Below are 94,116 nucleotides of genomic sequence, written 5' to 3'. Positions count from 1 at the left end.
AGTCGTGCGAAGGACGGTATCCCGAAGGTCATTCGGACGTGAGGTTCCGGGACGGTCAGATGTTCCAAATCCAAGTCCATTCGCCGGAGGCTCCCGAAGGCTCAATTGAACCTGCGCGCCCTTCCAAGCTGCATCGCCCTCAGCTTTTGAAATCACAAGGAGCCGCACGACGTTCTCGAAATGCTTACGCAAACCGGCATAAGCATCTTCTCGAATGAGCTTCTTGCCCGACTTGTCCAACAGAATTGGATCAACGAACAGCGGCGTATCAACTGTTAGGAAAGGGTCGATCAGCCCTTCCTTCGCCAAAGCGGCGGGGCTGATCTTGAAGTGAGTAGAGAAAAGGACTGGATTTGAAAAAGACGCGGTCATCGTTGTGCTCCCCCCCGAACTAACGACGAAGATAAGTTCTGGAGCACAGATTACAACTACAATACCCTACAGAAGGCGCCCTTATCCCTTTCTTACAGTTGCGTGGCGCTTGGCCAAGCGTCGGTTTCGTCCGAACCAGGCGAAGGTGCGCTCCACGACCCATCGACGTGGCAGCACTTCGAAGCCCTTGGCGGTGTCGGATCGTTCGATGATTTCGAGCGTCCAGTCGCCTTTCCCGTGGAGAGCGGTCTCAAGCTTTTCACCGGCGTAAGCACCGTCGGCGAAGACGTGGCGCAGCCACGGAAAGCTGGCTCGAATGGAGGCCAGGACGTCGGGGGCGCCGTCGCGATCCTGGATATCGGCGGTATGGATGACCGCGCCGACCAGCAAACCCAAGGTGTCGGTGAGGATATGGCGCTTGCGGCCCTTGACCTTCTTGCCGGCATCGTAACCGCAAGGCCCGCCGCTTTGCGTGGTTTTCACGCTTTGGCTGTCGATCACGCCGGCGCTGGGGAGGCTTGGCGACCGGCGGCCAGACGGACGCTCATGAGCAGCAGGTGATTGATCGTGCTCCAAAGGCCGCTGTCGCGCCAAGCGTAGAAGTAGCGCGCAGCGTCGACACCGGCGGCAAGTCCCTGGGCAGCATCCGCCACGGCAAGCCACTGCGCAGCACGTAGAACAGTCCATTCATGATCTCCCGCCGCGACCATTTCGGCGGCCGCCCAAGTCGTGACGGAGACGGAATGACCGGCTCAAGAACCGCCCACTCCATATCCGTCAAATCGCTTGAATACCGCAGCCCTTTGCGGGCATGCTTCGCCCGGGTGATATCGGTCCACATGTGCCTCTCCGTCGATGCTTCGCAACACCGACTGAATCACAAGTCGCTGATATCACTCAACTCCTTTTCGGGTCAGACAGCAGCGGTGAAATCGGCGCATATCGGCCGCGCGGATCCCCAAATAGAAAAAGGCCGGACTGTTAAGTCCGGCCAAGAATGAAGGTTTAAAACCTCCAGAGGGGAACGCATCGGATGCAATGGGAGGAGACATCCGACGCAACACTTATATGGGTCAGCACATGTGACGTTTCAACGACGCGGGGTAGGCCACATCAGCCACTCCATAGAGCCACCGACACATGCGATCCGTCGCGATCGCCGGCCGGCCGAGGAGCGTCCCCCGAGGGGACACTCCTCCAGCCTTTCTATTCCGAGAGCGTGAAGGGCGCCGTGTACTTGTCCACATTGTCCTTGGTGATGAGCAGGCAGTCGAACAACTGCTTCTCGGTCGCGGCCCCGGTCTTGCCGGTCTTGATGAAGGAGTCGGCCTGCTGCACGGCCTTCGCCGAGTAGACGGCCACCGGCTGGAGCACGGTGTATTGCAGCTCGCCCGCCTTGATCGCGGCGACAGCGTCCGGGGAGCCGTCGAAGCCGCCGACCTTGATGCTCGACAGCTTTCCGGCCTCCTTCAGCGCGGCGATCGCGCCGAGCGCCATCTCGTCATTGCCGCTGGTCACGCCAATGATATCGGGATGGGCCTGCAGCAGGCTCTGCATCTTGTCACGGCCCTGGGTACGGTCCCAGTTGGCGACTTCAGAGCCGACCTTCTTGAGGTCCGGATACTGGCTGATCACGGTTTCGTAGCCGTTTGAGCGCGTGGCGGCATTGTTGTCGGACGGGGCGCCCAGAAGTTCGACATAGTTGCCCTTCTCGCCGATGTTCGTCACCCATTGCTGCGCGCCCAGGGCGGCGCCCTGCGCGTTGTTGGAAACGAGCTGTGCCTTGGCCAGGCCTTCCTGATTGATCTCGGCGTTGACGAGGAAGACCGGGATGTTTGCGGCAATGGCCTTCTTCACCGCGCCGATCGACCCGCTGGCATCGGCAGGATCTAGGATGATGGCCACGGATTTGTTGGTGATCGCCGTATCGATCAGCTTGCTCTCCGTGTTGGTGTCGGCTTTCGAGGCGCCGACCGTTGCGGTGTAGCCGAGTTTCTCGGCCTCGGCCTTGGCGACATTGCCTTCGGTCAGCCAGTACGGGTTCGCGGGATCGATGACGATGATCGAGATGAGACCTTCGGCCGACGCTGCCGTCACGGATCCTGCGAGCACCGGAGCGGCCAGCGCAAAGGCCGTCAGCATCAGAATTCTTGCCTTGCCGTACATGAAATTTCCTCCTTGGTTGTTGATGGTGCCGGTCAACCGGCAATCTTCTCGTGAGCGGGATCGGCCGTTCGGGCCTTGCCTTGTTGCGGAGAAGTCGAAGGGCCGTCGGTCGGGCTAGGCAGCCTGACGCGACGGCGATACTGGATGGCGTTGAGCAGCACCGCCAACACGATGACCGCGCCGGTGAACACTGTTTGCCAATAGGCGGACACGCCGATGATCACGAGACCATCGGAAAGGAAGCCGATGACGAAGGCCCCGACCAGCGTTCCGCGGATATTACCTCGACCACCGGTGAGTGCCGCGCCGCCGATGACGACGGCCGCAATGGCGGTCAGTTCGTAGGAATTGCCGGCGGTCGGCCCCGCCGAGGTCAGTTCCGAGGACAGGATGAGGCCGGCCACCGAGGCGCAGATGCCGGAAAGCATGTACACCGCCACCTGGACTTTCTTCACCGGCACGCCGGAGAGCTCGGCGGCGCGCTCATTGCCGCCGGACGCATAGAGCCAGCGGCCGAAGGCGGTGCGATTGAGGATGATACTGCCGATGATGGCGATGACAGCCATGACCAACACGCCGATCGGAACCCCGAACAGGCGGTTGAAGCCCAGCCAGTCGAAGCCGGTATTGCCGAGTTCCGGCTTGCCGCCAAGGTCGTTGTAGGTCAGGCCGTTGGTCATCAGCAGCGCGGCGCCGCGCACCACATAGAGCATGCCCAGCGTGGCCACGAAGGCCGGCACCTTCAGCCAGGCGATGAGGACGCCGTTGACCAGGCCGACCAGCGCGCCCAGCACGCATACCAGCACTACAACCACCCAGACGGGAGGGAACAGCAAAATGCCGAGCGTTTGCAACTGCACGCCCTGCATCAGGAATCCGGCGATGACCCCCGACAGCCCGAGCGTCGACCCCACCGAAAGATCGATGCCGCCATTGAGGATGACCAGCAGCATGCCGACCGCCAGGATGCCGAAGATGGCGACATGCGAGGCCATGGTAAGGAAATTGGCCAGCGAAAAGTAATAGGGCGACAGCATCGAGAAGACGACGATGATCACGACCAGCGCGAGGAACGCCCTACCCTCCAGCAACAGCTTGGCCAGGCTGAAGCCACCGCTCGATGTTTTCGGGCCGGAGCGGCTGCGGTTGTGGCTGACGTCGGTCACGGTCTGGGCTCCTGTATTCTTCATGACGAGGCGATCACGGCTTCGCCCGAGGCGGCCATGATCTGCTCTTTCGTGACGCCGGCGCCGAACTCGGCCGAAATCCTGCCCCGGCGCATGACGATGATCCGATGCGCGATACCAAGGCATTCGGCGACTTCCGAAGTCGAGAACACGACCGCGAGCCCTTGCGTGGCCCGCTCGCCGAGCAGCCGGAACACTTCCGCCTTGGCGCCGACGTCAATGCCGCGGCTGGGCTCGTCCAAGAGCATGACCTTGGGGTTGGTCGTCAGCATCTTGCCGATGACGACCTTCTGCTGATTGCCGCCGGACAGTGACCCGATGGGCGCGCTTCCGCCCGCGGTCTTGACACGCACGTCGCGTATTGAGCCTTCGACCAGCGAGCGCTCCCGTGACCGCGACAAGAACATCCCCGTGACGAAGGCGCCAATGCTGGCCAGCGACAGATTGGTCCCCACGGACATCGTCTGGACCAGCCCGTCGCGCTGGCGGTCCTCGGGCACCAGCACCAGCCCTCTTGATATGCGTTCGGCGATGCTGAGGCGGGAGATGTCGTCGCCCTCCAGCAAGACCCGTCCGCCCGCCGCCGGTAAGCGTCCGGCGACACATTCCAGCAGTTCCGTGCGCCCGGCGCCCATCAGCCCGTAGATGCAGACGATCTCGCCGGCGCGGACATCCAGCGACAGCCGGCCGACGACCAATCGGTCCGAACCCGAACTGTCGGCGATGCTCACATCCTCGATCGACAAGGCAACCTCGCCAAAGGCATAGCCGGCGGGCGGCGATCCGAGGTCGAAGTTCTCGCCCACCATGTTGCGGACAATCCATTCGAGATCGATGTCCTTCGCTTTGGCCGTGGCCGTGATCGTTCCGTCCCGCAGCACCACCGCATGGTCGGTGATCTGCAGCGCCTCTTCGAGGTGATGGGAGATGTAGACGATCGAGACGCCGCGGGCGGTCAGGTCGCGGATCACCCGGAACAGCACCTCGACCTCGGTCGCGCTCAAGGCGGACGTCGGCTCGTCCATGATCAGGATACGCGAATCCACCGAGAGCGCGCGCGCGATCTCGACAATCTGCTGCTGCCCGAGGCGCAGATCCTGCACCAGGGTCAGCGGATCGATGTCCTCTTCGAGATCGGCCATCAGCAGTCGCGTCTGGCGAGCCTCCTCCGCGAAGTCGAGGCCGGTGGCGCCACGCAACTCGCGACCCATGAAAATGTTGTCGCGTACGCTCAGATTGGGTGCGAGGCTCAATTCCTGATGGATTATCGAGATGCCCCGGTTTCGCGCGTCGACGGTGGACGAGAAGGCGACGGGACGGCCATCGAGCTCGATGCTTCCCGATGTCGGCGTCTCGACACCGGAGAGGATCTTCATCAGCGTCGACTTGCCGGCGCCATTTTCTCCGAACAGCGTGGTGACCTCGCCACGGCGGATGTCGAAATTGACGCTTTTGAGGGCATGCGTGCCGCCATAGGATTTTACGATGTTGCGCGCCGCGAGCACGGTGTCCGCTGGAGCCGGCTCGAATTGAGGTGCCGCATTCATTGAACGCTCAGCTTCACGGGCGTGACGAGCCAGCCTTTGGGGTTGACCAGCTTGAAGACGCCGACGACCGAGATCGTCTTGCCGGTGAGCTTGGTGTTGTCGATGGTCGACAGAACCTGCTTCTTCATCTCGTTGTTCAAGGCCGATCCGGCGTTCTGATACTCGATCTGGTTGGTGAATTGCCCGAAGGTGATCGTACCCGTGGCATCGCGCAGGTCGGTTCCGTTGATAGCCGGCCCGGTCTGCACCCGAATGACCAGGGTGCTGGGAACATCGTCGACCTTGACGGCATAGATGCCGGACTTCCCTTCGCCGACCAAGCCGGTGAACTTGACGGAGAACTCGGTCCCGACATTGGCCGGCACGCCGTATTGCTTCTCCGCCGCGGCCTTATCCTTGGCGATGGCCGACGCCAGGACACCGGCGGCCACCGCGCGCTGGTCGACGGCGGACTGGACATTCGGAAATTCGGACTTGCCGAATGCCTCCGGCGAAAACGCAGCCTTTCGTGCGTCTTCCGCCGAACCGATCACGACAACCATGGTGTCGAGTGCCATCGCGACCAGCAAGACGAGGATCGCGGCCGCTGCGACAATCCAGCGAACGCCCGGCCATCGAGCGCCCGGCGTCCCGCGCCGATTGATCGTGGACTGCGAGCTCATGGCGCGACGACCACAATCAACTCACGACCACGATTGGCGGCGCTTCTTGATTTCATCCCATCTCCTCCCGAGATGATATTATTATCTTCAGTTGAAAAATTTTTCACGCGTTCGTGTCGTTGTCAATCGGCCTTCGAAAGTATCCGCGTGCAAACGGCTATTGAGAGACCCTTGCCACGCAGCAGCTGATCGTGGCCGGGATCAACAGCCGGTGTTCGGCGGTCCAAGCCCAAATCGACCATACGATAGTGTTAAGTTCACGTCAAGATATGTGATATTTTACCCCACTCCCCAGCATATCCGGAGAAGCGAAGAACGGCAGAGAAGATTAACCTACTGTTTTTATGTGGCATTTTTCGAAGAGAGGATGTTGCGGCGATGCATGTGCCGCAATCGGGAAGCAGATCACAATCGCACGAGATTTCTGTCGCTGAGTTGCGCGACAGTGGCGTCGAGCTCATCGGAAATCCGCTGCGGACCCCAATTCCCTGCCCGGCCCGCAATGGCGGCGATCTGTTTCAAATCGGCCATGGTCAGGGAGCCGCCAATGGCGAGCGTGGTGCGCCGCATGACGATATCGGTGAGATGCTCGACGAATTCGTTGCGGACGATGTAGTCGATTTCGGACGTGCCGTAGTCGCTCGCCCCCGGCAGGCGATCTTCATTGCTCCACGGGCTTTGGTGGCGGGCCATCTGCAGCGCCTTGGTCCCATAGCGCGACAGAAGCTGGTCGAGAAGGCGCTCGTCGGCGCCCGAAGCCGACCTAGCCTCGGCCAGCCAGGCGGCCCGCGCCGCAGCCTCTGTCGGAAAATCCTTGCCGCCGCCGATCGGCATCGATCGTGTGGACACCTTGCGGCCGCGCCCCAGCCGATTGAGCACGGTGTCGGCGACTTCCTCGGCAAAGCCGCGAAACGTCGTCCATTTGCCGCCGACCAGGGAGATGATCGGAAACGGACGTGCAGGCTCCGGCTCGACTACCGGCGCCGAATGATCCCGGCTGATCAGGCCAGGCACCGAGGTGTCGGACGCAGGCAGGGGCCTGATACCACTATAGGCATAGGCGATCTGGTCGCGCTCGAAGCTCATGCCGGGCAGAAGCGCTCGAACGCTTTCGAGGAGATAATCGATCTCTTGCGGCTCGCAACGCACGGTGTCGGGATTGTCGGCCTGGATGTCGGTCGAGCCGACCAGCGCCAGACCGAGATAGTCGTAGACAAGGCAGATGCGGCCGTCATCGGCTTCGAAGTAGAGCATGCGGCCCGCCAGGCTTCGCACCAGTTCGTCATGTTTCAACAGGATATGCGAGCCCTTGGTGCCGCCGATCATTTTCGACGGCGCGCCAAGCAAGGCGTTGACATCGTCGATCCACGGGCCGGCGGCATTGACGACCAGTTTCGGCCGCACCGAAAACACGCCACCATCCTCGGACCGGCCCCTGTCTCTTGACTGGCTCCCGCCTTTTAACTGGCCCTCGCCTTCTGACTGAAAAGTCAACACGCCGTCGGACGACGAAATCAGCGCCGTGTAGTTGGCGGCCGCGGCGAACATATTTGCCGCCAGCCCGTCGGTGATCAGTTCGAGCACGAGCCTTTCGGGATGACTGATCTTGGCGTCGTAGTAGGTGCCGGTGGCGACGATCGATTTGGTCAGCGCTGGTATGTCGCGCAGCGCCCGCCGCCGTCCAACCAGCCGGTGGCGCGGCATCACCCTGTGCCGCGATCCATAAAAATCGTAGATCGCCAAACCGATCTTGATCAGGATGGCGCCGCGGCTGCGCGGCGCACTGGTCGAGCCCAGCAGCGTGCGCAGCGCCGCCCACATGCCTTTGCTCCAGGAAAAGATCGGGATGACCGTCGGCAGCGGGCTGACATAGTGCGGCGCGTTCTTCAGCAAGAGATTGCGCTCCAGCGTCGACTGCGCCACCAGTCCGAACTCGCCGGTTTCGAGATATTTGAGACCGCCATGGATCAGCCGCGAGGGCGCCGCACTGGTGCCCGATCCGAAATCGCCCTTGTCGACGATCAGGCAGCTGACGCCTTGCGCGCACAGATCGCGAAACAGGCCGGCGCCATTGATGCCGGCGCCAAGAATGACGACGTCGACGTCGCCCGTCCTGGCCGTGGCGGCGATGCGCCCGGTGTGGTTCGGTACGGAGTGGTCCGGTACAGCGGAGTGCAACAGGCCGGCGTCGTCGGCAGGGTTCATGATCGGGCCATGTTGACGACGCGTAGCTTTACGCCGGCCTGTTCGAGCTTTTGCGCCTGCGCATCGCTTATGCCGTCGGTCGTCAGCACTGCGTCGAAGCGGGTCAGATCGTCGAAGACATGCAGGGCGACCTTGTCGAACTTGGAATGGTCAACGGCAAGAATGCGTTTGGTCGAGGCGGCAAACATCGCCTGCTTGACCCGCACCACATGCTGATCCTGGATAAAGGCGGTGGTGCCGGAGATCGCCGAAGCCGAGCAGATCAAAAGATTGGCGCGCAGTTGCGCCACGGCATTCTCGCAGACGATGCCGATATAGGCATTGTAGGTGCGGTGGTACTGACCACCGAGACAGATGAAATCGATGTCGTCGACATTGGTCAGCAGTGCCGCGGTCGCCACACTGTTGGTGATCACGGTCAATGGCTTGATGTCGAGCAACAGCGGCGCGATCGCGTTCGCCGTCGTCGAATCGTCCAGCATAATCGCTTGGCCGGCTTCGACATAGTCCAGTGCCGCATGCGCCAGCGCATCCTTCTCCGCCCTGCCGACCGTCACCCGATAGCGGAAAGCGCTTTCATAGAGGCCGGAAGGCTGCACGGTCACCGCGCCATGCAGCTTGCGCAGCACGCCCTGATGCGCCAACTGATCGATATGGCGGTGGATGGTCATGCGCGACACACCGAAATGCTCGACCAGATCGTCGATGCGCACCTGGCCAAGCTTGATCACATAGTCGGCGATCTCCTCGCGCCGCTCGTCGGCCTTGATCATGCAGCCCCTCCAGTGCCCTGCCCTGCCAGCCTTTCGATCTTAGGCCATAGCGGCTTGAGCGATTCGGCAATGCGGCAGTAAAGAGAAAACCGGTCCTCGAAAACAGCGCTGCGCGCTCTGTCCGGCAGATATTCGCGGCTCACCTTGCTGACGACCCGCGCCCCCTGTTGTGGCGAGGCAAACAGGCCAACCGCGGCGCCGGCACAAAGGGCTGCGCCGAAGGCCGCCGCCTCGTCGGTCGAGGTGACGATGACCGGCATGTCGAGCACATCGGCAAACATCTGCGCGAAGGCCGGATTGCGCGAGCCGCCGCCGGTAAGCCGCACCTCGCGAACGGCAAAGCCGTCGCGCAGCGCTTCGACATGCGTCCGGTGATTGAACACGATGCCTTCCAGCACCGCCTTCAGCATGTCGCCACGATCGTGCCAGCCATGCAGGCCGAGAAAGCTGGCGCTGGCGGCATTGCCGTAGGGCGAGCCGAACAGATAGGGGTGGAAGAAGATGGTCGAAGTCTTGCCAAGCGCCACGTCGATCTCTGCCGCCAGCATCTCGTGGATCGAGCCGCCAGTCCTTTTGGTTTCGTCCTGTTCCGAGCGGCAGAGCGTGTCGAGGAACCAGTCGTAATTCGCCGTCGAGGCCGGCGAGATCGACATGTTGTTCCAACGCCTGCGGTCGATGGCGTTGCGGCAGAACCAGCGCGGGTCGACACGCGGGTCGGCGGAGACGATTTCGTTGATCGAATAAGTGCCGGCGACGATGCTGACGACGCCCTCCTCATGACCGCCCATGCCAAGCGCCGAGGCCGTGACATCGTGCAGGCCGCAAGCGACCGGCGTGCCTTCGGCAAGCCCGGTGAGCGCCGCTGCATCTGCGGTGACGTTGCCGACGATATCCGCCGAATGCGCCACCGGCGGCAAAGCCTCGAACAGTGCCTCAAGGCCGAAGATGCGCATCGCCTCCGGCGCGTAGCTTTGCGTGCGTATGTTGGTGAATGAGGTGCTCGCCTCGGTGAGGTCGGTGCCGATGGTGCCGGTCAGGCAGAAACGCAGCCAATCCTTGCAGGCGAATATGTGAGCTATCCGGTTGAAGCGCTCCGGATCATTCTCCTTCAGCCAGACCAGCAGCGACGACGGTGAGGAAGCATGCGGTACCTGGCCCGTCACGGCGAGCGCCTCGGTGAAGACCGGACCTTGCGACCATCTGTCGACGATTTCGCCTGCCCGGCTGTCGAGCGACAATACGCCGGGACCCAGCGGCCGGCGATCCCTGTCGAGCAGGTAGACGCCGTCGCCATGCGCGGTCGCCGCCACCGCCTTGATGTCGCTGGCCGGCCTGCCGCTCAAGGCAATCGCCTCGCCGATCGCCTCGGCGGTCGCCTGCCAGAGCCCGGCCATGTCGCGTTCAACCCAGCGCGCATGCGGCATCGATTGCGGCACACGCCGCCGCGCCACCGCCAATTGCGAGCCGTCGGCATCGAAGATCACCGCCTTCGTCACCGTCAGGCCGTTGTCGATCCCAAGCAGGCTGGACATGGTTCCCTCTGGCTCAGCGCGTGCCGATATGCGTCACAAACTCGTCCCCGGGCTGGCTAGAGCAAAGGATGTCCAAGTTGAACCATCTGCGCGCCGCTGGAGTATCATGGAACCATCCCTCGTCGGGCAGCCGCCGCGACCGCAACACCACTCCTGCCATCCCGCCACACGAGCAGGATCCTGGTGCGCTGCGCTTTGACGCCGGCGGAGAAGGCTGCCGCTTCATCCCTGTCGATGGCATGGATTCCCTTTTCATTGCGGTGCCCTGTGAACACACAGGCGGCGAACAAGCCGTGGCTGAACACAGCGGCGGGAATACCGAACCAATGGAATTGACCATACTATGGTGTTAAATTAACGTCAATGTATGTGATTTTCTGATGCCGGTCCGCAAATACCGCTTGCTGGGTCTTTGCTGGCGTCCCGACGAGCGGTGTCCGGCAGGCTATTGCAAACGGTCGGCGACTCTTTGCATGTATGGTCGGCTGTCAATCAGGCTCGGTCTCGTTCACGGCTTGGACACAGCCGGCGAAGGCTGGATCGGTGATTTTGCCGTTGGAAGGCTGGACTGGGCTCGGGCAGGATGGCGCTGGACGTGGAAGATATTGCCGGCCATCCGGCATTGCATCGCTCTGTGCGGGCGCAATCGCAGGCGTTGCTCCAGGCCTATGAAGCCAATCCGCGGCTCGCTTCCGTGTTCGCCACGCAGCAGCGCTGGCTGATGGCTCATGTTGGCCTCGCTTTGCATTTCAGGCTGCAGGCAAATGACGACCGCACGGGACTGACGGCGGCCCGTTTCATCGACATGACATGCCGACATTCGGTGGCCAGCCGCAACACCGCAGATGCCTTCATCAAGGAGATGCTGCACTACAAGTTCGTCCAGCATCTTCCGAGCCGGGACGGGCGTAGCCGCCCCTTGCTGCCAACAGTGGCCACTCAGGAGGCCGTGGCTGGCTGGGTCATGGCCCATCTTGCGACGCTGGACAGTCTCGACGACGGACGTCGACTGGCCGCCTTTGCCGCAAGACCGGATGCTCTTGGCGAATTGCAGCCGCTGGTGGCGGACGGCCTGCTTTCGTCCCATCCGGTGCGCGAACCGAAACAGACCTTTTCCTTGTTCACCTGGCTCAACAATGGTGGCGTCGTCATGGACTGGCTCATGTCAGGCGTCGATCCCGACCATGCCGGGCTCGGCCAAATCCCGACCGGCATCGTCTCGATCGCAGAGTTCGCAAATTGGCTGAAGCTTTCCCGGACCCACCTTGCCCGCAAATTGCGCGACGCCGAGCAACTCGGCAGCATCGGCTGGCTGGGTCAGCGGGGCCATTCGGTGATGTGGGTGTCGAACGCTTTCCATCAGGAGTATGTGACCGCCCAGGCCGTGAAGCTCGCCATCATCGACGCGGCCTTCGAAAATTGTTCCCTGCCAGAGCGCCGGACCCAAAACCGGTTTCCGATTTTGGATCCGACGCTCTAAGCGGCTTCAACGCAAACAACGCAACCTTCCTATTTTCAGGCTGGCATGAGCAGGACACTACCGGGCAACAGGTTGCCCGGCTACACCAAGGAATTGCATTGCCGAATTGGGGGAAGCATCCATGACATCGACGCCCGTCCGACTGACCGCCGCGCCGCTCCGAACGCAGGACATTGCCGCCATTGCCCGCCGCCATTCATTGGTCGAGGTCTCACCCGAGGCGGACGCCCTGATCCGGGCCAGCCGCGCGGTGATCGAACGCCATGCGGCAGAAAACCGTCCGGTCTACGGGCTGACCACCGCGCTGGGTGCTGCCGTGGATACGCCGCTGAGCGGGGAGGATCTGATCGCCTATCAGCGGCGGGTTTCGTTCGGTCATGCGGTCGGCTTCGGGTCGGCTTTGCCGCAAGAGGCGGTGCGCGCGATGATGGCGGTGCGGATCGCTGGCATGGCCGTCGGCGGCACCGGCATTTCCCCGGCCGTTTTCGAGGGGCTTGTCGCCGCGCTCAACGCCGGTGTGCACCCCGTGGTGCCATCGCTCGGCTCGCTGGGCGCGGCCGATCTCGCGCCGCTCGCCCATATGACGCTGGGCCTGCTTGGCCACGGCCAGGCGGAATATGGCGGCGAGACCATGCCGGCGGCCGAGGCGCTCGAACGCGCCGGGCTGAAGCCGCTCGACATCCATGCCAAGGACGGCCATGCCATCATCGTCGCCAACAGCCTGTCTGTCGCCCAGGCCTGCCTGGCGCTGGAGGACATCGAGCAGGCTTTCCAGTGGTCGCTTAGAGCTGTCGCACTGAATTTGGAGGCGTTCCGCGCCAATGTCAGTTCGCTCGACGACTCGGCCATGGCGGCACGGCCCGCCTTCGGCCAGAGAGCGGTGGCAGCACGGCTGCGTGAGCTGTTGTCGGGCGGCACGCTGTTCACGGAAGGCGCCGCCCGGCGGATCCAGGATCCGCTGAGCTATCGATGCGTGCCGCAGGTCTGGGGCGCGCTTCGCCATGCGATCGACGAGGCGCGAGCCGCGACCGAAATCGAATTGGCCAGTTCCGGCGATAATCCGGTCGTCCTGGCCGGGGAGGACCGGATCGTCTCGCATGGCAATTTCGACATGACCGCTTTCGTCCTGTCCTGGGAAGGGCTCAGCCAGGCACTGGCTCATGCGGCGGCAGGCGTTGCCAACCGGACGATCAAACTCATGTCCCCTACTGTAGCCGGCTTGCCGCGTTTCCTGGCGGCAAACGGCCAGAACCGCATGGGCTTTGCCATTTTGCAGAAGCCTGTTTCAGCGATGGAAGCAGAGATCCGCTTTCTCGCCAGCCCGATCTCGTTGACCCCGATCGCGGTTTCGGACTGGGTCGAGGATCAGTCGTCGATGGCGCCGGCTGTCATCGCCAAGGTGAACCAGATCATCGAACGGTTCCGCTACCTCGTCGCCATGGAGCTGATCTCCTCGGCTTACGCAGCCGAGATCCGGGGTGTGGCGGACAAATTGGGCTGTGGCGCCGATGAGGCGTACAGGACGCTGCGCGAACGGGTTGCTCCTCTGGTGGAGGACCGGGAATTGGGCTGCGATGTCGCCAGCATCGCCGCCATGATCGCTCAATCCGATCCTCAGTCGATGTCGAACGACACACCCTGCGCGAGCGGCAGCGCCTTGGAATAGTTCACCGTGTTGGTGGCGCGGCGCATATAGGCCTTCCACGCATCGGAGCCCGACTCGCGGCCGCCGCCGGTTTCCTTCTCGCCGCCGAAGGCGCCACCGATCTCGGCTCCCGACGTGCCGATATTGACATTGGCAATGCCGCAGTCCGAACCGTCGACGCCGAGGAAACGCTCGGACTCCTGCAGGTCGCGGGTGAAGATCGACGACGAAAGCCCCGCGCCGACCGCATTGTGCTCGTCGAGCACGGCGTCGAAATCCGAATACTTCATCACGTAGAGGATCGGCGCGAAGGTCTCTTCGGTCACCGGCGAGACTTGGCTTTGCATTTCGACCAGCGCCGGATGCACATAATAGGCGTCGGGATGGCCGTTCTCGACCCGCGTGCCGCCGGTCACCTTGCCGCCATGCGAAACCGCTTCCTTCAGCGCCTTCTGCATATTGTCGAAAGCGGCCTTGTCGATCAGCGGGCCGACCAGCGCCGATGTCTCAAGCGGATTACCGACCGAAACGCTCTCATAGGCCTTCTTCAGGCGCGGCACCAAGGCGTCATAGACGCTGTCATGCACGAACAGGCGCCGCAGCGTCGTGCAGCGCTGGCCGGCCGTGCCCATGGCGCCGAAGGCGATGGCGCGCAGCGCCATGTCGAGATCGGCCGTCGGGCAGACGATGCCGGCATTGTTGCCGCCAAGCTCCAGCACGGCGCGCGCAAAACGCTTCGCCAGGCGCGGACCGACATCCCTGCCCATGCGGGTCGAGCCGGTAGCCGAGACAAGCGGCACCTTCGGATGATCGACCAGTATCTCGCCGACGGCGCGGGCGCCGATCAGCACCGGAGCCAGACCTTCGGGCGCATCGCCGAAACGCTTGACCGCGCGCTTGAAGATCGCCTCGCAGGCAAGTGCGGTCAGTGGCGTCTTTTCCGATGGCTTCCACACCACCGCGTCGCCGCAGACCAGCGCCAGTGCCGCGTTCCACGACCACACCGCGACCGGGAAGTTGAACGCCGAGATGACGCCGACCACGCCGAGCGGATGCCAGGTCTCCATCATGCGATGTCCCGGGCGTTCGGTAGCGATGGTCAGGCCATAGAGCTGGCGGGAAAGGCCGACGGCGAAATCGCAGATGTCGATCATCTCCTGCACTTCGCCGAGGCCTTCGGAAGGGATTTTTCCGACCTCGATCGAGACCAACCGGCCAAGCTCGGCCTTGTGCATACGCAGCTCCTCACCGAGCAGCCGCACCAGTTCGCCGCGCTTCGGCCCCGGCACCAGCCGCCAGGCCTGGAAGGCCTTGTGGGCGGCTTCGATGGTCTTTACCGCATCGGCCGGCGAGACCGTCTTCAGCGCCGCGATCTGCTCGCCCGTCACCGGGCTGCGCACGATGAGGTCACCACCGACAAGCGCGTCCTTGGCAACGCCCAGTTTCGCAAGGAGCCCGGCTGTTTCCTTCGCAATCGTCATGTTTTTCCCTTTCAGATCCGTCGCTCACAGGACGGAGGTCAAAGCCTTGGGCCATGCGCCATCGGACGCATCAGGCGCTGTCATGACGTGGCATTACGCGTTTCGGGGAAAAATCGCCACCCCGGCATGGTCTAAGCCGGGATCAGACCGTTGAACCAGGATCAGTGCGCCTTTCGGGAAGCCCCTTGGGCCGCGCCTTCCTTCATCAGCCGGTCGATATGCATGCGGATATGGGCGGCCTCGGCGGCCGTATTGGCAAGCGCGATGGCGCGGTCGAAGGCGGTGCGTGCCTCCTCGCCCCGGCCAAGCTGCATCAGCAGGCCGCCCTTGAGGCCGAAGAAGTGGAAATAGCCGGAGAGCCTCTGTTCCAGCGGCTCGATCATGGCAAGTGCAGCTTCAGGCCCGCGCACCTTGGCGACAGCGACGGCGCGATTGAGCGTCACCACCGGCGACGGCTGCATCTGCTCGAGCAGGCTGTAGAGCAGGTCGATCTCGGTCCAGTCCGTGTCCTCCGGCTTTGCCGCCCGTGCATGCAGAGCGGCAATTGCCGCCTGCACCTGATAGGGGCCGGGTTTCTGGTGGCGCAGCGCCTTGTCGACCAGCGCCAGCCCCTCGTCGATCATCTTGCGGCTCCACAGGCCGCGGTCCTGGTCCTCGAGCAGCACGATCTCGCCGTTCTCGTCGAAACGCGCCGGCGCCCGCGCGTGCTGGAGCAGCAGCAGTGCCGTGAGGCCCATGATCTCCGGCTCGGTCTGGAACAGCCGCAGAAGCAGCCGTGCCAGCCGGATCGCCTCTTCGCAAAGCGGCGCGCGCGCCGGCGCTTCGCCGCTATTGGTCGAATAGCCTTCGTTGAAGATCAGATAGACCATGGCGGCGACCGCGGCGAGCCGTTCCGAGCGCTCGACCGCACCGGGCGTCTCGAACGGCACGCCGGCATCGGCGATGCGCGCCTTGGCGCGGGTGATGCGCTGCTCCATGGCGCTTTCCCCGACGAGGAAGGCGCGGGCGATCTGCTTGACGGTCAGGCCGGAGACGATGCGCAACGCCACGGCGATCTGTTGCGTCGCCGGCAGATCCGGATGGCAGCAGATGAACAGCAGCCGCAAGATGTCGTCACGGTAATGCGCGCCGTCCAGCCGCTCGGCGATATCGGTCTCGGCATCCTCAAGGTCGGAGATCTGGTCTTCCTCCGGCAGCGGCGCCTGCTTTGCGCGCTTGCGCACCGCGTCGATGCCGCTGTTGCGGCCGACAAAGATCAGCCAGGCCGCCGGATCGCGCGGCGGGCCGTTCTTCGGCCAGTTGTTCAACGCTCTCAGGCAAGCGTCCTGGAAAGCCTCTTCCGCCGCATCGAGATCGCGGAAGTAGCGCAGCAGCGCGCCCATCGCCTGCGGGCGGGCGGTGCTGATCGCGGTGCTGATCCAGCCAAGTTCGGTCATGCGGAAACCCGGGTAGGATTGAAGACGGAAACCGGCCGTATCTCGTAGGAGCCGCCGCTGGGATTGACCTCGGAAAGCTCGCGCGCGAAATCGACCGCCTCATCGAGATCGTTGCATTCGAGCGTGTAGAAGCCGAGGAATTGTTCCTTGGTTTCGGCGAACGGACCGTCGATGACGATGGATTCGCCCTTGACCTTCCTCAGCGTTGTCGCCGCCGTCGTCGGCAACAGGCGCGCCACCGGGCCAAGCCGGCCGGCTTTGGCGTATTTTTCCTGCACACCCAGAAGTTTCGTCATCACCTCCTCATCCTGTTCCTTGCTCCAGGAGCAGACGACGTCTTCAGAGGCGTAGCAGAGGATAGCGTAGAGCATGGGATGTCCTTTTCTCCGTCAAAGGACGAAACACTAGGACCGATCCCGACAGTGCGTCGATAAAAAAATCGCCCGCGATGGACACGCAAGCCGGTGGCAGCCCGAACCTTGCGTCAGCCTTCCCGCGCCTTCAGCCATCTGAGGACGAGGTCTTCCTCGTCATCGAGGCCGTGTATCGACCGCTTCCGCTTGTTCGCCTCGGCCATTTCGCCGAGCAGTCGTCCCTCGGACCAGGCGTCGAAGACTTGCGGGTGGATGTAGCATTTGCGGCAGACGGCGCGCGTATTGCCGAGCCGCTCGGCCACCTTGTCGACGACGCCATTGATCACCCGCCTCTGCTGTGCCTGGCTTTCAGGCCGCTCCGTTTGCGCAAGCAGCGACGCGGCATGGATGGTGCCGCCCCAGGTGCGGAAATGCTTGGAACTGAAATCGGCGCCGGCAGCATCCCTGATGTAGCGGTTGACGTCGTCGGAACGGATCGGTCGCCTGTTGCCGTCTTCGTCGAGATACTGGAACAGCTTCTGGCCCGGCAGGTCCTGGGCGCCACGCACGATGCGCGCGATCCGGCGGTCGACAAGCTTCAGCTTCCATTCCTTGCCGGACTTGCCTTTGAAAGCAAAGCGCAGGCTCGAGCCCTTGATGTCGACATGGCGATCGCCCAGGGTGGTCAGCCCAAAGCTCCTGTTGTCGCGGGCATAGGCGGCGTTGCCGACGCGGATCATCGTGTTGTCGAGCAGCCAGACGACCGCCGCCACCACGCGTTCCAGCGGCAGGCCGTGACGGCGCAGATCGGCATCGATCTGCGCGCGCAAGCCAGGCAGGCTTTCGGCAAAGGCGACGAGGCTCGAATATTTTGCCCCGTCCCGTTCCTCGGCCCATGCGGGATGATAGCGGTATTGCTTGCGTCCGCGCTGGTCCCTGCCCGTTGCCTGGATATGGCCATCGGCGTCTGGCGAAATCCACACATCGGTCCAGGCTGGCGGTATGGCGAGCGCCTTGATGCGCGCGACGGCATCCTCGCCCACCGCTCGTCCGTTCGACCCTCTGTACGAAAATCCCTTACCGGTCCTGACACGACGGATGCCGGGCTCGGCGTCGCTGACATAGGTAAGCGAAGCTCGATCGGCGGAGGTTCCCCCACCGTTCCTCGGCGCGCCATTCTTCGTCCCGTTGCCCGGTAGAAGCTTTACTGCGGCCAATCGGCCTGACGGCGACCCCGATTTGTCCAGCATGTCCTCTCCATGGAAATTTCCCATAGATAAGCGCCGGACCGGCCGCTGGTTCCGGCTCCTGGCTGTTGGATTGCTGTCAGGCCTTCTCGAGCACGACAGGGATGACGTCGACGGCTTGCTCGCCGACCTGTCCGCCTGTCGTCTTAAGGACGCCGACGATCGGCGCCACATCCGAATAGTCGCGGCCATAGCCGACGGTGATGTGGTCGTTGCTGGCTCGCATGCCGTTGGTTGGATCGAATTCCTGCCACCCGGCATCGCGCCCGCACCACACCTTCACCCAGGCATGCATGGCGTCGGCGCCTTCAAGCCGCGGCTTGCCCTTCGGCGGAATGGTGCGCAGGAAGCCGCTGACATAGCCGGCGGGAATGCCGAGACCCCGCAGGCCGGCGATCATGATGTGCGAGAAATCCTGGCAGACACCCCGCTTCAGACTGAATGCGTCGCTGGCTTTGGTCCGAACGGTGGTCGCCTCGCCGTCATAGGTAAAATCGTGGTGGATGCGGTTGCACAACTCCATAGCCGTGCTGACAGCCGAACTGCCGGCACTGCCGCGTGCGTAGGCCGTGATATCCGCGTCGACGCCTGCATGATCGCTGGCCGCCAGAAAGTGATGCGGTGAATCAGGTGACAGCGATCGCACCGCATCGAGTTCCTCTCTCAGCCGGCGAATGTCGGGCGATACGTCCAGCCCAATCTCCGGACGCGAGACCGAAACCCGCGCGCTCATCCTGATGTCGAGCGCATCGTGCACATCGCGAAAGGCGATCGAGGTGACGCTGTTGCCGAAGAAATCGGAAAAGTCCGAGCGTTCGCCCGGCGCCGGCGCAAACGACAGCGAAGCGGCGATCACGCGCTGCACGCCTGATATCGTCGACGGCAGCACGCGGACCTGATGGCGGCCGCCACCGGCCGCCGCATCATAGTCGTAGCTGAGATGAAGCCTGATGTCGTAGAGCATACCTTACCCGAAATAGGCCTTGGCGAGGCTGTTGTAGAGGCCGCCTATCTCATTGGCGAGATCGTCGAGCGCCTTTGCCGTCATGTCAGAGGGTTCCTTGATGGCGATTGCCGTGTTGAGCTGCAGGATTTCTTTCGCCGCCAGCGACATATGCCCCTCGCCGCCGACAGCGGGCAGCAGCGCGATTTCGGCCTTCAGCCGCTCGAGCTGGAACAGGATCGAACGTGGGTTGAGCGGATCGAGCACCAGGAGATCGATCACCGTGCGCCGGCCTGCCTGTACCGGATACTGCCGCCGGTGGGTCATGACGCTGTCGCCGATCTCCAGCATCATATCGAGCGCGCCGTCCGGCGCCGCGGCCCTGGTCAGCCGGGCGAGCGTGCGGGCGATCTGGATGCCGCGTTCCAGGCGACGGCCGATTTCCAGGAAACGCCAGCCGGTGAAGCGATACATGTTCTCATGCAGCAGGCCGGAAAATCCGGCGAGCTTGCGCAGCATGACCGTCATCGCCCGCGTCGCATCGTCGCCCGGCGCCACCGTCTCCGCGAACTGGTGAATGGTCTTCGACAGATCCTTCAGCGCCAGCCAGCCGTCGGGCGAAAAGCGGTCGCGGATCTGCCCGGCGCTGTAGACGGCGCTGTCCAGCGTGGAGATCAGCCCCAACGGAATCGCCGATTGAACGTCGATGCCGAAGGGTTCGAGATAGTCCCTGACATCGGCAAGCAAGGGCATGTCCGGATCGGAGGTCTCCGCCAGCCGCACATGGTAGGCGCGCAAGATGCGCACCGTGTCTTCCGATCGCTCGATATAGCGGCCGAGCCATGTCAGGTTCTCCGCCGAGCGGCTGGGCAGGCTGCCCGGCAGGGTGCGGGTGAAGCTGTCGTGCTCCTGCGGCAGCAGCGTCTCACGCTCGACAGGCCTGTCGCTGATCACCCACACATCCGCCGCCTGACCGCCGCGCTGCATGGCGATGGCCGTCGGATCGAGCGAAAAGCCGACCCGGGCAAAGCCGCCCGGCATCACCGTCCAGCCTTCCGGCGTGCGCGCCAGATAGACGCGCAGGCTTGCCGGCCGTGGCTCCAGCCGGCCGCCGACATAGACCGGCGTGGTCGAAAGCGTCACCGCTTCCTGGCCGACGAAATCGCCGCCTTCCCGTTCGATGTATGCCGCGAGTTCTGCCCGCTGTTCCTCGGACAGCGCCGAACCGAGCCTGGTCAAATTGTCATCCTCGAAGGCAAGCCGCGTCGACAGCGCTGGGCCGATCACCATGCGGTCGAGATTGGCCAGCACATGCTTGCGCGCCGTCTTTTGCCCGCACCACCAGGTGGCGATGCTTGGCAATAAAAGATCCTCATTGCGCAGCTCGCGCGCAACCTTCGGCAGGAAGGAGAGCAGCGCCCGCGTTTCCATCAGGCCGGAACCGAGCGCATTGACCGCCGAAACGGCGCCGCGCCGGATCGCCTCGACCAGCCCGGGTGTGCCGATCTGCGACTCCGGCCTGAGTTCGAGCGGGTCGGCGAAGGCGGCGTCGAGCCGCCGCCACAGCACGCTGACCGGCATCAGGCCCGAAACGGTGCGCACCATCAGCCTGCCGCCGGAGACGGTCAGATCCTCGCCTTCAAGCAGCATGATGCCGAGATAGCGCGCGATATAGGCATGTTCGTAATAGGTTTCGTTGAGCGGTCCCGGCGTCAGGATGGCGACGCGGCCACCTGATATCTTGGCCATGCCGATCAGTGCATCGCGAAAGCGGCGGAAGAAGCCGGCAAGGCGATGCACATGCATCTCGCCATAGATGTCGGACAGCGCGCGCGTGGTGGCGACGCGGTTTTCCAGGGCAAAGCCTGCGCCCGACGGCGCCTGCGTCCGGTCGCCCAGCACCCACCAGCGGCCGTCAGGACCGCGGCCGAGCTCGAAGGCGCAGAAATGCAGGAAATGGCCGCTGGCAGGCCTGACGCCGACCACCGGCCGCAAATATTCCGGGCTCGCCGCGATCAGCCCTGCCGGCAGGATGCCTTTCTCGACCAGCCGGTTCGGCCCGTAGATGTCCGCAAGCGTTTCCTCGAACAGATCGGCCCGCTGGACCAGGCCGGCGCTGATGTCGGCCCATTCCCTCTCCTCGATCAGCAGGGGGACATGCGCCAGCGGCCATTCCCGCTCATTGGCGCCGGCCTTGTCATAGACGCGGTAATAGACGCCGGCGTCGCGCAGATACTGGTCGGCGCGGGCGAAGCGCTGGGCGAGCTTTTCCGGACCCAGTTCCTCCAGCGCCTCGATGAAGGCCTTCCAGACCGGGCGGGGATTGCCCGAGGCATCGACCATCTCGTCGACGACGCCGTCGATCGGCCGGTAGTGTTCCAGCAGACTGTGGACCAGCGGCTTGCCGCGTATTTTCTTCTGATTCCCCTTTGCCATGGCCGATCAGAGTCTTGCGGGTCGCCTGAGGTCAAGGGTCATCGGGAAATCTTCGGCGGCTTCTTCGTCGCGCAGCACATAGGCTGACGGCGTATGGCCGCGCGGCTCGAAGCGGGCAAGCCGACGCGCCTCAGCTTCGTTGCCATTGACCGGGAAGGTGTCGTAATTGCGCCCGCCGGGATGCGCGACATGGTAGACGCAGCCGCCGACCGCCCGGCCCGACCAGCGATCGTAGATGTCGAAGACCAGCGGTGTGTTGACCGGCAGTGCCGGATGCAGGCCCGAGGCCGACTGCCAGGCCTTGAAGCGGACGCCGGCAACCGCGATCTCCCTGTTGTCGGTGACTTTCAGCGGCACGATGCGGCCGTTGCAGACGACAGAATGGCGTTCCGGGTTGAGACCTTCGGTCTTCACCTGCAGCCGCTCGACCGAGGAATCGACGAAGCGCACCGTGCCGCCGATGGCGCCCTGTTCGCCCATGACGTGCCAAGGCTCCAGCGCCTGCCGCAGTTCCAGCTTGATGCCGGCATGCTGAACCTCGCCGCAGAACGGAAAGCGGAATTCGAGCTGCGCATCGAACCATTCGGGGCGGAATTCGAAGCCGTTCAGCTTGAGGTCGTCGAGCACGTCGAGAAAGTCGGCCCAGACGTAATGCGGCAGCATGAAACGGTCATGCAGCGACGTCCCCCAGCGCACGAAACGGCCGTCGAGCGGGTTCTTCCAGGCGCGGGCAATGATGGCGCGCACCAGCAATTGCTGCGCCAGGCTCATGCGCGCATTGGGCGGCATCTCGAAGCCGCGGAACTCGACCAGGCCGAGACGGCCGGTCGGACCGTCGGGCGAAAATAATTTGTCGATGCAGATTTCCGAGCGGTGCGTATTGCCGGTGACGTCGGCCAGAAGATTGCGGAACAGCCGGTCGACCAGCCACGGCAACGGCGCGCTGCCCTGGCCTGCATTGCCGTTGTCCGGATGCGGCACCTGCGCCATCGCGATTTCGAGTTCATAGAGCGAATCGTGCCGCGCCTCATCGAAGCGCGGCGCCTGGCTGGTCGGACCTATGAACAGGCCCGAGAACAGATAGGACAGCGAGGGATGCCGCTGCCATTGCAGCACCAGGCTTTTCAACAGGTCCGGGCGGCGCAGGAACGGGCTGTCATCGGGCGTCGCCCCGCCGACGACGACATGATTGCCGCCGCCGGTGCCGGTGTGGCGGCCGTCGATCATGAACTTGTCTGCGCCAAGCCGAGTCTGCCGCGCCTCCTCGTAGATCGCCGTGGTCGTCGCCACGCAATCCTGCCAATTCGCAGCGGGATGGATGTTGACCTCGATGACGCCGGGATCGGGCGCCACCCTGATGACGTTGAGGCGCGGATCGTGCGGCGGGCCGTAGCCTTCGATATGCACCGGCACCCCGATCGTCCTTGCCGCGTTTTCCGCCGCTGCGACGAGTTCGAGATAGTCCTCCAAGGCCTCGACCGGTGGCATGAACACGCAAAGCCGCCCGTCGCGGGGCTCGACCGAAAGTGCTGTACGCACCGCGCCGCCGATCTCGGTGATCTCCTGCTCGACGCGGTCCTGCTGCGCGGTCGCGGCAGTAAACGACGCAGCCTGCTGGCGGCGCGCCGCCTCATTGGCGCCTTCCAGTTCGGCCGGAGCAGCTTGGGGCAAGATGGCCCCGCGCGCCGGCAGTGGCCCGCGCGGCAGCGACGGGTCGACCGGCACGATGTAGGGGAACTGCGCCGGCGGCACATAGGGCAGCGTGCCGAGCGGCAGGCGATAGCCGACCGGTGAATCGCCCGGCACCAGGAACAGCCGGCCGCGCCGCGTCTTCCATTTTTCCGAACGCCAGCGCTGCCCCGCCGCCTGGCTGTTCCAGCGCTGGACCGGAAGCACGTAGCCGGACGGCTTGGTCAGGCCGCGTTCGAACACTTTTACCATGCGGCTGCGCTCTTCAGGGTCTTCCAGCTTCGAATTGGAGGGGTCGACATTGTCCGGCAGCTTGCCTTCCTTGAGCAGCCACTCGGCCGGATCCTCATAGGCTTCGCTGACCATCGCCTTGTCGATGCCGAGCTCGCCGGCGATCGTCGTCAGCAGGCTTTCCGCCTGTTTCGGCCCGACATCCGCCTCGCTCTTTTCCCGCGCGATCAGCGACGGGTCGCTCCACACCGGCTCGCCATCGGTGCGCCAGTAGAGCGAGAAGGTCCAGCGCGGCAGGCTTTCGCCCGGATACCATTTGCCCTGGCCATAGTGGAGAAAACCGCCGGGTGCGAAGCGCTCGCGCAGTTTTCTGATCAGCGCGTCGGCCTTTTCGCGTTTGGTCGGGCCGACGGCGGCGGTGTTCCACTCGTCTGCCTCGAAATCGTCGATTGAGACGAAGGTCGGCTCACCGCCCATCGTCAGCCTGACATCACCGGCATCGAGCGCCGCATCGACCTTGTTGCCGAGCGCATCGAGCGCCTGCCAGCTTTCGTCGGAGAACGGCTTGGTGATGCGCGGGTGTTCGGCAATGCGGTCGACCCGCATGTCGAAGCCGAACTCGACATTGGCGAAGCTCGCCATGCCGGAAATCGGTGCTGCATTGCGAAAATGCGGAGTCGCCGCCAGCGGCACATGACTTTCGCCGGTGAGCAGGCCGGAGGTCGGGTCGAAGCCGATCCAGCCGGCGCCGGGAAGATAGACCTCGCACCAGGCATGCAGATCGGTGAAGTCGATCGCCGTGCCCGGCGGTCCATCGAGCGCGACGAGATCGGGCTTGAGCTGGATCAGATAGCCGGAGACGAAGCGCGCGGCGATGCCGAGATTCCTGAGGATCTGCACCAGCAGCCAGCTCGAGTCGCGGCATGAGCCTTTCCTGGCGACAAGCGTCTCCTCCGGCGAGAAGACGCCGGTTTCCATCCGCACGATATAGGCGATCTCGCGCTGCAGCCGCGCATTGAGGTCGACGAGGAAATCGACCGTGTTCCTCGGGCTGCGGTCGATAGTAGCGAGAAAGGACGACAGCAAGGGGCCAGCCGACTCCGGCGTCCGGTAAATGGCGAGATCGTCGCTGATCTCTTCCGGGTACTCGAACGGAAACGTCTCGGCCGACGGCTCGACGAAGAAGTCGAACGGATTGTAGACCGTCATGTCGGCGACGAGGTCGACCTCGATCTTCAGCTCGCTCACCGGCTCAGGGAAGACGAAACGGGCAAGGAAATTGCCATACGGGTCCTGCTGCAGATTGACGAAGTGGTTTGCCGGCTCGACCTTGAGCGAGTGGCTGAGCACCTTGGTGCGCGAATGCGGCGCCGGCTGCAGCCTGATGACCTGGGGACCAAGCACCACCGGCCGGTCGTATTTGTAATGGGTCAGGTGGTAGACGGCTGCCAGAATTGCCATGGTGCCCCGGAAGTCGGCGTTTCAAAACGAATTCGCCGAACCCTGACACAAATGCCGGCCATTCTCCAAGCAGAGATGTTGCGGTGCACCTAATTTAAGCAGCGCCGAACAGTCCAACGCCTTTTAGAAAAACGCCTGTATCCCGGTCTGCGCCCGCCCGAGGATCAGTGCGTGCACATCATGCGTGCCCTCGTAGGTGTTGACGGTTTCCAGGTTCTGCGCGTGGCGCATCACGTGGTAGCCGATCTGTATGCCGTTGCCGCCATGCATGTCGCGGGCCTGGCGGGCGATATCGAGCGCCTTGCCGCAATTGTTGCGCTTGACGATCGAGATCATCTCCGGCGCCATCTTGCCTTCATCCATCAGCCGCCCGACCCTCAGCGAGCCCTGCAGGCCAAGCGCGATCTCGGTCTGCATGTCGGCGAGCTTCTTCTGGAAAAGCTGCGTGCCGGCCAGCGGCTTGCCGAACTGCTTGCGGTCGAGGCCGTACTGCCGCGCCCGGTGCCAGCAATCCTCGGCCGCGCCCATCGCGCCCCAGGAGATGCCGTAGCGCGCCCGGTTGAGGCAGCCGAACGGCCCTTTCAGGCCGGAGACATTGGGCAACAGCGCGTCTTCGCCGACTTCGACGCCTTCCATCACCACCTCGCCGGTGATCGACGCGCGCAACGACAGCTTGCCGCCGATCTTCGGCGCCGACAGCCCCTTCATGCCCTTTTCCAGCACGAAGCCACGGATCTCATTGTTGTGTGCCGCCGATTTTGCCCAGACGACGAACACGTCGGCGATCGGCGCGTTGGAAATCCACATCTTCGAACCGGAGAGCCTGTAGCCGTTGGCCGTCTTCTCGGCCCGTGTCTTCATGCCGCCCGGATCGGAGCCGGCATCCGGCTCGGTCAGTCCGAAGCAGCCGATCCACTCGCCGGAAGCCAGCTTCGGCAGGTACTTCTTGCGTTGCGCCTCCGAGCCATACGCGTGGATCGGGTACATCACCAGCGACGACTGCACGCTCATCATCGAGCGATAGCCGGAATCGATGCGCTCGACCTCCCGCGCCACCAGCCCGTAGGTGACATAGTTGGCGCCAAGCCCGCCATATTCCTCGGGGATGGTGATGCCGAGCAGACCGGCCTCGCCCATCTCGCGGAAGATGCCGGCGTCGGTCTTTTCCTCGAGATAGGCTTCCTCGATCCTGGGCGCGAGCTTGTCGGCGGCGAATGCCGCCGCGCCATCGCGCACCATGCGCTCGTCCTCTGAAAGCTGCTCTTCGATCAGGAAAGGATCGTTCCAGACGAAGACGTTCTTCTCGGCGGCCATGGCTCTCGGTTCCACAAAATCTTGAAGTGCCCGGCTTATCGACCCCTACCTCGAAAAAATCAAACGAAATTGCATCGCCGATCAATGAGCGCTAGTAATGGATTATGAACGTCCAGCGCCGCCTCTTGCCGAACATAGGCGCCCTTGCTGCCTTCGAGGCGGTGGCACGTCTCGGCTCCTTCACCGCCGCCGCGCGCGAGCTCGATCTGACCCAAGGTGCTGTCAGCCGGCAGATTGCATTGCTGGAAGAACAATTCGGGAAACGGCTGTTCGACCGCGACAGCCGTAACGTCAGGCTGTCGACGGCAGGCGAAATCTATGCCGAAGCGGTGCGCGCCGCCCTTGGCCAGTTGCGTGACGCGGCGCTCGGATTGATGAGCAATCGGCATAGTGGCATATTGAACCTCGCCATACTGCCGACCTTCGGCACGCGCTGGCTGATGCCGCTCATTCCCGATTTCGTCGAAAACAATCCCGATATCACCATCAATTTCGTCACCCGCATCGGCCGCTTCGACTTCGCCCGCGAGCGGCTCGATGCCGCGATCCATTACGGCCTGCCCGACTGGCCGGACGCCGACTCCACGCTGCTGGTGCGCGAGACGGTGGCGCCTGTCGTCTCGCCCGAATTCCTGGCCGGCCGCGCCATTGCCACGCCGGCCGACATCGGTCGCCTGCCGCTGCTGCACATGGCGACGCGCCCCGGCGCCTGGACCGAATGGTTCGAACATCAGGGCCTGAGTGCGCCGACGGGACCCGGCATGCAGTTCGAGCAGTTCGGCACCGCCGCCCAGGCCTGCATGGCCGGGCTCGGCGTCGCGCTGCTGCCGCTGATCCTGATATCGGGCGAATTGCAGCGCGGCCAGCTCGTGCCGGCGCCCGGCCGGCCGATGCAGAGCCGCAGCGCCTATTATCTGGTCGTGCCGCATGACAAGCGCGGCCATCCGCCGGTCGCCTCCTTTCGCGACTGGCTGCTCACGCTTGTTGCGTTGCGCCACGCTACCTGACCAGCGGTGACGCACATCGCCCCCAATGCGAATTGATCTCAGGTCAGGCCGGACTCACGGTGGAATCAGGCGCCGATTGTCCGGCCCGAACCCGTTTTTTCAGGCAGGTATCAGGACGGCGATGCGGTGCACGCCGACCTCCTTACTCGTATTCGTCGCTTCGTCGGTCTTGCCCTTGGCGCAGGTGTACATATCACCCACCTTGAGCTTGAATTCCTTGTCCGCCTTCTTGATGGTGAATGCGCCTGACGTAATGGTGCATACCATGTCGTTGTCCATCACGCTTTGAGGCGCGTGTGCTCCAGGCTGAAAGACCACATCGACAATCGAAATGCTCTTGTAGGCGGGAATGTCGGCATTTCCGGTGCCGACCTCAACCACTCTGACGCCGGGCGAAATCTCCTTGCCCTCGTTCGGGCCGTATTTCTTGGTTTTTGCGGATGCCGCGAAGGTGAACAAGGGCGTTACCGCCGCGGCCGTCACACCGAGAGCAATTGCAGACCTGCGACTCATGGTTTTCATCGCATCCTCCCATATATCAACTACGCACGAAGGTGCGCGGTCATTTATATTAGCACAGCCTCAAATAAGATGCAGGATTCCGCGACGGCAAGCTCGTGGCACGAAATGCCGGTGCCTGCGCCCAAGGTCATTGGAAGAAACGAGGTCCGTCTTAGACTGGTAGAAATAGCTACTTCCGCTTCAGCGCATCGGCCAATGCGGCGCCAAACGCGCCTTGCTGGGCCGGCCGCTCCGGCTGGCGCTGTGGCGTTGGCGAGCGTGGCGCCGGCTTGCCGCCGCCATTGTCGCGCGCCCCAGCTCTCGCACCGCCTTCGCCGCCATCCTTACGCATGGAGAGCGCGATGCGCTTGCGCTTGATGTCGACCTCGACGACGCGCACCTTGACCACGTCGCCGGCCTTCACCACCTCATGCGCGTCCTTGACGAAGCGATCGGCGAGTTGCGAGACATGCACCAGCCCATCCTGGTGGACGCCGATATCGACGAAGGCGCCGAAGGCCGCGACATTGGTGACGGTGCCTTCGAGCAGCATGCCGGGTTTCAGATCCCTGATGTCGTCGACGCCGTCGGCGAAGGTCGCGGTCTTGAAGCCGGGGCGCGGATCGCGGCCGGGTTTTTCCAGTTCCGCCAGGATGTCGCGCACGGTTGGCAGGCCGAAGCGCTCGTCGACGAAGACGCGCGGATCGAGCGACTTGAGCGCAGCGCTGTCGCCCATCAGCGAACGCACATCGCGCCCGCAGGCGGCGACGATCTTCTTCGCCACGCCATAGGCTTCCGGATGCACGGACGAGGCATCGAGCGGCTCGCTGCCGTTCGCAATGCGCAGGAAGCCGGCGCATTGCTCGAACGCGCGGGGTCCAAGACGGGAGACTTTCATCAGATCGCGGCGGCTGGCGAAGGGCCCGGTGGCATCGCGATGCGCAACGATCGCTTCGGCGAGCGACGCGCCAAGGCCTGACACGCGTGCCAATAGCGGCGCCGACGCCGTGTTGAGATCGACACCGACGGCGTTGACGGCGTCCTCGACCACGGCTTCCAGCGAGCGGCCGAGCCGGTACTGGTCGACATCGTGCTGGTACTGGCCGACACCGATCGACTTCGGTTCGATCTTGACCAGTTCGGCGAGCGGATCCTGCAGCCGCCGGGCGATCGACACCGCGCCGCGCAGCGACACGTCGAGACCGGGAAATTCCGCTGCCGCGGTCGCTGAAGCCGAATAGACCGAGGCGCCCGCCTCGCTGACGATCACCTTGAGCGGCTTCGGGCCGGCATCCGCCGGCATGTCGGACAGCATGTCGGCGACCAGCCTTTCCGTCTCGCGGCTGCCCGTGCCATTGCCGATCGAGATGAGCTCGAGCTTGTGCAGGCGGATCAGCTTCGCCAGCTCGGCCTGCGTCCCGCGCACATCGTTGCGCGGTGGGAACGGATAGACCGTCGTCGTCGCCACCAACTTGCCGGTGCCGTCGACCACCGCCACCTTGACGCCGGTGCGGATGCCGGGGTCGAGCCCCATCGTGGCGCGCGAGCCGGCGGGTGCCGCCAGCAGCAAATCCTTCAGATTGCGGGCGAAGACATGGATCGCCTCTTCCTCGGCTCGCTCGCGCAGGTCGCGCATCAGGTCCAGCGTCAGATGCAGCGACAGCTTGATGCGCCAGGTCCAGCCGGCGACTTCCATCAGCCAGCGGTCGCCGGGCAGGCTGCCGCCGATGGCATAGGCATTGGCGATCATGCGCTCGACCGGTTTCACCGGCGAGACATCATCGGCATCGACCTCGATGTCGAGCGACAGCACCTCCTCGTTGCGTCCGCGCAGCATCGCCAGCGCGCGATGGCCGGGCACATTGGCCCAGCGTTCGACATGGTCGAAATAGTCGGAGAATTTGGCGCCGGCCTCCTGCTTGCCGTCGACGACCCGGGCGCGCAGAAAGGCGCGTTCCTTCATGTAGCTTCGCAGCTTGCCGACCAGATCGGCATTCTCGGCGAGCTGTTCGGAGAGAATATCGCGCGCGCCTTCGAGCGCCGTCTTGGCGTCGGCAATCTCCTCGCCGACATAGGCCAGCGCCACGTCCGCCGGCACCAATGCGCGGTCGGCGAGGATGGTCTCGGCCAGCGGTCCCAGCCCACGCTCGCGCGCGATCTCGGCCTTCGTCCGCCGCTTTGGTTTATAGGGCAGATAGATGTCCTCGAGCTCGGCCTTGGTGGCCGCGGCGGCGATCTTGGCTTCAAGCTCCTCGGTCAGCTTGCCCTGCTCGCGGATCGAGCCGAGGATGGTATCGCGGCGCGCGTCGAGTTCGCGCAGATAGGCGAGCCGCTCGGCAAGGTCGCGCAATTGCGTATCGTCGAGCCCGCCGGTGACCTCCTTGCGGTAGCGCGCCACGAACGGCACCGTCGCACCCTCGTCCAGCAGGCCGATCGCCGCCGCGGCCTGTTCGGCCCGTGCGCCGATCTCGGCCGCTATGATCGTTGCGATGCGCTTGATGTCGGATGCCATGTCGTTCCCGATGCCTTGTCGAAAAGAGCGGCGACCATAGGCGCAGACACTCCCTGCGCCAACCGCGACGTTTTCACCAGCACGGCGGGTCCACAGGAAAGCTATGGTGCCAGGGTCAGACCATCCTGCCCAGCGCCTCGAAGAAGGTCACCATATCGAGATCGAGCGGATCGTCGGCCGGCAGCGGCTGCGACGACATCTTTGCAATGACGATCTCTGCCTTCGGATTGACATAGAGCCACTGGCCATGGATACCGATGCCGCAGAAGGCGCCGCTTTGCGCGCCGGTCTGGCACCATTTGTTGCGGTAGCGTCCTTGCGGAAACAGGAACGCCATCGTGCCGCGCTGCCAGGCTTCGGAACTGCCGCCTGTCTCTACGGTGTCGCGCACCCAGGCTTCCGGCACCACGCGGCGGCCATTGACGGTTCCGCCTTGCCGCATCATCTCGCCGACGCGCGCCAGATCGCGCGGCGTCACCGAAATACCGCCGGCCGTGCGCGCGGTGCCTTGCATGTCGACCGTGACCGAGGCTTCGCTGGCAGCACCGAGCGGCTGCCACAATTTCTCGCGCAACAGCTCGGTGAAGCGCTGGCCGGACGCGCGTTCGAGCAACATGCCGAGCAGGTCGGAATTGGGCGAACGGTAGCGGAAGGTCTGGCCATGCGGCTCTGCGAGACGTTGCAGCGTCAAGATGAATTCGCGGAGGCTTTCCGTACCACCGCCCGGGTTCCACAGCGTGGCGCGGCGATAGCGGGCAAAGGCGCTTTCGGGTTCGAGATAGGCTTCCTCGAAATCGAGGCTGACGCTCATGTCGAGCACATGGCGCACACTGGCGTCGCCATAGGCCGACCCGGCGGCTTCGGGGATGTACTGCGTCACCGGAGCGTCCGGATCGAAAATCCCTTCGCCCTCCAATATGCCGGCGACAATGGCGGTCAGCGATTTGCTGATCGAGAAGATGATGTGGCGGGCGCCGAAATCCATATGCGGCGCCAACCAGTCGCCGACGATCTTGCCGCCTTTCATGATTGTCAGCCCGTCCGTGTCGGAGCGCTTCAGGAAGGCGGCAACGCTCTCCGGTCCGCCCGCCAAAGCGACCTTCTCACCGAGCAGTCCGGTCATATCTTGCGCGGGCGCCTCGCTCGCACCCGCAGCCGCTGCAACAGGCGCGCTCGGCACAAGCTCGCCAACATTCTGGAACGACCACCGGCTGAACGGACTTTCCCGCCAATTGCCAAGCAGCACCTTGTTGCGGGCAAAGCCATACCTGGTCTCGAACACGGTCTTGCCGATCATGATGGTCCTTACGAATTTTCTTGGGGCTCAGGCCAACGCCTTGGCGATGGCGTGCACGGCTTTCAGCGTCGCCACCGAATAGGCGATGTTGCTGAAATCCGGATAGGTCGAAAGCTTCACCACGACCATTCTTGTGTCCCAGTCGATATGGATCAATTGCCCGAACACGCCCCGGCACATCAGCGCGCGCGAGCGCGGATCCTCGATCCAGAACTGGTTGCGGTAGCTGCCTTCCGGCAGGCTGTCATTGAAATCCGGCCCGTGCCTGCCGTTGCGCGTCGCCTCGATCCAGTCGGCCGGCACCACGCCGCCGCCATTGTCGAGGATCAGCTGGCCGAAACGGCCATAGTCGCGCAGCGTGGCGTTGAAGCCGCCATCGGCCAGCGCATAGCCGGCGCTGTCGACGGTGAAGCAGGCGCTTTCGTCCGCGCCGAGCTTTTGCCAGAGCTCTTCGGAGATCAGTTGCGCCAGCCGCTTGCCGCTCACCCGCTCCATGATGAAGGCGAGCACATCGGTCTCGATCGAGCGATATTCGAAGGCCGCACCGTGTGGCCGGCTTGTCTCCTTGAGCCCGAGGATCAATTCGAACATGTGCGATGGCCACCGGAAGGCCGGATCGCTGCCCGGCGGCACCGGCTTCCAGCCGGAGGCGACATCGACCTGGCCGACATCGGAATAGGGATCGGTGTATTCCTCGGAAAAACGCACGCCCGTTGTCATGTCGAGCACATGCTGCACGCTGGCGCCGGTCCAGCCTGTTGCGGCCAGTTCCGGCAGATAACTCATTACCGGTGCTGCCGGATCGATCAGGCCGCGCCCGACCAATATGGCGAACACCGAAGCGGTGACCGACTTCGCCATCGACTGCGACAGATGCAGCGTGCGGTCGGTCATGCCGTTGAAATAGTGCTCATAGGCGACCTTGCCGTCCCTGAGCACCAGGAAACCGTCCGTATAGGTCTCATCGAGCAGACCGGCCAGTGTCGTCGGCGCGCCGGTGCTGTCGCTGACCGGCAGTTGATCGAGATCGACCTTGGCCCGCTCGAGCCGGTGGCGATGGCCGTTGCCGCGCCAGACCTCAACGGTCGGCAGGAGCTCGCGGATATGCTGGAACGCCCAGCGGTTCCAGGGTGCCCTGTCCCAATCCAGCCTCGGCGGCACCATTCGTGGCGGCGAACCCTGCATGATCGGCGGCCGCGGTTCTGAGTTGCGATAGGAAATCATGGGCAGTCCGATCGCGGAAAAGAACCCGGCGGCAATGCCGCCGGGTTCGGCTGGATGTGGATCACTTCTGCAGTTCGGTCCAGATCTTGCTGTAGATGTCCTGCACCTCGGGGGAACACAATCTCTGCAACTCGCCATGCGCCTTGACGTCTTCCGGGATGATCACCTCCGGCGCGTCCTTCATGTCGGCCGGCATGTACTTGTCCGAACCGGCAATGCCGTTGGCGTAGCGGTGGAAGGCGGACAGGCCGGCGGCGTTTTCCGGATCCATGATGAAGTTCTGGAACAGCTTGGCGTTCTCGACGTTCTTGGCCTCCTTCAGGACCATGACATTGTCGCTCCAGAGGCCAAACCCTTCCTTGGGATAGAAATAGTGGATCTTGGGATTCGCCAACCGCTGGCGCAGGGCCGATCCGTTCCAGTCGCTCGTCGCCTTGAAATCGCCGGCGCCCATTTTCTCGATGGTGTTGTATTCCATCGCGATCCAGTTTGGCTTCGCGGCAACCAGCGTGTCGCGCACCTTCTTCAGCGTTTCCTTGTCGCTGGCGCATTGCGCGCCGCCGACATATTTTGTCGCCGCGAACATGACGTCGTTCATCTCCGGCACGACGTTGACCTTGCCCTTCAGTTCGTCGGGCGTGTTGAAGATGATGCCCCAACTGTCCGACGGCCCTTTGTAGGCATCGGTGTTCACCACGACGCCCACCGTGCCCCAGGCCCACGGCACGGAGTATTTGCGGCCGGGATCGAAATCGGGATTGGCCCATTCCGGCGCCACGTTCTTGAAGTTCTCCATCTTGCCCGGATCGGTTTCCTGAACGAGGCCTTCCTGGATCCAGATCGGAACGAAGGTTTGTGAAGGCACCGCTATGTCGAAACCGGTGCCGCCCTGGCGAACCTTGGCCAGCGCGGTGTCGTTGGAATCGTAGTCGGTGATGGTCACCTTGACGTTGTATTTTTGCTCGAACTTCTTGATCACGTCGGGGCTGGTGTAGTTGCCCCAATTGTAGATGTTCAGTTCGCCGTCGGCGCGAGCCAGGCTCGTCGAGGCGAGCAACGCCAAGCCGATGGCGGTTGCTGTTGTCTTCCAGTTCATGCTCTTAGCTCCCATTTTCATACTCAGTCCCGTTTCCTGCTGATGAAGAAAAACAAAGTCACGATGACGACCGACAAGAGCAGGAACACGGTCGATATCGCGTTGATCTCGGGCGTTATCCCTCGGCGTATCTGGCCGAGCATGTAGGTCGGCAGCGTGTCCTGGCCGCCCGACTTGACGAACTCGGTGATGACAACATCGTCAAGCGAGATGACGAAGGCCAGCATCAGCCCGGCAAGAATGCCGGGCCACAGAAGCGGCAGCGTTATGCGCCGGAAGGTTTGCCATGGGGTGGCGTAGAGGTCGGCCGCGGCCCGCTCCAGCGTCAGATCCATGTTCTCCAGCCGCGCCCGGATCGGCAGATAGGCGAAGGGAATGCAGAACGCCGTGTGCGCGGCGATCAGATAGCCCAGACCGGAATAGCCGGTGAAAATCTTGATGCGCGAGAAGAAGATCAGCAGCGCCACGCCGGTCACGATCTCGGGCACCATCAGCGGCTGGTTGATCGCCGCGTATTTGAAGGTCAGGCCGCGATACGGCGCGGTGCGCGTGGTTGCGAGCGCAGCCATGGTGGCGAAGATCGTCGCCAGGATCGCCGCGACGGCGCCGATCTGGAAGGAGCGCAAGGTGGCGTCGATGACCTGCGAATTCTGCCATGCCGACTGGAACCATTTGAGCGAGAAACCGCCCCATTCGGATGTCGATGTCGCGGCGTTGAAGGCATAGGCGACCAGCACGACGATCGGCAGATAGAGCACGACGAAGCAGGTCGCCGCGATCGCGGTGAATCCCGGCTGGTGCTTGATTGCGAAGCTTCTAGCCATGGCGCACCTCCGACCGGCCGGCGTTGCGCACATAGGCGAGCAGCGCCACCATGACGATCACCATGACGGCGATCGACAGCGCCGAACCGAGCGGCCAGTTGCGGCCTTGCCCGAACTGCAGCTCTATCAGGTTGGAGAGCATCATGTTCTTGCCGCCGCCGAGCACGATGGGCGTCACATAGGCGCCGAGCGCCGGAATGAAGACGAGGATCGAGCCGGCGATGACGCCCGGCTTGACCAGCGGGAAGATGATGCGCCTGAGCACCTGGAAGCGAGTCGCATAAAGGTCGTAGCCGGCTTCCACCAAACGGAAATCGAGCTTTTCCATGCTGGCGTAGATCGGCAGCACCATCAGCGGCAGGTAGACATAAGCCATGCCGATCAGGATCGCGGTGTCGGTGAACAGTATCTGGATCGGCGCCGAAATGATGCCGAGCTTCAGCAGCACCGTGTTGATCAGACCTTCGTTGCGGATGATCTGCAGCACGGCAAAGGTCCGGATCAAAAGGTTGGTCCAGAACGGTATCGTGATCAGGAACAGCCAGAGATCGCGCGTCTTTTCGCTGCGTGTCGCCATGAAGTAGGCGGTCGGAAAACCAAGCGCCAACGTGGCGATGGTGGTGATGATCGCCAGCTTGATGGAGCGCCAGAAGATGGTGACATGGGCGGCGGCAAGCGAAAGCGTATCGTCGAAGATGTCGCGTTCCATGAACACCGAAATCCAGGCTTCCGGCGAGAATTGCCATTTCACGTCGCCATAGGGGCCGGGCGTCAGGAACGAATAGACGAGCACGATCAGCAACGGCCCGGTCGCGGCGAAGAAAATGACCAGCAGGGCCGGCGCCGACAACAGCCAGCGCGTGCGGATGTCGCGCCGTTCTGCTTCCCTGGCGACTTCCTCCGCGCTCGCCATCAGTCCCTCAGCACTTGCGCGGCGTCATTGCCGATCGAGATGCCGACCGTGTCGCCGCGCTCGAAGCCGCAGCCGGCGCTGCGCGTGTTCTGCTGGCGCACGGTAAAGGCCTCGCCGCTGTCGAGCCGGACATGGATATGCGTGTCGGTGCCGAAATAGACGATGTTTTCGACCGCACCCGAAAGCTCGCCCTTGCCGTTGGTCAGCTTGGCATGTTCGGGCCTGACCACCACGGTGGCATTGTCCTTCGGCTGGAAACCTTCGGCCACGGTCGCATCGATCGTCGCGCCGGATTTGAGCGTCGCGCGTACCTTGCCATTGCCGATATTGGCGATGGCGGCGGTCAGGAAATTGGTTTCGCCGATGAAGTCGGCGACGAAGCGCTCCGCCGGCTTGTCGTAAATGTCCCAGGGCGTGCCGACCTGCAGGATCTTGCCCGACGACATCACCGCGATACGGTCCGACATCGTCAGCGCTTCCTCCTGGTCGTGAGTAACGAAGATGAAGGTGATGCCGGTCTCGTGCTGCAGCCGCTTCAATTCGATCTGCATCTCCTTGCGCAGCTTGTAGTCGAGCGCCGACAGCGGCTCGTCGAGCAGCAGCACCTTCGGCTGCGGCGCGAGCGCCCGGGCCAGCGCCACGCGCTGCTGCTGGCCGCCCGAGATCTGGCTGGTGCGGCGGCCGCTCAGCGCCTCCATCTTGACCAGCTTCAGCATCTCGGCGACGCGCGCCTTGATCTCGGCCTTCGGCTTGCCGAGCATCTCCAGGCCGAAGCCGATATTTTCGGCCACCGTCATGTGCGGAAACAGCGCGTAGGATTGGAACACGGTGTTGACCGGCCGCTTGAACGGCGGCAGCGACGCGATGTCCTGGCCGTGCAGCAGGATTTCGCCGGCGCTCGGGAAATCGAAACCGGCGATCAGCCGAAGCAGCGTCGTCTTTCCGCAGCCAGAGGGCCCGAGCAGCGTGAAGAATTCGTTTTCACGGATTGACACGGAGACCGTGTCGAGAGCGGCAACCTGCGCCTCACCTGTTCCGAAAATTTTCCTGACGTTTTTTACTTCAATCGCATTCCGACCCGGTTTGTCCGGCACGATTACGCCTCACTGTTGGCCCCGCTCTTGGTGGCGGAGTTTGTCCCCTTTTGGATGTGACCACATGGCCGGGATGTTGGCAAGCCCGGCACTGAATCACAGTTCAGATAGCAATCCACGCTTAGCAAGCCCTGTACCATGTCATGCCTGATAGGTGATTTTCCCGCCGCAGATCGTCGTCGTCGGCCGGACCTCATGCAGCGTTTCCGGCGCAATAGCCTCGATATCGCTCGAAAGCACCACCAGATCAGCCATGTATCCCGGTTTCAGCCTGCCTTTGCGATGTTCGGCGAATTCGGCATAGGCGCCCTCCACCGTATAGGCTGCAAGCGACTCCTGAAGCGAGAAGCTCTGGTCCGGATCGCCCTCTGCCCACGGTTTGCGCAGCACTGCCGCCCGAATGCCCAGGATCGGATCGATCGGCGCGACCGGCCAGTCCGACGCGAAGACGACGCGCGCGCCGGCATTCTTCAGCGTCCGCCAGGCATAGCTCAGCGGCCAGCGCGCCGGCCCGATGCGCGACACGGTCGGCTCGAGCGGAAAGTCCATTGCGCCGGGCGGATGCGGCGGCTGCATCGAGGCGATGACGCCGAGCGCGGCGAAACGCGGCACATCTGCGACGGTGGTGACCTCGATGTGCTCGATCCGATGCCGGCTGTCGCGCCCGCCATTTTTCGTGATCGCCGCTTCGTAGCCGTCGAGCACGGCGCGCACCGCACCGTCGCCGATCGCGTGCACCGCGATCTGCAACCCGCGCTTGTCGACCGCCACGGCGAGTTCGGCGAACTGCTGCGGCGTAAACAGCGGCTCGCCCACCCAATCCGGACGGTCCGCATAGGGTTCGACCATGACAGCCGTCCAGGAGTCCAGCACGCCGTCATAGAACACCTTGACCATGCCCGACGACAGCCATTCGCTGTTGTAGCGCTCAGTCATCAGCGACGCCTTGTCGAGCATGTCGAGCGTCATGAAGTTCTTGTAGTGGAACGGCACCTTGACGCGACAGGGCAGGCCTTCCTCCGCTTCGATCTCGGCAAGCAGTTCGAGCTGGTAGAGATTGCCGTCCATGTTCTGGATCGAGGTGATGCCGTGACGCGCGCACCAGGCAAGCCCGCGCCGCATGATATCGCGGTCGGCCGCACGCTCGGCCGGCGTCGGCAGCGGATCCGGCTCGCCCCCGGTTGCCAGCCCCAACCGCACCCGGCTTTCGCCGGCAAGATCGAGCACCGGGCCGAACGCCTCGCCTTCGCGCAATTCGCCTTCGGCCAGCCCATCGGCATCCATGACGATCTCGTTGCCCGGACCGAGCGTGCGCCCCTGCAGGATGCCGGCCATCTCCAGCGCCCTGGTGTTGGCCCACATCGTGTGATGGTCGGGAGCGGCCATGCAGAAGGGCCGATCGGGCAGGATGGCGTCGAGATGACGGCGCGTCACCCGTTCGGCGCCGAGCACGGAATAGTCGACGCCTTGCCCGACCAGCATTTTTGCATCGGGCCGGGATTGCGCATAGGCGCGGACCGCCTTTTGCAGTGCATCGAAACCGGCAACGCCGGCGAGTTGCAGATGGGCGAGTTCGGCCGCGCCCGAAAACAGATGCATATGCGCCTCGATGAAGCCCGGCACGACCGAACTACCCTGCGCATCGACAATCCCGGTGGAGGGCCCCTTCAGGGCCTCGATTGTCTTGCGGTCGCCGACCGCGAGGATCACGCCGCCGCCGATCGCAACCGCCTCAGCCGCCGGATCGTCCTCATCCATGGTCAAAACGCGGCCATTGATGACGATCAGGTCGGCGGTTGAACTCATGATTGCCTGCGGGTTGATTGCGATTCCGGCACGCTAGACGACCGGCCGCCGAGCCAGCAAGCCATAGCCGCTTGGCCCAGCGGCTTGTTAAAAACGGCGGCGCATGGTTACCGTCGCTCGGTTTCGCCACGGAAGGATTTTCATGAAGACTGTTTTTTCCCCGCTTCACGCCGGCCATGCCGGCAATGTGGAACTGATCGCGGGCGCCGTCGTCCCGGCTTTCGAAAAGCCCTCGCGCGCCGAGTTCATCAAGGCGCGGGTGGAGAGCGAAGAGCTCGGCCCGATCCTGCCACCAGAGAGCCACGACCTGGCTGCCGCCAAGAAGGTTCATACGGACGACTATATCGATTTCCTGCCGACCGTGTGGCCGCTCTGGGAAGCATCCGGCCGTTCCGGCTCGGCTATCCCCTTCACCTGGCCGACGCGCGGCCTGCGCGGCGACGTGCGCCCGAAAACCATCGATGCACAGCTTGGCTTCTACTCCTTCGACGGCGGCGCCACTTTCGTCAAAGGCACCTGGGACGCGATCAAGTCCTCCTATGACGTGGCGCTGACCGCGGCCGCCCTGGTCAAGGCCGGCGAGCCGTCGGCCTTCGCGCTCTGCCGCCCGCCCGGCCATCACGCCGGCGCCGCCTTCATGGGCGGCTATTGCTTCATCAACAACGCCGCCGTCGTCGCGCAATGGTTCCGCGACCAGGGCGCCCGGCGCGTCTCGATCCTCGACGTCGACTACCATCACGGCAACGGCACGCAGGAGATCTTCTACAGCCGCGGCGACATCCAGGTCATCAACCTGCATGGCGATCCGATGACCGAATATCCGTTCTTCCTCGGCCATGCCGACGAACGCGGCGCCGGCCCCGGCGAAGGCTTCAATCACAACTACCCCATGCCGTTCGGCACGTCATGGGACGCCTGGAACGCCTCCCTGGAGGATGGCTGCGCGAAGCTGACCGCATACGCTCCCGATGTCGTCATCGTCTCGCTCGGCGTCGATACCTTCGAGAAGGATCCGATCAGCCAGTTCAAGCTGAAAAGCGCCGACTATCCCAAGATCGGCCGCCGCATCGCCAGGCTCGGCCTGCCGACGCTGTTCGTCATGGAAGGCGGCTATGCCGTCGAGGAGATCGGCATCAACGCCGTCGGCGTGCTGACGGGGTTCGAGGATCGCTGACGCGTCGCGCATAAGGGCAGCACGATGCGCAGTTGCCGTAACGGCACGGTTGTAACGGGTTCGAGCTTTTCGTGACTGCAAGGCACGCGGCGCGTCTAACGAAGTCCCGGCGCCCTATAAGATTCCACAGTATTAAATCGCGTTTGAAGTCGGATTCGTCTGCGGTTAGATTGTACCCGAATCAGCCGTTCCTCGGGGGGCGCGGCGATCACCCAAAGTCTCATGCTCCGGAGCCGTTCCGGGGCCGGATGCGGATAGCTTCGCGTTCCCTGGAAGGGTCCGATTGGACGCGGTCCCCCGTGTCTGGTGTGTGCCTTCGTGAAAGTGATGCGTATTCGGGTCCGGCCGCTGGCGATGTCAGCAGCCGGGCATCAGGAATTGCGGCAACTCAGCCTGACGCGATAACTCTCAACGGAACGATAGAGCGCCAACGATGTATCAATTCTCCCACGCCGACATCCCGATCGGCTCCGTGGCCGATGCAAGAAACCGAGAGAGGCAGCTTCTCACCCGCTCGATCGACATGTTGTCGGCGGCCGCACTCGCCGGTCACGGCTCGACGGAAGCGATCGAGGCGCTGCATTTCACCAACAGCGTCTGGACAACCTTCGTCGAGGATCTCGGCTCCAGTGACAATGCCTTGCCCAGGGAGCTGCGCGCCAACCTCATCTCCATTGGCCTCTGGCTGCTGCGCGAGGCCGAGGACATCCGCCAGGGCCGCACGGACAATTTCGAAGGGCTGATCGAAGTGTCGGCGATTATCAGGGACGGCATTCAATGACCGGCTGAGGCTGCCCGGCAAACGTCGAGGTTGCTGCTGGGCGAGTTCCAGCCAGACCGGTTCCGCTCTCTCTATCTCGTTGTTGGACCATGATCTTTTTCGAGAATGCGTTCGCCCTTTGCGATGTGATGTTCTACTTTGAAGGAGCGGTGTGAGAGGACCGATTCACCGGAAGACAAAGAGCATTTGAAGTCGGGAAAGCATTTATGATCGACGACGAGCCGGACAGCGAACGCGTCTCGGCGCTGGCGCCGTTCCGGCACGGGATTTTCCGCGCCGTCTGGTCCGCCAGCCTGGTCTCGAATTTCGGCGGCCTGATCCAGGGCGTCGGCGCCGCCTGGATGATGACCACCATCGCTACCTCGTCCTACCAGGTCGCGCTCGTCCAGGCCTCGACCACTTTGCCGATCATGCTGTTTGCGCTCGTCGCCGGCGCCATCGCCGACAGCTTCAACCGGCGCAAGGTCATGCTTGTCGCCCAGACCTTCATGCTGGTTGTCTCGGTGCTGCTGACGGCCTTCACCTATCTTGGCCTGATAACGCCGTGGACGCTGCTTGCCTTCACCTTCCTGATCGACAGCGGCACAGCGCTCAACAACCCGTCCTGGCAGGCTGCCGTCGGCGACATGGTGCCGCGCAACAAGCTGCCGGCGGCGGTGGCGCTTAATTCGCTCGGCTTCAACCTGACGCGCAGCGTCGGCCCGGCAATCGGCGGCATCATCGTCGCCGCTGCCGGTGCTGCCGCGGCCTTTGCCGCAAACGCATTGAGCTATGTCGGCCTCATCATCGTGCTTGCCCGCTGGAAACCGGAGCTGCCGGCATCGACGCTGCCGCGCGAGACGCTGGGAGCGGCAATGGGCGCCGGCCTGCGCTATGTCGCCATGTCGCCCAATATCGGCAAGGTTCTGGTCAGGGGTTCGGCCTTCGGCTTCAGCGCCGGCGCGGTGCTCGCCCTGCTGCCGCTGGTGGCGCGCGACGTCGTCAAGGGCGATGCCTTGACCTACGGCATCATGCTCGGCGCTTTCGGCATCGGCGCGGTCGGCGGCGCGCTGATCAGCGTCCGGTTGCGCCAGCTCCTGACCAGCGAGACGATGGTGCGCATGGCATTCGCCGGTTTCGCGCTCTGCGCCTTCAATGCCGCCGTCAGCCACAACGCCTGGCAGACCTCGCTCGGGCTGCTCGTCGGCGGCGCCTGCTGGGTGCTCGCGCTGTCGCATTTCAACGTAACGGTGCAGATGTCGACGCCGCGCTGGGTGGTCGGCCGGGTGCTCTCGGTCTATCAGACGGCGACCTTCGGCGGCATCGCGCTCGGCAGCTGGATCTGGGGCGTCGTTGCCGACGCCCATGGCGCCGAAACCGCGCTGATCGCGGCAAGCGTGGCGATGCTTGCGGGCGGCGCCATCGGCCTGCTTTTGCCGTTGCCGCAGCATGCGGTGCTCAACCTCGATCCGCTGAACCGCTTCAAGGAGCCGCATCTTGGGCTCGACCTCAAGCCGCGCAGCGGCCCCATCGCCATCATGATCGAGTACATCATCCGCGAGGAGGATGTTACGGAATTCCTCGCCACCATGGCCGAACGCGGCCGTATCCGCCGCAGGGATGGCGCCCGCAACTGGACGCTCGCGCGGGACTTGGAAAACCCATCCGTGTGGATCGAGCACTACCACACGCCGACATGGCTCGAATATATCCGCCACAACAAGCGGGCGACCCATGCCGACGCCGTGGTCGGCGAGCGCATAAGGGCGCTGCACAGCGGCGCCGAGCCGCCCCGCGTCCGCCGCATGATCGAGCGCCCGACCACCGCCGGCACCGCGCTGGTCATGCCGAAAGGCCCGATCGAGCATTGAGACTAGACAGCCTCGACAACGATTGATCCGGAGGACTGGCGGAGTGCGTCCGCAGCGACGCCCGTCAGTCCTGGTTCATTGGGGACTGAAATTGCGGCGCCTGGCCTAATCCGCGAATGCACGAACAGGATGGCCATTATGAAGAGACGCTCTATAACGGTTGACGTGATTATGACCACCAAGGGGAGACGATGCGTTACATACGTCCGCTTTCAATTGAAGATGCCGCCGGCCTGCTGGCCGGGTCGACCGGTACGGCCGCCATACTTGCCGGAGGCAGCGACCTCTTGGTGAGGATGAAAGGCGGCTTTATCGAACCCGACCTGATCGTCGACATCAAGGCGATCGAGGGCTTGAACGAGATCCGGGAAACGTCGGAAGGTTTTGGCATAGGTGCTGCGGTCCCCTGCGCCGTGCTGGGCGAGAGCAAGGCCCTGAAGAAGGCGTGGCCCGGCGTCGTCGAAGCCGCGAACCTGATCGGCTCGAAGCAGGTGCAGGGACGCTGCACCATCGTTGGGAATCTGTGCAACGCCTCGCCGGCCGCCGACAGCGTGCCGGCCCTGGTGGCCGCCGGCGCCAAGGCGGTGGTCGTTGGGCCGGGAGGCCGGCGCACGATTGCCGTGGAAGCGGTGCCGACCGGGCCGGGCAAGACGTCGCTCGCCAAGGGCGAGATCATCGAGGCGATCCTGCTCGACCGTCGCCCGCCGCGTGCGGGCGATGCCTATCTGCGTTTCATTCCACGTACGGAGATGGATATCGCGGTGGTGAGCGCCGGCGTGAACCTGACGCTCGATGAGCAAGGTCGTGTCAAATCGGCGCGACTGGCGCTGGGCGCCGTGGCAGCGACGGTGATTCTGGTCGAGGAGGCTGCGGAGGTTCTCGTTGGTTCCAAGCTTGACGAAGCCACGCTGGAGCGGCTCGCCAAGGTCTGCTCGGGGGCCTGCCGCCCCATCGACGACAAGCGGGGCACCATCGAATTCAGAAGGAAAGTTGCGGGGGTGCTGGCCAAGCGGGCCGCTATCGCCGCCTATAAGCGTGCAGGAGGCAAATGATGGCTGGTGTAGCAGTTTCAACGACAATCAACGGCGACGACGTCGAGTACCTTTGCCAGCCCGATGAGACGCTGCTCGACGTCCTGCGCGACCGCCTCGGGCTGACGGGCGCCAAGGAAGGCTGCGGCACCGGCGACTGCGGCGCCTGCAGCATCATCCTCGACGACCGGCTGGTGTGCTCGTGCCTGGTGCTCGGCGCCGAGGCCGAGGGCCGGCGCGTCGAGACCATCGAGGGCATGGCGCATGGCGACAGTCTGCATCCGCTGCAGCAGAAATTCCTCGAACACGCCGCCCTTCAATGCGGCATCTGCACGCCTGGTTTCCTGATCGCGGCCAAGGACCTTTTGGCCAAGAACCCCGATCCGACCGAAGAGGAAATCCGCTTCGGCCTTGCCGGGAACCTTTGCCGTTGCACCGGCTATGACAAGATCGTGCGCGCCGTCCAGGACGCGGCAAGCGTGATGAAGGGAGCATGACGATGAATTTCGATCCGCGCTACTCCGGACGCAGTTTCACATCCGTCGGCACGCGTCCAATCCGTCCCGACGGCGTCGACAAGGTGACGGGCCGCGCACGCTATGGCGCCGACTTCAACATGGCCGGGCAACTGGTCGGGCGCGTGCTCCGAAGCCCGCACGCCCACGCCAAAATCAGGAAGATCGACACGTCGAAGGCGGAGAAGCTCGCCGGCGTCAAGGCGGTGATCACCGCGGCCGACCTGCCCGACCTCACCGATGGCGATGCCGCCATGTACGACATCCTCGACAATTGCATGGCGCGCGAGAAGGCGTTCTATGACGGCCATGCCGTGGCCGCGGTCGCCGCGGTCGATGCCCGCACGGCGAGGCAGGCGCTGAAGCTGATCGAGGTCGACTATGAGGTGCTGCCGCATGTGGTCGATGTCGACGAGGCGATGAAGCACACGGCACCCCTGCTCAACGACGCCATCTTCACCGAGGGCCTTGACGAAAAGCCCGTCAAGCCTTCCAACGTCACCAAGCGCACCCAGTTTGGCCATGGCGACATCCAAGAAGGTTTCGGCCAGGCCGACTTCGTCGTCGAACGTTCCTTCAAGACCGAGCAGACGCATCAGGGTTATATCGAGCCGCATGCCTGCGTGGCCAATGTCAGCTCCGACGGCACCGCCGACCTCTGGGTCTGCACGCAAGGCCATTTCGTCTATCGCCAGCATTGCGCCCAACTGCTTGGCATGGAGGCCTCGAAGCTGCGCGTCACCTCCTCGGAGATCGGCGGCGGTTTTGGCGGCAAGACCCATGTCTGGGCCGAGCCGGTGGCGCTGGCGCTGTCGCGCAAGGCGGGCCGCCCGGTCAAGCTGGTCATGACGCGAGACGAGGTGTTCCGCGCCTCCGGCCCGACCAGCGCCACCTCGATCGACGTCAGGATCGGCGCCCGCAAGGACGGCACGATCACCGCGGCCGAAGCGACGCTGCGCTATAGCTGCGGCCCCTATGCCGGGATGTGGGCCGAGATCGGCGCCATGACCGCCTTTGCCTGCTACAAGCTCGATAACGTCAAGACGGTCGGCTACGAAGTGCTGGTCAACCGGCCCAAGACCGCGGCCTATCGCGCGCCGTCGGCGCCGATGGCGGCGTTCGCGGTGGAAAGCGCCGTCGACGAGCTGGCCAAGGAGATCGGCATGGATCCGGTCGATTTCCGGATCAGGAATGCCGCCCAGGAAGGCACCAGATCGTCCTACGGTCCGGTCTACGGCCCGATCGGCATCGGCCCGACGCTGGAAGCGGCGAAGAACCATCCGCACATGAAGGCGCCGCTCGGCAAGAACCAGGGCCGCGGCATGGCTTGCGGCTTCTGGTTCAACTTCGGCGGCCAGACCTGCACCGACCTCAACATCGGCATGGACGGTTCGGTCTCGCTTGCCGTCGGCACGGTCGATGTGGGTGGTTCCCGCGCGTCGCTGTCGCTGGTGGCGGCGGAGGAGCTCGGCATCGACTACGGGCAGGTCAAGGCGGTGGTCGCCGATACGTCGAGCCTGGGTTACAACGACATGACGGACGGCAGCCGCGGCACCTTCTCCTCCTCGATGGCGACGATCTCGGCCGCCCGCAACGCGATCAAGGTCCTGCGCGAGCGCGCCGCGCAGACGTGGGACATCCCGGTGGACGACGTGATCTGGGAAAAGGGCCACGCCATTGCCAAGGGCGAGAAGTACGGCAACCTAGCCGCGCTGTCGCTGAAGGAGATCGCGGCCGCGTCGGGCAAGACGGGCGGACCCATCGCCGGCCACAGCGAACTCGTCGCCGACGGCGCCGGCGTCTCCTTCGCCACCCATATCTGCGATATCGAGGTGGATCCCGAGACCGGCTCCACCAGGGTGCTGCGCTACACCGTCGTGCAGGACGCCGGCAAGGCGGTGCACCCGACCTATGTCGAGGGGCAGTACCAGGGCGGTGCCGCGCAAGGCATCGGCTGGGCGCTCAACGAGGAGTATATCTACGGCAAGGACGGGCGGCTGCAGAACCCCGGCTTCCTCGACTACCGCATCCCGGTCTGCTCGGACCTGCCGATGATCGACACGCAGATCCTCGAGATCCCCAATCCCAACCACCCCTACGGGGTGCGCGGCGTCGGCGAGACCTCGATCGTGCCGCCGCTGGCGGCGATCGCCAATGCGGTGTCGAACGCGGTCGGCGTGCGCATGACGCACATCCCGATGTCGCCGCCGCGCATCCTGGCGGCGATCGAGGCGGAACGGGAAGGCTGATGGTCGAAGTAACGCTCTGGGGATCGCTCGCCGCGCTCGCCGGAGGCAAGAGCAAGGTCGAGATCGAGGCGAAGGATATTCGGGAGCTGTTCAGGAAGCTGGCTGAGCAGTATCCCGGCCTCGAGCCCTTGATCGAGAAGGGCATTGCGGTGGCGATCGACGGGACGATTTATCGCGATACCTGGTCGAAGGAATTGCCGCAGGGGGCGGAGATTTTTCTGCTGCCGCGTCTTGCCGGAGGCTAGCAACCTCCCCGGCCGCCCCTACCCCTCACCAGACAAATCCCGCCGTGCCTTGTCGAGTTCCTCGGCGTAGCGCCGCATCAGATGGCCTTCGGTCAGGAGCCCGACGACGACGCGGTCGGTGAAATCCTCGACCACGGCCAATTCCTCGGCGCCGGCGCGCTGGAAAGTCTCGGCCGCCGATTGCACATTCATGGTCGGCACCAGGACGGCATCCCTGTACTTGGCGAGCGACAGCACCGGCGTCTCGCCGTCGGACAGGTCGCTGTGCAGTTCGGCGACGATCAGCACACCGACATAATGCTGCCCGGCGTCGACCGCGATAACGCGCTGGGCCGAACCAAGCGGCACTTCCTTGCGAAAGGTGGAAAGCGTTTTCGAGGCATCGATGGTGCGGACATCCTTGCGCATCATCGAGCCGACCGTCAGGCTGCGCATCCAGCCGACATCATGCGCGCTGCGGATCGTCTCGCCGCGCAGATGGAAACGCCATGTCGAGAAGGAATAGCCGAAGGTTTCGCGCACCAGGATCGCCGCCATGATCGAGGCCGCCAGCACCACGCCGGTGAGCGTCAGGTCGCGGGTCGATTCCAGAGCCAGGAACGTCATCGTCAGCGGGCCGCCGACGACGCCGACGGCGAGCGACGTCATGCCGACCACGGCGGCGACGGCGGGATCGATGCCGGTTGCCGGCGAAACGACGGCCATGATTTCGGCGAACATCTTGCCGAGCAGGGTGCCGAGGAACAGCGAGGCGAAGAACAGTCCGCCGCGAAAGCCCGAGCCCAGCGAGACCGCCGATGCCGCCAGTTTCAGCAAGAAGACGCTGGTCACCACGGCAAGCCCGTAATTCATCGCGAATTCACGATGCAGCGCGCCGTGGCCGCTGGATAGGACCTGCGGCGTGATCAGCCCAAGCAGCCCGACGATGCAGCCGCCGATGAAGGGGCGCAGCGCGGCATCGATCGACAGCCGCACGAAACCACGCTCGATCAGGGTCACCAGTTGCATGATGGCGATCGAGGCGGCACCGCCCAGCAATCCCAGCAGCAGGAACGGCAGATACTGGCTGGCGGTGAGCGCCGGCAGGCCGGAGAGTTCCAGCGGAAACGGAACGCCGCCGAAGACCTCGGCGGTCAGCGAGGCCGCGATCGCCGCCGTCATCACCGGCGCGACATTGGCGACCGAGTAGATGCCGATGACCAGCTCGAAACCATAGAAGGCGCCGGTCAGCGGCGCATCGAAGGCGGCCGCGATCGCGCCGGCAGCACCACAGCCGACCAGGATGCGGACATCGTTGCGGCGCAGCCTGAAGACGCGCGCCAGCCGCGACGCCAGGCCGGAACCGACTTGCGTATAGCCGGCCTCCAGCCCGACCGAGGCGCCGAAGCCGCTCGAGATCATCGTCTGGCCGGCGATGATGAACGTGTCGGTCAGGGACATGCGCCCGCCGTAAAGCGCATTGGCTTCGATCGGATCGACGGGCGTGCGGAATTTTCGAATCCTCAACCAGATCACGGTCAATCCGAGCAGGATGCCGCCGATCGCCGGGATCAGCGCCTGCACCGGGCTCTTCAGCGAAAACATCGCCGAAAGCCGCCCGCCCGGCTGAACGCCGAACAGCAGCCCGTGCAGGTCCAGCACCATCTGGCTCATCGCGGTGACGAATATGCCCGCAATCACACCGACTACGCCGGCGAGGATGACGACTGCGATGCCGCGCGCCTCGAGCAGCGGCAGCGACCTGATCAGCACCGCGCGCATCCGGCGGGCATAGACTTGCGGGTGGTTTCTGGAAAGCACCGGAGCGGCTCGCCGATATCTAGGGAAAGTGAAAGCCTGATACGCCCGGCGACATCGCATGGCAACCGCCATGCCGGCCGCCGGAAGGCGGCGCGGACAGCGCGGCTCACTGCGTCGATAAGACCACCGCGTCATGGGAAACTGCGTTGACGTAAACGTCAACCCGAAGCTATATGCGCCAGCGCCAATGCGCGACAAACGCAACGAGACGAGGAGAACGGCATGAGCGTTCAGGAAATTGCCGACAAGATCAGATCGCGCGTGGCGAGTGCCGGGTTCGATCGTTCCGTGAAATTCGATACCGGCGCTGACGGCGTCATCGTCATCGACGGCGCCGATGTCTCGACCGCCGACGCACCGGCCGACTGCACCATAAAGCTTTCGCTCGACGATCTGGATTCCCTGATCGCTGGTGATCTCAACCCGACCATGGCGTTCATGAGCGGCAAGATAAAGGTCGAGGGCGACATGAGCGTCGCCATGGCGCTGAGCCAGCTGATCGGCTGATCTAGTCACGGATGAAAGCAGAACGCCGCCCGATGGGCGGCGTTTTTGCATCTACATTCTTCAGGCGGCGACGGTCAGCGCCACAGGCGCCTTCAGCTTCCGTCCCGCCGCCTTCAGCGTGCCCTGAACATCGTTGAGCGCGCCGTCCGCCAGCTCCAGCGCCAGCAGGCGATGCCGCTCATAGGGCCCCGGCATGGCAAGCGCGCCGGTCTCTGCGGCCGAGAACCCGAAACGCCCGTAGTAAGGAGCGTCGCCGACGAGCAGGATCGCGGTGTGGCCAAGCCGCGCGGCCTCCGCCACGGCATGGCGCATCAGCGCCGAGCCGATGCCGGCATTCTTGAGCGCCGGATCGACAGCGAGCGGACCGAGCAGAAGCGCCGCCTGACCGCCCTCGCCCAGCACCACGTCCCACATCCGAACGGTGCCGGTGACCGCACCCGACGCATCGCGCGCGACAAAGGCCAGGCCTTCCGAAGGCCGGCGGCCGCGCCGCAGCTTTTCGGAGGATTTCTTCCTGCGTTTCGGTCCCATCGCGCGGTCGAGCAAAGCCTCGCGCGCCGCGATATCGGCAGCGGTTTCGGCGACGATCAAAAAAGCCGGCGAGCGGCCTACAATTTCAACTGGCATTTCCATTTCCGCGATCCTTCACGAGCGGAGATCTGTTCCACAGGCGAGCCCGGGCGGGCGATAGCGCCCGCCTGGGATGATCTGATCGGTTCTTTCGAACCGTCAGATCACGTAGGATCGGAGAGGCTCGAAGCCGTTGAACGCGACCGCCGAATAGGTGGTGGTGTAGGCGCCGGTGCCCTCGATCAGCACGTCGTCGCCGATGGTCAGCGACAAGGGCAGCGGATACGGCGTCTTCTCGTACATCACGTCGGCCGAATCGCAGGTCGGGCCGGCGAGCACGCAAGGCGCGGTCTCGGTGCCGTCATAGGCAGTCGTGATCGCGTAGCGGATCGCCTCGTCCATCGTCTCGGCGAGACCGCCGAACTTGCCGATGTCGAGGAACACCCAGCGCACATTGTCGTTGTCGGCCTTCTTCGAGATCAGCACGACTTCCGACTTGATGACGCCGGCATTGCCGACCATGCCGCGGCCCGGTTCGATGATCGTTTCCGGGATCGCGTTGCCGAAATGCCTGCGCAGCGCCGAAAAGATCGCCTGGCCATAGTCCTGCGCCACCGGCACGTCCCTGAGGTAACGGGTCGGGAAGCCGCCGCCCATATTGACCATCTTCAGGACGATGCCTTCCTCGGCGAGCGTCGAAAACACCTTCTTGGCGTCGCCGAGCGCGCGGTCCCAGGCGTTCAAATCGGTCTGCTGCGAGCCGACATGGAACGACACGCCATAGGCGTCGAGGCCGAGCGACTTGGCATGGCGCAGCACGTCGACCGCCATCGCCGGCACGCAGCCGAACTTGCGCGACAGCGGCCACTCGGCGCCCGCGCCGTCGGTGAGCACGCGGCAGAACACGCGGGCGGCTGGCGCGACACGGGCGATCTTCTCGACCTCCTCGACGCAGTCGACCGCGAACAGCCGGATGCCGAGCTGGTAGGCGCGTGCGATGTCACGCTCCTTCTTGATGGTGTTGCCGAAGGAGATGCGATGCGCCGGCGCACCGGCGTCCATCGCCATCTCGACTTCGGCAACGGAGGCGGTGTCGAAGGACGAGCCCATCGTAGCAAGGAGGCGCAGGATTTCCGGCGCCGGGTTTGCTTTCACCGCATAGTAGATCTTGGAATCGGGAAGCGCCTTCTGAAAGGCGCGGAAATTGTCGCGCACGACATCGAGGTCGACGACGAGGCAGGGGCCGCTCGGACGTCGGGTGGCGAGGAAGTCAAGGATGCGCTGGGTAGCCATCGGGGTCTCTCCAATCACGCCTTGCGGCGTGCACAAAGGCTGCGGGACACGGGCTCTCGGCCTCGCGAACACGCGGTCAAACAAAGGCGGGGCGAAAATCCATGGAACCAGCCGGTGGAGACCCCGGAACCACGAATCGCCGTCTCGCGGCGGTGAACCTTGGCCTTGCCCGGCCTCGGTTCGCTTTGTCTGCCTTGGCTTGGATGGGAGACCCGTCCGCACTGCCGGCAATGAAGGTGTGCCTCTTCAGTAACCCCGGTCTTTGGACGACCGGCAGAACACCAGAAAGGCCCGCACCGTCGTTGCTTCAAGGTGTCCTCGGTTTGGTGGTTGGCCACTAAACCGACTGGAGGGGTTGGCTCCAGTTACCTTACCGATTGCCCTCACCATTCGAGGATCGGCGGACACCCACAGGCACGTGCGACTTTGGGCAAGCGCGATATAAGAGCGAAGGGTTTCACAATCAATAAAAATCGTAGGGCAAGGTTGTAAAATTTCCAGCAGCGCACAATGTTGGACAGACTGTATCCGGATATTGAACGCATGACAGGCACTCGCGGCCCTTTGAACGCTTTTCTCGACCTCGACCAGATCCCAGTTGCGAATGGGCAATCAGGCCCGCTTGCCGGCCTGCGGCTGGCCGTCAAGGACATTTTCGACGTCGCCGGCTACCGCACCGGCTGCGGCAATCCGCAAAAATATGAGGAAGCCTCGCCCGCCGCGGCAACCGCGCCCGCAGTCCAGGCGCTGCTTGATTCGGGCGCGCGCTTCGTCGGCAAGACGCAGACCGACGAGCTCGCCTTTTCCCTGATGGGGCTGAACGCGCATTTCCCCTCGCCGATCAATCCGGCCGCACCCGACCGTATCACCGGCGGCTCGTCGTCCGGATCCGCCTCGGCGGTCGCCGGCGGTCTTGCCGACATCGCCACCGGGTCCGACACCGGCGGCTCGATCCGCGCGCCGGCAGGTTTCTGCGGCCTGATCGGCCTCAGGACGACGCATGGCCGCATCTCGCTCGCCGGCACCATGCCGCTCGCCCCTTCCTTCGATACGTTTGGATGGTTCGCCAGGGACATGGCCACCTATGACAAGGTCGGCGCGGTGCTGCTCGGCGACGATCCGCAGCCTCGCGACTTGCAGCGCCCCTTTGCGCTCGATGCGCTGGACGGGCTCGTGCTCGGCCAGCAAGAGACCGATGAATATGCCGGCATGGTCCAGCGCATCTCTTCGGTGACGGGCGCACCGCGCACGATCACGCCGCTGTCGCATTCCACCGACGATCTCTATTGGTGCTTCCGCAAGCTGCAGGGATACGAGGCCTGGCAAAGCCACGGTGCCTGGATTTCGCGGAGCGGCCGCATGCTTGGCCCCTTCGTCAAGGAACGCTTCGAGCACGGCGCGACCATCGACGCCGCGACGGCGCGACATGAAACGGAGCGGCGCGATGCCTTCCGCCGCGAACTTGCCGAGCGCCTTGGCGAGGACGGCGTGCTCGTGCTGCCGACCGTCCCCAGTGCCGCTCCGCTCAAGGCCGCTGCCTTCGACGATTTGCAGACCTATCGCGAGCGCGCGCTGAGGTTGCTGTGCCTTTCCGGCCTGTCGGGCTTTCCGCAGATCACGTTGCCGCTGGGCAAGGTCGACGGCGCGCCCTTCGGCCTCTCATTGCTCGGGCCGAAGAACAGCGACCGGCAATTGCTGGCGCTCGCCGCGCGCATCCTTGCCACCTCCGGGAGCGAACAATATGGGGAGCCCATGACATGGACACGCTGACCCGCATGCGCGCCTTCATCGACGTGGTCGAGGCCGAAGGCTTTTCGGCGGCCGCGCGCAAAATCGGCCGCTCCAAGGCGCTGCTGTCGAAATATGTGCGCGAGTTGGAGGACGAACTCGGCGCGCTGCTGTTGAACCGCACCACGCGGCAATTCTCGATGACGGAGGCCGGCCACACCTATTACCGGCGCGCCTCCGAAATCGTGCGCGAGGTCGACAGCCTGGCCGATGCGGTACGCGAATCCTCCGGCGACGTGCGCGGCAGGATCAAGCTTTCGGCGCCGCGCACCTTTGCCGACGCACCGATCGGCCAGTCGCTGATCGACTTCGCCAAGCAGTATCCCGACATCGTGCTCGATATTGATCTCGACGACCGCTTCGTCGATCTGGTCGAGGAAGGTTTCGATCTCGCCGTACGCATTTCGCGGCTGGAAAACTCCTCGCTGATCGCAAGGCGGCTGGCGCCGTTTTCGGTGCGGCTGTGCGCATCTCCTGAGCTGATCGCCAAGCATGGCATGCCGGCGCGGGCCCAGGACCTTGCTCGCATCCCCTGTATCGTCGACACCAACGGTCGCGGGCTGAACAATTGGCAATTCAAGGGCGACGGCAGCGACACTGTGAGCGTTTCGGTCTCCGGTCCGATTGAGGTCAACAGCCCGATGGCGGCAAGAGCTGCCGCCGTGTCGGGGCTGGGATTCACCATACTGCCGGATTTCATCGCTGCGCCCGACCTCGATAGTGGTCGGCTGGTGACCGCGCTGGACGACCGCATCCTGTCGGGCGCTGGCATTTTCGCCGTCTATCCACACCGCCGCTATCTGCCGGCAAAGGTCCGTGTCTTCGTCGACTTCCTGGTGCAGTGGTTCAAGACGCGTGAAAGCGCTTGATGCGTTCCAGCCGCGTCGTGGTCCGAATTTCGCCCCCTTTCTGGTAACTCTCGACAGTTACCGAAGCCGATGGAATGGCGCGACCGATAATGCACCTGAAACGGCAAGCAATCATGCTGGCTTCGGCCTTGGCGGCGATGTTTGCCGTGGCCGGGCCAGCCGGAGCGCACCCCCACGTCTTCGCGGAGGCCCGCCTCGAAGTGGTGCTGAGCAACCGCATCCACTCGATCGTCGAGATTGGCGGCGCCGCCTTCGTCTTCCTGTTCGGACTGCTGCTTTTGTCGGCAAGCCTGACGGGCAGCGCGTGACGCCCTTTCGCGTCAACGACTGGACGCATAGTGGTCCGCCTTAAGCGCAAATCTTGCCGTCCAGCTCATCCTCGATATGGGCGCGGATGATGTCGTCGAAGCTTTCTTCTGCGGCGAAGCCAAGCTCCCGCGAGCGCCGGGCCTCGAACCGCGTCGGCCAGCCCTGTACGATCGCCCAGATCGTCTCGTCCGGTTCCTCGCGGATCAGTTTCACCGCCTCGACGCCGGCAATGCGTTCCAGGGCCTCGATCTGTTCGCCGACGGTGACGGCGACACCGGGCATCGTCAGGTTGCGCCGCGGCCCCACAGTGCCGCCGTCGATCCCTGCCGCGTGGATCAGGAAATTCACCGCCGAGCGCGGGCTGGCATGGGTATGCACCACCGAGCGCGGCACAGGCAGTGTCGCCTCCTTGCCATTCAGCGGCTCGCGGATGATGCCCGAGAAAAAGCCCGAAGCCGCCTTGTTCGGCTTGCCGGGCCGCACGCAGATGGTCGGCAGCCGGATGCCGATGCCGTCGAGGAAGCCGCGCCTGGAATAGTCGGCAAGCAGCGCCTCGCCCATCAGTTTCTGCGTGCCGTATGAGGTCAGCGGCGTCGGGTGGAATTCGTCGGGGATGACATCCGGGAACGGTGCGCCGAACACCGCGATCGACGAGGTGAAAACGACCCGCGGTGCAAAACCCGCCAACCTTACCGCATCGAACAGCGCCCTCGTGCCGTCGAGATTGACGCGGTAGCCGAGGTCGAAATTGGCTTCAGCCTCGCCCGACACGACGCCGGCAAGATGGAAGATTACATCGGGGCGTGACGCGACCAGCCTTTGCGTCGCGCCAGGCGCGGCAAGATCGCCGGTATGGATGGCGACGTCGACGCCTTCCAGGACCGGCACCCGCGGCGGCACGATATCGTGGAGGTCGAGCGCGGCGATCTTGCGGCCGTTGAGCGTTCCATCCTTCGCCAGCCGGGCGACGAGCTTGCGGCCGACCATGCCAGCGGCACCGGTAATCAGAATGCGCATGTCAAAGACCCTTTTTGCGCTGGCTGCGGCCGCGCAGCCAGAACACGACAAAAATCGCCACCATGAAGACGGCGGCGACGACACCGGCAAGCACGGTCGAGACGCTGCCGACCGCCAGCATCACTGTTGGCAGATAGTAGGCGGCAATGCCGAACAAGAGCAGGACCCAGGCGGCGCCGATCGCCGCATTGCGCGTATCGCGATCCATCACGCAAACCCGGAGCGCAAGGGGTTCATCAAGCTCATTGCCAATGCCATGGGGTTCCCTGGATTAGTGATAGTGGCCACCATGCGGTGCCGACCCGGTGAGGATGCCGCCAAGCGCTTCCACGGCCATGAAGCCTGCGGTCAGGCAAGCCGCGATCAGCACGCGTTTCTTGTCGGTCGAGCCATGCACATGGCCGGCGTGGCTGTGGTCGTGCCCTTGCGAGCCGTGGTCGTGGCTATGCGCCATCCGCCTGCTCCTGCTAGAATTTCCATCCCGATGGAATCGGGACGAACTTCTATCTTCTTGTTTGACCATGATCTTGTCCGAAAACCGGTTTCCCTTTTCGGGATCATGGTTCTACGCCCCGAACTCCGCGCGGAAATCCTCGAGCCGTCGCTTCTGTCGGCCATCGCCGTCGAAATTGGCCGGATCGAGCCATGCCTCATAGGCTCTGCGCAACGCCGGCCACTCCTTGTCGATGATCGAATACCACGCGGTATCGCGGTTTTCACCCTTGACCACAAGATGCTGACGGAAAATGCCTTCGAACTTGAAACCAAAACGCTCCGCCGCGCGCTTCGAAGGCTCGTTGCGGTTGTTGCATTTCCATTCGTAGCGGCGATAGCCGAGTTCGTCGAAGATGTATTTCATGAACAGGAACTGCGCTTCCGTCGCCGCCGGCTTGCGCGAGATCAGCGGCCCCCAATAGATGTTGCCGATCTCGATCACGCCATGGGCCGGATCGATGCGCATCAGCGTCTGGCGCCCGGCGACCTTGCCGCTGGCCTTGTCGATGACGGTGAAGAACAGCGGATCCTCGCTGGCCTCGACCTTGTCAAGCCAGGGCTGGAAGGCGGCGCGGGTCTCCGGCGGATAATCGGGCAGCCAGGCAAAGCGGCCGTCGACGTCAGGCACCGACGACGCCTCGTAGAGGCCGTCGCCATGCTTTGCCGCGCTCAGCGGTTCGAGCCTGACATGGCGGCCTTCAATGATCCTGCGTACCGGCCGCGGTCGCGGCTGCCAATTCTCGAGATTTTCCGACACTCCAATATTTTCTGACACCCCAATTTTTTCCGACACTTGGGCTCCAATCCGTTTGACTTTTGGCAACGGACGCTCACAAAAACGCTCGCCCACAGTAAGAACCACAGGGACGGGAAAAATGCTCCACACGATTGCGGCCTTCGACCGTCTCGGCGAGGAAAATGCCTTCGCGGTGCTCGCGCGTGCGACATCACTGGCGCAGCAAGGCCGCGACATCATCAATCTCGGCATCGGCCAACCCGACTTCAAGACGCCGCAGCACATTGTCGAGGCGGCGATCAAGGCGCTGCGCGACGGCCATCACGGCTATACACCGGCCAACGGCCTCTTGGCGACGCGCGAGGCGGTGGTGCGCCGCACGCTGGCCACCACCGGTGTCGAAGTGTCGCCCGAGGCAGTGATGATCCTGCCCGGCGGCAAGCCGACGATGTTCGCCGCGATCCTGATGTTCGGCGAAGCGGGCGCCGAGATCCTCTATCCCGATCCCGGCTTTCCCATCTACCGCTCGATGATCGAATTCACCGGCGCCACGCCGGTGCCGGTACCGATGCGCGAGGAAAACGGCTTTGCCTTTTCGGCGCAGGAGACGCTGGCGCTGATCACGCCGAAGACCAGGCTCCTGATCCTGAACTCGCCGGCCAACCCGACCGGCGGCGTCACGCCCCGTACCGAGATCGAGAAGCTCGTGAAGGGGCTCGAAGCGCACCCGCATGTCGCCATCCTTTCAGACGAGATCTACGACGTGATGACCTATGACGGCGAGACGCATTGCTCGCTGCTCAATTTTCCCGAGATCCGCGACCGGCTGATTATCCTCAACGGCTGGTCGAAGACCTGGGCGATGACCGGCTGGCGCATGGGCTGGTCGATCTGGCCGAACGGCGACAGCGGCGCTCATCTCTACGACAAGGTGCGCAAGCTGGCGGTCAACTGCTGGTCCTGCGTCAACGCGCCGAGCCAGTATGCCGGCATCGCCGCCATCGATGGCCCGCAGGACGACGTCGACAAGATGATGCGCGCCTTCGATCGTCGCAGGAAGGTCGTGGTCGAGGGGTTGAATGCCTTGCCCGGCGTTTCCTGCATCACGCCGAAAGGCGCATTCTATGCCTTCCCCAACATTTCCAAGACGGGCCGGAAAGCCAAGAAACTCGCCTCGGCGCTGCTCGACGATGCCGGCGTCGCGCTGATCGGCGGCCCGGATTTCGGCATTCTCGGCGAAGGCTATGTCCGGCTGTCCTACGCCAATTCCGAAGAGAACATCCTGCGCGCGCTGGAGCGGATCGAGGCCTTCCTGGGCAAGTGAGAACGGGAATCGGGCTGACCCTGTCGGGAAACGCTCCGGCCGATCGTCCTTGGATATTCACGACCGAAGAAGGGAACCTCGATGTTTTACGCCATCCTTGCCTATCACGTGGAAGAAGCGATTGAGGCGCTGACGCCGCAGCAGGATGCGGCGCTGATGACCGATCTGCTCCAGATCAACGATCGGCTCTACCGGGAACGCGTCCTTGGACCGGCGGCACGGCTCGGAGCGACCCAGGATGCCTGCACCTTGCGCGGACCGGGCGACGGACTGGTCATCGACGGCCCCTTCGCCGAGACCAAGGAGCAATTGCTGGGGTTCTATGTCGTCGACTGCGCCGCGCGCGATGAAGCGATCGCGATCGCGCGCGACCTGCGCCGCGTCAATCCGACGGCCGTCTACGAAATCCGCCCGATTTCACTGTATCTTCCCGGCGTGCCCCTATCGCAGGGATGAGCAGTTACCCCCGCCCGACGAACGGCATCTTCGTCGCCATCACGGTCATGAACAGCACATTGGCGTCGAGCGGCAGGTTGGCCATGTGGACGACGGCGTCGGCGACATGCTGGACGTCCATCACCGCTTCGGCGGCGACGGAGCCATTGGCCTGCGGCACGCCGACCGTCATCGCCTGTGCCATGTCGGTCAGCGCGTTGCCGATGTCGATCTGGCCGCAGGCGATGTCATAGGGCCTGCCATCCAGCGCCAGCGTCTTGGTCAGCCCGGTAATGGCGTGCTTGGTCGCCGTATAGGGCACTGAGCCCGGCCGCGGCGCATAGGCAGACACCGAGCCATTGTTGATGATGCGGCCGCCCATTGGCTGCTGCTTGCGCATGGCGCCGAACGCGGCGCGGGCGCACAGGAACGAGCCGGTGAGATTGACCCCGACAATGTCGTTCCACACGTCGACCGGGATCTCGTCGATCGGTGTCGATTTGTAGCTCATGCCGGCATTGTTGAAGAGCAGATCGACGCGCCCGAAGGCCTCCGCCACCGTCTCGAACAGATCGTCGACCTGGTCGGCCCTGCTGATATCGCAGGCGACAGCCAATGCCTTGGCCTGTGTCGACCCGGCCTCGGCGATCGCCTCGTCCAGCACCTTCTTGCGGCGCCCGCAGAACACCGTGTTCCAGCCGGCCCTGAGCAGTGTCGTGGCGACGCTTTTGCCAATACCGGTGCCGGCGCCGGTGACGATGGCGGTTCTGGAATCTGTCTTGGCTGTCATCGCCGTCCTCCCGAGGTCATGGCTGGAAGTGCCATCGCAAATGACGGCGCCGATGGCAAGCCGAAGCTGCCAGGGCAAAGCCGAAGCTGCCAGGGCAAGCCGAAGCTGCCGAGGCAGGACCGGACAAAAAGGGCGGCCATTGGCGGCCGCCCTGATCTGAACCGGGCTTGGGAGGAGGAAAGCCGATCCGACTGCCTAAAATCATGCGCTTGCCGGGTTAACGATACGTTAGCGCGAAATCTTGCCGGTCAGCGCTCTACGGTTGCAGCCTACCAGCGCGAATTGGGCGCGGTCTTGCTGGCCGCCTTTGCTGTCTTGCCGGCCGCCTTGTCCGATGCCGGCACCTTTGCCGCCGACACCGTCGCCTCGACATGGTCGACCAGCGCGTCCGGCAGGCCGAGGCGGCCGGCGAGCAGATCGAGATAGCCGCGCTCGGCACGCGTGTCGGGATCGATGGTGAGGCGCGACGCGGTGTAGAGTTCGAGCTTCTGCGCGTCGGTCTGGGCGCCGGCGATCAGCGTGTCCAGATCGAGCGGCGTCTCCAGCTCCGACATCAGGAACTTCTCCGCATCGGGGCCAATGCCCGCGAGGCTGAGCTTGCCGGCGATCTTTTGCCGCTCGCCGTCATCGATATGGCCGTCGGCCTTCGCCGCCGAAATCATCGCCCTCACCAGCGTCAGCGTGAAGGCGTCCTCGCCTTGCGGCGCCTGCGAGGGGTGGAAGCTGGTGTCGGTGGGCGGCGGCAGCAATTCCGGCTCGCCGGCCGTTTGTGCCTCCGCCGGCGCGCTGCCGTTCTTGTAGTTCTGGTAGGCCTTGTAGGCGAGGCCGCCGATCGCGGCCAGGCCGCCAAGCTTGACCGCGGCGCCGGTGACCTGACGTCCCGCGCCGGTTCCAAGCAGCACCGCGGCCAGAGCACCAGCGGCCAGCGGATTGTCCTTGGCCATCTGCACAGCCTGACCCGCCTTGTCACGGACGGTCGACCCTGTTCCGGGAACTTGCGAGCCAAGCAGATCGTCGAGAAGCTTCTTGGGATCGAGCATCAATGCCTCCAGAATTGGCCCGGCCGAACGTGCACGGGCAGGTTGCGGACGTCAAAGACGTAGGCCCCGCATAGCGACATTACAATGACGGATGAACGCTTTGCCAGTGACGGTCGAAACAAGGTGACGTCAGGATTTACCTTGTCCTAGCGCGTCGGTCGCAAATCGGAATCGATTTTTGCTGTGCTGACCTTTGGAAAAGCGCGATGTATAGTTGGCTCTAACCTCCGATATGCGGGCCTCTGCCACGCGCATGCGCCAGTTCGACCTGGCGCTGGCGCTCGGCATAGCGCGCACGGTCTTCGTCGGAACGGGCATCGAAACAATGTGGGCACGATATGCCGGCGGCATAGTGCGGCGACAACAGGTCGTGCCCGGTCAGCGGATGCCGGCAGGCGCGGCAGAGTTCGGCCTCGCCCTCGACCAGGCCGTGTGATACCGAAACACGCTCGTCGAAGACGAAGCACTCGCCTTGCCAGAGGCTTTGTTCGGCCGGCACCTCTTCGAGATATCTCAGGATGCCGCCCTTGAGATGGAACACATTCTCGAAACCGAGCGACTTAACATAGGCCGTCGCCTTCTCGCAGCGTATGCCGCCGGTGCAGAACATGGCGATCTTGCGGCCATCGAGTTCGGCCCGATGCCGCTCGACCCAGGCCGGAAATTCACGAAAGCTGCTCGTTGCCGGATCGACCGCCCCCTTGAAGCTGCCGATCGACACCTCATAGGCGTTGCGCGTGTCGATGACGATCGTGTCGACATCCGAGATCAATGCGTTCCAGTCGGCCGGCGCGACATAGGTACCGGCGCTTGCCGCCGGATCGAGACCTTCGATACCCATTGTGACGATCTCGCGCTTCAGCCGCACCTTCATGCGGTGAAATGGCATCTCGGCAGCGCTGCTGTATTTGACCTCAAGACCGGCAAGACCTTCGATCGATTCCAGATGGTCGATGAGCGCCGCGATATCAGCCTCGCTGCCAGCGACGGTCCCGTTGATGCCCTCATGCGCCAGAAGCAGCGTCCCCTTGATGCCGCGCCCGCAGCAGAAGGCAGCAAGCGGTGCCCGCAGCGCCTCGAAGGCATCGAACCGGGCGAAGCGGTAGAGCGCGGCGACGCGGACAGGTTGATCGTGGGTGGAAATTGTCATCGCCAAGCCACTAAACTCTGCTGAAAGCCATTTCAAGGCGGCGCGGATGAAGCACGGGCGTTGGAGGCTTGCCTGCCGGCGTGCGTGACATCGCGACACGCCTGCCTTCGTGGACTCGGAATCCGCCTTCTGCTAATCGGTTGAAATCATCGATACCGGAGAGACAAGCCAATGTCAGCCAAGACCGAGAAACTCCTGTCGCTCCTCAATGGCCAGCCGGTCGTTCCGGTACTGAAGATTGCCAATGTCGCTGACGCGGTGCCCCTGGCCCGCGCGCTGGCGCGTGGCGGCCTGCCGGCGATCGAGATCACGCTCAGGACCGCCGATGCGCTGGAGGCGATCCGGCGCGTGGCTGGCGAAGTCGAGGGCGCCATTGTCGGCGCCGGCACCATTCTGGATGCCCGCCAGTTCGACGAGGCGGCGGCAGCCGGCTCGAAGTTCATCGTCAGCCCCGGCATCACAAACGAGCTTCTGGCGGCGGCGAAAGACAGCCCGGTTCCGCTGCTGCCGGGCGCCATCACCCCCGGTGAGATCATGGCCGCCCGCGAAGCAGGCTTGCGTTTCCTGAAGTTCTTCCCGGCCGAGCAGTCGGGCGGCATCGCCTCGCTCAAGGCATTCGCCTCGCCGCTCGCCGATGTGAAATTCTGCCCGACCGGCGGCATCACCGGCAAGAACGCCGCCGACTATCTCAGCCTGCCCAATGTCATCTGCGTCGGCGGCTCCTGGGTGGCGCCGGACGACATGGTCAAGGCCGGCAGATGGGATGAAATCGAGGCTCTCGCACGCGCGGCGAGCCAACTCGGGCGATAACGCCAGGATGAAAAAAACCGATCGGCTTTTCGCAGATTAACAGCAAAAAGCCGCGCGGGTCGCCCGGCGCGGCTTTTTATGTGGCTTGGTCGATCCGCTATTTGGTCTGGAAGCGGGCGACCGACAGGAACTTGACGGCGTTGCCGGTGAACCGGTTGGCGTCGGCCATCTGGTCGTCCGACTGGAAGCCTGCGGTATAGACCTCGCTCGGTGGCGTGTGCACGATATTATAGGCGTAGCGCGGCGCCGTCGTTGCGCTGGAAACGGTGGCGACCTGCTCGCCGCTGTTCAGTGCCCAGCGCGCGGCCTGCGGCTCGGCGGCAACCACCAGGGCCTTGGGACCGGGCTTCAGATCGCGGGCGGTTGCCCGGGCTTCCTTGCGGGTGGTCTTCACACCCGCGCCGATCGCCGCTGCCGGATCGGAACCGGCCGGCCGGCCAACGACAGCCTCGCGCGGCGATGCCGCGTCGGCGCTTGCCGCATCGTTGAAGACCGGGGCCGGCTCGGAGAGCGAAGCCACCTGGTATCCGTCGGTTACGCTGACCTTTTCGAGAACCGCCTTGACCGCGTCCGGTTGGGCGGCGTCGGGACGCGCCGTCGGCAGCACCGAGAACGCGTCGGTAGCGGCCTCGCCATGCCCGGCGGTGTCGGCCAGCGCCATAAGCACATCCTTGTCCTGCGGCGCCAGGTCGTCCCCTGCAAGGTCGACCGGCAGCGAATGATCGGGACGCCAGGTCGGCAGCGGTATGTTGTTGGCCGCAATCTGAGCCGGATCGCCGACAGTTGACGGATCAGCGGACGGGTCCGCCATGCCGAAGGGAACGCTTGCCGGCGCTTGCGCGGTCGCCACCGTCTGTTCGGTGGTGGCGGTGGCATCGGCCATGCCGAAGGGGACGTCCTCGGGTGGCTGGGCGCCGACATCGGCCTTCGGACGCGGCGCGAAATCAGGCAGCGGCACACTGCGCGCCGGCAGCGCCGCGATGATTGTCTCCGGCGTATCCTCCTCCGGCTCCGGAACTGGCTCAGGCGCATCGGCGATCTGCGGAATCTCGGCGCGCTTCGCATCCTTGGGCGACACGATGGCAATGCCCGGAAGGTTGCCGCTCTTGGCGGCCGGCTTTGCGTTCGCCAGCTTTATGCTCTTCGACTTCGGCGCGGGCGCGGCCGACGCCACATCGGCGCCGTCATCGGCCTCGTCATCACCGCCGCCGAAGAAAGCGGCAAGCAAGCCACCGGATCTTTTAGACCCGCCACCAGCGCTGGCCAATTCGATGTTGGGAGTGCCAGCGCCCTTGCGCGCCTTGTAGGAGGCGAGCGCCTGCGCATAACCGGGCAGCGGCTTGCCGTCGCTCGGCACATGCAGCGTCTTGCCATTGGGGAACACGCGCGCCAGTTCCTGGCGGCTGATGCCGGGCCAATGGCGCACATTGCCGACGTCCATGTGGACGAAGGGCGAGCCTGACGACGGATAGTAGCCGACGCCACCGCCCTGCATCTTGAGGCCGATGTCGCGCAGCTTCTTCAGCGGCACGCCCGGAATGTAGAAGTCCATGGCCCTACCGAGCACATGCTGGCTTTTCTCGGCGACGCCCCTGCTACGACTGCGCAGCATCGAATTCGTGGACGGCGAACGGTAGCCGCAGACGACCTGGATGTAGTCGGTGGCGCCGCTTTGCCGATAAGCCTCCCAGACCAGGTCCAGCAGGCGCGGATCCATCTTGGTCGGCTCGTTGCGGCGCCAGTCGCGCAGGATGATGTTGAGCTTCCTCAGACCCGCCTGATCGTAGCGGCCATTGCGCTTGTAGACGATCTCCGCCTTCTCCTTCGTATGGAGGTGGTACAGCTTGAGCGAACGTGTCTCGGCGCTGGCGCCGGTTGCGGCAGCGGCGAGGAATCCACAGGCAAAAATCACCGCTGCCAGCCATTTCGGCCAGGCGCTCATGTGATCGTGCCGCCCGTTTGTGTGTCGTTCGACTTGGTTCAAATCAAAAGGCCTTGCAGGCTGCCGTTTGTCCCCGGATTTGCCCAAACGGATGCGTTGTTGTCACATCCGAATATCGATCCTAATGGTTAATCATCACTTATTGAAGCCGAAATGCGGTAACACCGTGGCGATATCCCGTCAAAATTATTGCGCAGGGTTTCTTGGTAAACTGCTGGTTTAGATCATGTTTCGGCCTTTGCCAGAAACACGATCTGTTACGAGTTGCCGCAATCCGTGAACGGGCCGCCGACATGCAACTCCGGCAGCTGTCATGCGCGGATTCGCTGGCAGCGTTAGGAGGCGAGCCGGTCGATACGGCCCGTTTCGGGGTCGATGCCGTATTCCTTGAGCTTCCTGTAGAGCGTGGAACGGCCGATGCCCAGGCGGCGGGCGACCTCGCTCATCTGGCCGTTATAGTGGTCGATGGCGAGCTTGATCATTTCAAGTTCGACGTCGGCCAGAGCGCGTACATTGCCGCGTTCGTCGAGTGCCCGCAGCGTGCCGAAGCGAGGCTGCAGCCTGGCCGGCGCATCGAACTCGGTCGCGGCGATGCCGTCCTCGGCCGCCGGCCCCTGGCCACGCGATTCGATGGCCAGTCCAGGCAATGCGTGAGGCAGGGGTGCGCTATGCGCATCGAGATTGACGGTGCCATCGACCTGCGCCCGGATCTGCGGAAATTCCTCCACCGTGAGCACGTCGCCTTCGCAAAGCACCGAGGCGCGGAAGACGGCATTTTCGAGCTGCCTGATGTTTCCCGGCCAGTCATAAGCCTGCAGCATGGCGAGTGCCGCGGCCGAGATGCCGTTGAGACGACGGCGCGGATCGGCGGGCGCGACCTTTTCCATGAAGTGGTCGACAAGGTAAGGGATGTCGTCGCGGCGATCGCGCAACGGCGGCACGAAGATCGGATAGACATTGAGCCGGTAGAACAGATCCTCGCGGAACTTGCCGTCCTTGACCTGCTGCAGAAGATTGCGGTGCGTCGCCGAAATCAGCCTGATGTCGACCCTGACGGTCGAACGCCCGCCGACCGGATCGACCTCGCCGTCCTGCACGGCGCGCAGAAGCTTGACCTGCACGTCGAGCGGCAGATCGCCGATCTCGTCGAGGAAAAGCGTGCCCGAATGCGCTTCGACGAACTTGCCGCTGTGCTTTTCGGTGGCACCGGTGAACGAGCCCTTCTCGTGGCCGAACAGGATCGATTCGACCAGATTGTCGGGAATGGCGCCGCAATTGACGGTGACGAAGGGTTTCGAGCGGCGGTCGCTGCTGCCCTGGACGGCGCGCGCCACCAATTCCTTGCCGACACCCGATTCGCCTTCGATGAGGATCGGAATGTTGGAAGCGGCCGCCTTCTGGCCGAGACGGATCACGCGGTCCATTGCCGGGCTGTGCGTGATCAGGTCCTTGAAGGTCAGATGGTCGCCGCGCCGCCGCGACGTGCGTTTAACCTCACCCTCCACCGCCTCGACCTTGAGCGCATTGCCGATCGACGCCTGCAACCTGTCGGGGGAGGCAGGCTTGACGACGAAATCGAAAGCGCCGTGACGCATCGCCGAAACGACGGTCTCGATGCCGCCCTGGGCGGTCTGCACGATGACCGGAACATGGATGCCGCGTTCGCGCATCGCCTTCAGCACGCCGATGCCGTCGAGGCCCGGCATGACGAGATCGAGGATGACCACCGAGACGTCGCGCGCATTGGGCCCGTCGAGCGCGTCGAGACCAGCCTCGCCGCTGTCCGCGACAACAGCGGTATGGCCGAATTTCGTCACCGCCGCCTCGATCAGCCTGCGCTGCACGGGATCGTCATCGACTATGAGTATGGAACCTGTCATGACTGGATCAACTATGCTCGCCCAATTTGCCCACCCCCCAATGTGCTCACCGAAAGGGGAGACCCCGCCCTATGGATCATCTTGGCACAGGGTTCTAAATAAGGTTTCAAAAAACCCGGTGAACGAATTCCTTAGGATTTGACCGGCTTCTCATTCTCCTTGAATTTTTGGCCTCTCGAATTCTGACCCCACGAAATCTTGGTTCTGAAAGATATGGCAATGCGCATGGTTTTTGGTCGGCAGCTTGCGGCGGCGTCCGGTCAGGGCGCGGCGGAGCTCGGCGACCTGCCGGAATGGAACCTCGCCGATCTCTATTCGGGCATGAACGCCCCGGAGTTGAAACGTGACATCGCCAAGGCGGCCGCCGATGCCATCAGCTTCGAGAGCCGCTGGAAAGGCACGCTCGCCGCCGAGGCCGGGCGCGGCGAGGGCGGCAGGCTGGGCGAGGCGCTTGCAGCCTATGAAGCGCTGGAGGAACTGATCGGCCGGATCGTTTCCTATGCCGGGCTGGTCTATGCCGGCAACACAGCAGATCCGCAACGCGCCAAGCTCTATGGCGACGTCCAGGAGAAGATGACCGACGCCAGCGCGCATCTTCTGTTTTTCGCGCTCGAACTGAACCTCATCGACGATGCCGCGATCGCGACCGCGCTCGCCGCCGATCCCGGCTTCGCCCACTACCGGCCGTGGGTGCTCGATCTGCGCATGGACAAGCCCTACCAGCTCGAGGATCGGGTCGAGCAGCTCTTCCACGAGAAGTCGATCACCGGGCGCGGCGCCTGGAACCGCCTGTTCGACGAGACGATGACTGATCAGCGCTTCGACATCGATGGCGAGGAACTAACGCTGGAGCCGGCGCTCAACCGGCTGCAGGACGCCGATGGCGAAGTGCGCCGCCGGGCCTCCGAGGCGCTGGCCACGACCTTCCGCAAGAATTTGCGCACCTTCACGCTGATCACCAACACGCTGGCCAAGGACAAGGAGATTTCCGACCGCTGGCGCGGTTTCGAGGACATCGCCGATTCGCGCCACCTCGCCAACCGCGTCGAACGCAGTGTGGTGGACGCGCTGGCCTCTGCCGTTCGCGAGGCCTATCCGCGCCTGTCGCACCGCTATTACGCGATGAAGGCGCGCTGGCTCGGCATGGACGTGATGAACCATTGGGACCGCAACGCACCTTTGCCCGAGACGCCGCAAGCGGTCATCGGCTGGGGCGAGGCCAAGAACACGGTGCTGTCAGCCTATCAGCGCTTCTCCCCCGACATGGCGGAAATCGCCAGGACATTCTTCGATCGCAACTGGATCGATGCGCCGGTCAGGCCCGGCAAGTCGCCGGGCGCCTTCGCACATCCGACCGTGCCGTCGGCGCACCCTTACGTGCTGCTCAACTACATGGGCAAGCCGCGCGATGTGATGACGCTGGCGCATGAGCTCGGCCATGGCGTGCACCAGGTGCTGGCCGGCGGCCAGGGCGCACTGATGGCGTCGACGCCGCTAACGCTGGCCGAGACGGCATCCGTTTTCGGCGAGATGCTGACCTTCCGCTCGCTGCTCGAGCAGACAACCGACAAGCGAGAGCGCAAGGCCATGCTCGCCCAGAAGGTCGAGGACATGATCAACACGGTCGTGCGCCAGATCGCCTTCTACGAATTCGAGCGCAAGGTGCACGCCGAGCGCAAGAACGGCGAACTGACGTCGGACAGGCTGGGCCAGTTCTGGCTGGAAGTGCAAGCGGAAAGCCTCGGGCCGGCGATCAAGCTGCGCGAAGGTTACGAGGTCTTCTGGACCTACATCCCCCACTTCATCCACTCGCCCTTCTACGTCTATGCCTATGCTTTCGGCGACTGCCTGGTGAATTCGCTCTATGCGGTCTACCAGAATGCCGAGCGCGGCTTTCAGGAGAAGTACTTTGCCATGCTGCGCGCCGGCGGCACAAAGCATCATTCCGAGCTTCTGGCGCCCTTCGGCCTCGATGCCACAGACCCGGCCTTCTGGCAGATCGGGCTCGGCGTGATCAGCGGCCTGATCGACGAGTTGGAAGCGCTGGACATTGATGGCCGCCGACGAACGCGCGGGGTAGGCAGAACAGTTTAGCCGCGATGCATATTGAAACCATTCTATTCTTGCACTGAATATTTGTTCTTGAATAACTTTCTATGGAATTTTTCCGTTAGCTTTCCGGGGGCTGTATGATAGCGTCCCGCCTCAAGCTCAACCGGGCGCGCGGCTCGGACCGGGAGATTCTCCGGCCGGCCATGGCGCTTCGGCGAATGCGACAGCGGCCGTTGGCCATGGCGGGAAAAAGCCGGTTGCCGACAGCTCGATCGAAGCCGGCTGTTCCGCGAACCGCGGAACCACCATCGAATGGTCCTTCGCCAAGGTCGCTACTCCTGGCCGCGGCGGATGGATCGGACTGGAGAGAGAGACAATGGGCACTTTTTTCTACATGCTCCTGGCGTTCCTGGTAGGTGTGTTGGTTGGCTGGTTCATCTGGGGACGGCTGCGTGGCGAACTCGACAGCCTGCGCGGCGACCTCGACCGTACGCGCAGTGAGCGCGACAGGCTGCGCGCCGACTCCGATCGTCTGACCGGTGAACTGGATGCATGCGGCCGCACCCGCGCCGATCTCGAGCGCCGGCTGGCCGAGGCGCAAGCCGGCAGGACCGGCCCGGCCAAGGCTGCTGCCCAGGCGCCGGCGGCACTGATGTCGACGCCGGCGTCAAGCAAACCCGCGGCAGCGGCATCGAAGACAAGTGCGACCAAGGCAAGTGCCTCCAAGGCGGGTGCGACCAAAGCAGGCGCATCGAAGGCGGCAACGGCGGGCGCCGCGAAGACGAGCACTACTGCGAGGAAGGCCGCACCGGCGGCAAAGAAAGCCACGGCAGGCAAGGCGACAGCAGCGGCAGCCGGCAAGGCCAACGATCTGCGCCGCCTGATCGGCATCGGCCCGGCCAATGAGAAGCTGCTCAAGGGGCTGGGGGTCACGACCTATGCTCAGATCGCCGCATGGACGGCCGCCGACGTTGCGCGCATCGAGAAGACGTTGAACTTCGACGGCCGCATCGAACGCGAGCGCTGGATCGAGCAGGCCAAGCTGCTCGCCGCCGGCGACGAAACGGAATTCGCGCGCCGCTTCCCGACCGCGGGGACCGCCAGCAACACCTGACCTGCCTGCCGGCATCGAACCCAAGACAACTGGCGGCGGCCTCGGGACGCCGCCATTTTGTTTTTGCCCAAGACCGTCTTTTTATCCAAGGCTGTCTTTGCGTCCTGAGACGCCGTTCCCTCGATTGCGCGGGATCGAGGCCCCATATAGAGCGATCGATGATCGCCATTGGCCGCAGCATCCGAGCCTCATGTCCCTGCCCTCTGCAATTTTTCGCAACGACAAGAGCGCAATTCAGCTCGTCTTCGACGATCCGGCCGACATCATTGTGGCGCATGAGGCGCAGGATTTCCTGCCGGCGCTCGAAGCCGCGCAGGCCGCGCACAACGCCGGCAAATGGCTGGCCGGCTATGTCTCCTACGAAGCCGGCTATCTGCTCGAACCGAAGCTCGTTCCGCTGCTGCCGGGCTGGCGCCGCGCCCCGCTTGTCTGCTTCGGCGTCTTCGATGCGCCTGTCGAACAGGCGGTCGGGCGCAGCAACGCGGCGGCAACCAACGGCCCGATCTTCGACGCAAAAGCTGCCTGGTCGTCGCAAGACTATGCGGAGCGCTTTGCGCGGCTCCACGACCACATCCGCAAAGGCGATTGCTACCAAGGCAATCTGACCTTTCCAGTTCATGCGCAATGGTCGGGTGATCCCCTGGCCGCTTTCGACGCGCTGACCGAACGCCAGCCGGTGAAATACGGCGCGCTGGTCGCGCTCGGTGATCCCATCGTTCTGTCGCGTTCGCCGGAACTGTTCTTCGAGATCGACGCCGAAGGCATGATCGAAACGCATCCGATGAAGGGCACCGCTCCGCGCGGCGCGACCAGGGCGGAGGACAAGCGGCTGAAGGCATTCTTGTCCAACGACGAGAAGAACCAGGCCGAGAACCGGATGATCGTCGATCTCCTGCGCAACGACATCTCGCTGATCAGCGAGGTCGGCACGCTGGAGGTGCCGGAGCTTTTCCGCATCGAGACCTACCCGACCGTCCACCAGATGGTGAGCCGCGTGCGGGCGCGGCTGTTGCCCGGTCTGACAATCCGCGAGGTCTTTGCGGCACTCTTCCCCTGCGGCTCGATCACCGGCGCGCCGAAGATCCGCGCCATGGAAATCCTGCATGATCTGGAAACCGCGCCACGCGACGTCTATTGCGGCGCCATCGGCTGGATCGCACCGGTCGGCACGATGCGCTTTTCGGTGGCGATCCGCACCATCTCGCTCTTTTCCAATGGCGAAGCAGTCTACAATATCGGCGGCGGCGTCGTCTTCGATTCGACGGCCGAGGAGGAGTATCAGGAGTGTCTGCTGAAAGCGCGCTTCGCGACGGGAACGCCGCCGATTTCGAGCTGATCGAGACCATGCGCTGGGAGCCCGGCCCGGGCTTCCTGCGTTTCGACCGCCACCTTGCGCGACTTTACGGCTCGGCAAGCGAACTGGGCTTTGCCTGCGATCCGCGCAAGGTCGGCGAGGTGCTGACAAACGTCATCGACCGGCCTGGCATCGCCTTGCGCACACGCCTCGTCCTGTCGCGCAACGGCAAGGCGACGGCGTCGGCCGTACCCTTCGAGCCGCTCGCCGCCGACAAGGTCTGGCGGCTGCAACTGGCGCGGGTGCGGCTCGATTCGAACGACACGTTGCTGCGCCACAAGACCAGTCGCCGGGAAACCTACCAGCGGGCGCGCGCCGAATATCTGATCAGCCGCGCCGACGAGGTGCTGCTGGCCAACGAACGTGGCGAAATCTGCGAGGGCACGATATCAAATCTCTTCGCCGATTTCGGCGACGGCGCGCTGGTGACGCCGCGGCTGGATTGCGGCCTGCTTCCTGGTGTCCTGCGCGGTGAGCTGCTGGATCAAGGCCGCGCCCGCGAAGCGATCTACACCTTGGACGATCTGAAGTCGGCCAAGGCGCTGTTCGTCGGCAATTCGCTGCGCGGACTGATCCCGGCGCGGCTGGGCTGACAGGCAACCTGATTGGACTCCCATATAGAGGCATGAGCATCCCCACCCACACGCCCTATGACGGCTCGTCGAAGCTTTTTTCCATCGGACTGAAGCCGCTCGACTTCGACGGATGGATCGAGGTCGATGGGCATCTGCTGCCTTATCTCGCCGAAAAGCGCCGGCTGTATACCGAAATCCCCGGCAGCGTCTTTGTCGAGGAGGACGGCACGCGCGACGCCCAGCGCGAAGTGCTCGACCTGCTCGGTGCGCATTTGCCGGCGAAATATCCCGACATCTACCGGCGCTCGAGCACAAGGATCGAGGTGATCGGCACTGAGGCCGGAACCGCCGGCGGCTTCAGCGATGCGCCGCTTGTCGCAGCCTCGTTGCTTGTCCAGGAAGACCTGATCCTGATGCGCCGCGACGAGAGCGGCTGGCGGCTGGTCGCCGGCTCGCTCTGCTTTCCCTCGTCATGGTCGCTGATCGAAAAATTCGGCAGGCCGCTGCAGGAGATCCATGCGCCGGTGCCCGGCTTCGGCCCGGGAACGCGCCCCGCCGACCTTATCAACCGCATGTTCGACGGCCTTCAGGGCCAGGCCGTCGAGCGCTGCAACTGGTCGATCCAGGCGGGCGATGCGCTCTACCATCCACTCTCGAACCTTCAGCGCATCGACCGCGCCACCCACCGCCCTTCCAAATTTTCGGACGGCGACATCGATGCCCGTGCCTTCATCCGTGTCGAGCGGCAGACGCTCAGGAAACTTCCCGCTTCGCGTGACGTCCTGTTCACCATTCGCATCCATCTCGACCCGCTCGTTGTGCTCGCGCGCCATCCCGATCGTGCAAGGCTGGCAGCGTCTTTCGCCGCGCAACTTCTGGCGCTCGACGAGGCCCAGCTCGACTACAAGGGCATGACTTCGGACCGCGACCGGCTGGTTGCCTTCCTTAACCAAATGGCGAATGCGGCCTAGCCTGCGGTTGGCGCTTTTCACTGGTTTGTGACAATGATCTGTGGTGTAGCGCTTGGTCGTCCGGCAGGAAATGCCGGATTTTCCCTGTGTTTTTAGGAGTGTTCGATAAAATGGCGAATGAAAACTGGCCCGTTTACGGTGAAATCACCGGCCCTGTCGTGATGATCGGCTTCGGCTCGATCGGACGGGGAACGCTGCCGCTGATCGAACGCCATTTCAAGTTCGACAAATCGCGCATGACGGTCGTCGACCCGCGCGATACCGACCGCAAGCTGCTCGACGAACGCGGGATCGCCTTCGTCCAGGAAGCGGTGACACAGAAGAACTACAAGAAGCTGTTGACGCCGCTTCTGACCAAGGGCGGCGGCCAGGGCTTTTGCGTCAACTTGTCGGTCGACACCGGCTCGGTGGACCTGATGCGGCTCTGCCGCAAGCTCGGCGTGCTCTACATCGACACCGTCGTCGAACCATGGCTTGGGTTCTATTTCGACGCCAAGGCTGATAATGCCAGCCGCACCAACTACGCGTTGCGCGAAGCCATGATCAAGGAAAAGCACGACAAGCCCGGCGGCGCGACGGCGATCTCCACCTGCGGCGCCAACCCCGGCATGGTCTCGTGGTTCGTCAAGCAGGCGCTGGTCAACCTTGCCACCGATCTTGGCCTGGAGTTTTCGGAGCCGGGGCAGGAGGATCGCGAGGGCTGGGCCAAGCTGATGAAGAAGGCCGGCGTCAAGGGCATTCACATCGCCGAGCGCGACACCCAGCGCACCAAGAAGCCGAAGCCGATGGATGTCTTCTGGAACACCTGGTCGGTCGAAGGCTTCGTTTCGGAAGGCATGCAGCCGGCCGAGCTCGGCTGGGGCACGCATGAGAAATGGATGCCCAAGAACGCCAGAAAGCACAAGCATGGCTCCAAGGCCGCGATCTATCTGGAGCAGCCCGGCGCCAACACCCGTGTGCGCACCTGGTGCCCGACGCCGGGCCCGCAATACGGATTCCTGGTGACGCACAATGAAGCGATATCGATCGCCGATTTCTTCACCGTGCGCGGCAAGAAGGGCAAGGTGCATTACCGCCCCACCTGCCACTACGCCTACCATCCCTGCAACGATGCCGTGCTGTCGATGCACGAGATCTTCGGCGCCGCCGGCAAGCCGCAGGCCGCTTATCATGTGCTCGACGAGAATGAGCTGGTCGACGGCGTCGACGAGCTCGGCGTGCTGCTCTACGGCCACGACAAGAACGCCTATTGGTATGGCTCGCAATTGTCGCTGGCCGCAGCCCGCAAGCTGGCGCCCTATCAGAACGCGACCGGCATGCAGGTTACCTCAGCGGTGCTGGCCGGCATGGTCTGGGCGCTGGAAAATCCGGAAGCCGGCATCGTCGAGGCCGACGAAATGGATTACAAGCGCTGCCTGGAAGTGCAGTCTCCCTATCTCGGACCTGTCAAGGGCTACTACACCGACTGGACGCCGCTCGATAACCGCCCTGGCCTGTTCCCGGAAGACCTCGACAAAAACGACCCGTGGCAATTCCGCAACATCCTCGTTCGATAGCGGTCCCGCGAGCATGCCGCACCGCCTTGCAATCGCCCGGAAATCGGGCGATTGAAGGAAGCGGCCTGGAGCGATGTGCGTCTATTTGGAAAGTACGCTCTAGCACTTTGAATGGACCCATCGTGTTTTCCGAAATCGAACAGATTTTCGGTCCGATGCTCGAGGAGAGGATTTTTCATGACGATCGCGCGAAAATTGCTTTCGGCCGGCATTGCCGCGGCCACGGCCGTCGCCTTGGCGGCCTGCACCACCACCGGCCCGAACGAGCCGCCGGCAATCTCGGCAAAGGGGGTCGAAGGCTCCTGGATCGACGCGCAGGGCACGGGCTTGTCGACCTTTGCCGGCGGCAGCTTCAAGACTGTCGCCACCGATACCGGCCAGAAGCTTGCCGATGGCAGCTACACCATGACCGGCGGCACCTCGGTCGAGATCCGCGGCACCTCGCTGATCCGCCAGACGCCGATCAGCTTCAACTGCTTGTTGATCTCCACCTCGCAGCTCAATTGCACCAGTGGTAGCGGACAGAACTTCGTGCTGACCAGACGCACCTGAGCGCTGCACTGAATTGCTTTGCAAAAGGACGGCGGCCTAGGTCGCCGTCCTTTTTTTGCGCCGGCAAAACTGATTCCGATTCCGCTTGCCTCGACCCCAACGCAGTGTGAACATGGCCAAAAGCTGGGCTGTTATAGCCCAGTCAAACAAGAGCGTTAAGCGCCTCTGGTTAGGTCACCCGGGAGACACAAAATGAAGAAGATCGCAGCTATTGCCATCCTGTCTGCGTCCACGCTCGGCCTGTCGGCCGAAGCATCCTTTGCCGACTACACGCTGAACATCCTGCACATCAACGACTGGCACAGCCGCATCGAAGGCAACAACAAATATGAATCGACCTGCTCGGCCGAGGAAGAGACCAAGGGCGAGTGCATCGGAGGCGCCGGGCGATTGATCACGGCAATCGCCCAGGAACGCAAGAAGCTGGAAGGCCAGAACGTGCTGCTGCTCAGCGCCGGCGACAATTTCCAGGGCTCGCTCTTCTACACCACCTACAAGGGCAATGTCGAAGGCGAGTTCCTCAACCAGATGAAGTTCGACGCCATGGCGCTCGGCAATCACGAGTTCGACGATGGCGAGGCCGCACTCGCGCCGTTCCTCGACATGATCAAGTTTCCGGTGCTTGGCGCCAATGTGAAGGCCAATGCGCAGTCCAAGCTCGGCGACCGGGTGAAGCCGTCGATCGTCGTCGAAGTCGGCGGCCAGAAGATCGGCATCATCGGAGCGGTCACCAACGACACGCCGGAACTGGCCTCCCCCGGGCCGAACATCACCATCGAGGACGACGTCAAGTCGATCACCGCTGAGGTCGAGAAGCTGAAAGCACAAGGTGTCGACAAGATCATCGCGGTCACCCATATCGGCTACAGGCGCGAGCGCGATGTCATCGCCAAGATCCCGGGCATCGACGTGGTGGTAGGCGGCCACAGCCATTCGCTGCTGTCCAACACCGACCCGAAGGCCGAAGGCTCCTATCCGACGATGGTCGACAATCCGGACGGCTACAAGGTACCCGTCGTCCAGGCCGCTTCCTATTCGAAATATCTCGGCGAGTTCAAGGTCGTGTTCGACGACAACGGCCTCGTCAAAGAGGCCAGCGGCGACCCGATCTATCTCGACAAGTCGATCACCCCCGATCCCGCCGTGCTTGCCCGCATCAAGGAGCTCGGCGCGCCGATCGAGGCGCTGAAGAACAAGGAGGTCGCCGAGACCACCAAGGCGATCGACGGCAGCCGCCAGAATTGCCGCGCCCGCGAATGCGAGATGGGCAATCTTGTCTCCGACGCCATCCTCGACCGCGTCAAGGGCCAGGGCGTCGAGATCGTCATTTCGAATGGCGGCGGCCTGCGGGCCTCGATCGACCAGGGCACCGTCACCATGGGCGAGGTGCTGACCGTGCTGCCGTTCCAGAACACGCTGGCGACCTTCCAGATTTCCGGCAAGGATCTGGTCGCCGGGCTCGAAAGCGGCCTCAGCCAGGTCGAGGACGGCGCCGGCCGCTTCCCGCAGGTTGCCGGCCTGAAATACGCGTTCGACAAATCGGTCGCGCCCAATGCCGGTCGCGTCAAGTCGGTTGAGGTCATGGAAGGCGGCGCCTGGACGCCGATCAATCCGGACAAGGATTATCTGGTCGCCACCAACAACTTTGTCCGCCAGGGCGGCGACGGTTACAAGATCTTCGCCGACAAGGCCAGGAACGCCTACGACTACGGTCCGGGCCTCGAACAGGTGGTCGCCGATTATCTCGGCGTGCACCGGCCCTATACGCCGAAGCTCGATGGCCGCATCACCGAGATCGCGGCGAACGTTACGGCGGCTCCCGCGGCACCGGCCGCTGAACCAGCCAAGCCGGCCGAGCCCGCTCCGGCCGAGCCGGCAAAACCGGCGGAGGCGGCCCCGGCCGCACCCGCTGAACCGGCGATGCCTGCATTGCCGGCCGGTTCCGGCGATATCGCCACGACGCCGCCAAGTGTGCCGGCTGAGACAGCTCCGGCGCCTGCCGAGCCTGCAAAGCCATCCGAGGCGGCACCTGCTCCAGCGGAACCTGCACCGGCCCCCGCAACACCGGCCCCTGCCCCAGCGCCCGCAGAGACAGCACCCACGCCTGCCGAACCTGCAAAGCCAACCGAGGCAGCCGAAAGCAGCCACGTGATCGTTGCCGGCGACACCTATTGGGATCTGGCGGTGAAGGCCTATGGCGACGGCACCAAGTGGAAGCTGATCTCCAGCGCCAACAAGGGCTATGAGCCACACCATCTCCCGATCGGCGCAAGCCTCGTCATTCCAACGGCCGGCAAATAGGAATCTCGGGAGTCGAATTCAGGAGCACCCGCTCGGCAAGCCGGGCGGGTTTTGCTTTCAAGGCAAGGTGCGGCCAGACGCTGCATTGAAAACCGGCGCGGCATCGCTAGTTTCGCGGATGTCCGGAGACCCCTTATGCCGCTTTCCAGCCCTGTCGAACCCAAAGCTGCGAAGGCCCTCGGCCCGCTGCCTGCAGGACTGCGGCCGGACGGAGCCGGCAGGATAGGCGTCATGCTGGTCAATCTCGGCACGCCCGATGGCACCGACTTCAAGCCGATGTGGCGCTATCTCAGGGAATTCCTTTCCGACCCACGCGTCATCGAACTCAACAAGGCGATCTGGTATCCGATCCTCTACGGACTTGTGCTGACCACGCGGCCGAAGAAGTCGGGCGCCAACTACGCCAGGATCTGGAACCGGGCGCGCAATGAATCGCCGCTGCGCACTTTTACCCGCGCTCAAGGTGAAAAGCTTGCCGGGGCGCTCGGCGACCTGCCTGACGTCGTCGTCGACTGGGCGATGCGCTACGGCAATCCCTCGACTGCGAGCATCGCCCAGAAACTGGTCGAGCAGGGCTGCGACCGTATTCTCACCTTCCCGCTTTACCCACAATATTCGGCGACGACGACGGCGACCGCCAACGACCAGCTGTTTCGCGCCCTGATGAAGATGCGCCGCGCGCCGGCTGTCCGCAGCGTGCCGCCCTACTTTGCCGAGCCCGTCTATATCGAAGCGCTCGCCCATTCGATCGAGCGGCATCTGGCAGGCCTCGATTTCGAGCCGGAGGTGGTCATCGCTTCCTATCACGGCATACCGAAACCCTATTCCGACAAGGGCGATCCCTATCAGGCCCATTGCCTGGAGACGACGCGGCTGCTGCGCGAAAAGCTCGGCTGGGACGAGAAGAGGCTGATCACCACCTTCCAGTCCCGCTTCGGCGCGCAGGAATGGCTGCAGCCCTACACCGACAAGACGGTCGAGAAACTGGCCAGGGAAGGCGTGAAATCGATCGCCATCGTCAACCCCGGCTTTTCCGTCGATTGCATCGAGACGCTGGACGAGATCGGCCGCGAGGCGGCCGAAACCTTTCATCACGCCGGCGGCGGGAACTTCGCGCATATACCATGCCTCAACGACAGTGCCGAGGGGATGGCGGTGATCGAAGCGATGGTACGGCGCGAGCTTTCCGGCTGGGTTTGACCGGCCATCAGGCCTGCGTCCGAAAACCCGTGTGCAAAAACCTTCGCTAACCAATATTCATGATCACCTGATTGTAACGCTGCGGAAACACACTTAAGTGATTCTGTGAAGTCGGCGCCTATTGAGGGAGAAACGAAATGGGCTTTAGCGGTTTCGACATTGCCATCGTTGTTCTTGTCTTCCTGGTCATTATCCTTCTTTTCAAAGGCATCAAGACAGTGCCTCAGGGCTACAATTACACGGTGGAGCGCTTCGGCCGTTACACCAAGACGCTGAGCCCCGGCCTCAACATCATCAACCCCATCTTCGAGCGCGTCGGCGCCAGGATGAACATGATGGAGCAGGTGCTCGATGTCCCGACGCAGGAGATCATCACTCGCGACAACGCCATCGTCGCCGTCGACGGCGTCGCCTTCTACCAGGTGCTCAACGCCGCGCAGGCCGCCTACCAGGTCGCCGGCCTCGAGAACGCCATCCTCAACCTGACGATGACCAACATCCGCACCGTGATGGGCTCCATGGACCTCGACGAATTGCTGTCGAACCGCGACGCCATCAACGAGCGCCTGCTGCGCGTCGTCGACGAGGCCGCGCACCCCTGGGGCATCAAGATCACCCGCGTCGAGATCAAGGACATCAACCCGCCGGCCAACCTCATCGAATCGATGGGCCGCCAGATGATGGCGGAGCGCAACAAGCGCGCGCAGATCCTCGATGCCGAGGGCCTCAAGCAGTCGCAGATCCTCGAGGCGGAAGGCCGCAAGGAAGCCGCTTTCCGCGACGCCGAGGCGCGCGAACGCTCGGCCGAGGCGGAAGCCCGCGCCACGCAAGTGGTGTCGGAGGCGATCGCCAAGGGCGACGTGCAGGCACTCAACTATTTCGTCGCGCAGAAATACACCGAAGCGCTGGCCAAGATCGGCTCCGCCACCAACAGCAAGGTGGTGCTGATGCCGATCGAGGCCTCGTCGCTGATTGGTACGCTCGGCGGCATCGGCGAGATCGCCAGGGAGGTCTTCAAAGGCGATGGTTCCACAGGCACGCAGCGGCAGGGCGGCCGCCCGCCCGTGGTTCGATCGAGCGAAAACTGAGGCCACTCTCCCATGTTCGAACGCATCGTTTCCGAACTCGGCCCATGGAACTGGATGGTTCTCGGCTTCATCCTCCTGGTGATGGAAGTCGTTGCGCCGGGCGTGTTCATGCTCTGGATCGGCATCGCCGCCCTGATCATCGGCGCCGTGTCGCTGCTTGCCTGGGATGCCGGTTTCTGGACCTGGCAGGTCCAGGTGCTGGCTTTCCTTGCGCTATCGCTGGTCTCGGCCTTTGTCGGCAAGAAGCTGGTCGGCGGGCGTCATGGCGACGCCGACCAGCCGCTGCTCAACCGTCGCGCCGCGCAGATGGTCGGCAGAATGGCGACGCTGGCCGAACCGATCAAGAACGGCCGCGGCCGCATCAGGCTGGGCGACACGCTGTGGCGCGTTTCCGGCCCGGATCTGCCGGCGGGCACACAAGTGCGCGTGACAGGCGCCGCCGACACGGATCTGGAGCTGACCGTAGAGGCTGTCTGAGGGTTTTCAGGCCGCGCCGATGCGTAGTAGGTCATGCAGGTGGACGAGCCCGACCGGACGCTTGCCTTCCACCACCATCAGGCTGGTGATGGCCGAGTTGTTGATCGTCTGCAGCGCGGTCGCCACCAGCGTATCGGGTCCGGCTGTCTTCGGCTCCCTGGTCATGACCTGATCGACGCTCATCGCCAGGAGATTGCTGCCGATATGGCGCCTGATGTCGCCATCGGTGATGATGCCTATCAGCGCGCCGTCCGCGCCGGTGATCGCCACGCAGCCAAATCCCTTGCGCGACAGTTCGAGGATCGCCTCCTGCATTCCGGTGCCGGAGGACACCAGCGGCAACCGGTCGCCGACATGCATGATGTCGCGGATCTGCGTCAGATTGGCGCCCAGCTGTCCGCCGGGGTGGAAGGTGCGGAAATGGTCCGGCGTAAAACCGCGGGCTTCGAGCAGCGCGATGGCCAGTGCGTCGCCGATCACCAGTTGCAGCAGCGTCGATGTCGTCGGCGCCAGGCCGTGCGGGCAGGCTTCCGGTGCACGCGGCAGCAGAAGCACTACATCCGCCTCGCGTGCCAGCGCCGACGTCTCCCCGGAAGTGACCGCGATCAGTGGGATCGAGAAACGCCTGGAATAGGCGACGATGCCCATGAGTTCCCTGCTTTCGCCCGACCACGACATGGCGATGATGGCGTCATCCCTGGCGATCATGCCGAGATCGCCATGATTGGCTTCGGCAGGGTGGACGAAGAAGGCGGGCGTGCCGGTCGAGGCGAGCGTCGCGGCGATCTTGGAGCCGATATGGCCACTCTTGCCGACGCCGGTGACGATCACGCGGCCGTCGATCTGCGACACCATGTCGACGGCGCGCGCGAATGGCTCGGCCAGCCCGTTTTCGAGCGCGGACGCCAGTGCTGCGACACCGGCCTGCTCGGTTGCCACCGTTCTGAGCGCCGAGGCGATTGAAGCTTGCCTGTCCAGCGGCTTCTTCTCTGGGGATCCCGCATGCATGGCTGATGCGATTAGCGCTTTGCCGCGCGCCTGTCCAACGGAATTGCCGCCTCATCCATGCAGCGAACCGCATGAATCCCTTAGATCGTAGGCGCGCGACGGGCTAATCAGCCGCCGCCTCAACCCTCCGTTAACCATCCCCATTTACGGTTCGGTAAGTATAGCGCGCAGGCGCAGCGCAAGCAGTGGTGGCAATGTCCAAGGTCCGGCCCGAAAAGAAAAGAGGACGCAAGGGCAAGGCGGTCTGCGCCTTGTTGCTGGCGACCAGCGTCTTTGCCTTGCTGCGGCCGGCGCTGCCTTACGCCCAGGAGACCGAGTTGCGTGGCGAGGTTTCGGAATCGGCGATCCTGGACGACCAGCAGCGCAAAACCAGGCAAATGGCCAGTTCCCGGAATCTGGCGACAACGCCCGGCGCGACTGCCCGGGGGGACGCGCCGGCACCCACCTATAAACCGGCCAGTCCCGGCGCGGTACCGGACGACGCGGGCACGGCAGCCACGACCGGCAGTATTTTCGATCCGCCCGCCGCCACCGACGACCCGTTTGCCGACAACCCTGGCCCCGTCCCGCCGCGCCGCTCGGCAAGCGCCAGACAACGCGCCGCCGATCAAGACAAGGCGGAGGACGAGGCCGGCGACAGCAAGAAGACAAAGAAAACCAGCGTCGACACAACAAGCACGGCCACGACGGATGACACCGACACCGCCGAGACGGATCAGGACACCAATCGCCGTGCCGTGACCATTGATTCCGCCGACAGGCTGCAGCTTGACCCTGGCGCCGAGCGTGCCGAGGCCATCGAGGGTCAGGACAAGAAGGCAGAGGACGACCCCTTCGCCGCCACCGGCATCAGACTCGGCTCCTTCGTGATCAGGCCGACGCTCGAGCAAGGCCTGACGGCGACGTCGAACGCCGATTCGAGCAATGGCGGCAAGCCGGCGCTGCTGTCGGAAACGACGTTGCGCTTCAACGCCGTCTCCGACTGGGCGGAGAATTCAGCTGTCATCGACGGCTACGGCACCTTTCTCAAGACCATATCGGGCGACGAGGTTCAGGAGGCGCGGGGCCGTGTCGAAGGCACGCTCAATGTCGACCTCGACAACGAGCTGCGCGCCATCGCCAAGCTCGGTTACGAGGCGGCGCCCGAATCGGCTTCGTCGCCGGTCGTCATCGAAGGCACCGCCGAGCAGCCGGTGCGCCAGACCATCGACGGCAGTCTCGCGGTCGAGAAGGATGCCGGCAAGATGCGCTTTGCCCTGACCGGCGCGGTCGAGCACGACATCTATGGCGATGCCAAGCTTTCGACGGGTGGATCGCTGTCGCAGAAAGACCGCGACTCCACGCTCTATACGGCGACCTTGCGCACTGGCTACGAGATCTCGCCCGCCATCACACCCTTCACCGAGGTCGAGGTCGGCCGCCGGCTCTATGATCAGCGTATCGACTCCAGCGGCTTCGAACGATCCTCGACACGGCTCGGCGCCCGGGCCGGCGTCGAACTCGACATGGGCGAGAAGCTTGCCGGCGAATTCTCCGCCGGTTGGCTCAGGGAAGCCATCGACGACGACCGACTGCAGGCGATTTCGGGCGCCACGGTGAACGCCGACCTCAAATGGTCGCCCGAACGCGGCACCACGATCGGCCTTACCGGACAGACGACCGTCGAGGGCACGACGACCGCTGGACAAAGCGGCGACATCCTTTATTCCGGCCGCCTTACCGGCGAGCGGGAAATCCGTGCCAACCTGACCGGCAACGCGGCCCTTGGCGCGGATTGGCGCGATTATGCAGGGTCCGACGGCCATGATCTGACGCTGAGCGCCGAGGCGGAGCTGACATGGTGGCTGAATCGCTATGCCGGCCTCACCACCCGCGTCAGGACCGAAAAGCAGACCAGCAACCTGGAGGGCCGCGACTACACGGCCAACAGCATATTCCTTGGCGTGAAGGTTCAGCGGTAAGGCAAGCCGACCGGCATCGACAAGCGGCCTAAAAAGCAGCGCCCCGTCGCTCCGACGGCTTCAACTCGTCGAGCAGCGTGCGGATGACGCCCGCCATGCTCGCATTCATGTCGCTGCGCCACAGCGCGAAGGCGACATTGGCCTCGACAAAGCCTTCCGGCGATCCGCAATCGAAGGTGCGTCCTTGATAGTGGTAGCCATAAAAGGGCTGCTGTTTTTCCAGTTTCAGCATCGCATCGGTGAGCTGGATTTCGTTGCCGGCGCCCTTCTCCTGGCTTTCGAGTATCCCGAATATCTCCGGCTGCAGGATGTAGCGTCCGTTGATGTAGAGATTGGAGGGCGCGGTGCCCGTCTTTGGCTTCTCCACCATCTCGGTGATGCGGAAACCATGATGCGTATCCTCGCCGCGGCCGACGATGCCATATTTATGGGCTTCGGCCGGGTCGCATTCCTGGACCGCGATGATGTTGTTGCCGGTCTCGGCATAGAGCTCGACCATGTCCTTCATGCAGCTTTTCTCCGACTGCATGATCATGTCGGGCAAGAGCAGCGCGAAAGGCTCGTCGCCGACCAGTTCGCGGGCGCACCAGACGGCATGACCAAGGCCCAGCGGTACCTGCTGGCGGGTGAAGCTGGTCTGCCCCGGCGCGGGCTGCAACCGCTGCAGGCGGGCGAGCTGGTCGTCCTTGCCGCGCTGAGCAAGCGTGTCATAGAGCTCGAACTGGACGTCGAAATGATCCTCGATCACCGCCTTGTTGCGGCCGGTCACGAAGATGAAATGCTCGATGCCGGCTTCGCGCGCCTCGTCCACTACATATTGGATGACTGGCCTGTCGACGACGGTCAGCATTTCCTTGGGGATGGCCTTGGTGGCCGGGAGAAACCGCGTGCCGAGGCCGGCGACCGGGAAAACTGCCTTGCGAACTCTCTTCATGCAGCCAATTATCCGCTTGCGAGCCCGTTCGGCAATCCCGCTTCGAGACATTTTCATGCCGGAATCGAGGATTACTGACCAGCCAGATGAAAATTTGCGGTTACTAAAGCACCGAAGCGTCTTTTCGTTCCCAACGACGCCTATGGTAAACTAAATCCTAACCGGGTTCGGCGATGAATGATCTTCCTGTGATGAAAAAGGAGGAAAATATGTCCCTACGCAATGCAGCAAGGCGCCTGACAAGCGTCATGGCGGCCGCCGGCCTCTCACTTGCCTTGCTGTTGCCCGCCGGGTCGGCTTTTGCCGACGCCGGGTTCCGCCAATGGGTTGCCAGCTTCCGCGCTACCGCGGTGCAGAACGGCGTTTCCGGCGCTGTCTACGACCAGGCATTCAGGGACATCAGGGATGCCGACCCGGAGGTGCTGGAGAAAGCGCGCTTCCAGCCCGAATTCACGGCGCCCGCCTGGGACTATTTCGACAATCGCGTCCATGACCAGTCGATCGCCATCGGCCAGCAGATGGCAAGGAAATGGAAGCCGTGGCTGGACAGGATCGAGGCCAAGTACGGCGTCGACCGCAACATCCTGCTGGCCATCTGGTCGATGGAATCGAACTATGGCGAAACCCTCAAGCGCGACGACATCATCCGCAGTGTCGTGCGTTCGCTGGCAACGCTTGGCTATGCCGATCAGAGACGGTCGAAATATGCCCGCACCCAGTTGATCGCTGCCTTGAAGATCCTGCAAAGGGGCGACATCGACGAAAGCCAGCTGGTCGGTTCATGGGCAGGCGCGATGGGCCATACCCAGTTCATTCCGACCAGCTACCAGTCCTACGCAGTCGACATGGACGGCGACGGCAGGCGTGATATCTGGAATTCGATTCCCGACGCCCTGGCAACGTCTGCCAATCTGCTTAGAAAGAACGGTTGGCAGGCCGGCAAGACGTGGGGCTATGAAGTCGTCCTTCCGGACGGGAAGAAATTCCCGAAGGGATCGATGTCGCTGTCGCAATGGCAGGCGCTGGGTGTCACGCGTGCCAACGGCAAGCCGTTCAGGAATGGCGCGGACAAGGCGACGCTGAAAGTGCCCGGCGGACGCGGTGGACCGACTTTCCTGATGATCAAGAATTTTTCGGTCATCAAGCGCTACAACAATGCCGACAAATACGCGATTGCCGTCGGTCTGCTTGCCGATGATATCGCCGGCTACGGTGGACTTGTGCAGGATTGGAAGCGGCCTTTCACCAAGCTCTCCTTCGAAGAAAGGCAGGAGCTCCAGCAGAGGCTTTCCGAGCACGGCTACTATTCGGGCAAGTTCGACGGCAAGATCGGCGACGGGTCGAAAGCCGCCATCATGGCCTTCCAGGCGAAGGCCGGCTTGACCCAGGACGGACATCCGAGCATGGAAGTGCTCAAATGGCTCAGAAAGAACTAGAGCCGTCTACAGCGCGCGTCCCTTCGAACGCGCAGAGGACGCTGTAGCACGTTAATTCGCGTGCATGGCCCCTTCCGAAAATCCGCTTTCGGGCCATGCGCGCACAGGGATGGAGAGGGTGATTGGTTTCGGCTGCGCGCATCCGGGTGATCCTTCGTCGCGTGCCGGTACTCGCTCTGGCCATTGTCGTCCTGGTGGCGGGCATCGCCGGCGCCTTTCACACGCCGGCCATGGCGCAGGAAGAAAGTCGCGGCTGGTCTCTGCGCGACCTGTTGTTTCCACGCCGGAGCGAGCGGTTGGAACCGCCGCTGCGGATCGAACCGCCCCGGCGAATTCAGCGAGCCAGGCCGCCCAAGCCAAAGGCAAGAAAGCCTCGTGCGGCTCCCCGGGCGCCGGCCGAGCCGACAACCCCTGTGGTCGAGAAAGCGCCGGACGCCCGCACCGTCCTGGTGGTGGGCGATTTCATTGCCTCCGGTTTGGCCGAAGGCCTGGATGCCGCTTTTGCCGAAAACGCTGGCGTCAGGATCGTCGTTCGCGGCAATGGTTCGTCCGGTCTCGTGCGTGACGACGTCTACAACTGGCCCGAACAGATCAAATCGCTGATCGAGACTGAAAAGCCCGCCGCCGTGGTCGTCATGCTGGGTTCCAACGACCGGCAGCAAATGCGTATCGACGATACGCGCGAACAACCGCGGTCGGAGAACTGGACCAAGGAGTACGAGCGCCGGACCGAGGCGCTCGGCAAGGCCATCGCATCGACCAAGGTTCCCTATCTGTGGGTCGGCATGCCGGCATTCCGGGTGGCGAAGATGACCTCCGACATGCTGGCTTTCAACGACATTTACCGGTCGGCGGCCGAAGGTCACGGTGGTGAATTCGTCGACGTGTGGGACGGTTTCGTCGACGAGAACGGCGCCTTCGTCATCAGCGGGCCCGACATCAACGGCCAGGCGGTGCGGCTGCGCACCGATGACGGCATCAATGTGACGAGAGCCGGCAAACGCAAGCTCGCCTTCTATGCCGAAAAACCGCTGCTGAAGATCCTGGGGCTGAGTGCACCGGGAGGCGTCACGACCGCCGCCGCGCCGGCTGGCGCTCCCGTTGAGGCACCGGCGGCTGCGGCCGCGCCCATAGAAGTCGACCGAACCGTACCGATGCTGCTCAGCGATCCCGCGCTCGATGGCGGCTCGGAACTTCTCGGCGCCGTCCCGCTGAAAAAGGCGGACAGGTCCGGCGAAAAGCTGGTCATCAAGGGCAAAGCACCCGATGCATCGCCCGGCCGCGCCGACGATTTTTCCTGGCCGCCCAAGGTCCAGCCCGCGACGGCAGCCGCTGGAAACGACACGACGACGGCCATCAATCCTTGATACGACAAGCTCCCGGAGATCGTTTCGAAACTCGCTCCTGTGAGTCATATGAGCGTGTTTTCGAGAACCGGAGCGGAGCGTACATTTGAGTACGTGAGCACCGGCCTACGCCGGCCGTAGCCTTAACTACCACGACGGCTCATAAGTGCTCCGGCCGGCGAAGGCCGGAAGCGCAGAAAACGCCCGCAGATGGCCCGCAGGAGTAGGGTTTCCAAACGATCTCAGCGTGGCAGGACGGTCGATCCCATCAGCGCCTCGTCGATCGCACGCGCCGCCTGGCGGCCTTCGCGGATCGCCCAGACGACCAACGACTGGCCACGGCGCACGTCGCCCGCTGCATAGAGCCTGTCGACGCTGGTCCTGTAATCGCGGTCGTTGGCCTCGACATTCCTGGAGCGGCGGCTGTCGGTGGCGATCTTCATCTGCCCGTCCAGCTCCTGCACCACGCCGGCCGCGGCCGGCCCGGCAAAGCCGATGGCGATAAAGGCCAGATCCGCGCGGATGACGAATTCGGTACCGGCGATCGGCTTGCGCTTTTCATCGACCTCGCAGCATTTGACGCCGGTCAGCTGGCCGTCCTCGCCAATGAACTCCAGTGTCGCCACCTGGAATTCGCGTTCCGCGCCCTCGGCCTGCGAGGACGAAGTGCGCATCTTCGTCGCCCAATAGGGCCAGACCGCGAGCTTGTCTTCCTTCTCCGGCGGCTGCGGGCGGATGTCGAGCTGGGTGACGCGCACGGCGCCCTGGCGGAAGGCGGTGCCGACGCAGTCGGAAGCGGTGTCGCCGCCACCGACGACGACGACATGCTGGCCGCCGGCGACGATCGGGGGCGAAGGCCAAGCGACCGACTGGATCGCTTCGCCGCCGACACGCTTGTTCTGCTGCACCAGATAGGGCATCGCGTCATGCACGCCCTCAAGATCGTCGCCGGGAATGTCGGCGGCACGCGGCGTTTCCGAACCGCCGCAATAGAGCACCGCATCATATTCGGCGAGCAAGTCCGCCACCTTCTTGTCGACGCCGACATTGACGCCGCAGTAGAAGCTCACGCCCTCGCCCTGCATCTGCTCGATGCGCCGGTCGATATAGTGCTTCTCGATCTTGAAGTCGGGGATGCCGTAGCGCATCAGCCCGCCCGGCCGGCTCTCGCGCTCATAGACATGCACGTCATGGCCGGCGCGGCCGAGCTGCTGGGCGCCCGCCATGCCGGCCGGCCCCGAGCCGATGACCGCGACGCGCTTGCCCGTCTTCCTCTCCGGCGGATAGGGCCGGATATGGCCGGTCTCGTAGGCCTTGTCGGCGATCGCTTGCTCGACAGTCTTGATGGCGACCGGGATGTCCTCGAGATTCAGCGTGCAGGCTTCCTCACACGGCGCCGGGCAGATGCGGCCGGTGAATTCCGGGAAATTGTTGGTCGAATGCAGGTTGCGGATCGCGTTGTCCCAGTCGCCATTGTAGACGAGGTCGTTCCAGTCCGGGATCTGGTTGTGGATCGGACAGCCGGTCGGCCCATGGCAAAACGGAATGCCGCAATCCATGCAGCGCGCCGCCTGTTTCTCGACCTCCTTGTCCGACATCGGCAGCGTGAATTCGCGGAAATGCCGGATGCGGTCGGAGGCCGGCTGGTACTTGTGCACCTGCCGGTCGATCTCGAGAAAGCCTGTTACCTTGCCCATAGTCCAGTTCCTGCTGTCCAGATGGTGCGGTTTTCGCCGCACCCGTTAACCTCTTGAGGCAGCCATGGCAACCTTCAGCACGAGGTCAGGATTGTCGATGAGGCCCGTGCCGGGAAGCCAGGCTTCCCGGCAGCCGCAAAATCTATTCCGCCGCCACGCCCATGCGCATGCGTTCCATCTCGATCAGCGCGCGGCGGTATTCGACCGGCATGATCTTGCGGAATTTCGGCCGGAAAGTCGTCCAGTCGTCGAGGATCTCGCGACCGCGCACCGAACCCGTATAGTGGACGTGATTCGAGATCAGCTGGTAGAGCCGTTCCTCGTCATGGCTGGTCATGTCGCCTGACACGTCGACGCGGCCCTTGTGGTCGAGGTCGCCGCCATGATGGAGCAGCTTTTCCATCAGATCGTCTTCTTCCGGAACCGGCTCCAGCTCGACCATCGCCATGTTGCAGCGCTCGGCGAAATCGCCCGCCTCGTCGAGCACATAGGCGACGCCGCCCGACATGCCGGCGGCGAAGTTGCGGCCGGTCTGGCCGATGACGACGACGATGCCGCCGGTCATGTACTCGCAGCCATGGTCGCCGACGCCTTCGACGACGGCGGCCACGCCGGAGTTGCGCACCGCGAAACGCTCGCCGGCGACGCCGGCGAAATAGGCCTCGCCCTCGGTCGCGCCATAGAGCACCGTATTGCCGACGATGATGGATTCGGCCGCGACGATCTTGGCCTCTTCCGGCGGACGGATGACGATGCGCCCGCCCGACAGGCCCTTGCCGACATAGTCGTTGCCGGCGCCGACCAGGTCGAACGAGACGCCGCGCGCCAGGAAGGCGCCGAAGGACTGTCCGGCCGTGCCGGTGAGCTTCACCGAAATCGTGTCCTCGCGCAGCCCTTTATGCTTGAAGCGCTTGGCCACTTCGCCCGACAGCATCGCGCCCGCCGAGCGATCGACATTGCGGATCGGCAGCTCGATGCTGACGGGTTGCCGGCTTTCGAGCGCCGGCTTGGCCAGCTCGATCAGCTTGCGGTCGAGCACATCGTCGATCGGGTGCTTCTGCCGCTCGGTCCAGTGCACCGCGTGATGCGGCGCATCCGGCTTGAAGAACATCTTGCCGAAATCGAGCCCGCGCGCCTTCCAGTGCTCGATCACGTCGCGCTTCTCCAGCAGGTCGGTGTCGCCGATGATCTGGTCGATGTGGGTGTAGCCCATTTCGGCGAGCAGCTCGCGCACCTCTTCCGCCACATAGAAGAAGAAGTTGATGACGTGCTCTGGCGTGCCCTTGAAGCGCTTGCGCAGCACCGGGTCCTGCGTCGCCACGCCCACCGGACAGGTGTTGAGGTGGCACTTGCGCATCATGATGCAGCCGGCCGAAATCAGCGGCGCGGTCGAGAAGCCGAACTCGTCGGCGCCAAGCAGCGCGCCGATAATGACGTCGCGGCCGGTGCGCAGGCCGCCATCGACCTGCAGCGCCACTCTGCTGCGCAAGCCGTTGAGCACCAGCGTCTGGTGCGTCTCGGCAAGACCCATTTCCCACGGGCTGCCGGCATGCTTGAGCGAGGTCAGCGGCGAAGCGCCGGTGCCGCCATCATAGCCCGATATGGTAATGTGGTCGGCGCGCGCCTTGGCGACGCCGGCCGCGACGGTGCCGACGCCGACTTCGGACACCAGCTTGACCGAGACATCCGCCGCCGGATTGACGTTCTTCAAATCGTAGATGAGCTGCGCCAGATCCTCGATGGAATAAATGTCGTGATGCGGCGGCGGCGAGATCAGGCCGACGCCAGGCGTCGAGTGCCTGACCTTGGCGATGGTGGCATCGACCTTGTGGCCGGGCAGCTGGCCGCCCTCGCCGGGCTTGGCGCCTTGCGCGACCTTGATCTGCATCACATCGGAGTTGACCAGATATTCCGCCGTCACGCCGAACCGGCCGGAGGCGACCTGCTTGATCGCCGAGCGCTCGGGATTCTTGCCGCCGCCGGGCAGCGGCAGATAACGGTCGGCCTCTTCGCCGCCCTCGCCGGTATTCGACTTGCCGCCGATGGCGTTCATGGCGCGCGCCAGCGTGGTGTGCGCCTCCCTGGAGATCGAGCCGAACGACATCGCCCCGGTCGAGAACCGCTTGACGATGTCGGCTGCCGGCATGACCTCGTCGAGCCCGACCTTCTTGCGTCCTGTCTCCTCCGCGAGCCTGATCTTGAACAGGCCGCGAATGGTCTGGGCGCGGGCCGTCACACTATCGATCTGGGCGGAATACTCTTTGAACGTTTCCCACGAGCCCTGGCGCACGGCGTGCTGCAAGGTGGCGACAGCATCGGGCGACCAAATATGCGCCTCGCCCCGCATGCGGTACATGTATTCGCCGCCGACTTCGAGGCTGTTGCGCAGCACCGGGTCGTTGCCGAAGCCGTCGGAGTGGCGGCTGACCGTCTCTTCCGCGATCTCGTCCAGCCCGACGCCTTCGATCAGCGTCGCGGTGCCGGTGAAATACTGCTGCACGAAATCCGACTTCAGCCCGATGGCGTCGAATATCTGCGCGCCGCAATAGGACTGGTAGGTCGAGATGCCCATCTTGGACATCACCTTGAGGATGCCCTTGCCGATCGACTTGATGTAGCGGGAGACGACTTCATAGGCGTCGACCTCTTTCGGCAATTCACCGCGCTTGTGCATATCGAGCAGCGTGTCGAAGGCGAGATAGGGATTGATCGCTTCGGCGCCGTAGCCGGCGAGGCAGCAGAAATGATGCACCTCGCGCGGCTCGCCGGATTCAACGACGAGCCCGACCGAGGTGCGCAGGCCCTTGCGGATCAGATGGTGGTGCACCGCGGCCGTGGCCAGCAGCGCCGGTATGGCAATGCGGTCCGGTCCGAGCTGACGATCGGACAGGATGATGATGTTGTAGCCGCCGGCGACCGCCGCTTCCGAGCGCTCGCACAGCCGGTCGATGGCGCCCTGCATGCCCGCAGCGCCCTCGTTCGAGCCATAGGTGATGTCGATCGTCTTGGTGTCGAAGCGGTCCTCGGTGTGGCCGATGGAGCGGATCTTTTCGAGATCGCCATTGGTCAGGATCGGCTGGCGCACTTCGAGGCGCTTGCGGCGCGAATTGCCGACGAGGTCGAAGATGTTCGGCCGCGGCCCGATGAAGGAGACCAGGCTCATCACCAGCTCCTCGCGGATCGGATCGATCGGCGGGTTGGTGACCTGGGCGAAGTTCTGCTTGAAATAGGTGTAGAGCAGCTTCGACTTGTCCGACATCGCCGAAATCGGCGTGTCGGTGCCCATCGATCCGACGGCTTCCTGGCCGGTCGTCGCCATCGGCGACATCAGCAGCTTGGTATCTTCCTGGCTGTAGCCGAAGGCCTGCTGGCGATCGAGCAGCGAGACATCCTTGCGCAGTGCGCGCGGCTCGACCGGCTTCAGATCTTCCAGGATGAGCTGCGTATTGGCGAGCCAGCTCTTGTAGGGGTGCCTGGTCGCGATTTCCGACTTGATCTCCTCGTCCGAGATGATGCGGCCCTTTTCCAGGTCGATCAACAGCATGCGGCCGGGCTGCAGCCGCCACTTCTTGACGATCCGTTCCTCCGGCACCGGCAGCACGCCGGCTTCGGAAGCCATGATGACGCGGTCGTCATCGGTGACGATGTAGCGCGCCGGACGAAGGCCGTTGCGGTCCAGCGTAGCGCCGATCTGGCGGCCATCGGTGAAGACGACCGCAGCCGGTCCGTCCCACGGCTCCATCAGCGCGGCATGGTATTCGTAGAAAGCCTTGCGGTCTTGATCCATGAGCTTGTTGCCGGCCCACGCTTCCGGGATAAGCATCATCATGGCGTGGCTGAGGCTATACCCGCCCTGGAACAGGAATTCGAGCGCATTGTCGAAGCATGCGGTGTCGGATTGGCCGTCATAGGAGATCGGCCAGAGCTTCGAGATATTGTTACCGAACAGCTCGGAATCGACCGACGCCTGACGCGCCGCCATCCAGTTGTTGTTGCCGCGCACGGTGTTGATCTCGCCATTGTGGGCAACCATGCGATAGGGATGCGCCAGCTTCCACGACGGGAAAGTGTTGGTCGAGAAGCGCTGGTGGACCAGGATCAGCGCGGTTTCAAAGCGCGGATCGGTGAGGTCCTTGTAGTAGGCGCCAACCTGATACGCCAGGAACATGCCCTTGTAGACGATGGTGCGCGCCGACAGCGACACGCAGTAGGAACCGATGTCCTTGTTGTCGTTCTCGGCGTAGATGCGGCCCGATATGACCTTGCGCAGCAAATAGAGCCTGGCCTCATACTCCTCGTCATCGGTAATGTCGGCCGTGCGGCCGATGAAGACCTGCCGGTGAAACGGCTCGGATGCCACGATGTCCGGAGCCTTCGACAGCAACGAATTGTCGACGGGCACGTCACGGAAACCGATCAACGGAAGCCCCTCGGACTGAGCCGATTCGGCGATGATGTCCTCGATATGGGCGCGAAGTGCCGCGTCCTGCGGCATGAACCAGTGGCCGACGCCGTACTGGCCCGCCGGCGGCAGTTCGATGCCCTGGGCTGCCATTTCCTCCCGGAAGAAACGGTCCGGAAGCTGCACCAGCACGCCGGCGCCATCGCCGACGAGCGGATCGGCGCCGACGGCGCCGCGATGCGTCAGGTTTTCAAGCACCGCAAGCCCGTCCTTGACGATCTGATGCGACTTGACGCCCTTCATGTTGACGATGAAGCCGACGCCGCAGGCATCATGCTCGTTACGCGGATCGTAAAGGCCCTGGGCGGCGAAGCCGTTGGCGGTTCGCCCAATTTTGGTCAGGCCAGTGGTGATGGACGTATTTTTGACGGCTGCCGCTTTCGTCTGCGCGGCCTGGCCGTTGATCGCAGATGGCGTCAATTCCGTCATCATCCTGTCCTCCATTCCGCGCCCCATAGGGCGCTGGTTTGCGTCGGGAAGCGCGTGGCTTCCCCTTCATCCTTGCGGCACGTCTTGCGAAATCCTTGCCGAACCATGCGACTTTCCGCATGCTTCGCATATGGTATTCGTACTGGCCAGAGCCGGGCCGTCTACCTGTCGCTCGCAGCTATAGCCGGAGAGGCCAATGATACGCCACTCCAGCCTGATTTGTACGACAAAATAAGACAGCACTACTGTCCTAAATTTTTATGACAGAAATCCTGGACGGGCACAAGACCGATTCACAAAAATCTTAGGCATCTTGCGACACAAAATTTCGTGAGAAGATTGCGAAACGTAAGCTTCGGTCGCAAGCAGCCTTCCGCTGCCGCCTGGCTTTACCGCTTTTTCGGCGCGTGGCCCTTGCGCGCCAGAGGCCAAAGCGGTCAAGGTCGCGCCCGTTTTGCAACCGATTTACAGGCTTCCCGATGTTCTTTGCATCCGACAACTGGGCGGGCGTCCATCCCGACATCTCGGCCAATTTATCCCGGCATGCCGCGGGCATCGCGACCGCCTATGGCGACGGCGAGCTCGACCGTGCCATCTACCGGCGCTTCAGCGAGATTTTCGAAAAGGAGGTGGCGGTGTTCTTCGTCGCGACCGGCACCGCTGCCAACGCGCTCTCCATGGCGGCGTGCAATCGTATTGGCGGCGTCGCCTTCTGCCATTCCGAAGCGCATATGAATGTCGATGAGTTCGGCGCGGCGGGCTTCCATACCGGCGGAGCGCGCATGTCGCCCGTTCCCGGGCCATTGGGACGCATAAATCCGCAGGCTCTCGACCGGGCCATCACGCGCTATTCACAGGATCTCGTCCCCGCCGGCCAGCCGATGGCGGTGACGATCACCCAGGCGACCGAGGTCGGCACCGTCTATACGGTCGAGGATGTCAAGGCGATCGCTGAAGTGAGCCGACGCCACGGGCTGCCTCTGCACATGGACGGCGCGCGCTTCGCCAATGCGATTGCCGCGACGAACATCAGCCCGGCGGAAATGACCTGGAAGAGCGGCGTCGACATCATTTCCTTTGGCGGCACCAAGAACGGCTGCTGGATGGCCGACGCGGTCGTCGTCCTGAACCCCGATGTCGGGCATGAACTGCGCCTGCTTCGCCAGCGCGCCGGGCAGACCTTCTCCAAGGCGCGCTTTATCTCGGCTCAGTTCGAAGCCTATTTCACCGACGAACTATGGCTGAGGATGGCCCGCCACGCCAACGGAATGGCGGCCCGGCTGGCCGAGACGATCGAAGACGCGCCGGCCGGCAGGCTGGCCTGGTTGCCGCAGGCCAATGAGGTTTTCGCGATCCTCGACCGCGCCAAGGCCGAAAAGCTGCAGGCGGCCGGCGCGAAATTCTACGAATGGGGCGTGCCGGACGGCTTCGATGGTCACCTCGGCGACAATGAAGCGATCTACCGTTTCGTCGCTAGCTTCGAGACCACGGCGGAAGAGGTTGATCACCTTGGTCACCTACTCGCCGGAAAGCGAAGCGGTTAACCCAAAAAGGGCGCGCCAGCGGCTCAAGGCCAAGCAGGATCAGAAACCAAGCGCCGGAAGATCGCCGGGCTGATCCGCTGCCTGAGCAGTTGGCCGAGCCACATGCCGCGCAAAGCCGGTGCGACGGCCAACGACGACAGCGCGATATGCTCGACCTGGAAGGCTCCATGTGAGGTAGGGCCGGCGGCCAGCGCCATTGTGGACACGGTGAGGGCCAGTACCATCGGTTGGGGGTGGCACGGGCACCAAGGCAAACAAAAGCGGCGCCTTTCGGCGCCGCTTCAGAGACTTTACGCTGAACTGCGATTACGCAGCGGTCTTGGCCTCGATCTGCTTGGCCTTGGCCGAAGACGCGGTGATCGCGATCTTGCGGGGCTTCAGCTCCTCGGGGATGTTGCGCTTGAGGTCTACGAAGAGCAGGCCGTTCTTCAGCGTGGCGCCGACGACATCGACATGGTCGGCAAGCTGGAAGCGGCGCTCGAAGGCGCGCGAGGCGATGCCGCGGTAGAGCAGCTCGGAACCTTCGCCATTGCCCTCTTCCTTGCGCTCACCCTTGACGGTCAGCACATTGCGGTGGGCCTCGATCGAGATTTCCTCGTCCGAGAAACCGGCGACAGCCATCGAGATGCGGTAGGAATCCTCACCGGTGCGCTCGATATTGTAGGGCGGATAGGTCTGCGCGCCGTCGGGCTGCGCAAGCGTATCGAGCATGGTGAACAGCCGGTCGAAACCGACGGTCGAACGATAAAGCGGGGAAAAATCAACGTGACGCATGGTGTGTTCTCCTGTTGAGCAACATGGTTTGCGTATGGCCGGTGCGAAACCCGTTGAGGCGTTCCGGATGGGCCAGCGGCCCCGACATTGGCGGCCGCATCCGACATTTGGGGAGCAGGCGAAAGCATTTCAAGATTTTGCCTCCCGCTAAAAAAGCCGGCCATGTTTCGATGAACGGCAGATGAACCGACGCTTCGGCGCGCGTTCAGACAGCCGGCGCTATGGTCTCCTCAAGATAAGGACAGTCGTCA

General features: G+C 63.7%; 76 protein-coding genes and 1 pseudogene. 33 read left to right on the top strand and 44 right to left on the bottom strand.

Annotated elements, in window-relative coordinates; all coding sequences use genetic code 11:
* The 9 genes and pseudogenes from MESS2_RS30880 to MESS2_RS12075 form a co-directional block, all read right to left on the bottom strand.
* Positions 1–372, bottom strand: a 372-nt coding sequence (locus MESS2_RS30880; protein WP_209436093.1) for a hypothetical protein, incomplete at its 3' end; no start/stop codon positions are given.
* A 108-nt stretch (positions 373–480) separates the two neighbouring features.
* Positions 481–1,213, bottom strand: a pseudogene (locus tag MESS2_RS12110) (IS5 family transposase); the annotation flags it as partial.
* A gap of 365 nt (positions 1,214–1,578) precedes the next feature.
* Positions 1,579–2,538 carry a D-ribose ABC transporter substrate-binding protein gene (locus tag MESS2_RS12105; RefSeq protein WP_008874522.1) on the bottom strand — a complete coding sequence of 320 codons (960 nt, stop codon included), beginning with the start codon at positions 2,536–2,538 and terminating at the stop codon, positions 1,579–1,581.
* Between the two features lie 32 nt (positions 2,539–2,570).
* Positions 2,571–3,728 carry an ABC transporter permease gene (locus tag MESS2_RS12100; RefSeq protein WP_008874521.1) on the bottom strand — a complete coding sequence of 386 codons (1,158 nt, stop codon included), beginning with the start codon at positions 3,726–3,728 and terminating at the stop codon, positions 2,571–2,573.
* Positions 3,725–5,272 carry a sugar ABC transporter ATP-binding protein gene (locus MESS2_RS12095; protein ID WP_008874520.1) on the bottom strand — a complete coding sequence of 516 codons (1,548 nt, stop codon included), beginning with the start codon at positions 5,270–5,272 and terminating at the stop codon, positions 3,725–3,727. The genes MESS2_RS12100 and MESS2_RS12095 overlap by 4 nt, the downstream gene beginning before the upstream one ends.
* Positions 5,269–5,934, bottom strand: a complete 666-nt coding sequence (locus tag MESS2_RS12090) for a DUF2291 family protein (RefSeq protein ID WP_008874519.1) — start codon at positions 5,932–5,934, stop codon at positions 5,269–5,271. Before MESS2_RS12090 ends, MESS2_RS12095 begins: the two co-directional genes overlap by 4 nt.
* 405 nt (positions 5,935–6,339) lie before the next feature.
* The gene (locus MESS2_RS12085) at positions 6,340–8,139 is read right to left on the bottom strand and encodes a glycerol-3-phosphate dehydrogenase/oxidase (RefSeq protein WP_008874518.1); all 1,800 of its coding nucleotides are present in this window, start codon (positions 8,137–8,139) and stop codon (positions 6,340–6,342) included.
* A complete protein-coding gene (locus MESS2_RS12080) occupies positions 8,136–8,912 on the bottom strand; it encodes a DeoR/GlpR family DNA-binding transcription regulator (protein ID WP_008874517.1) in 777 nt (258 codons plus the stop codon). Before MESS2_RS12080 ends, MESS2_RS12085 begins: the two co-directional genes overlap by 4 nt.
* The gene (locus MESS2_RS12075; protein ID WP_008874516.1) at positions 8,909–10,444 is read right to left on the bottom strand and encodes an FGGY-family carbohydrate kinase; all 1,536 of its coding nucleotides are present in this window, start codon (positions 10,442–10,444) and stop codon (positions 8,909–8,911) included. Before MESS2_RS12075 ends, MESS2_RS12080 begins: the two co-directional genes overlap by 4 nt.
* Before the next feature lie 77 nt (positions 10,445–10,521).
* Here MESS2_RS12075 and MESS2_RS32215 point away from each other — a divergent pair, with 77 nt between their 5' ends.
* The 3 genes from MESS2_RS32215 (at position 10,522) to MESS2_RS12060 (ending at position 13,590) form a co-directional block, all read left to right on the top strand.
* Entirely contained in the window at positions 10,522–10,797 is a 276-nt protein-coding gene (locus tag MESS2_RS32215) for a hypothetical protein (protein WP_157357671.1), read from the top strand.
* A gap of 230 nt (positions 10,798–11,027) precedes the next feature.
* A complete protein-coding gene (locus tag MESS2_RS12065; protein ID WP_008874513.1) occupies positions 11,028–11,924 on the top strand; it encodes a hypothetical protein in 897 nt (298 codons plus the stop codon).
* Positions 11,925–12,045: 121 nt separating this feature from the next.
* A complete protein-coding gene (locus MESS2_RS12060; protein ID WP_008874511.1) occupies positions 12,046–13,590 on the top strand; it encodes an HAL/PAL/TAL family ammonia-lyase in 1,545 nt (514 codons plus the stop codon).
* Here MESS2_RS12060 and amaB read toward each other — a convergent pair.
* The 8 genes from amaB to MESS2_RS12020 all read right to left on the bottom strand — a co-directional run bounded on the left by amaB (position 13,539) and on the right by MESS2_RS12020 (position 26,160).
* Positions 13,539–15,050, bottom strand: coding sequence for an L-piperidine-6-carboxylate dehydrogenase (amaB, locus tag MESS2_RS12055; protein WP_008874510.1), 1,512 nt, complete (start codon positions 15,048–15,050; stop codon positions 13,539–13,541). The two genes, MESS2_RS12060 and amaB, sit on opposite strands and share 52 nt — an antisense overlap.
* A 161-nt stretch (positions 15,051–15,211) precedes the next feature.
* A complete protein-coding gene (locus MESS2_RS12050; RefSeq protein WP_008874509.1) occupies positions 15,212–16,486 on the bottom strand; it encodes an RNA polymerase sigma factor in 1,275 nt (424 codons plus the stop codon).
* A complete protein-coding gene (locus MESS2_RS12045; RefSeq protein WP_008874508.1) occupies positions 16,483–16,857 on the bottom strand; it encodes a YciI family protein in 375 nt (124 codons plus the stop codon). Before MESS2_RS12045 ends, MESS2_RS12050 begins: the two co-directional genes overlap by 4 nt.
* 113 nt (positions 16,858–16,970) lie before the next feature.
* A complete protein-coding gene (locus MESS2_RS12040; protein WP_008874507.1) occupies positions 16,971–18,089 on the bottom strand; it encodes a DNA topoisomerase IB in 1,119 nt (372 codons plus the stop codon).
* 76 nt (positions 18,090–18,165) lie between these two features.
* Complete coding sequence (locus MESS2_RS12035) at positions 18,166–19,050, bottom strand: transglutaminase family protein (RefSeq protein ID WP_008874506.1); 885 nt, start codon at positions 19,048–19,050, stop codon at positions 18,166–18,168.
* 3 nt (positions 19,051–19,053) lie between these two features.
* The gene (locus MESS2_RS12030) at positions 19,054–21,465 is read right to left on the bottom strand and encodes a circularly permuted type 2 ATP-grasp protein (RefSeq protein ID WP_008874505.1); all 2,412 of its coding nucleotides are present in this window, start codon (positions 21,463–21,465) and stop codon (positions 19,054–19,056) included.
* Positions 21,466–21,471: 6 nt separating this feature from the next.
* Positions 21,472–24,846, bottom strand: coding sequence for a transglutaminase family protein (locus MESS2_RS12025; protein ID WP_008874504.1), 3,375 nt, complete (start codon positions 24,844–24,846; stop codon positions 21,472–21,474).
* A 123-nt stretch (positions 24,847–24,969) separates the two neighbouring features.
* Complete coding sequence (locus tag MESS2_RS12020; RefSeq protein WP_008874503.1) at positions 24,970–26,160, bottom strand: acyl-CoA dehydrogenase; 1,191 nt, start codon at positions 26,158–26,160, stop codon at positions 24,970–24,972.
* Between the two features lie 104 nt (positions 26,161–26,264).
* Between MESS2_RS12020 and MESS2_RS12015 the strand changes: the two genes are divergently transcribed.
* Positions 26,265–27,167: a LysR family transcriptional regulator gene (locus tag MESS2_RS12015; protein ID WP_008874502.1), complete on the top strand. Its 903-nt coding sequence runs from the start codon at positions 26,265–26,267 to the stop codon at positions 27,165–27,167.
* A 99-nt stretch (positions 27,168–27,266) separates the two neighbouring features.
* Here the strand turns inward: MESS2_RS12015 and MESS2_RS12010 are convergent, their stop codons facing one another.
* From MESS2_RS12010 to MESS2_RS11970, 9 genes are all read right to left on the bottom strand, one after another.
* The gene (locus MESS2_RS12010; protein ID WP_008874501.1) at positions 27,267–27,689 is read right to left on the bottom strand and encodes a hypothetical protein; all 423 of its coding nucleotides are present in this window, start codon (positions 27,687–27,689) and stop codon (positions 27,267–27,269) included.
* Positions 27,690–27,858: 169 nt separating this feature from the next.
* Entirely contained in the window at positions 27,859–30,180 is a 2,322-nt protein-coding gene (locus MESS2_RS12005; RefSeq protein ID WP_008874500.1) for a Tex family protein, read from the bottom strand.
* 115 nt (positions 30,181–30,295) lie between these two features.
* Positions 30,296–31,477: a serine hydrolase domain-containing protein gene (locus MESS2_RS12000; protein ID WP_008874499.1), complete on the bottom strand. Its 1,182-nt coding sequence runs from the start codon at positions 31,475–31,477 to the stop codon at positions 30,296–30,298.
* Between the two features lie 27 nt (positions 31,478–31,504).
* On the bottom strand, positions 31,505–32,701 hold the full coding sequence (locus MESS2_RS11995; protein ID WP_040592739.1) for a serine hydrolase domain-containing protein: 1,197 nt from the start codon (positions 32,699–32,701) through the stop codon (positions 31,505–31,507).
* Positions 32,702–32,762: 61 nt separating this feature from the next.
* Positions 32,763–33,797, bottom strand: a complete 1,035-nt coding sequence (locus MESS2_RS11990) for an ABC transporter substrate-binding protein (protein WP_008874497.1) — start codon at positions 33,795–33,797, stop codon at positions 32,763–32,765.
* 23 nt (positions 33,798–33,820) lie between these two features.
* Positions 33,821–34,621, bottom strand: coding sequence for an ABC transporter permease (locus tag MESS2_RS11985; protein ID WP_008874496.1), 801 nt, complete (start codon positions 34,619–34,621; stop codon positions 33,821–33,823).
* Entirely contained in the window at positions 34,614–35,534 is a 921-nt protein-coding gene (locus MESS2_RS11980) for an ABC transporter permease (protein WP_008874495.1), read from the bottom strand. Before MESS2_RS11980 ends, MESS2_RS11985 begins: the two co-directional genes overlap by 8 nt.
* Positions 35,534–36,628, bottom strand: a complete 1,095-nt coding sequence (locus MESS2_RS11975) for an ABC transporter ATP-binding protein (protein ID WP_008874494.1) — start codon at positions 36,626–36,628, stop codon at positions 35,534–35,536. Before MESS2_RS11975 ends, MESS2_RS11980 begins: the two co-directional genes overlap by 1 nt.
* A 141-nt stretch (positions 36,629–36,769) precedes the next feature.
* The gene (locus MESS2_RS11970; protein WP_008874493.1) at positions 36,770–38,434 is read right to left on the bottom strand and encodes an amidohydrolase; all 1,665 of its coding nucleotides are present in this window, start codon (positions 38,432–38,434) and stop codon (positions 36,770–36,772) included.
* A 142-nt stretch (positions 38,435–38,576) separates the two neighbouring features.
* Between MESS2_RS11970 and MESS2_RS11965 the strand changes: the two genes are divergently transcribed.
* The 7 genes from MESS2_RS11965 to MESS2_RS11935 all read left to right on the top strand — a co-directional run bounded on the left by MESS2_RS11965 (position 38,577) and on the right by MESS2_RS11935 (position 46,279).
* Entirely contained in the window at positions 38,577–39,608 is a 1,032-nt protein-coding gene (locus MESS2_RS11965) for a histone deacetylase family protein (protein WP_008874492.1), read from the top strand.
* A gap of 433 nt (positions 39,609–40,041) precedes the next feature.
* Positions 40,042–40,389 (top strand): flagellar biosynthesis regulator FlaF, encoded by a 348-nt coding sequence (gene flaF / locus MESS2_RS11960; RefSeq protein WP_008874491.1) that lies wholly within the window; start codon positions 40,042–40,044, stop codon positions 40,387–40,389.
* Positions 40,390–40,595: 206 nt separating this feature from the next.
* Positions 40,596–42,239, top strand: a complete 1,644-nt coding sequence (locus tag MESS2_RS11955; protein WP_008874490.1) for an MFS transporter — start codon at positions 40,596–40,598, stop codon at positions 42,237–42,239.
* 191 nt (positions 42,240–42,430) lie between these two features.
* Positions 42,431–43,291: an FAD binding domain-containing protein gene (locus MESS2_RS11950; protein WP_008874488.1), complete on the top strand. Its 861-nt coding sequence runs from the start codon at positions 42,431–42,433 to the stop codon at positions 43,289–43,291.
* On the top strand, positions 43,291–43,767 hold the full coding sequence (locus MESS2_RS11945; protein ID WP_040592750.1) for a (2Fe-2S)-binding protein: 477 nt from the start codon (positions 43,291–43,293) through the stop codon (positions 43,765–43,767). The genes MESS2_RS11950 and MESS2_RS11945 overlap by 1 nt, the downstream gene beginning before the upstream one ends.
* 2 nt (positions 43,768–43,769) lie before the next feature.
* Complete coding sequence (locus MESS2_RS11940; RefSeq protein WP_040592748.1) at positions 43,770–46,034, top strand: xanthine dehydrogenase family protein molybdopterin-binding subunit; 2,265 nt, start codon at positions 43,770–43,772, stop codon at positions 46,032–46,034.
* Positions 46,034–46,279 (top strand): MoaD/ThiS family protein, encoded by a 246-nt coding sequence (locus MESS2_RS11935; RefSeq protein WP_008874485.1) that lies wholly within the window; start codon positions 46,034–46,036, stop codon positions 46,277–46,279. The genes MESS2_RS11940 and MESS2_RS11935 overlap by 1 nt, the downstream gene beginning before the upstream one ends.
* Positions 46,280–46,297: 18 nt before the next feature.
* On the opposite strand, the gene MESS2_RS11930 is transcribed toward MESS2_RS11935, so the two are convergent.
* Positions 46,298–48,079: a chloride channel protein gene (locus MESS2_RS11930; protein ID WP_040592736.1), complete on the bottom strand. Its 1,782-nt coding sequence runs from the start codon at positions 48,077–48,079 to the stop codon at positions 46,298–46,300.
* Positions 48,080–48,250: 171 nt separating this feature from the next.
* Here MESS2_RS11930 and MESS2_RS11925 point away from each other — a divergent pair, with 171 nt between their 5' ends.
* On the top strand, positions 48,251–48,586 hold the full coding sequence (locus tag MESS2_RS11925; RefSeq protein ID WP_341872355.1) for an SCP2 sterol-binding domain-containing protein: 336 nt from the start codon (positions 48,251–48,253) through the stop codon (positions 48,584–48,586).
* Between the two features lie 60 nt (positions 48,587–48,646).
* Here the strand turns inward: MESS2_RS11925 and MESS2_RS11920 are convergent, their stop codons facing one another.
* Both MESS2_RS11920 and odc2 read right to left on the bottom strand, forming a co-directional pair.
* Positions 48,647–49,219 carry a GNAT family N-acetyltransferase gene (locus MESS2_RS11920; protein ID WP_008874482.1) on the bottom strand — a complete coding sequence of 191 codons (573 nt, stop codon included), beginning with the start codon at positions 49,217–49,219 and terminating at the stop codon, positions 48,647–48,649.
* Positions 49,220–49,315: 96 nt separating this feature from the next.
* A complete protein-coding gene (gene odc2, locus MESS2_RS11915) occupies positions 49,316–50,449 on the bottom strand; it encodes an ornithine/lysine decarboxylase (protein WP_008874481.1) in 1,134 nt (377 codons plus the stop codon).
* Between the two features lie 543 nt (positions 50,450–50,992).
* Here odc2 and MESS2_RS11910 point away from each other — a divergent pair.
* The 3 genes from MESS2_RS11910 to MESS2_RS33265 all read left to right on the top strand — a co-directional run bounded on the left by MESS2_RS11910 (position 50,993) and on the right by MESS2_RS33265 (position 53,414).
* A complete protein-coding gene (locus tag MESS2_RS11910; RefSeq protein ID WP_051069076.1) occupies positions 50,993–52,219 on the top strand; it encodes an amidase in 1,227 nt (408 codons plus the stop codon).
* Positions 52,207–53,106, top strand: coding sequence for a LysR family transcriptional regulator (locus MESS2_RS11905; RefSeq protein ID WP_008874479.1), 900 nt, complete (start codon positions 52,207–52,209; stop codon positions 53,104–53,106). The genes MESS2_RS11910 and MESS2_RS11905 overlap by 13 nt, the downstream gene beginning before the upstream one ends.
* Before the next feature lie 113 nt (positions 53,107–53,219).
* Positions 53,220–53,414 carry a DUF1007 family protein gene (locus tag MESS2_RS33265; RefSeq protein ID WP_008874478.1) on the top strand — a complete coding sequence of 65 codons (195 nt, stop codon included), beginning with the start codon at positions 53,220–53,222 and terminating at the stop codon, positions 53,412–53,414.
* A gap of 40 nt (positions 53,415–53,454) precedes the next feature.
* Here MESS2_RS33265 and denD read toward each other — a convergent pair whose 3' ends face one another.
* The 4 genes from denD to MESS2_RS11880 form a co-directional block, all read right to left on the bottom strand.
* Complete coding sequence (denD, locus tag MESS2_RS11895; protein ID WP_008874477.1) at positions 53,455–54,432, bottom strand: D-erythronate dehydrogenase; 978 nt, start codon at positions 54,430–54,432, stop codon at positions 53,455–53,457.
* Between the two features lies 1 nt (position 54,433).
* Complete coding sequence (locus MESS2_RS11890; RefSeq protein WP_008874476.1) at positions 54,434–54,640, bottom strand: hypothetical protein; 207 nt, start codon at positions 54,638–54,640, stop codon at positions 54,434–54,436.
* A 63-nt stretch (positions 54,641–54,703) separates the two neighbouring features.
* Complete coding sequence (locus MESS2_RS11885; protein ID WP_008874475.1) at positions 54,704–54,886, bottom strand: hypothetical protein; 183 nt, start codon at positions 54,884–54,886, stop codon at positions 54,704–54,706.
* Positions 54,887–54,997: 111 nt separating this feature from the next.
* Complete coding sequence (locus MESS2_RS11880) at positions 54,998–55,684, bottom strand: GNAT family N-acetyltransferase (RefSeq protein ID WP_008874474.1); 687 nt, start codon at positions 55,682–55,684, stop codon at positions 54,998–55,000.
* 118 nt (positions 55,685–55,802) lie between these two features.
* Here MESS2_RS11880 and MESS2_RS11875 point away from each other — a divergent pair, with 118 nt between their 5' ends.
* Together MESS2_RS11875 and MESS2_RS11870 are read left to right on the top strand one after the other, a co-directional pair.
* Complete coding sequence (locus MESS2_RS11875; RefSeq protein ID WP_008874473.1) at positions 55,803–56,987, top strand: pyridoxal phosphate-dependent aminotransferase; 1,185 nt, start codon at positions 55,803–55,805, stop codon at positions 56,985–56,987.
* A gap of 81 nt (positions 56,988–57,068) precedes the next feature.
* A complete protein-coding gene (locus tag MESS2_RS11870) occupies positions 57,069–57,443 on the top strand; it encodes a YciI family protein (RefSeq protein WP_008874472.1) in 375 nt (124 codons plus the stop codon).
* A gap of 4 nt (positions 57,444–57,447) precedes the next feature.
* Here MESS2_RS11870 and MESS2_RS11865 read toward each other — a convergent pair whose 3' ends face one another.
* The 3 genes from MESS2_RS11865 to trhO all read right to left on the bottom strand — a co-directional run bounded on the left by MESS2_RS11865 (position 57,448) and on the right by trhO (position 60,402).
* Complete coding sequence (locus MESS2_RS11865) at positions 57,448–58,212, bottom strand: SDR family oxidoreductase (protein ID WP_008874471.1); 765 nt, start codon at positions 58,210–58,212, stop codon at positions 57,448–57,450.
* Between the two features lie 269 nt (positions 58,213–58,481).
* On the bottom strand, positions 58,482–59,252 hold the full coding sequence (locus tag MESS2_RS11860) for a tellurite resistance TerB family protein (RefSeq protein ID WP_008874470.1): 771 nt from the start codon (positions 59,250–59,252) through the stop codon (positions 58,482–58,484).
* A gap of 220 nt (positions 59,253–59,472) precedes the next feature.
* Complete coding sequence (gene trhO, locus MESS2_RS11855; RefSeq protein WP_008874469.1) at positions 59,473–60,402, bottom strand: oxygen-dependent tRNA uridine(34) hydroxylase TrhO; 930 nt, start codon at positions 60,400–60,402, stop codon at positions 59,473–59,475.
* A gap of 171 nt (positions 60,403–60,573) precedes the next feature.
* Between trhO and MESS2_RS11850 the strand changes: the two genes are divergently transcribed.
* A complete protein-coding gene (locus MESS2_RS11850; protein WP_008874468.1) occupies positions 60,574–61,212 on the top strand; it encodes a 2-dehydro-3-deoxy-phosphogluconate aldolase in 639 nt (212 codons plus the stop codon).
* 97 nt (positions 61,213–61,309) lie between these two features.
* On the opposite strand, the gene MESS2_RS11845 is transcribed toward MESS2_RS11850, so the two are convergent.
* A complete protein-coding gene (locus MESS2_RS11845) occupies positions 61,310–63,154 on the bottom strand; it encodes a peptidoglycan L,D-endopeptidase MepK (protein ID WP_008874467.1) in 1,845 nt (614 codons plus the stop codon).
* 335 nt (positions 63,155–63,489) lie between these two features.
* Positions 63,490–65,034: a sigma-54-dependent transcriptional regulator gene (locus tag MESS2_RS11840; protein ID WP_008874466.1), complete on the bottom strand. Its 1,545-nt coding sequence runs from the start codon at positions 65,032–65,034 to the stop codon at positions 63,490–63,492.
* Positions 65,035–65,253: 219 nt separating this feature from the next.
* On the opposite strand from MESS2_RS11840, the gene MESS2_RS11835 reads away from it, so the two are divergent.
* The 11 genes from MESS2_RS11835 to MESS2_RS11785 all read left to right on the top strand — a co-directional run bounded on the left by MESS2_RS11835 (position 65,254) and on the right by MESS2_RS11785 (position 78,274).
* On the top strand, positions 65,254–67,128 hold the full coding sequence (locus MESS2_RS11835) for a M3 family oligoendopeptidase (RefSeq protein WP_008874464.1): 1,875 nt from the start codon (positions 65,254–65,256) through the stop codon (positions 67,126–67,128).
* A gap of 334 nt (positions 67,129–67,462) precedes the next feature.
* Positions 67,463–68,200: an NADH dehydrogenase-like protein gene (locus MESS2_RS11830; RefSeq protein ID WP_008874463.1), complete on the top strand. Its 738-nt coding sequence runs from the start codon at positions 67,463–67,465 to the stop codon at positions 68,198–68,200.
* A 190-nt stretch (positions 68,201–68,390) separates the two neighbouring features.
* Positions 68,391–69,536, top strand: coding sequence for an aminodeoxychorismate synthase component I (locus MESS2_RS11825; RefSeq protein ID WP_008874462.1), 1,146 nt, complete (start codon positions 68,391–68,393; stop codon positions 69,534–69,536).
* Positions 69,485–70,147 (top strand): aminotransferase class IV family protein, encoded by a 663-nt coding sequence (locus MESS2_RS11820; protein ID WP_008874461.1) that lies wholly within the window; start codon positions 69,485–69,487, stop codon positions 70,145–70,147. Before MESS2_RS11825 ends, MESS2_RS11820 begins: the two co-directional genes overlap by 52 nt.
* Before the next feature lie 32 nt (positions 70,148–70,179).
* Positions 70,180–71,100, top strand: a complete 921-nt coding sequence (locus MESS2_RS11815) for a heme-dependent oxidative N-demethylase family protein (RefSeq protein WP_008874460.1) — start codon at positions 70,180–70,182, stop codon at positions 71,098–71,100.
* Positions 71,101–71,210: 110 nt separating this feature from the next.
* Entirely contained in the window at positions 71,211–72,656 is a 1,446-nt protein-coding gene (locus MESS2_RS11810; RefSeq protein ID WP_008874459.1) for a homospermidine synthase, read from the top strand.
* 177 nt (positions 72,657–72,833) lie between these two features.
* Positions 72,834–73,208: an outer membrane lipoprotein Omp10 gene (gene omp10, locus MESS2_RS11805; RefSeq protein ID WP_008874458.1), complete on the top strand. Its 375-nt coding sequence runs from the start codon at positions 72,834–72,836 to the stop codon at positions 73,206–73,208.
* Between the two features lie 192 nt (positions 73,209–73,400).
* On the top strand, positions 73,401–75,509 hold the full coding sequence (locus MESS2_RS11800; RefSeq protein ID WP_008874457.1) for a bifunctional metallophosphatase/5'-nucleotidase: 2,109 nt from the start codon (positions 73,401–73,403) through the stop codon (positions 75,507–75,509).
* A 135-nt stretch (positions 75,510–75,644) separates the two neighbouring features.
* The gene (gene hemH, locus MESS2_RS11795; protein WP_008874456.1) at positions 75,645–76,709 is read left to right on the top strand and encodes a ferrochelatase; all 1,065 of its coding nucleotides are present in this window, start codon (positions 75,645–75,647) and stop codon (positions 76,707–76,709) included.
* Positions 76,710–76,846: 137 nt separating this feature from the next.
* Positions 76,847–77,797: an SPFH domain-containing protein gene (locus MESS2_RS11790; RefSeq protein ID WP_008874455.1), complete on the top strand. Its 951-nt coding sequence runs from the start codon at positions 76,847–76,849 to the stop codon at positions 77,795–77,797.
* Between the two features lie 12 nt (positions 77,798–77,809).
* Complete coding sequence (locus tag MESS2_RS11785) at positions 77,810–78,274, top strand: NfeD family protein (RefSeq protein WP_008874454.1); 465 nt, start codon at positions 77,810–77,812, stop codon at positions 78,272–78,274.
* A gap of 6 nt (positions 78,275–78,280) precedes the next feature.
* On the opposite strand, the gene MESS2_RS11780 is transcribed toward MESS2_RS11785, so the two are convergent.
* Positions 78,281–79,282, bottom strand: coding sequence for a KpsF/GutQ family sugar-phosphate isomerase (locus tag MESS2_RS11780; protein ID WP_008874453.1), 1,002 nt, complete (start codon positions 79,280–79,282; stop codon positions 78,281–78,283).
* 194 nt (positions 79,283–79,476) lie between these two features.
* Between MESS2_RS11780 and MESS2_RS11775 the strand changes: the two genes are divergently transcribed.
* The gene (locus tag MESS2_RS11775) at positions 79,477–81,243 is read left to right on the top strand and encodes an outer membrane beta-barrel protein (protein WP_008874452.1); all 1,767 of its coding nucleotides are present in this window, start codon (positions 79,477–79,479) and stop codon (positions 81,241–81,243) included.
* Positions 81,244–81,271: 28 nt separating this feature from the next.
* On the opposite strand, the gene galU is transcribed toward MESS2_RS11775, so the two are convergent.
* Positions 81,272–82,186, bottom strand: a complete 915-nt coding sequence (galU, locus tag MESS2_RS11770) for a UTP--glucose-1-phosphate uridylyltransferase GalU (protein WP_209436094.1) — start codon at positions 82,184–82,186, stop codon at positions 81,272–81,274.
* Between the two features lie 200 nt (positions 82,187–82,386).
* Between galU and MESS2_RS11765 the strand changes: the two genes are divergently transcribed.
* On the top strand, positions 82,387–83,613 hold the full coding sequence (locus tag MESS2_RS11765; protein WP_008874450.1) for a lytic murein transglycosylase: 1,227 nt from the start codon (positions 82,387–82,389) through the stop codon (positions 83,611–83,613).
* A 122-nt stretch (positions 83,614–83,735) separates the two neighbouring features.
* Positions 83,736–84,980, top strand: coding sequence for an SGNH/GDSL hydrolase family protein (locus tag MESS2_RS11760; protein ID WP_008874449.1), 1,245 nt, complete (start codon positions 83,736–83,738; stop codon positions 84,978–84,980).
* Positions 84,981–85,201: 221 nt separating this feature from the next.
* Here the strand turns inward: MESS2_RS11760 and MESS2_RS11755 are convergent, their stop codons facing one another.
* Complete coding sequence (locus MESS2_RS11755) at positions 85,202–86,656, bottom strand: glutamate synthase subunit beta (RefSeq protein WP_008874448.1); 1,455 nt, start codon at positions 86,654–86,656, stop codon at positions 85,202–85,204.
* 142 nt (positions 86,657–86,798) lie between these two features.
* Positions 86,799–91,547, bottom strand: coding sequence for a glutamate synthase large subunit (gene gltB, locus MESS2_RS11750; RefSeq protein WP_040592743.1), 4,749 nt, complete (start codon positions 91,545–91,547; stop codon positions 86,799–86,801).
* A 479-nt stretch (positions 91,548–92,026) separates the two neighbouring features.
* Between gltB and MESS2_RS11745 the strand changes: the two genes are divergently transcribed.
* Positions 92,027–93,091, top strand: a complete 1,065-nt coding sequence (locus MESS2_RS11745; RefSeq protein WP_008874444.1) for a threonine aldolase family protein — start codon at positions 92,027–92,029, stop codon at positions 93,089–93,091.
* Positions 93,092–93,114: 23 nt separating this feature from the next.
* Here the strand turns inward: MESS2_RS11745 and MESS2_RS11740 are convergent, their stop codons facing one another.
* Entirely contained in the window at positions 93,115–93,288 is a 174-nt protein-coding gene (locus tag MESS2_RS11740; RefSeq protein WP_209436092.1) for a hypothetical protein, read from the bottom strand.
* A gap of 109 nt (positions 93,289–93,397) precedes the next feature.
* Entirely contained in the window at positions 93,398–93,865 is a 468-nt protein-coding gene (locus MESS2_RS11735) for an Hsp20 family protein (protein ID WP_008874442.1), read from the bottom strand.
* Positions 93,866–94,116: the final 251 nt, after the last annotated feature.

Origin of the sequence: Mesorhizobium metallidurans STM 2683 (genome assembly GCF_000350085.1) — a bacterium.
Taxonomy (GTDB): domain Bacteria; phylum Pseudomonadota; class Alphaproteobacteria; order Rhizobiales; family Rhizobiaceae; genus Mesorhizobium; species Mesorhizobium metallidurans.
This window is presented reverse-complemented; position numbering and strand designations above follow the sequence as displayed.

What these genes read in the sequence shown, in the direction of transcription:
- MESS2_RS12105 (WP_008874522.1), bottom strand. Translation starts at nt 2,538, where the DNA reads ATGTACGGCAAGGCAAGAATTCTGATGCTGACGGCCTTTGCGCTGGCC.
- MESS2_RS12100 (WP_008874521.1), bottom strand. Translation starts at nt 3,728, where the DNA reads ATGAAGAATACAGGAGCCCAGACCGTGACCGACGTCAGCCACAACCGC.
- MESS2_RS12095 (WP_008874520.1), bottom strand. Translation starts at nt 5,272, where the DNA reads ATGAATGCGGCACCTCAATTCGAGCCGGCTCCAGCGGACACCGTGCTC.
- MESS2_RS12090 (WP_008874519.1), bottom strand. Translation starts at nt 5,934, where the DNA reads ATGAGCTCGCAGTCCACGATCAATCGGCGCGGGACGCCGGGCGCTCGA.
- MESS2_RS12085 (WP_008874518.1), bottom strand. Translation starts at nt 8,139, where the DNA reads ATGAACCCTGCCGACGACGCCGGCCTGTTGCACTCCGCTGTACCGGAC.
- MESS2_RS12080 (WP_008874517.1), bottom strand. Translation starts at nt 8,912, where the DNA reads ATGATCAAGGCCGACGAGCGGCGCGAGGAGATCGCCGACTATGTGATC.
- MESS2_RS12075 (WP_008874516.1), bottom strand. Translation starts at nt 10,444, where the DNA reads ATGTCCAGCCTGCTTGGGATCGACAACGGCCTGACGGTGACGAAGGCG.
- MESS2_RS12065 (WP_008874513.1), top strand. Translation starts at nt 11,028, where the DNA reads ATGGCGCTGGACGTGGAAGATATTGCCGGCCATCCGGCATTGCATCGC.
- MESS2_RS12060 (WP_008874511.1), top strand. Translation starts at nt 12,046, where the DNA reads ATGACATCGACGCCCGTCCGACTGACCGCCGCGCCGCTCCGAACGCAG.
- amaB (WP_008874510.1), bottom strand. Translation starts at nt 15,050, where the DNA reads ATGACGATTGCGAAGGAAACAGCCGGGCTCCTTGCGAAACTGGGCGTT.
- MESS2_RS12050 (WP_008874509.1), bottom strand. Translation starts at nt 16,486, where the DNA reads ATGACCGAACTTGGCTGGATCAGCACCGCGATCAGCACCGCCCGCCCG.
- MESS2_RS12045 (WP_008874508.1), bottom strand. Translation starts at nt 16,857, where the DNA reads ATGCTCTACGCTATCCTCTGCTACGCCTCTGAAGACGTCGTCTGCTCC.
- MESS2_RS12040 (WP_008874507.1), bottom strand. Translation starts at nt 18,089, where the DNA reads ATGCTGGACAAATCGGGGTCGCCGTCAGGCCGATTGGCCGCAGTAAAG.
- MESS2_RS12035 (WP_008874506.1), bottom strand. Translation starts at nt 19,050, where the DNA reads ATGCTCTACGACATCAGGCTTCATCTCAGCTACGACTATGATGCGGCG.
- MESS2_RS12030 (WP_008874505.1), bottom strand. Translation starts at nt 21,465, where the DNA reads ATGGCAAAGGGGAATCAGAAGAAAATACGCGGCAAGCCGCTGGTCCAC.
- MESS2_RS12025 (WP_008874504.1), bottom strand. Translation starts at nt 24,846, where the DNA reads ATGGCAATTCTGGCAGCCGTCTACCACCTGACCCATTACAAATACGAC.
- MESS2_RS12020 (WP_008874503.1), bottom strand. Translation starts at nt 26,160, where the DNA reads ATGGCCGCCGAGAAGAACGTCTTCGTCTGGAACGATCCTTTCCTGATC.
- MESS2_RS12015 (WP_008874502.1), top strand. Translation starts at nt 26,265, where the DNA reads ATGAACGTCCAGCGCCGCCTCTTGCCGAACATAGGCGCCCTTGCTGCC.
- MESS2_RS12010 (WP_008874501.1), bottom strand. Translation starts at nt 27,689, where the DNA reads ATGAAAACCATGAGTCGCAGGTCTGCAATTGCTCTCGGTGTGACGGCC.
- MESS2_RS12005 (WP_008874500.1), bottom strand. Translation starts at nt 30,180, where the DNA reads ATGGCATCCGACATCAAGCGCATCGCAACGATCATAGCGGCCGAGATC.
- MESS2_RS12000 (WP_008874499.1), bottom strand. Translation starts at nt 31,477, where the DNA reads ATGATCGGCAAGACCGTGTTCGAGACCAGGTATGGCTTTGCCCGCAAC.
- MESS2_RS11995 (WP_040592739.1), bottom strand. Translation starts at nt 32,701, where the DNA reads ATGATTTCCTATCGCAACTCAGAACCGCGGCCGCCGATCATGCAGGGT.
- MESS2_RS11990 (WP_008874497.1), bottom strand. Translation starts at nt 33,797, where the DNA reads ATGAACTGGAAGACAACAGCAACCGCCATCGGCTTGGCGTTGCTCGCC.
- MESS2_RS11985 (WP_008874496.1), bottom strand. Translation starts at nt 34,621, where the DNA reads ATGGCTAGAAGCTTCGCAATCAAGCACCAGCCGGGATTCACCGCGATC.
- MESS2_RS11980 (WP_008874495.1), bottom strand. Translation starts at nt 35,534, where the DNA reads ATGGCGAGCGCGGAGGAAGTCGCCAGGGAAGCAGAACGGCGCGACATC.
- MESS2_RS11970 (WP_008874493.1), bottom strand. Translation starts at nt 38,434, where the DNA reads ATGAGTTCAACCGCCGACCTGATCGTCATCAATGGCCGCGTTTTGACC.
- MESS2_RS11965 (WP_008874492.1), top strand. Translation starts at nt 38,577, where the DNA reads ATGAAGACTGTTTTTTCCCCGCTTCACGCCGGCCATGCCGGCAATGTG.
- flaF (WP_008874491.1), top strand. Translation starts at nt 40,042, where the DNA reads ATGTATCAATTCTCCCACGCCGACATCCCGATCGGCTCCGTGGCCGAT.
- MESS2_RS11955 (WP_008874490.1), top strand. Translation starts at nt 40,596, where the DNA reads ATGATCGACGACGAGCCGGACAGCGAACGCGTCTCGGCGCTGGCGCCG.
- MESS2_RS11950 (WP_008874488.1), top strand. Translation starts at nt 42,431, where the DNA reads ATGCGTTACATACGTCCGCTTTCAATTGAAGATGCCGCCGGCCTGCTG.
- MESS2_RS11945 (WP_040592750.1), top strand. Translation starts at nt 43,291, where the DNA reads ATGGCTGGTGTAGCAGTTTCAACGACAATCAACGGCGACGACGTCGAG.
- MESS2_RS11940 (WP_040592748.1), top strand. Translation starts at nt 43,770, where the DNA reads ATGAATTTCGATCCGCGCTACTCCGGACGCAGTTTCACATCCGTCGGC.
- MESS2_RS11935 (WP_008874485.1), top strand. Translation starts at nt 46,034, where the DNA reads ATGGTCGAAGTAACGCTCTGGGGATCGCTCGCCGCGCTCGCCGGAGGC.
- MESS2_RS11920 (WP_008874482.1), bottom strand. Translation starts at nt 49,219, where the DNA reads ATGGAAATGCCAGTTGAAATTGTAGGCCGCTCGCCGGCTTTTTTGATC.
- odc2 (WP_008874481.1), bottom strand. Translation starts at nt 50,449, where the DNA reads ATGGCTACCCAGCGCATCCTTGACTTCCTCGCCACCCGACGTCCGAGC.
- MESS2_RS11910 (WP_051069076.1), top strand. Translation starts at nt 50,993, where the DNA reads ATGACAGGCACTCGCGGCCCTTTGAACGCTTTTCTCGACCTCGACCAG.
- MESS2_RS11905 (WP_008874479.1), top strand. Translation starts at nt 52,207, where the DNA reads ATGGACACGCTGACCCGCATGCGCGCCTTCATCGACGTGGTCGAGGCC.
- MESS2_RS33265 (WP_008874478.1), top strand. Translation starts at nt 53,220, where the DNA reads ATGCTGGCTTCGGCCTTGGCGGCGATGTTTGCCGTGGCCGGGCCAGCC.
- denD (WP_008874477.1), bottom strand. Translation starts at nt 54,432, where the DNA reads ATGCGCATTCTGATTACCGGTGCCGCTGGCATGGTCGGCCGCAAGCTC.
- MESS2_RS11890 (WP_008874476.1), bottom strand. Translation starts at nt 54,640, where the DNA reads ATGGATCGCGATACGCGCAATGCGGCGATCGGCGCCGCCTGGGTCCTG.
- MESS2_RS11885 (WP_008874475.1), bottom strand. Translation starts at nt 54,886, where the DNA reads ATGGCGCATAGCCACGACCACGGCTCGCAAGGGCACGACCACAGCCAC.
- MESS2_RS11875 (WP_008874473.1), top strand. Translation starts at nt 55,803, where the DNA reads ATGCTCCACACGATTGCGGCCTTCGACCGTCTCGGCGAGGAAAATGCC.
- MESS2_RS11870 (WP_008874472.1), top strand. Translation starts at nt 57,069, where the DNA reads ATGTTTTACGCCATCCTTGCCTATCACGTGGAAGAAGCGATTGAGGCG.
- MESS2_RS11865 (WP_008874471.1), bottom strand. Translation starts at nt 58,212, where the DNA reads ATGACAGCCAAGACAGATTCCAGAACCGCCATCGTCACCGGCGCCGGC.
- MESS2_RS11860 (WP_008874470.1), bottom strand. Translation starts at nt 59,252, where the DNA reads ATGCTCGATCCCAAGAAGCTTCTCGACGATCTGCTTGGCTCGCAAGTT.
- trhO (WP_008874469.1), bottom strand. Translation starts at nt 60,402, where the DNA reads ATGACAATTTCCACCCACGATCAACCTGTCCGCGTCGCCGCGCTCTAC.
- MESS2_RS11850 (WP_008874468.1), top strand. Translation starts at nt 60,574, where the DNA reads ATGTCAGCCAAGACCGAGAAACTCCTGTCGCTCCTCAATGGCCAGCCG.
- MESS2_RS11845 (WP_008874467.1), bottom strand. Translation starts at nt 63,154, where the DNA reads ATGAGCGCCTGGCCGAAATGGCTGGCAGCGGTGATTTTTGCCTGTGGA.
- MESS2_RS11840 (WP_008874466.1), bottom strand. Translation starts at nt 65,034, where the DNA reads ATGACAGGTTCCATACTCATAGTCGATGACGATCCCGTGCAGCGCAGG.
- MESS2_RS11835 (WP_008874464.1), top strand. Translation starts at nt 65,254, where the DNA reads ATGCGCATGGTTTTTGGTCGGCAGCTTGCGGCGGCGTCCGGTCAGGGC.
- MESS2_RS11830 (WP_008874463.1), top strand. Translation starts at nt 67,463, where the DNA reads ATGGGCACTTTTTTCTACATGCTCCTGGCGTTCCTGGTAGGTGTGTTG.
- MESS2_RS11825 (WP_008874462.1), top strand. Translation starts at nt 68,391, where the DNA reads ATGTCCCTGCCCTCTGCAATTTTTCGCAACGACAAGAGCGCAATTCAG.
- MESS2_RS11815 (WP_008874460.1), top strand. Translation starts at nt 70,180, where the DNA reads ATGAGCATCCCCACCCACACGCCCTATGACGGCTCGTCGAAGCTTTTT.
- MESS2_RS11810 (WP_008874459.1), top strand. Translation starts at nt 71,211, where the DNA reads ATGGCGAATGAAAACTGGCCCGTTTACGGTGAAATCACCGGCCCTGTC.
- omp10 (WP_008874458.1), top strand. Translation starts at nt 72,834, where the DNA reads ATGACGATCGCGCGAAAATTGCTTTCGGCCGGCATTGCCGCGGCCACG.
- MESS2_RS11800 (WP_008874457.1), top strand. Translation starts at nt 73,401, where the DNA reads ATGAAGAAGATCGCAGCTATTGCCATCCTGTCTGCGTCCACGCTCGGC.
- hemH (WP_008874456.1), top strand. Translation starts at nt 75,645, where the DNA reads ATGCCGCTTTCCAGCCCTGTCGAACCCAAAGCTGCGAAGGCCCTCGGC.
- MESS2_RS11790 (WP_008874455.1), top strand. Translation starts at nt 76,847, where the DNA reads ATGGGCTTTAGCGGTTTCGACATTGCCATCGTTGTTCTTGTCTTCCTG.
- MESS2_RS11785 (WP_008874454.1), top strand. Translation starts at nt 77,810, where the DNA reads ATGTTCGAACGCATCGTTTCCGAACTCGGCCCATGGAACTGGATGGTT.
- MESS2_RS11780 (WP_008874453.1), bottom strand. Translation starts at nt 79,282, where the DNA reads ATGCATGCGGGATCCCCAGAGAAGAAGCCGCTGGACAGGCAAGCTTCA.
- MESS2_RS11775 (WP_008874452.1), top strand. Translation starts at nt 79,477, where the DNA reads ATGTCCAAGGTCCGGCCCGAAAAGAAAAGAGGACGCAAGGGCAAGGCG.
- MESS2_RS11765 (WP_008874450.1), top strand. Translation starts at nt 82,387, where the DNA reads ATGTCCCTACGCAATGCAGCAAGGCGCCTGACAAGCGTCATGGCGGCC.
- MESS2_RS11755 (WP_008874448.1), bottom strand. Translation starts at nt 86,656, where the DNA reads ATGGGCAAGGTAACAGGCTTTCTCGAGATCGACCGGCAGGTGCACAAG.
- gltB (WP_040592743.1), bottom strand. Translation starts at nt 91,547, where the DNA reads ATGACGGAATTGACGCCATCTGCGATCAACGGCCAGGCCGCGCAGACG.
- MESS2_RS11745 (WP_008874444.1), top strand. Translation starts at nt 92,027, where the DNA reads ATGTTCTTTGCATCCGACAACTGGGCGGGCGTCCATCCCGACATCTCG.
- MESS2_RS11740 (WP_209436092.1), bottom strand. Translation starts at nt 93,288, where the DNA reads ATGGCGCTGGCCGCCGGCCCTACCTCACATGGAGCCTTCCAGGTCGAG.
- MESS2_RS11735 (WP_008874442.1), bottom strand. Translation starts at nt 93,865, where the DNA reads ATGCGTCACGTTGATTTTTCCCCGCTTTATCGTTCGACCGTCGGTTTC.